Here is a 111,048-nt window from a genome sequence, read left to right on the forward strand (position 1 = left end):
TGGTGATGTGCTCCTCGCTGGTCGAGGATGGCAGCGAGACGCTGATGCAGGCGCTGGAGGCCGGAGCCGTCGACGTCATTCTGAAGCCGCGGATCGACACCCGCCAGAGCCTGCTCGACGCCCAGGTCCGCATCTGCGACACGGTGAAGGCGGCGGCCCGCGCCCGCGCGCGCCCCCCCGCGCGCCCGGCATCCGCCGCCGCCATTCCCCACGGCACTCCCCTCGCCACGCCCCTGGGCCGCACCCGCGCCCCGGAACCGAAGCTGAGCGCCGACGTGATGATGCCGGCCCCCAGCGGCGGGGCGATGGCCCGCACCACCGAGCGCGTCATCTGCATCGGCGCGTCCACCGGCGGCACCGAGGCCCTGCGCGAGGTGCTGGAGGCGCTGCCCGCCGACAGCCCCGGCATCGTCATCGTCCAGCATATGCCGGAAAGCTTCACCGCCGCCTTCGCCCGCCGGCTCGACAGCCTGTGCGAGATGACGGTGCGCGAGGCGCGCGACGGCGATACGGTGCTGCGCGGGCAGGTGCTGATCGCGCCGGGCAACCGCCATATGCTGCTGCAACGCAGCGGCGCCCGGTATCTGGTGGCGGTGAAGGAGGGGCCGCTGGTGTCGCGGCACCGGCCGTCGGTCGATGTGCTGTTCCGGTCGGCCGCCCATTGCGCCGGCGGCAATGCCGTCGGCGTCATCATGACGGGAATGGGGGACGACGGCGCCACCGGGATGCGCGAGATGCAGCAGGCCGGCGCCTTCACCGTCGCCCAGGACGAGGAGAGCTGCGTCGTCTTCGGCATGCCGAAGGAGGCCATCGCGCGCGGCGGGGTGGACAAGGTGGTGGGACTTTCGTCGATCCCGCGCGAGATCCTGCGCCATGACCGCTCGTGACGTCATCCGCTTCCCCTGACGCATCCGTTTGGAAAAGGCTTCCGGCATGTACAGCACCGTTGACGCAGCGGCCATCGGCGGTCCGGGCGGCGCCTTCCCGGCGGCTCCCCAGCCCGGCCCGGATCGGTCCGGCCCGGATCTATCCGGTTCCCCCCAGGGCCCGGACACGGGATTGATCCGCTCGCTGAGCGCCGAACTGCGCGCCGCATCGGCGCCGATCGAGACGACCTTCCTGGCGGTCGGCGAAACGCTGTCGCAGACGCTGGAGCGGATGACGGCCATCGGCGGCCGCTTCAGCGCCTTGTCCATGCTGATCGACAGCGAGGATGGCGCCGAGGCTTGCAGGCGGCTCGGGACCGTCCGCAGCGTGACCGACGGTCTGGCGGGCAACCTCCGGCAAACGCTGACCGATCTGACCGATCTCGATGGGACGGGGGCCGATATGGCCGCCCTGCTCGCCACACTGGCGAAGATCATCGGCGAGATCACCGCCCTGGCGATCAACGCGAAGGTCCAATCGGTGCAGATCCGCACCGGCAGCGACGATTTCAGCGTGTTCAACCGGGAAATCGACCGGCTCCACCGTCTGGCCGAGGCGGCGACAACGCAGGCGATCGGACGTCTCGCCGATCTGCGCACGACCATGTCCGCGGCAAAGGACGGCGCCAGTGCGTTCGAGCGCGACAACCGCACCCGCCTGGACGATGTCGGCAGCCGTCTGCAGGCGAGCCTGGACCGCTTGACGGCATACCGCCACACCGCGCAGGCTGCCTCGCAGCGCTTCGTCGGCCGTGTCGAGGAGATCGGCCGGCGCATCGCCCGCTGCATCAGCGACCTTCAGGTCGGCGACTTCACCTGCCAGCGGCTGGCCCATATCGGCGTGGCCATGGATGTGCTGGCCCTGCTGGCGGACCCGCCCCCGGCGTCCGCCCTGGCACGGGACCTGCGATGGCTCGCCGGGCTGGACCTGGGACACCGTCAGGATCTGTCGGCGGCGATCTGCACCCTCGAAATCCGCCAGTGCGTCGAGGCGTGCGCCGATTTCGCCAGTCAGGTGGCGTCGCTGAAGGACAATCTGGAAGCGCTTGCCCGCGATGCGGACAGCATCGCGCAGGAAGCCCGGGAGCTGTTCGGGTCGGGCGGTGACATCCCGGCCGCCGGCAGGCCGGCAGGGCGGTCCGTTCTGCACGATGTCGCGGGTGACGTCGACCGGGCCCTGGAGCTGCTGCATCACTATCGCCGCTCCGACGACATCATCCGCAGGCAGGTGGGCGAAGTCTCGGGCGGGTTCGTCGCCATGGGACGGGACGTTCTCGCCATCCGTTCCATCGACACCGACATGCGGCTGATGGGGTTGAACACGACGCTGAAATGCGCGCGGCTTGGCGATGCGGGGCGGGCGCTGGGCGTGGTTGCACAGGAGCTGCGCGCGTGCAGCCGCCGGACCGAGGACATGTCGAAGGCGATCACCGAGGCGATCCATGCGGCCACCGACCGGGCGAACGGGCTGGACCGGCGGTCGGGCACCAACCATCGGGTGGCGATGGAGCTGGTGGATGCCATGACCGGCTCCATGGACTGCCTGAAGCGGCTGCACGCCGATCAGATGCGCTCGCTGTCGATCATGACCGGCGATTGCGCGGAGGCCTCCAAGGTGCTGACCGGCACGGTCGGCCGATTGGGCATGGAGCTTCGGCTCGGAGGCTTCACCCAACGCTTCGTCGACCGGATGCAGCCCTATGCCGGACGGGGGGACATCCATGCCCCGGGGATTTCCGACGACCTGAACCGGCTCTTCGCGTCGCTGTACACCGCGGAAAGGGAGAGAAGCATCCACTCCGACCTTTTCGGCGGCCTGCAAGGCGGACGGGAGCAAGTCGGCCAGGAGCAGAGCGGCGAGATCGACGAGTTCTTTCTTTGAGAAACTGCCTTTGAGAGAGTGCCCGCAGCCGACCCGCACCGGCCTGCCGGAACGCTCGGCGGCGTCCGCGTCAGGTGCGGGCGGCGAGCACCGCCTCGTCGTGCATCAGGTGCAGAATCTCCCGCTTGAACTGCATGAATTCCGTGGAGGTCAGGGCATCGAGGTTGCGGGGACGTGGAATATCGATGGACATGGATCGTTTGATGCGCCCCGGCCGCGCGGTCATCACATGCACGGTATCGCCGAGGATGATCGCCTCGTCGATATCGTGGGTGATGAACAGGACCGTCTTGCGCCGCGCCTGCCAGACCTCGAGAAGCAATTCCTGCATCAGCTGCCGGGTCTGGCTGTCGAGTGCCCCGAACGGCTCGTCCATCAGCAGGATGCGCGGATCGTTGGCGAGCGCCCGTGCCAGGGCCACGCGCTGGCGCATGCCGCCCGACAGTTCCTTGGGAAAGGACCGCTCGAACCCGGAAAGTCCGACCGCGCGGATCAGGTCGTCGGCGATGTCTTCGCACTCCGCCTTCGGCAGCCCCTTCAGCTTCGGGCCGAACATCACGTTCTCGCGCACGCTCAGCCAGGGGAAGAGGGTGTAGCTCTGGAACACCATGCCGCGGTCGGCCGACGGGCCGGCAATCGGCTGGCCGTCCAGCGTCATGCTGCCGGAGGTCGGCGTCTCCAGTCCGGCGACGAGACGGAGCAGGGTGGACTTGCCGCATCCGGACGGGCCGACGATCACCGCGAAGGTGTCGTGGGCGACCCGCAGCGAAACATCGTCGAGGGCCGTCACCTCCGGCTTGCCCTTGGGCTGGAAGCGGACGGTGATGTGATCGAGGGCGAGCAGGCTCATTGGGCGCTCCTTACAGATCGGCGGACCAGGACAGCAGGCGCTGGCGCAGCAGTTTGAAAAGGAAATCGGTGATCAGCCCGAGGACGCCGATGGTGAAGACGCCCAGCAGGATCACGTCGGTGAACAGGCCGCGCATGGCGTTGAGGATCATGTAGCCGAGCCCGCTGTCGGCGGCGACCAGCTCCGCCACCACCAGATAGGTCCAGGCCCAGCCCATGGTGACGCGCAGATTATCCAGCACGCCGGGCATGCAAGCCGGGAACAGGATGCGCTGCACCACCTGCCGGCGGCTGGCGCCCAGCGTGTAGGCGCAGTCGATCAGATCCTTCGACACGCGGGCCGACACGTCGGAAATCAGAATCAACTGCTGGAAGAAGGTGCCGAGGAAGATCACCATGATCTTCTGTTCGATGCCGATGCCGATCCACAGGATCAAGAGCGGGATCAGCGCCGACACCGGGATGTAGCGCATGAAGCCGGTGATCGGCTCGACGGCTGCCTGCACCGCCCGGAAGCTGCCCATCAGGATGCCGAGCGGCACCGCCGGGATGGAGGCCAGCAGGAAGCCGGACAGGATGACGGTCAGGCTCGACCCGATGTGGCGGAACAGCGACAGGTCGCCGATCCGCTTGATCCCGGCCGCCAGCACCCTGTCGGGCGCGGCCAGGAAGTCGGGAGGCGTGAAGCCGCCATAGGTGAGCAGGCACCAGAAGCCGATCAGGACGGCGACAGAGCCGGTGCCGAGCGCCAGGCTGGCGCCGCGCGGGATATCGACTTTCGGTGCGAACAGGGAACGGGTCGACATGGTGCCTGCTCCGTGGGTCACTTGACGATGCCGGTGGCGACCATGGCGGCCGGATCGGCGTCGAGCTTGAACAGGCCGGCCGCCTCGCCGAGCGTCCTGGCGTTGGCGATGGTGGCGGCGATGCCGTCGGGCTTGGCCGGATCCATGAAGGCGGCGTTCATGGCGGAATCGTAGAAGGCGATGCCGGCACGGGTTTCGGCAAAGACCGCCGGATCCTCCAGCCAGCCGCCCACGCCCTTCGCCATGATGGCGTCGGCTTCGGCGGCATGGGCCTTCTGCCAGTCGACCGCCTTGCTCCAGGCGCGGTAGAGCGCGACCATCTCCGGCCGGCGCGCCTCCAGCTTGGCCTTGGTCGTCACCATCACGTCGGTGATCAGGCCGGGCTTGGCCGAGCTGTCGACCAGCAGCGCGCCATGCGACGTGGCCTTGCCGCGGCTGAGCCAGGGCTCCCAGGTCACGGCGGCGTCGACCTTGCCGGCGACGAAGGCGGCACCGGCATCGCCGGCCGTCATGTTCAGCGCCTCGACGTCCTTGACGCTCAGCCCGGCGTCCTTCAGCAGCACGCTGAGGAAGAACTGCGAGACCGAGCCTTCGGTGAAGGCGACCTTCCTGCCCTTCAGGCCGGCGATGTCCTTGATCGCCTTGTTGGCGACGATGCCGTCGCCGCCGCGGCTGTCGTCGACGGCGAACAGGTAGGTGAGCGGACGGTCGGCCGAGGTGAAGCCGAGCACCGCGTCGACCGTCGTCACCGCCACGTCGATGCGGCCGGCGGTCAGCGCCGGCATGCGGGTCTTGACGTCCTCCATCAGCACCAGCCTGACGTCGAGCCCCTCGTCCTTGAAGAACCCCTTCTCCTTGGCGATGTAGAGCGGGCCGTAACCGACCCAGGTCGAATGGGCGACGGTCAGCTCGGCCGCCGACGCGCTTGAGGCCAGGCCGCCGATGGCGGCGGGAGCTGCAAGACCGCCGAACGCGGCGAGAAGGGCGAGCGCCGGGCCGCGAAGTCGCGAAAGGAACTGCTTCATGCTTCGGTCTCTCTATTCTTTGAAGGCGTTCGGACGGATCAGGTCCGGCGGCGGAGCGTGAGGGGGGAGGCGGCGAGCACGCAGAGCAGCTCGAACATCATCGAGATGCCGACCCAGGCGGTGCCGCCCGACGGATCGAAGGGCGGCGAGACCTCCACCAGATCGGCGCCGACGAGGTTGAGGCCGGACAGCAGGCGCACCATGCGCTGCGCCTCGCGCGTGGTCAGGCCGCCGATCTCCGGCGTGCCGGTGCCGGGCGCGAAGGCCGGGTCGATGCAGTCGATGTCGAAGCTGGCATAGGTGGGACCGTCGCCGACGATGGCGCGCGCCTCCTCCATCACGGCGGCGATGCCGCGATCCTCGACCTCTTCGATGCGGATGATGCGCACCCCCTGCTCCAGGCCCCAGACGACGTCGGCGCCGTCATACATCGTCCCGCGGATGCCGATCTGCACGACGCGGCGGGGATCGAGATAGCCGTCCTCGATGGCGCGGCGGAACGGCGTGCCGTGGGTGTATTTGAAGCCGCCGAAGTAATTGTCGAACAGGTCGGTGTGCGCGTCGAAATGGATCATCCCGAGCGGGCCGTCCGCCGCCAGCGCCTTCAGGATGGGGTAGGAGACCAGATGGTCGCCGCCGGCGCTGAGCGGTGCGATCCCGCGGCTCTTGAGCGTGCCGTAGAAGCCGGCGATGCGGTCGAGCGCGTCGGCGACATCGGCCGGATTGACCGGTGAATCGCCGAGATCGGCGACGTTGCGCAGGCTGAACGGGTTCATGCCGGTGACGGGATGGACCGGCCGGATCATGGTCGAGAGGTCGCGCAGCTGGCGGGGACCATGGCGGGTGCCGGGACGGTTGGTGGTGCCGCCATCCCAGGGCACGCCGACGATGGCGATGTCCACCTCCGCGGTGGCGGGATCTTCGAGCCCGAGATAGGGCAGCCGCATGAAGCTGGGCAGCCCGGCATAGCGCGGCAGGTCGAACGCCGACACCGGCTGGAAGAATGTCGGCGAGGCGCCCGGCAGGGGCTTTTCACCGTCGGATTTCAAGGGCATCGCGGTCTCCGCAGGGGATCGATGACCGCAACGTTGCCATAGGATGAAACGTCCAATAATATCAGATTTCAAATCTAAACGTCCGACGATGCCAACCTATCATGCAGCCCACTCTGCCGCCGCTCAGCGACGTGGATCTGCGTCAGCTCCGCATTTTCCGAACTGTCGTGGAGAGCAGGGGGTTCACCCAGGCACAGGGTGAACTCGGCATTTCGCGCTCCACCATCAGCGCGCAGATGGCGGCGCTCGAAACGCGGCTCGGGCTTACGCTCTGTCGGCGCGGCCGTTCAGGATTCGCGCTGACCGAACATGGGCAGAAGATCTATACGGAGACCATCAAGTTCTTCGCGGCCATGGACAATTTCCGCACCGAAGTCGGGGCCATGCGCGGCAGCCTGGTCGGGGACCTGCGGATCGGGATTGTCGACGCGGTCGTCGAGAACCCGAATTGCGCGTTCGACCGGGCGATTGCCATATTCAACGAGCGGGTGCCGAACGTCCATCTGACCTTGACGGTCATCTCGCCCAACCAGATCGAAACCGAACTGCTCAGCCGGCAGATGGAGATCGCCATCGTTCCGAACCAGCCGATGAACGGTGCGGTCCAATTGCAGCAGCTGTTCCATGAGGAACAGAACCTGTTCTGCGGCGCGCGCCATCCGCTGTTTGAGACGGACACGGCGCGGCTGTCGCTGGAGCTGATCGCAGAGCAGGCTTATGCGCGCCGCGGCTATGCCGTGGCGACCGCTTACAACACGCTTTTCAAACATGCGCCCAGCGCGACGGCCTACAACATGGAAGGTCAGGCGCATCTGATCCTGAGCGGCCGGTTCGTCAGCTTTCTGCCGCGGCATTTCGCGCAGCGCTATGTCGAACGCGGCGAAATGCGGGCATTGCGGCCGGATTTGCTGAGCTTCAAAATCCCGCTTTGCCTCGCCCATCTTCCACAAAGCGTGCTGTCGCGGGTGGCGAGGGCCTTTCGCGAGTGCCTGCTGGAGGTCCACGCACGCAAGCCGCGGTAGGTCCGGTGCGACGCCCCGGATCGGGCACGAGCCTGTGCCCCGCATCCGGCGGAGCACAGGCAACTCGGGCTTGGGGACGTGCCGTCCTTCAGCCGAAGACGCGCGACAAGGCGCCGTCGATGGCCGCGACGATGCGGTCGATGTCATCGGCAGTGGCGATCAACGCCGGGCTCAGGCACAGCGTGTTGTTCAGGCCGGGAAGCGAGCGGTTGGTGGCGCCGATGATGACGCCGTTCGCCATGCAGTCGGCGACCACCGCCTGCACCAGCCTCTCCTCCGCCGGCTCCTTCGTCGCCCGGTCCTGCACCAGCTCGACGCCGCAGAACAGTCCCTTGCCGCGCACGTCGCCAACGGCGCGGTGGCGCTCCGACAGCTCCCACAGGCCGGACATCAGCCGTTCGCCCATCGCCTGGGTGTTGGCGAGGAGATTTTCGTCCTCGATGATGCGCATGTTCTCCAGCGCCGCCGCCGGCCCGGCGACGCAGCCGCCGAAGGTCGAGATGTCGCGGAAGAAGGACATCGGGTCGGCGGGGTCGTCCTTGAACAGCTCGAAGATCGGCTCGGTCGTCACGGTGCAGGAGATGGCGGCATAGCCCGACGCCACGCCCTTCGCCATGGTGACGAAGTCCGGCTGCACGCCGTAATGCTGGTAGCCGAACCATGTGCCGGTGCGCCCGAGACCGCAGACCACCTCGTCGATGTGCAGAAGCACCTCGTGGCGGCGGCAGATGTCCTGCACCTTCTCCCAATAGCCCTTGGGCGGGGTGATGACGCCGCCGCCGGCGGTGATCGGCTCCAGGCACAGCGCGCCGACCGTGTCGGGCCCCTCGCGCAGGATCACCGCCTCGATGGCGTCGGCGGCCAGCTCGCCGTAATTCTCCACCGCGCCGTACTGGCTGCGGTATTCCAGGCAATGCGGCACCTCGACGAAGCCCTCGGGGAAGGGGCCGAACTGGGCGCGGCGCTGTGCCTGCCCCGCCGCCGCCAGCGTGCCGAGCGTGGTGCCGTGATAGTCGCGCTCGCGGTAGAGGATCTTGGATTTGCGGCCGCCATGGTGCCGGTGCGCGATCTGGCGCACCATCTTGAACACCTTCTCGTTCGCTTCCGAACCGGAGTTCGAATAATAGACCCGGCTCATCCCCGGCATCTTGCCGATCAGCTTCTCGGCGAAGCGGGCGCCGGCAATCGACCCGGCGGAATTGGCGAAGTAGTTCAGCTTGACCAGCTGGTCGCGCACCGCGTCGGCGATGCTGGCCCGGCCATAGCCGACATTGACCGTCCACACGCCGCCCGACACCGCATCGAGATATTCGCGCCCGGCGGCGTCCCACACCCGCATCCCCTTGCCTTCGACGAAGATGCGCGGGTCGGTCGTCTCGAACCCCTTGTGCTGGGTCAGATGGTGCCAGACATGGGCGCGGTCGGCCTCGATCACATGTCGGATGTCGTTGACGCGTGACGCGTCGTTCCGAAGGACGTCATCCATCGGTCATCTCCTAGGGGTGGGATGCGGTGCCGGTTACGGCGGGATCAGGAAAGCGTGTCGCGGTGGATCTTGAACGGTGCCCAGGACTGGCTGACCGGCATGATCTCGACGCTGTTGATGTTGACGTGGGAAGGCAGCGAGACCACCCAGCGCACCGTCTCGGCGATGTCCTCGGGCTGGAGCGGGTTGGCGCCGCCATAGAGCGCGTCATAGGCCGCCTTGTTGCCGCCGGTGCGCACCAAGGTGAATTCGCTCTCCGACAGGCCCGGCTCGATGGAGGTCACCCGCACGCCCTGCGCCGACAGGTCGCTGCGCAGGCCGAGCGAGAACTGCTTCACGAAGGCCTTGGTGCCGCCATAGACGTTGCCGCCGGGATAGGGCCAGTTGGAAGCGATGGAGGCGAGGTTGACGATCAGCCCGCGCTGCGCGATCAGCCGGGCCAGCAGCAGCCGGGTGATCGTCACCAGCCCGGTGACGTTGGTGTCGATCATCGTGCGCCACTGCTCCAGGTCGCAGTCCTGCGCCGCCCCGGTGCCGAGCGCCAGCCCGGCATTGTTGACCAGCACCGAGATGTCGGCGAAGGCGTCGGGCAGGGTGGCGAGGGCTTCGCGCGTCGCTTCCTCATCGCGGATGTCGAAGCACAGCGGATGGACGACATCCGGCACGCCCAGCGCCTCGACCAGGGCGTCCAGCCGGTCCTGGCGCCGGCCGGTGGCGACGATCCGCCAGCCCTCCGCCACCAGCCGCCGGGCGATGGCGTCGCCGAAGCCGGAGGTGGCGCCGGTGACGATTGCTATCTTCGGGCCGGCACTCTTCGCGGCGGTGTTAGACATCGTTCGATCTTTCCTCATGACGGAGTGGTGAAGTTCAGGCCCAGGGTGACGGCGGTCTGGATCAGGCCGGCCACCGCCACGGCGAACAGGCCCCCGGAGGCCAGCCGCCGCCAGCCGTCGAGGCTGAGGCGGGCGGACAGCAACCGGCCGGCGGCGAACCCGGCAAGCGTGGGACCGATGAAGGTCGCCAGCAGACCGACCACGCCGGGGTCGATGGCCCCGACCATGGCGCGCCCGGCAAGGCTGAGCGCATCGACCGCGCCGAAGAACACCGCCAGCGTTCCCTTGACGGTCCGCCGGTCCCGCCCGCCGGCCAGCAGCCACGCCGCGATCAGCGGTCCGCCGACGGCGAAGGCGGCCAGCAGAACACCGACGACGAAGGCGATGCCGGCCCCGACCGTCCGGTGCCGCAGCCAGAGCGGCGGCTCCCGCACCAGGGCGACGCAGGCCGCCGCGAAGACCGTCACCGCGACCAGCAGCCGCGAGGTGCCGTCGTCGAGGCTGGCGGCGATCAGGCTGCCGCACAGCGCCCCGGCGAAGCCCATCGCCAGCATCAGCCGCGCCACCGCCCAATCCACCGCCCCCTGTTCGCGGTCCAGCAGCAGGAAACAGGTCAACAGCAGGTCGCTGACCAGGATGAAGGGGATGCCGGCGGCGGGCGAGGGCAGGAACAGCAGCCCCAGCGCCGCGATCAGGGCGTATCCGAACCCCGTCACTCCGCGAAACGCGGCGGCGAGGAAGGTCACGCCCCCGAAAAGGAGCATGGACATCGGTTTCGCAACCTTCCCTCAGTGATTCAGACCTTGCCCTTCCAGGGCACCAGGCGGCGTTCCAGCCAGCGCATGCCGAACTCGAACAGGGTGGCGAAGGCGCCGATGACGAAGATGCCCATCAGCACGATGTCGGTGCGCAGGAAGTTGGAAGCGTTCAGCACCATCTGCCCGATCCCGGTGGAGGCGGCGACCATCTCCGCGGCGACCAGCGTCGTCCAGCCCACCCCCATGCCGATCCGCAGACCGACCAGGATGTCGGGCAAAGCCGCCGGCAGCACCACATGCACCACCACCTGCCAGCGGCTGGCGCCCAGCGCGCGGGCGGCATTGACCTGATCGGCGGCGGCGGCCGACACGCCGGCCCGGGCGGCCAGCGCCACCGGGGCGAAGCAGGCGAAGAAGATCAGCAGGATCTTCGAGGTCTCGCCGATGCCGAACCAGATGATGACCAGCGGCAGATAGGCCAGCGGCGGCAGCGGCCGGTAGAATTCGATGAAGGGGTCGAGCGCGGCGCGCAAGGTGGTGCTGAGGCCCGTCGCCAGCCCCACCGGGATGCCGATCAATGCCGCCAGCACAAAGGCGCTGACCACGCGCACCAGGCTCATGGCGATGTGTTCGGTCAGCGGCGCGCCGTCGATCCGTCCGTCCACCGCATCCAGGAAGGCCTGGAAGACCGTCCCGATCTTCGGCAGGAACAGCGGCTTGACCACGCCCTGGCCGGTCAGCGCCGCCCACAGCGCCAGCGCCGCCAGGATGGCCGCCATGCTGATCAGCACCGGCTGCGACCGGAATCCCTGCATCCGGCGGCGCAGCCGGTTCAACGGCACCATCCCGGACGGAATGCCGGCCAGCCCGGCGCCTGGGCTTTTGGCGGATCGCACCTGCTCCGTGGCGGTGGGTTTCATGCGGCCTCTCCTGTGGCGGCGTGGCTGCCGTGGTCGCTGCGCTCGTGAATGAAGCCCAGCACCCGCTCGCGCATCGCGATGAAATCGGGGGAGGATTTGACCGACCGGGCATCCTGCCCGGCCAGGAAGCGCCGGCTGAACTCCAGCGGGATCGTTTCGGCGATCCGGCCGGGGCGCGGGGTCATGATGATCAGCTTGGTGGCCAGGAAGATCGCCTCCTCCACCTCGTGGGTGATGAAGAAGGCCATTTTCCGCGTCTCCGCCCACACCCGCAGGATCAGTTCCTGGATCTGTTCGCGGGTGAAGGCGTCGAGCGCGCCCAGCGGCTCGTCCATCAGCAGCATGCGCGGATCGGCGGCCAGCGCACGGGCGATGCCGACGCGCTGCTGCATGCCGCCCGACAGCTCGTAGATCCGCTTGTCGGCGAAGGACGCCAGCCCGACCAGTTCCAGCATGCTGCGGGCGCGCCGGCCGCGTTCCGTCTTGCCCATGCCCTGCATCTTCAGGCCGAAGGCGACATTGTCGGCCACGCTCAGCCAGGGCATCAGGGCGTGGCGCTGGAACACCACGCCGCGGTCGGCCCCCGGCCCGGTGACCGGCTTGCCGTCCAGCAGGATTTCCCCGTCCGTCGGCGGCAGGAAGCCGGCGATGCAGGACAGCAGGGTCGTCTTGCCGCAGCCCGACGCACCGAGCGCCACCACGAATTCCCCCGGTTCGATGGTCAGATCGACCCAGGACAAGGCGACGGTGGCGCTTTCCCCGCCGCCATACTGGACGCTGACATTGCGGACTTCGAGCATGGCTGGTTTCCCGGCTTGAGGGGGGAGGGAACTGCGGACCGGAGGACCGTTACTTGGCCGCCGCCTTGACCACGTCGGCGGTCACGAAGGGGCCGTAGTCGGGGGCCAGTTCGGTGACGCGGCCCTGGCTCTTCAGGAACTCGGCGGTCGATTTCAGCGCCTCGGCGGCGCCACCGCCCAGCCACTCCTTGGATGCCTGCTCCTCCAGGGTCGGGAAGCGGTAGGCGGCGAGCCCGTCCGGCACGTCGGCCGGGGCGGCGCCCGTCCATTTGGCGATGGCGGCGGCCTGCGGCGAGGTCGCGGTCCAGCCGTCCCCGGTCTTCGCGTAATCGGCGTCCGCGGCGGCCAGCAGCTTGACGAAGGTCGTCATGAAGTCGGGGTTGGCGGCCATGAAGGCCTTGGTGGCGACGATGCCGTCAAAGGTCGCCTTGCCCTTCTTCGCGAAATCGCCGGCGCTGGCGATGACGGTGCCGTTCTTCTTCGCGGCGGTCAGGACCGGCGCCCAGATGAAGGTGGCGTCGATGTCGCCGCGCTCCCACGCCGCCGCGATTTCCGGCGGACGCATGTTCAGCAGCTTCACGTCCTTGCCCGACAGCCCGGCCTCCTGCAGCGCGTACATCAGCTGGTAGTGGGAGGTCGACACGAAGGGCACGGCCACCGTCTTGCCCTTCAGGTCGGCGATGGACTTGATGCCGCTGCCATTGCGGGCGACCAGCTGTTCGGCGTTGGCGATGTCGTCCAGGATCCAGAACAGCGCGATGGGAAGACCCTGGGACGCCGCTGCGGCGATGGGGGAGGAACCGGCTTCGCCGATGTCGACATTGCCCGACGCCATGGCGCGGATCACGTCGCCGCCGCCGCCGAACTTCACCCATTTCACGGCATAGCCGGTCTTCTTCTCCAGATCGCCGCTTTCCATCAGGACGCGGATGGGCGTCATCATATCCTGATAGGCGAAGGTGACGGTCTTCTCCGCGGCCACGGCCGGGGCGGAGGCCCCGAACAGCGCACCGATTGCGACGAAGGCGGTGGCGAGCAGGGTCTTGCTGAAGGTCATGGCGGGGTCTCCGTCGAGGCCGGTCAATCCGATGCGACCGTTGGGCCGATGCGACCATTGGGCCGATGCGGCCATTAGGACCCAGCCGCCGTCCCCGCCGAAAGGTCCAGATCCTCCCGCTTTGCGGCAGTGACTGGTCTGGCGTCCGATCCGCTGCCACATCCCGCGCCATGTGGCGCCCGTTTGGGCAGACGCCCGTCCGGTGACCATCCCGGCCGCCGCAATCGACGCCTTTCCGCCCGCCACCGGCCGGCACCCTTCTTGCTTTTCCGCATACCGGGGCAGGCAGTCCGGCGTGATGGCCGACCTGATGGCCGCCGTGATGGCCCTGGGGAAAGAAGGACGGTTGCACCATGCAGATCGACACCGCCTGGCGGCTTCTTTTCGGCGGGATGGAGCGCGACCCGCAGGGGTTGAGCGCGCGCGTCCGCGGCATCGTCGCGGACGCCATCGAGGCTGGCCTGCTGGCACCCGACATGCGGGTTCCCTCCAGCCGCAGCCTTGCCGAGGCGCTGGGCATCTCGCGCAACACCGTCAATGCCGCCTATCAGCATCTGATCGACGACGGTCTGCTGGTCGCGCGGGAGCGCAGCGGCTTTTTCGTTGCCCCGTCGGACGACCGGCGTGCGTCGGAGCGGATGGATGCCGGCGTCGCGGCGGACAAGGCCGGCGGCTGGGCGGCGCGCTTCGCCATCCGGCCATCGCGTCTGCCGCAGATCACCAAGCCGCGCAACTGGACGGACTATCCCTATCCCTTTCTGTTCGGGCAGTTCGATCCCAGCCTGTTCCCGACCAACCCGTGGCGGGAGAGCGTGAAGGCGGCGTCCAGCGTGCAGGAGATCACCCGCTGGGCCCGCGACATGATCGACGACGACGACCCCGACCTGCTGGACCAGCTGCGCCACAAGGTGCTGCCCCGCCGCGGCATCTTCGCCGGTCCGGGCGAGATCATCGTCACCATCGGCTCCCAGCATGCGCTGTCGATGCTGGTCCAGCTGCTGGTCGGCCGCGACACGCCGGTCGGGATCGAGAATCCGGGCTATCCCGACGTGCGCCACATGGTCGGCATGGCGACGGCGGACATAAGGCCGCTGACCTGCGACGGCTTCGGCGTCCTACCCGATGCGGTGTTCGCCAGCCGCCGGGTCGCCTTCGTGACGGTGGGGCACCAGTGTCCGACCACTGCCGTGATGCCGATGGGGCGGCGGCGCGCCCTGCTGGACGCCGCCGCCCGCCACGACGTCGTCCTGATCGAGGACGATTACGAATCCGACCTGTCGGTGGAAGGGGATGCCGATCTGCCCTGCCTGAAGAGCCTCGACCGGGCGGACCGGGTGATCTACACCGGCAGCTTCTCCAAGATCCTGGCGCCGGGCCTGCGCATCGGCTACGTCGTGGCGCCGAAGCCGGTGATCGACGAGCTGCGCGTCCTGCGCCGGCTGATGCTGCGCCACCCGCCGACCAACAACCAGCGCAGCCTCGCCACCTTCATCCAGCTCGGCCATTACCGCCAGCATCTGCGCCGGACCGCCGCCGTGCTGGAGGAGCGGGCCGAGCTGATCGCCGGGCTGCTGCCGAAGCTTCTGCCCGGCTGCCGGTCCCGCCGCGACTTCGGCGCGAAGAGTTTCTGGATCGAAGGGCCGCCCGAGCTGGACAGCCGCGATCTGGTTCGCAGGGCGCGCGATCAGGGCGTCCTGATCGAAGCCGGCGATATCTTCTTTCTGGACCCCGCCGAGGGCCGCCGATATTTCCGGCTGGGCTTCACCTCCATTGCCGCCCACCGGATCGAACCGGGGTTACGCCGCCTCGGGGCTTTGCTGGCGGCGTGAACTCGCGTGAACCCGATGGCGCCGATCGTCATCCCTGTGGCGATAGCATCCTTAGCACACGCGGAGCGTCCTGGAGGATTGGGGGGGGGCGGGCCGAGGACATCTCCCGCCTGGATCGGGTCAATGCGCTTCCAGATCGGCCAGTCCGGACTCCGGGAACAGGACGTCGATGAAGCCGAACTTGGACATGTCCACGATCCGCTGGGGATAGAGGAAGCCGTCGAGGTGGTCGAACTCGTGCTGGAAGACCCGCGCGTGGAAGCCCGTCGCTTCGCGGACGAGCGCCGTGCCGTCCTCCAGGGTGCCGCCATAGCGGATGTGCGTGCAGCGCGGAACCATCCCGCGCAGTCCCGGAACCGACAGGCAGCCCTCCCAGGATTCCTCCACCTCTTCGGTGAGCTTTTCGAACCAGGGATTGATCAGCGTGGTGACGGGGACGGGAGGCACGTCCGGGTAGCGCGGATTGGCGTCGAAGCCGAAGACGATCACCCGCAGGTCGACGCCGATCTGCGGTGCGGCCAGCCCGGCGCCGTTGGTGGCATGCATGGTTTCGAACATCTCGGCGATCAGCGACGTCACCGCCGGGTCGTGGATATCCTCGACCGGCCTCGCCACCCGCTGCAGCCGGGGATCGCCCATCTTCAAGATTTCACGCATGATGTGTCCGTCACTCCGCTCGATAGCCGTTCCATGAGTCATTGGGATCGGCCGCGGTGCAAGTGCGATCTGCGATGTCCGGAGCCGTTCAGCAGCCGTGGCTTCGGTCGTAGCCATTGATGGCCGGTGCGCGCCATCCCTCCGGCAGTCGGGCGGGCTTGTAGATCTCGACGAGGAGCGGATGGCAACTGGCCGCGTCCGAGGAATGCTCCGACGAGCAATCGCCGCCGGGGCAGGCGGACATGCAGCCGAGCAGGTCGACTTCGGCGAAGAACTCGAGGTAGTCGCCCGGCCGCACGGGGCTGGCCTTCATGAAATACTGCCCGGTGTCCCGGCTGAAGCCCGTGCACATGAAAACGTTCAGCACATCGTGGATGTGGGGTTCGGCCTCGGGCAGGGTCATGCCGGTGGCTTTCGCCAGGGCGCGGGTGAGATTCGAATGGCAGCAGTGGTGGTAATGGTCCCCGGCGCTGAGCAGGTTGTGCGTGTAGGGGTCGCAGCGGGTGCCGATGACGTCATGCACCGATCCGCCGAATTCGTCGAAACCGTACCAGTCGAGCGTGTCGTGCGTGATGGTGGCGATGGGGCGGAGATAGGGGAAGTTGGAAAACAGCTGATCGCCAAGCCCCACATGGGTGCCATTCAGCGCGCGGGTCTTGCCGGTGTAGAGCCGCTCCTTCAAATCGTTGGCGTTGAAGAGGTTGAGGTCGCCGACCTGGGCGCCCTCGGTCGAGACGATGCGGCAGAAATGGCCGGCGGGCACGGTCCAGCTGGCCGCATCGCGCGGCGGGACCACCACCGTCCCGACCAGCTCCATCCCGTCCCGCACCGCGCGGTATGCCGCCAGATCGGCACGCGGCAGGCTCTGCGTCGGATAGCAGATGACCGGCCTGACCGCCTTGCGTGCAGCGGCATCTGCGGGGGGCGCGGTGATGGGGGTGGGCTTCATTGGCTTTTCCGTTCGGTTCACCAGAATGGCCGCCGCGGTCACCGCCGGGATCATCATTGAGATCGATGACGGCCATGCGGTAACCTGCTCAACGACTGACTATAGATTGTTGAGTATCACAAAAAATATTGTTCAACAATCTGGATTCGATCCGGCAGCGCCGGGTTCTTGGGAGGTGCCGATGACGATCAGGACGACGACGGAAGCCGACGAGGCATCCCTTGCCGGCGCGGTGGCGATCCGTATCCGCGACATGCTGATCGCCGGTGAGTTCGAGCCCGGCCAGAAGCTTTCGGAACAGCGGGTGGCGGCGGATTTCGCGGTGTCCCGGAACACGTTGCGCGAGGCGTTCCGCTTCCTGACCAGTCAGCGTCTGCTCACCTACATTCCCAACCGCGGCGTCTTCGTCACGGTGCCGGACGAGGCTGCGATCATCGACATCTACCGTGTCCGCGCGGTGATCCAGCGTGGCGCCGTCGAAGCGGCGAGCCGGGGCCATCCTGCTTTCGCCCGCATGCGGGCCCTGGTCGAAGAGGGCAGGGAGCTTGGCGCCAAACAGGACTGGCAAAAGGTCGGCACGAACAACATGGAGTTCCATCGCGCCATGGTCGGCCTGTGCGACAGCCCCCGGCTGAGCGCCAGCTTCGACCTCGTGCTCGCCGAACTCCGGCTTGCCTTCGGGCAGCTCAAGGACACGGCCCATCTTCACGAACCCTACATCGACCTCAACCACACCCTCCTTCTTGCGCTGGAGACGGGCGACCGGCCGGCATCGATGACGACGCTCGACGCGTATCTGCGGCAATCGGAGCGTGGCGTGCTCGGGGCGTTGCAGCATCGAAAAGCGGCCGAATGACCGCCGGCTCTTCCGCGTCGGCAGCAGGATCACAGAAACGATCAATCCTCTTCCGTCGCGACGGTGAAGTTCCGGTCCCTCCGCCTCAGCTCGTCCAGCAGGCCGTCGATGATGCGCAGCGCCTCTGCCGTGGCGGCATTCGCTTCGGTTCCGGCGGGATGGATGAGGAACAGCGTGCGCATCAGCGCCGGGTCGCAGATCGGCCGGATCACCAGGGCGCCGGACTGGATGTCTTCCGCGACGGCGCTGTGCGGCAGGATCGCGCAGGCCAGCCCGCGCCGGACCATGTCCTTGATCGCCTGCATCGATTCGAGCGAGAAGGCGATGTTCGGCACCAGCCCGCGCGCCGTCATCGCGTCGGTGACCAGACGCCTGACCAGATCGCCCTCGTTGGGCATCGCCAGCTCGGCGTCGGCGATGGCCGCCAGTGACAGCGGTCCGGTCCCGTCGAACCGCGAACCCGGATGGGTGATCAGGCACAGCGCCTCGTTCAGCCGCGGTTCCCGGTGCAGCATGCGGCTGCGCGGCACCGTGTAGGCCAGCGCCAGATCCAGCTTGCCCGATGAGACATGGCCGATGAGGGCATGGCTCAGCTCTTCGAACAGCTTCAGTTCCACCCCCGGCAGGGCGCCGTGCAGTCGCTCCATCAGCCTGCCGGCCAGCAGTCCGGACAGGCTGGGGGTCAGTCCCACGGCCAGCGTTCTCGGGACCTGCCCGGCGACCTCGCGCAGCGAGCGTTTCAAATCCTGCAGGCGCCGCACCATCAGCCGTGCCTCTTCCAGAAAGAGGAGGCCGGCCGGGGTGGGGTGGGTTCCGGTGACGGTGCGGACCAGCAGCGGCACGCCGAACTCCCGCTCCAGCGCCTTGATCTGTACCCCCAACGCCGGCTGCGCGATGTTCAGCGCCAGCGCCGCCTTGCTGATGCTGCCCAGTTCGCAGACGAGGATGAAGCTTTCCAACTGGCGGCTGCGCATCGGTCGGGATCCATCGTTGCGGCCCAGTGGGGCAGCCGTGGGGCACGCCACCGGCAGGGACGGAAGCCTCGCATCGGTGGCGGGGGAGGGCAAACAATTTTTGTATGGGGGTGGTCCAAAGCTGTCCTAGACAGGGCCGGCGGGCTGCATTTGTATGCTTACAAAACAAACAGAATTCAGGCGCAACGCCGAACGCCCGACACCGGGAGGGAGATGCAGCCCATGCGTGGCCTATCGTCAGAAAGAGCACCGATCCCGCAGGATCCCTCCCAGGGTCCGGCCGGCGCGTCCCATCCGGCGCAGCCCATTCCCTTCGGCCGCGCCCAGGGTCCAAACGGTGCCCAGAGTTCCAACGGCCTCGCGGCCGGCGCCCACGCGGTGATGGCCGGCGTCACCCGCATCTTCGGATCGGCGGTCCATGCGCTGGGTCCGGTCGATCTTGAACTGCGCCGGGGAGAGTTCTTCTCCATCGTCGGGCCGTCCGGCTGCGGCAAATCCACCCTGCTCGACGTGCTGGCCGGGCTGAGCAGCCCAACCGACGGCACCATCGCCTTCGAAGGCAAGCGCGTGCGCGGCACGGTTCCCGACGGGGTCGGCGTGGTCTTCCAGGAGGATGCGTCGTTCCCCTGGCTGTCCGTGCGCGACAACATCGCCTTCGGCCTGCGCCGCGCCGGCTTCCGCGGTGCGGAGGCGGAAGAGCGCGTTCGCCATGCCATTGATTTCATGGGGCTGAACGATTTCGCCGACGCCTATCCCAACCAGCTGTCCGGCGGCATGCGCCAGCGCGTCTGCATCGCCCGGACGCTGGTGATGCGTCCGCGCCTCGTGCTGCTCGACGAGCCGTTCGGCGCGCTCGACCAGCAGACGCGCCTGCTGATGGGCGACGAGCTGCTGCGGCTGTGGCGGGCCAGCGGGGCGACCGTCCTGCTGATCACCCATGCGCTGGACGAGGCGGCGATGCTGTCCGACCGCATCGGCGTGATGTCGTCGCGCCCCGGGCGCTTCATCGAGATCGTCGAAACCGGCTGGCCGCGCGACCGCACCAGCGCCATCGCCGCTGAGCCCGCCTTCGGCGAGGTCACCACCCGGCTGTGGAACACGCTGCGCGAAGAGTCGCTGAAGGCGATGGCCAGCCAGCGGAGGGTTGCGGGATGACGCGGGCCGGCATCCAGCGCCTGCTGATCACCGCCGCGGCCGTCCTGGCGCTGGAGGCGTCCTGCCGCCTGGGCTATGTCGGGCGCGCCACCATGATCCCGCCGTCGGAGATGCTGGCCGAACTGCTCCGTCTGATGGGAACCGACGGGTTCTGGTCGCAGATCGGCTTCACCCTGCGCAACATCCTGGCCGCCGCCGTCGCCGCGATGGTCGTGGGCTTTGCCGGCGGCGTCGCGCTCCATGCCCTGCCGCGGGTCCGCCGGGCGGTTGAGCCGCTGATCGCCAGCTACTACGCCCTGCCGTTCTTCGTGCTGTATCCGCTGTTCATCGTGCTGCTCGGCATGAACGCGCTGCCGATCATCGCCATGGGCTTCCTCTATGCGGTGATGGCGATGGTGACGGCGACGCTGTCCGGGCTGGACCGCATCCCGCCGGTGCTGCGCAAGGTCGGCCGCACCTACCGCCTCGACCGCGTCCAGGACGCGCTGCTGATCCAGCTTCCGGCGGCCGGGCCGCACATCTTCACCGGGGTGAAGCTGGCGCTGAGCTATTCGGTGACCGGCGTCATCGGGGCGGAGTTCATCCTGGCCGGCAGCGGGCTCGGCTACTCCATCGCCTTCGCGTACAACAATCTCCAGGACCGGACGATGTACGCGCTGCTGCTGTTCGTCGTGGTCTTCGTCTCCAGCCTGACCGTGCTGCTGCACTGGGCGGAACAGCGGGTGCGCCACCGCTCCGGCGCCGGCCGCGTCGGCGCCGCCCGCGACACCGCCGGGGCGGGGGAGAAGCTGGCGGCGGCCGCCGTCATCGCCCTGCTGATCCTGGGCGGCTGGCAGCTGTTCCACGGGCTCGCCGGGGACGAGGCGCTGGCTTCGCCCGCCGTCACCCTGAACCGGCTGGTTGTCCTGTTCGGCAACCCGTCCTTCTGGGAAAATGTGGCGGAGACCGCCAAGGCGCTGGGGCTGTCGCTGCTGATCTCCTGCATCGGCGGCGGGCTGGCGGGCGTGCTGACCGGTGCCAACCGGTCGCTGTCGGACGTGCTGGAACCGCTGTTCGTCACCCTCTACGCCATTCCCAAGGTCACGCTCTATCCGGTGATCCTGCTGCTGTTCGGGCTGGGTATGCCGGCGAAGGTCGCCTTCGGCACGCTGCACGGCTTCATCCCGATGATGCTGGTCACCATGGGCGCCATCCGCGCCATGAACCCGGTGCTGCGGCGCTCGGCCCGCGCCATGCGGCTGACGCGGATGCAGACCCTGACCGCGGTCCTGGTGCCGGCGACGGTGCCGGAGATCGTGACCGGCCTGCGCATCAGCTTTTCCATCACCCTGCTGGGCGTGATGGTCGGTGAGATGTTCGCGTCCAAGCGCGGGCTGGGCTTCATGATCATGAACGGCATCAGCGTCAACGACACCGCGACGATGATGAGCGTCACCGTGCTGATCGGCCTGTTCGCCCTGGCGGTCAACAGCGCGCTGCTCGCGCTCGACAACCGGATGCACCGGGCCGCCTGAGCGGCGCCCGCATTCGAACGCCTTCTTCGCCAGCCCCTTCCTTCCCGGCCGCCGGCCCGCCCGGCGGAAAGGACCTTCCCATGCCCATCGAAACCGCGACGCTGATCGACGTCCATGCCCATGTCCGCCTGGAGGCGACCAACGGCGCCGCCGGCATCCACGGGCCGGAGCATGGCGTCGACGAGAACGGCCAGCCCTGGTATCGCGTCGGCAACTACCGGCTGAGCGGCGTCCGCCACCTGAACAGCCCCTTCACCGACCCGGAGCTGCGGCTGCGCCGCATGGACCGGTCCGGCATCGATTTCCAGGTGCTGTCGGCCAGTCCGCTGAATTACTTCCACCACATCGACGTGCCCTCCGCCGTCTCCTTCTGCCGCCGGCACAACGACGCGCTGGCCGAGCTGGTCGCGCGCTATCCCGACCGGTTGGGCGGGCTGGCCGCCCTGCCGATGCAGGATCCGCGCGCCGCGACGGAGGAGCTGGAGCGCTCCGTCGGCGAGCTGGGACTGTGGGGGGCGGCGACCGGCACCGAATTCGCGGGCGAGCCGCTTCACAGCCCGGAGTTCGACAGGCTCTACGAGGCGTTCGTCCGGCTGGACGTGCCGCTGTTCCTGCATCCGGCCCCAGCCGGCATCGACGGGCCGCCCGGCGACCCGGCGCTGAAGCGTTTCGACCTCGACGTCATCATCGGCTTCGCCGCGCAGGAGACCATCGCCGTCGCCACCCTGATCTTCGGCGGCGTGCTGGAGCGCCACCCCCGGCTGGACGTCTGGATCAGCCATGGCGGCGGGGCCGCCGCCTTCACCGCCGGGCGGCTGGCGCAGGCCGGCATGAAGCGCCCGTGGGCCAGCCAGTCGATGAAGAAGGACGGCGCCTTCGAGGAGATGCTGTCGCGCCTGTGGTTCGACACGCACCTGAACGACGACCGGGCGCTGGCGCTGCTGACGCAGGTGGTGGGGCCGGACCGGCTGGTCTTCGGCACCAATTTCGCCGGCTGGGACCAGCCGGAGGACGGGCATCACGGCGCCGTGTCGCCCGCCCTGGCCGGCAACGCCCGCCGCCTGCTGAGAAAAGACAAAACTTACAACGGAGGGACGCCATGACCATCACCCGTTTCCTGACCCGCGCGCTGGCGGCGGTGCCGCTGATCGGCGGCCTGCTGGCCTCGGCGCCGCAGGCCCATGCGCTGGAGATCATGGCGTCCCACTATGGCGCCCTGCTGAACACCGCCCCCATCGCGGTGGCGCTGGAGCGTGGCGACTACAAGAAGAACGGCGTCGACGTCACCGACGTGATGAGTTCGGTCGGCGGCGGCACCGGCATCCGCAACATGGTGGGCGGCGGGCTCGGCTACGGCATCGTCAGCACCTCCACCGCGCTGGCCGGCATCAGGCAGGGCATGGACATCCGCATCGTCCACACCGCGATCCGCCGGGTGGACGACCTGCTGTGGGTGACGCGGCCGGACAGCGGCGTGTCGTCGGTCAAGGATCTGGTCGGCCGCAAGGTCGGCATCACCGCGCCGAAATCGTCGAGCGAGCTGATGGTCGTCATGGCCTTCGAGGCGGCCGGCTATCCCGGCAAGGCCGACATGGTGGCGCTGGGATCGGTCGGCTCGGGCCTGTCGGCGCTGGAGCAGGGCGGGGTGGATGCGGCGCTGATCCTGGAGCCGCTCTACAGCGCCCGCAAGGACCGCTACAAGGTCGCCTTCTCGCTGGAGAACCTGCCGTCGATGACGCCGACCGTCGGCGTCGCCACCGGCGACTTCATGCGCAAGAGCCCGGACCAGCTGCGCGGGCTGCTCGCCGCCTGGCGCTCCGCGGTGAACTTCATCTACGAGAACCCCGAAGAGGCCGCGAAGATGGTCGCCAGGCGCTATGGCGACACGCTGCCGGTCGATGTCGCCACCGCCTCGATGAAGCGCATGGCGGCGATCAAGTACTGGAGCCAGGGCGATTTCGACATGGACGCCCTGAACATCTGGGTCAAGGGCATGGAGCGCATGGGCGAATGGTCCGGCCCGGTCGACTGGTCGAAGGTGCTGGACAGCTCCTTCCTCGCCGCCGACCTGCGCAAGTGACGGAGGACCCCGCCATGACGCAGCAGACCCCGGCCACGGACGGTGCGCTGGCCGTCGTCATCGGCGGCGGCAACGGCATCGGCGAGGAGACCGCCCGGCTGATGGTGGCGCGCGGCTGGCGGTTGGCGGTCGCCGACCTCGACCCGGATGCCGCGGAACGGGTGGCCGGCGATCTCGGCGGCGCCGCGCTGGCGCTCGAAATCGCCGATGCCGGCGCGGTGGAGCGGGCGGCTGCCGCCATCGAGGCGGCGCATGGTCCGGTCGGCGCGCTGGTGGTCGCCGCCGCCGTCTTCCAGCCGGTGCTGCCGCCGGCCGAGCTGCCGCTGGAGGTGTGGGAGCGCACAATCCACGTCAACCTGACCGGCACCTATTACGCCAACCGCGCCTTCGGCACCCGCATGGCGCGGCAGGGGCGGGGCAGCATCGTCAACATCGCGTCGATTGCCGCCATCGGTTCGGTGCCGGTCCATGCCTATGCGTCGAGCAAGGCGGGGGTGGTCAGCCTGACGCTGAACCTCGCCGGGGAATGGGGACGCGCCGGGGTCCGGGTCAACTGCGTTTCGCCCGGCTCGACGCTGGTGCCGCGGGTGGTCGAGCGGATCCGGTCGGGCCGCTACGCCGCCGATCCGGCCGAATTCACCGCGCTCGGCCGCATCGTGCAGCCGCGCGAGGTGGCGGAGAGCATCGAATTCCTGGCCTCCGACCGGGCGTCGGCGATCACCGGCGTCAATCTGGTGGTGGATGCCGGATGGCACGTCGCCGGAACCTGGGCGCAGTATGGCGGCGTCCGTCCGGCTCCCTCCGCCCTCCAGGCGGCGGGAGGTGCCGCGTGAACCCGCTGTCGCTCTCCTACTACACGGTGCCGGAGCTGTCGCCGCCCGACATGGTGACGGTGGCGGCGGACCAGGGCTGCGCCCATGTCGGCCTGCGCCTGCTGGGCGGCCAGCCCGACGGCGATCCGATGCCGCTGCTGGCCGACCCCGCACTCAGGCGCGAGATGAAGCGGTGCATGGCCGACCGCGGCGTCACGGCGCTCGACGCCAACACCGCCCGCGTCCTGCCCCACACCGACCTCGACGCTTTCCGCCCCTTCCTGGAGGCCGCGGCCGAGCTGGGCGCCCGCCATGTTCTGGCGACCGGCGACGACCCCGACGAGGGGCGGCTGGCGGCAAGGCTGGGGCGGCTGTGCGACGATGCCGCCGGCTTCGGCCTGAGCGTGCAGTTCGAGTTCGTGCCCTGGATGAGCGTGCCGAGCGCCGCCGCCGCCGCCCGGCTGATCGGCCGGGTGGAGCGTCCGAACATCGGCATCGCGCTCGACGCGCTGCATTACGACCGTTCCGGCGGCACGCCGGCCGAGGTGGCGGCGATCCCGCCCGGCCTGTTCGCCTACATGCATCTCTGCGACGCCCCGCGCGATCATGGGACCGACCGCGAGTCCCTGCTGCACACCGCGGTGAAGGAGCGGCTGTTTCCCGGCGACGGCGGCATCGACCTGACCGGGCTGCTGCGCGCGCTTCCGCCCGGCCTGCCGCTCGCCCTCGAAATCCCCACCGCCACCCTGGCGCGGACGATGGACGCGCCGGCCCGCGTGGTGCGCGCCGTCGCCGCCACCCGCCGCCTGCTGGCGGCGCTCTGACCACCGCCCACCCAGGAGGAACCATCATGGCCGCCAGCCCCGAGACCGGCACCGCCATCCGCGCCTGCGCCCAGGCGGTCATCCGGGCGATCGAGACGCACGGACACGACACCGCCCGCCTGACGGAGGCGCTGCGCGAACCGCTGGCAGCACTCGCCGCCCGGCCCGACCTGTGCACGGCCGGCGTGCCGCGCATCGGCAACCACGTCGCCAATTCCCAGTACCTCTACTATGACGGCGACCTGTCGATCCTGCTGTTCGAGCTGCCCGACGGCCAGCCCATCGCCGTCCACGACCATGGCAACTGGGAAAGCATGGCGATCTACCGGGGGCGGGTGAAGCACACCGTCTATGAGCGGCGCGACGACGGCTCGGTTCCCGGCAAGGCCGACCTGACAATGGTCGAGGACCGCGTGCTGGAGCCGGGCGACAGCGTGGTGATCGCCCCGCCCGCCGACATCCACGGCTTCATGGCACTGGCGCCGGGAAGCTGGGGCATCACCGTGGCGAGCGGAACCTACAAGCCAGAGCGCAGCTATTTCCAGCCCGAGGCCGGAACCGTCGTCAGCAGGCGCCCGCGCGGCTGACGGGCCGCCGCATCCGGAACAAGGAAGACCACAGCGATGGATATGGCACTGAAGGGCAAGGTCGCGCCGGTGCTCGGCGGCATCGTGCAGAGCGCCCGTAATGAGTGACCCGTCAACCTTCGAAACCCGTTTTTCCGGGAGGATCGCATGACCAAGACCGCTCTGGTGACCGGAGCCGGCGGCGGGCTGGGCGCGGCCATCGCGCGCCGTCTGGCCGGCGACGGATACCGCGTGGCGCTGCTCGACCTCGATGCCGCCGGGCTGGAGGTCGAGGCCGCGCGCATTCCCGGCGCCCTGGCCTTCACCGCCGACGTGACCGACGAGGCGCAGATCGACGCGGTGGTCGCCGCGATGACCGAGGCGTTCGGCGACGGCCCCGACCTGCTGGTCAACAATGCCGGCATCGTCCGTTTCGGCGACCTGCTGGAGCACAGCGTCGCCGATTTCCGCCGCGTGGTGGACGTGAACCTGACCGGCACCTTCATCGTCACCCGCGCCGTCGCGCGGCGGATGGCGGAACGCGGGTCGGGCGCCATCGTCAACATCACCTCGCTGAACGCCGTCGCCCCCAGCCCCGACGCCGGGGCCTATCCGGCGACCAAGGCGGCGGTCGCGCTGCTGACCGAGCATCTGGCGCTGGCGCTGGCGCCGCGCGGCGTGCGGGTCAACGCCGTCGCCCCCGGCTTCATCGACGCCGGCATGTCGGCGCCGATCTATGCGGATGCGGAGGTGCGCGCGGTGCGCGGCGCCGCCGTCCCCGCCCGGTCGCTCGGCACCGCCGACGATGTCGCCGACGCGGTGCTGTTCCTGGCCTCGGACCGGGCGCGCTACATCCACGGACAGCATCTCATGGTCGATGGCGGCGTGTCCTTCAGCCTGAAGATGCACCTGCCCCGCCGCGCCCCGGCGGTGAAGCCCCTGGTGGGCGACCGATGAGCGGGGCGGTCCGCAACCTGATCCTGACCGGCGGCATTGGCCACCCCTTCGCCGACGCCGCTCCGGCGCTAGAAGGAGTTCTGGCCGGTGCGGGAGTCGTCTCGACCGTTACCGACGACATCGAAGGCGGGCTGGCGGCATTGGAGCAGGGCGGCTTCGACCTGCTCACCGTCTATGCGCTGCGCTGGCGGATGCTGGGCAGCGAGAAATACGCCCCCCACCGCGAGCGCTGGGCCTTTTCGCTGTCGCCGGACGGACGGCGGAGGCTGTCGCACTTCGTCGCCGGAGGGGGTGGGCTGCTGGGCCTGCACACCGCGCTGATCTGCTTCGACGACTGGCCGGACTGGAAGGAACTGCTGGGCGGCGCCTGGGTGTGGGGCCGCTCCGCCCATCCGCCGCGCGGTCCGGTCACCCTGGTCCCCACCGACCTTCCCCATCCCCTGACCGCCGGCCTGTCGCCCTTCACCGTCACCGACGAGGCATACGGCGATTTCGATCTGGCCGGCGATGTCCGGCCGCTGGCGCTGGTGGCGCCGGAAGGGGGACGCGCCTGGCCCGCCCTGTGGGCGCGCGACGCCGGGCTGGGGCGGGTGGTGGCCGACACGCTGGGCCATGACCGCGCGTCCCTGGAACACCCCGTCCACCGCCAGATCCTGACGCGCGCCGCCCTCTGGGCCTGCCGCCGACCGCTTTGAAAACCAACCGACCTGCACGAGGAACCGTCCCGATGACCAGCCTCCATGCGCCAGCCGCCTCTTCCGCCGCCTCTTCCGCGACCATTCCCCTGTTCACGCCGCTCGACGGCATCATCGGGGCGGAAACCGACAGGCTCGACCTGTCCCGGCCGCTCGACGACGCGACGGTCGATGCGGTGCGGACGGCCTTCCGCGACCATCACCTGCTGGTGATCCGCAACCAGTCGCTGGACAAGGAGCGCATGTACCGCTTCGCCGAACTGTTCGGCCCCATCGAGGGCCACATGATCCGGCTGGCCGACGGGTCGAAGTGGGATGCGGTCCACACCATCACCAACCTGGACGCCGCCGGCAACCCGGTGGCCAAGCCCTTCATCAGCTCCAACTATTTCTGGCACACCGACAAGTCCTTCCTGCGCGAGCCGTCGCTGCTGACGATGCTGCAGGCGGTGGAGCTGCCGCCCGACGGCGGCGACACCCAGTTCGCCGACATGACCGCCGCCTACGATGCGCTGCCGGAGGCGACGCGCCGCCGGATCGACGGGCTGAAGTCGGTGCAGAGCCTGGAGTTCATGCGCCGCTACACCGGCAGCGCCCCGCCGACCGAGGACGACATCGCCGCCGCTCCGCCCATCGCCCATCCGCTGGTCCGCACCCATCCCGAGACCGGGCGCAAGAGCCTCTACATCGGCATGTACAGCTCCCACATCGAAGGCATGCCGGAGGAGGAGGGGCGCACCCTGCTGGAGGAACTGCTGGAGCATGCGACGCAGGACCGCTTCGTCCACACCCACCGCTGGCGGCACGGCGACCTCGTCTTCTGGGACAACCGCTGCCTGCTGCACCGCGCCACCGCCAATTACGAGATGGGCAAGCACCGCCGCGTGCTGATGCGCGTCGTGGTGAAAGGCTCCGTGCCGGAGTGACGGGGGCGGCCCCGGCGGCAGGTTGATGCCATCGCTGCCGGCTTGCGGCAGGCGGGTTGTTCAGCTACGCGCGTGATAGGTGAATGCGGACGTTTCGCGGGTGCCCGGCCTTGCCCGTGCGCCGCTGCATGGTGCCGCTCACGTCTGCGATACTCCGTGCTGGCTGCGCCGACAAGCGATCTCCCGGCGCGTGACCGTCCATTCCTCCGTCGGGAAGCACCCCGGCAGGGCAAGGCTGAGCCTCGTCAGCAGCCTGGAGCGCCAGCGCGTCCGGCGACCTCGGATTGCCTGCTCGAGCCTGGAGGGATCGAAGCCGGCCCATTCGCCGGCAGGCTGGAGCAGGTTCGAAAAGCAGACGGGGTGGATCTCGTCCCTAAGGATGGCGTCCATTTCCTCCAAGCTGTAGGGCGAGGCCGAAAGGACCTGCACCCGCCATGCGCGGGACAGCGAAACGTCCGTGTCCAGATACATCGTCGACAACGCTTCCCAGACCGGGCGGCGCTCTTCCAGCTGTGAGTCCGAAAAGCGGATGGCGCTGCTGTTCATCGCGATGACGGCTGTTGACGACCGGGAGGTCCGGCAGCCTAACCCATCCGTCCATCCTGTCGAGGCTGTTCGCCATGCGGCTGGAGATCTGTGGCCAGATCTGTCGGAAGGTCCAGAATGGTCCAAGGTCGTGCCGATGCGACAAGACCATGCCGGCCGCCGTCGCCGATACTGACCCTTCGCCCGAAGAAACCGCAGGAAACGACAGCCATGTCCGCACCGGCCGCATCCGGCACCTCCCCACTGCCCATCCTCCTGCTGCTGCTGTCGGTGACGACGGGGCTCGTCGATGCCGTCAGCGTGCTCGGCCTGGGCAAGGTCTTCACCGCCAACATGACCGGCAACATCGTCTTCCTCGGCTTCGCCGTCGTCGGTACGCCGGGCTTCCGGGTTCTGCCGGCGGTGGCGGCGCTGCTGTCCTTCCTGAGCGGCGCCCTGATCGCCGGCCGGCTCGGCAGGACATTCGCCGGCCGGCCGATGCGGCATTGGCTGCTGACCGCCGCTTTGTTCGAAACGGCCCTGTTCTGGATCGCCGCCGCCGTCGCCGCGGGTTTCGATGTCGGGACGCAGGCTCCGGCGGCCGCCCTCTACGCGATCATCGTCCTGACCGGTTTCGCCATGGGATTCCGCAACGCCACGGTCCGGCAGATGAAGGTTCCCGACCTGACGACGACGGTCCTCACCCTGACCCTGACCGGACTGGCCGCCGATTCCGGCCTTGCCGGCGGGGCGAACACCAATGCGCGACGCCGGATGGCCAGCGTGGCGGCGATCTTCCTCGGTGCCGCGCTCGGCGCCGTCATGGTCATGCAGAGCGGGCTGGTCCTGCCCCTGGTCGTCGTCGGCGCGCTGGTGCTGGCAGGCACCGCGTTCTGCGCACTTCACCCGGCCTCGACCGCACCGGTTGCGGCCTGATTTCGGGAACCGTCCGTCAGAGGTCGGTGAAGCCGTCCTCCTCACGGTCGCCGGCTCCCAACTGCACGAACTGGGCGAGCAGCCAGGAGGCGGCCGGGCCGGGCGGCGTGTCGCGCCGCCAGACGCCGGAGAAGCGATAGGTGCCGCCCGGATGGTCGGGCATGGCGAGCCGCACCAGGGTGCCGGCGACCAGATCGGGCGAGACCATCGGCAGCGGCATGTTGCCCCAGCCGATTCCTTCGCGCAGCAGCGCATGCTTGGCGCCCAGGTCGGCGAGCCGCCATGTGCGCGGACTCATCACCGAGAAATCCTGCCCCTCGGTGGCCCGCGACCGGTCGGTAAGGACCAGCTGCACATGGTCGCGTCCGGCGCCGGGGGCGATCTGCGCCATGCGGCCCAGCGGATGGTCGGGGGCGGCGACCGGCACCATCGGCACCGATCCGGCGGTCGTGCGGTCCAGCCCGTCCATGCCGGCCGCCACCGGGCCGGAAATCCCGAGCACCGCCCGGCGGTCGAGCACCAGGGCGGCGACCGCGCCCAGGGTTTCGACATGCAGGCGCAGCGAAACCGTCGGATGGCTGCGCGCGAAGTCCCGCAACACCCGGCCCAGACGGTCGGCCGGCAGCATCACGTCGACGGCGAGATCGACCTCCGCCTCCAGCCCCTCGTGCAGGCCCCGCACCTTCGCGCGCAAGCCGTCCATCGCTTGCGCAATCGTCCGGGCTTCGGCCAGCAGCGCCCGCCCGGCGGCGGTCAGCGTCGGCTTGCGCGACCCTTCGCGGTCGAACAGGGCCAGGCCGAGCTGGGCTTCGAGGTTGGCGATGCCATAGCTGACGACGGAGATCGCCCGGTTCAGCCGCCGTCCCGCCCCGGCGAAGCTGCCGGCATCCACCACGGCAAGGAAGATGCTGAGTTGGTCGAAGCTGGGGGTGCCGACGCTGCTCATCGTTCAACTTTCTTGAACATCTTGCGGCGATTTATAGGGGTAAACCTGAAAGGAGACCAGGGCTATTGTCCTCTCAAGCGAAACACGGCGGCCGATGCGGCAAGGACCCATCGGTCGCAAAATCAGGAGACGGACCATGATCGAACTGCGTCCCTTCGAGAGCCTGGGCGGCGAGAACCACGGCTGGCTGGATGCCAAGCACCACTTCTCCTTCGCCAACTACTATGACCGCAAGCGGATGAACTGGGGCAACCTGCGCGTCTGGAACGACGACACCATCGCTCCCCACACCGGTTTCCCGACGCACCCGCACCGCGACATGGAGATCGTCACCTATGTCCGCGAGGGTGCCATCACCCACCAGGACAATCTGGGCAACAAGGGCCGTACCGAGGCGGGCGACGTCCAGGTGATGTCCGCCGGCACCGGCATCGCACATTCCGAATACAATCTGGAGGATGTCACCACCCGCATCTTCCAGATCTGGATCATGCCGACGCGCAGCGGCGAGAAGCCGGGCTGGGGCAGCAAGCCCTTCCCCAAGGGCGACCGCAGCGGCCATTTCGTCACCCTGGCGTCGGGCTATTCCGATGACGGCGACGCCCTGCCGATCCGCACCGACGCCCGTGTGCTGGGGGCGACGCTGAAGGCCGGCGAGACGGCGACTTACCCGCTCGGCAAGGACCGCCGCGCCTATCTGGTCCCGGCCAGCGGTGCGGTCGAGATCGACGGGGTGCGGGTGAATGCCCGCGACGGTGCGGCCATCGCCGATCTGGACACCCTGACGGTGACGGCGCTGGAGGACAGCGAAATCGTCATGGTGGATGCCGCCTGACGCCCCCGATTTCGTACCAGGGCGATTTCGTGCCGGGGCTTTGCCGCCCCGGTGCGGAGTCCTCTGCAAAGACAGGAGTTCGGACCATGAAGGCCGGCCGGCTGGAAGCGTTCACCGATGGCGTGGTGGCGATCGCCATCACCATCATGGTGCTGGAGTTGAAGGTGCCGGAGGATGGCAGCCTCGCCGCCCTGGCGGAGCGCGTCCCCATCCTGCTGGCCTATGTGCTGTCCTTCATCAATGTCGGGCTCTACTGGAACAACCATCACCATCTGCTGCAAGCGACCACGCGCATCGACGGGCGGGTGCTGTGGGCCAACCTGTTCCTGCTGTTCTGGCTGTCGCTGGTCCCCTTCGTCATCCGCTGGCTCGATGCCAGCGATTTCTCACCGGTGGCGACGGCATCCTACGGCGTCGTGCTTGGCATGGCGGCCATTGGCTACAGCCTGACCGAACGCGCGATCATCGCCTGCGGCGGACGCGAGTCGGTGGTGGCGCGGGCGGTCGGATCCGACCTGAAGGGCAAGATCAGCCTGGGGCTCTATGCCCTGGCCATCCCGCTGGCCTTCGTCCTGCAATGGCTGTCCATCGCCCTCTATATCCTGGTGATCCTGCTGTGGCTGGTGCCCGACCGGCGGATCGAACGCATCGTGGAGGAGTGACGGAAAATCGACGCTGATACCGGCCGGCAGCGATGGGCTGCGGACCGGTGCTGGCTGGCTCCCCCGGCCCTGTGCTACAGCATGCCGAAACTGATGGGGACGCCGGCATGCCAACACTGACGGACTGGACGATTCGGCACGCGGTGACGCGGGTTCACGGGTGCGACCTCGCCGTGATCTGGCGGGGGCCGGAGATGTGGGCGTGGGTCGTCACCGTCGCCGGCGAGCAGGTCCGCTCCGGAACCGCGCGCACCATGGCCGGCGCCCAGGATGCCGCATTGCGTGCCGCGAAAGCCCATGCGGACGACGGCGGCCGCGTCCAGCTTCCGCTGTTCTGACGGCGTCGATGCTGCGCGCAGACGGTCCGGCCGCCTGCCTTTACGCCTGCCTTTACAAGGCTGCGGCCTTGGGGCGCCGCTTGCGGACCGGCTTTCCGGACTCCGCGTCGCCGTCGGCCAGCGTGGCGTCGGTGTTGCCGTCGCGGCGGTAATGCTCGTAGGACTTGTCGATATGCTGCTTCATCAGCTTTTCGGCGTCGTCGGGCTTGCCGCTCTCGATGGCCGCGATGATCGCATCGTGCTCGTTGGCCGCGGCATGCATGCGGCCGTCCTTGTAGGTGGCGTGCTGGTGCGAGAAGCGGAGCACGTCCGGTCCCATCAGGGCGATCAGTGAGCGGAGCAGGTTGTTGTTGGTCGCTTCGGCAACCTTGAGATGGAACAGGAGATCCTCTTCCAGCGTGTAGGCGTTGGCCTCGGCCTGCTCGCGCATGCGCTGCTGCGCCTTGCGGATTTCGGCGATCTGGGCGCCATGGGCGCGCTCGGTCGCCAGCCGGGCGGACAATGCCTCCAGCGCGCCGCGCACCTCGATCAGCATCTCCGGGCTGGTGTCGCCGGCATTCAGGATGTTGCTGATCAGGCCGATCAGCACATGCTCGCTGAGATTCTCCACCACCGTCCCGCTCTGCGGCGATGTGCGGACGATCCCGAAGAACTCCAGGCGGCGCAAGGCCTCCCGGACCGTGCCGCGGCTGACGTCGAAGCGCTCCGCCAGCACCCGTTCGGCCGGCAGCTTCTGGCCGGCCTTGATGATCCGGCGAGCGATCAGGTCGCTGATCTGCTCGATGATGATGTCGGGCGGACGCCGGATCTTGATCTTCTGAAAGTGGCGGGAGACGTCGAAATCAGGATCATCCATGCCGCTCTCCGATCACCGAACTGGTTCGCTGGTTTACGATCACTCCAGTTGTTTAGGCATCCTTGACGGCCGAGTCAATCGCGGGCCCCCCGCCGGGCGTCTCCACCCGGCGGGAGGGGGAGGGCAGGGGATCAGTAGACGGCCATGATGCCGCCATCGACGAAGATCAGCTGTCCATTGACGAAATCGGACGCCGGCGAGGCAAGGAACACCGCAGTGCCGACCAGATCCGCCGGGTTGCCCCAGCGGCGGGCGGGCGTGCGCTTCTTCACCCAGCCGTCGAACTCCTCGTTCTCGATCAGCGGCTTGTTCATCTCGGTGACGATGTAGCCCGGACCGATGGCGTTGATCTGGACGTTGAACTCCGCCCATTCCGCGGTCATCGATTTGGTCAGCAGGCGGATGCCGCCCTTGGCGGCGGCGTAGGGCGCCACGGTGACGCGGGCCTGCTCGCTGGTCAGGGAGCCGATGTTGATGATCTTGCCCGCCCGCCGCGCGACCATGCGCCGGCCGGCCTCGCGCCCGACGAGGAAGGCGCTGGTCAGGTTGGTGTCGATGACCTTGCGGAAGTCCGCCACCGGGAAATCGACCAGCGGGCTGCGGATCTGGATGCCGGCGTTGTTGACCAGGATATCGACGGAGATGCCCTGCTCGTCGAATTGGGCGAAGGCCTTCGCCACGGCGTCCTCGTCCGTCACGTCGAAGGCGGATTCATGGACGGTATAGCCCTTGTCGCGCGCCTTTGCGGCGGCATCGGCAAGGGAATTGGGGTTGATGTCGCTGAGGATGATCGCGGCACCGGCCTCGGCCAGCCCTTCGGCGATGGCGTTGCCCAGCCCGCGGGCCGAGCCGGTGACGAGGGCGGTCTTCCCGCTCAGATCGAACATGGTCGTCATGATGGTTGAGTCTTCCGGTTAGAGGCTTGTGCGGCGGACGCGCAGGTCGGGACGCTCGAAGACGGCCGGCAGCAGCTCGGTGCCGAGCCCCGGCCCTTCCATCGGCAGGACATGGCCGTCGACGATGCGGGGCACCTCGGTGACGAGTTCCGCGTACCAGCCGGTGTAGAAGGCCCGCACCGACTCCTGGATCAGCGTGTTCGGGTTCGACAGCGAGGAGTGGACCGCGGCGACATAGGCGACCGGGCCGGTGCAGTCGTGCGGAGCGTAGGGACGATGGTAGGTGTCGGCGAGCGCCGCGATCTTGCGGCCCTCGGTCAGCCCGCCGGTCCACACCAGATCGGTCATCACCACGCCGATGGCGCCGGATTCCAGCATGTCCTTGTAGGGGAAGCGCGATCCCAGCGTTTCCGAAGCACAGATCGGCACGCTGGTCGAGGCGGCCAGCTCGGTCAGCGCATTGACCGAGTTCATGCGGATCGGATCCTCGTACCAGGTGGGATCGTAGTCCTCCAGGACGCGGGCGATCTTCTTGACGGTCGGCAGGTTCCACAGGCAGTGGAATTCGACCATGATCTGCATGCGGTCGCCCACCGCCTTGCGGATCTTCTCGAACGGTTCGACGGCGCGCTTCATCTGCTCGGCGGTGATGAAGCGGCCGTCGTTGGCGATGGCGGCGGGATCGAACGGCCAGATCTTCATGCCGGTGATGCCCTGTTCCAGCAGGCTTTCCGCCAGCCGGCCGGCATCGGTCATGAAGCCGTTCAGATCCTCGTACGGCCCCTCGCTGGATCCCAAATTCCAGGTGTCGACCGGCTTGATCTTGTTGGAGCGCACATAGCCGTAGCCGGCGCAGGTGTTGTAGACCGGCACCCGGTCGTGGCAGAGGCCGCCCAGCATCTGGTGCACCGGCTGGCCGCAGACCTTGCCGAAAATGTCCCACAGCGCGAGGTCGATGGCCGATGCGGCGCGGTATTCGGCGCCGGTCGAGGACTGCGCCATCGGCAGGTTCACCAGCTCGCGGGCATGGGCCTCGATGCGCAGCGGGTCCTTGCCGAGCAGGCGGGCGGCCAGCACGTCATGGATGTGCGCCTCGACCGCGCCGGCGCCGTAGAAGGTCTCGCCGAGGCCGACGATGCCGGCATCGGTGTGGACGCGGACCCAGACGACGTTGGAGAACTCGTCCGTCCTCAGTGTTTCCAGCTGCGTGATTTTCATGGAGCGCTCGCAAGGGAGGGGTGGGCTTGCGCCGTGCCGCGGCACGGCGCTGCCGGATCAGAAGACGATCTGAACCTTCATGTTGCTGTTGCGGTCATGCGCCGCGGCGAACGCGTCGGCCGCCGCCTCGAACGGGAACTGCGCCGTGGCCAGCGGCGACAGGTCGACGCCGCCGGTGGTCAGGGCGGACACCGCCCAGGCGAATTCCTCGTGGAAGCGGAACGAGGTCTTGAACGTCACTTCCTTCGCGAGCAGCCGGTTCAGCGGGATCGGGGTGAGGCCGGGCGCCAGCATGCCGACCTGGACGACGGCACCGCCGGGGCGGGTGCTGAGCACGCAGGTCTCCACCGCCCTGGCGCTGCCCGACGCTTCGAAGCAGACGTCGAAGCAGCCGCGGTCGGCCTGCCAGCGGTTGGGGGTTTCACTGTCGGCTAGCACGTTGACGGTTTCATCGGCGCCAATCTGGGCGGCGATCTCCAGCGGCTTGTCGGACAGGTCGGTGATGGTGATGTGTTCCGCCCCCGCCCGGCGCGCGGCGACGGCGATCAGGCAGCCGATCGGCCCGGCGCCGGTGATCAGCACGCGCCGGCCGAGCAGGCTGCCGGCCTGCGCCACCGCATGGAGGGCGACGGCGAACGGTTCGGCGAAGACCAGATTGGTGTGCTTTGTGTCGGCCGGCACCGGGAAGCACTGGAAATCGCGCACCACCAGCGTTTCGCGGAAGGCGCCCTGGACATGGGGGAAGCGCGAGGCGCTGCCGAAGAAGATCATGTTGGCGCAGAGATTTTCCCGGCCGGCCAGGCAGTGCGGGCAGGTCCGGCACGGCTTGCCGGGATTGACGGCGACGCGGTCGCCGATTTTGGTCCGGGTGACGTCGGGGCCGACCTCGACGACATCGCCGCTGATCTCGTGGCCCAGGACCATCGGCTCCCGCACGTTGAAATCGCCGACGCGGCCTTCGAAGAAATAATGGAGGTCCGAGCCGCAGATGCCGCCGGCGGCGATCCTGACCCGGACCTCTCCCGGCTTCAGCGCCGGTTCGTCGAGCGTTTCGAGGCGAAGGTCCTTTTGTCCATGCAGAACACAGCCGCGCATCTGGTCTCTCCTGAAAGGTAACGGCGCGCCGTCGCGCCTCGTGTCCGTGTGGTGTCCCATGTGGGATGCGGTCCGATTGTCCGACCCGCAGGTGTCCCGTGCCTTGCCGGGCCATCCGGCAGCAGCAGTGGCGCGTATCCGGCAAAATGGACCAATATGCGAATTGGTCTTCTGGTTTGATGCTTATGCCGGCGGCACGGACTTGTCAACACGGCGTGTTGGGGTTTGCGGCCGGCGTCGGCTGCATAGGTCGGCGGCGATTGCCGGCGTGCCGGGGGTGTCAGGAAAAATATGACGTGCTATCAACGGGATCGGCGTGAGCATCCAAGCGGCGGGGCTTGTCGGGCCGGGGGCTTGGTCCATGAAGGATCGGGGAGTTCAAGGCGTCGCCCTGCGACCGTCGGTCGCACGGTGACAAAACATTTTGTGCATCCAGCGTTATGCAGTTGACAGGCCCTCGCCCGGTGCACTATCCACTGGAATAGAAGACCAGTGTACCAATTGCCCAATTTTCCGCGACCGGTCCGGCAGGTGCCTTCGGGATTCGGGGCGGCATGGGGTGCCTTGCGCCGCCGCCCGCGATAAGAAGCACGAAGCATCCGGCCGGAGCGTGAGCGGACCGGAACAGGGCATCGGATCCGGTCGGGCAATCAATCCATTCCGCTGGCCGCAGCGCTCCGTCGCTGCGGAGTCCGGCGGGAAAACCATCGAGGGGGAACCATGAGTGCTATGCCCAAGGGGAAATCGCAGGCCGGCGGGGGCGCCGCGCCGCCCGTGTCCCCCCTCCGCGTGGTGATTGCTGACGCCAACTTCCTGCCCCACCGCGCCTTGATGGAGGCGCAGCTTCCCGCCGGCACCGTCGTGTCCTGGCATCCCGCCTTCGACGAGGCGGCGGTCGCGGCCGACCTGCCGGGCGCCGACGTCTTCGTCGGTCCGCGCTTCACCGCCGCGATGGGAGCCGCCGCCGACAGCCTGCGGCTGGTCCATGTCGGCGGTGCCGGCTATGACGGCATCGACGGCAAGGCGCTGCCCGATGGCGTGCTGTGCGCCAACACCTTCTGCCATGAATCCTCGATTGCCGAATATGTGGCGGCAACCAGCGTCGTCATGCGCCGCCAGCTTTTGCAGCAGGACCGCGAACTGCGCCGGGGGCACTGGGATTCCTCCGTCTACGAATCGCAGCGCTCTCAATTGGGGTCGCTGGCCGGTGCCACCGTCGGCATCGTCGGGTACGGCCACATCGGATCGCAGGTCTGGCGGCTGATGCAGGCGTTCGGCGCCTCCGGCGTCGCCGTCACCTCACGGCCCGCCAGGGCCGACGGGGAGGGGTTGAGCTGGGTCGCCGGCACCGACGGTCTCGACCGCCTGCTCGCCGAGAGCGACATCGTCGTGCTGTGCCTGCCGCTGCTGCCGGAGACGCGCCACCTCATCGGCAAGGCGCAGCTTGCGGCGATGAAGCCCGATGCCCTGCTGGTCAATGTCAGCCGCGGCCCGCTGGTCGATCCCGAGGCGCTTTACGACGCGCTGAAGGAGCGCCGCATCGGCGGTGCCGTCATCGACGTGTGGTACCAGTACCCGACCGGCGGCGCCCATGCCCAGCCGGCGGCGCTGCCCTTCGACACGCTCGACAACATTCTGATGACGCCGCACATCTCCGGCGTCACCACCCAGACCTTCCAGGGCCGCGTGCGCGACGTCGCCGCGAACATCGCCCGGCTGGCGGCGGGAGAGCCGCTGCGCAATCCGGTCAGCCCCCGCTGAACGCCGGCTGACACCGTCGCGGGCTTGCCCGGCGGCGCCCAATCGTTGGCGCCGCACCGGCCGGCTTGTCCATCGCCGGCACCCTCACGATCGCGCCCCTCATCGCGCGGCCCCTCATCGCGCGGTTCAGGCCGCGCACGCCCATTGCTCCACCGCTGCGGCGGTTGATGAAGGAAGCAGGACATGTCTCAGATATCCAGCTCCATCGCGGAAACCGAACGGATCGCCCAGGCAGAGGCCGCTGCCGCTGCCCCTGCTGACGCCAAGAATGTGCGCCGCGCCGCGCTGGCGGGGCTCATCGGCACGATGCTCGAAAACTACGATTTCGTGATCTACGGCACCGCGTCGGCCCTCATCTTCAGCAAGCTGTTCTTCCCGACGATCTCCCCGGCGGCCGGCATCATCGCCGCCTTCGGCGCCTATGCCATCGGTTTCCTCGCACGGCCGCTCGGCGGCCTCTTCTTCTCGCATTACGGCGAGAAGTTCGGCCGCAAATGGGTGCTGGTCACCACCCTGTTCCTGATGGGCGGGGCGACCTTCGCCATCGGCTGCCTGCCGACCTACGAGACGGCGGGCGTCTGGGCGCCGCTGCTGCTGGTGCTCTGCCGCTTCTTCCAGGGCTTCGGCGCGGGCGCCGAGCAGTCGGGCGGCGCCACGCTGCTGACCGAAACGGCTCCGCTCGGCCAGCGCGGCCGGCTGTCGTCGCTGATCATGGTGGGCGCCGCCTTCGGCACCGCATTGGGAGCCATCGCCTGGATCGGCGCACAGCAGCTTCCCAATGAAGCGCTGATGAGCTGGGGCTGGCGCGCGATCTTCTGGAGCAGCATCGTCGTCACCGTCGCCGCCTTCGTCATCCGGCTGAAGCTGTCCGAAAGCCCGGTGTTCCTCGAACTGAAGAAGAAGGTGGACGTCAAGAACCAGGCTCCGCTCCGCGTCGTCGCGAAGCATGGCAAGAAGAACGTCATCAAGGTCATCCTGATGAACTGGGGCGTGTCGACCCAGTCCTACACCTATCAGGTCTTCATGATCTCCTACCTGATCAATGTGGTGGGGGTCGACACGCACTTCGTTCCGCCGGTCCAGCTTGCCGCCGCCATCGCCGCCTCCTTCGCCGCCTTCCTGACCGGCAGCCTGTCCGACCGTTTCGGACGCCGCCGGATGACGCTGGTGCTGACCGGGATCCTCGTCGTCACGCCGTTCCTCGTCTTCCCCGGCCTCAACACCGGCTCGCCGGTCCTGATCACCGCCATCATCGTGTTCGGTTACATGGTCGCCGCCCAGGGCGTGACCGGCGTGCACATGAGCTTCTTCCCGGAGATCTTCGGCAGCCGCTACCGCTATGCCGGCGTGACGCTGGGGCGGGAGTTCTCGTCGATCATCGGCGGCGGCATCGCCCCGCTGCTGTGCGCCTCGCTGCTCGCCTGGTACGGCAATTCCTGGGTTCCGGTCGCGATCTACATGGCCGTCACCATGCTGGTGTCGTTCCTGGCCACCTATTCGCTGCCCGAAACCCTCGACCGCGACCTGAACACGCCGACGGATGCCGAATGGGGCGAAGCCCGGCCTTCCGCCGGCCGTGCCTGACCGCCAGCCGCGCCTGAACCCTGCGATGGCCGGTGCGAGAGGCGCGATCCGGGATCGCGCCTCTCGCACCGGTGAAAAACTGCCCGTGAGAAAGAAGGGGCAAGAGCCATGACCACCGAGCATCGTTACAAGCCCCTCCGCGTCGTCGGCGCCTATGCCGCCCAGCCGGATGAGGCTCATGAGCGCAGGGCGTTTCTGGAGGAGGTTCTCTCTCTTCCCGGTGTCGACGGCCTGGAGATTTCCTGGGGCGCGCCCGGCTGGGAGCAGGATGCCCCGCTTCTGGCCGAGCTGCTCGGCAATCGAGGGGGGCGGGGAGGGCATGTGCTGACCCTGATCGGGGCTGCGGCGACGATGGCTGCCAAGGCTCCGTCCGTCGGCTTGGCCTCTCCCGACCCCGATGGACGCGAGCGGGCGGTTCAACTGGTCGCATCGGCCCGCGAGGCCGCCCTGGACTGCCTGGCGCGCGGGCAGCGCATCGTCGCCGTCGAGCTTCAGTCGTTTCCGACGTTGGCGCCGGCCGATGCCGGGCTGGGTGGCGAGGCGCTGGAGCGGTCGCTGTGCGAGATTCTGGCGTGGGACTGGGGCGGCGTCGCCGTCGTCCTCGAACATTGCGACGCCCGCACCGCGACCTTGCCCTGGCAGAAGGGCCTGCTTCCCCTCGGCATCGAGATCCAGGCCGTGGCCGCTGCCGCGGCAAAGTCGCCGACGCCCACAGGAATGGCGGTGAACTGGGGCCGCTCGGCAATCGAGGAGCGGGACGCGACGGCGCCCGAACGGCATGTGCAGCGCCTGCGCTCCGCCGGCTTGCTGCGCGGCGTGATGTTTTCCGGCGCGACCGATCGCGATGGCGCTTACGGCATGGCCTGGAGCGATGTGCATCCGCCGCTCCGCGAACAGATGCCCGATTCCGTCATGGACCGCTTCAAGGTGGCGGCGACGCTCGAAGCCGCCGGCAGCCTGCTCTATGACGGCGTCAAGGTCGCGGTGCGGCCGCCGCAAACCACCGTGGAGGACCGCATCGCCGCAATCCGCGGCACGCTCGCCGCCCTCGATGGCACGTCGCCCTTACCGCTCGACCCTCGGGCTCGTTGATCGCTATAGTCGGCCGATCAACAGAGCCCAAGGATCGTGAATGCAAGCCCGCCAGTTGGAAGTCTTCTGCATGCTGATGCGCTGTGGAACGGTGACCGGGGCGGCGGGGATGCTGAACATTTCCCAGCCGGCCTTGAGCCAGATCCTGCTGCATGCCGAAGATCAGCTGGGGTTCAAGCTGTTCGACCGGGTGCGCGGGCGTCTGGTGCCGACCCAGGAGGCCAACGAGCTTTATCCGGAGGCCGAGCGGATCTTCTCGGAACTGGGGGCGTTGCGTCGGCGCACCGTCGACATGCGTCACGGCCGCACCGGTCTGGTCCGTCTCGCCGCCTCCGCTCCGCCCTCCATGTCCATCGTTCCCAAGGCGTTGACGGCATTCCGCGAGGCGCACCCCGACATCGTCGTGCGGTCCCTGGTCGCGCCGATCGCCAATATCCGCGACATGCTGCGCAGCGGCGACGTTCTGCTGGGGGTGGCGATGAACGACGTGCCCCATTCCGACCTCGATGTCGAAACGGTCGGTCATGCCGAACTGGTCTGCCTGATGCCCGAGGGGCACCGGCTGGCCGGGCAGGCCGAACTGGGCTTCGCCGATCTGGCGGAGGAGACGCTGATCTCCTACCGCGTCGACACGCTGCCTGGCCGGCTGCTGGCCGGAGCGCTGGAGGCAGAGGGCGGCGTCTATGCCCCGGCGGTGGAGATCGACCTGTCGATCACCGCGCTGCCCTTCGTGCGCGAAGGCATCGGCGTGGCGGTGGTGGACGGGCTTCTGCCATGGAGCCAGTTTTCCGGCATCGTGCAGCGGCCCTTCCGCCCGAGCATCCAGGTGCCCATCGCCATCCTGACCAGCAAGGAGCGCCCGCTGTCCGGCAGCCATGCCCTGATGCGCGACTGCATTCGCAAGGCCGCCCGCGCCCTTGAGCCGGGCCGCTCCTGAATTTTCCGGCCTGACGGCTCCTCGGGCTTTTGGCCGGGCGGCCCTGCTGCCGGTCAGAAATCGGCGACCTTGCCGGCGGAAAAGCCGGCGAAGCGGTCGGGGTGATAGGGCTTGGGATCGACAATCGGCGGCTGATCGGTGATGAGGTCGGCGATCAGGTGCCCGGCGCCGGGGCCGATGCCGAAGCCATGGCCGCTGAAGCCGGCGGCGAGGATCAGGCCGGGCAGGCTGCCGACCTCGCCGATGGCCGGAACGCCGTCGGGCGTGCTGTCGATGTAGCCGGCCCAGGCGGCGGTGATCGGGGCGCCCTTCAGGCCGGGCAGCAGCGCCGTTGCCCGCTCATGGGTGAGGCGGATGGTGCCGCGGTCCGGGCTGGGATCCAGCACCCGCACCCGTTCCATCGGCGTCGGGCGGTCGAGCCGCCAGCGCCGCAGCGTCTCGTGGCCGGAGCGCATCCCCTCCGTCCCGCCGGGCATCAGGCTGCGCCAGCGCCGGGCGAACATCGGCATGAATTGCGGTGCGAAGCGGATCTGCTGGAGCGTCGGGTCGACGCGCCCGCGTCCGCTGATGGCCAGCGTGTGCCCGCCGTCGCCGCGCCGGGTGATCGACACGGCGGCGGTGTGCAGGGCGTCCGGCAGGCCGGATGGGCTGGGACCGACCGACAGGATCGACGAGCGGATCGAGGCCAGCGGGAACCGCACGCCCATCTGATGGCAGAAGGAGGACGCCCAGGCTCCGCCCGCCAGAACCGCCAGCGTCGTGCGGATCGTTCCCTTCTCGGTCACGACGCCGCAGACCCGTCCGCCGGCGGTTTCCAGCCCGCGCGCCGCGCAGCCCTGATGCACCGTGCCGCCCAGTTTCATGATCGCCTTTGCCACCGCCGGTGCCGCGCGGGCCGGATCGGCGATGCCGTCCGACGGCGAGAAGACGCCGCCCTTCCAGGGCTTTCCGGTCGCCCGGCCGCGCTCGGCGGCCTCGGCGGCCGACAGCATGTGGGTGGTGACGCCGACCGTCCGGGCGAAATCGCGCCAGCGCGCCCAGCCCGCCAGTTCCCCGTCGTCATTGCTGAGATAGAGCAGGCCGCAGCGGGAAAAGCCGGTGTCCTCGCCGCTTTCCGCGGCGAAACGCTCCCACAGATCCAGGCTTTTGGTCGCCATCGGCAGTTCGCGCGCGTCGCGGTTCTGCTGCCGGCACCAGCCCCAGTTGCGGCTGGACTGTTCCGCTCCGACCTGTCCCTTTTCCACCAGCGCCACCGACAGCCCGCGCCGGGCCAGGAAATAGGCCGCCCAGACACCGACGATGCCGCCGCCGATCACGACGGCATCCGCCCGTTCGGGCAGGCTCGGGGAGGACGGGATGGTTTGCAAGGGGGCGGGCATGGCGCGGGTCTCCGATTTCGGCGTGACACCATCTAGCCATGGCGCGCGGATCGGCGGGCGCTGCTTTGGGCGACTGAACGGCATTATCTTCTGTCGATGAAGGAATGCCCGACGCTTTGTTCTGCCGGAAGAAAGCCACTCGGCCGTCGACAGGCGGGCTGCGCGTGTTAAGCTGCCCCGGCATGCCCGGCAGAATTATCTGCTGCCGTTATTCCGCTCTCCCGCCCTCGAACCGGATGGGTTCCCCATGAAGCTGGACCGCATCGACATCAAGATTCTGCATCAGCTCCAGAAGAACGGCCGGATCACCAACGTCGAGTTGGCCGAACTGGTGAATCTGTCGCCCAGCCCCTGCCTGATGCGGGTCAAGAAACTCCAGGCGGAAGGCTACATCGAAGGCTACACGGCCCAGATCAATGTCAGCAAACTGGGCCAGACCCTGACCGTCTTCACCGAGGTGACGCTAAAGAACCACCGGCAGGTCGATTTCGCCCGCTTCCTGGCCGCCGTCAAGAAGATCGAACAGCTGCTGGAATGCCATCTGGTGTCCGGCGGCTACGACTACATGCTGAAGTTCGTCACCTCCGGCATCGGTGAATATCAGGAGATCATGGAAAAACTGACCGACATGGACATCGGCATCGACAAATACTTCAGCTATGTCGTGCTGAAGTCGCCGATCGTGCGCGCCCACATGCCGCTGACGACGCTGTTCCAGATGTGATACCGCGCGGGGGGCGGTGCGACGGAGGGATCGTCCGCCGCATCGCCCCGGCTTTCAACGCGCGAACGCGGTGACTCAGGCGCCGAGCTTCGGCACCGTGTGCGTGTCGAGCGCCACGCAGATGTTCTTCGTCTCCATGTAGAAATCGAAGCTGTAGTCGCCGCCGTCACGGCCGATGCCGCTGGCCTTCATGCCGCCGAAGGGGGTGGGGAGGTGGCGGTTGTTCTCCGAATTGATCCACACCATGCCGGCATCGAGCTTCAGCGCCACGCGGTTGGCCCGGCTGACGTCGCGGGTCCAGACATAGCCGGCCAGCCCATAGGCGACGTCGTTGGCCACCGCGACCGCCTCCGCCTCGTCCTGGAAGGGAATCGCGGTCAGGACGGGCCCGAAGATTTCCTCCTGGGCGATGCGCATGCGGTTGTGCGCGCCGGTGAACAGCGTCGGACGGACATAGTTGCCGCCGCTGCCGGGCTCTCCGGCGCGGACGCCGCCGACCTTGACCGTCGCGCCGTCCTCCCGCGCGATGGCGCAATAGCCCAGAACCTTGTTCAGATGGCGCTCGTGCACCAGCGGGCCGACCTCGGTGGCGGGATCCAGCGGGTGGCCGACGCGGATGCGGGCGACGCGCTCCGCCAGCCGCTCGACGAAGGCGTCATGGATGCCGCTCTGTACCAGCAGGCGCGAGGACGAGGTGCAGCGCTGGCCGTTCAGGCTGTAGATCATGAACACCACGGCGTCCAGCGCCCGGTCCAGATCGGCGTCGTCGAACACGACGACCGGGTTCTTGCCGCCCAGCTCGAAATGGACGCGCTTCAGCGTCGGGGCGCCCTGGGCCATGATGTGGCTGCCGGTGGTCGATTCACCGACGAAGGCCACCGCCTTGATCGCCGGATGCTCGGTCAGCAGCTTGCCGGCCTCCTCGCCCAGACCGTTGACCAGATTGGCGACGCCGGCCGGCACGCCGGCGTCGGCCATGATCTCGGCCAGCAGCATGGCGGTCAGCGGGCTCCACTCCGCCGGCTTGTGGACCACCGTGCAGCCGGCGGCCAGCGCCGGGGCGATCTTCCAGGTCGACAGCATGAAGGGCGTGTTCCAGGGCGTGATGACCGCCACCGGTCCCAGCGCCTGCCGGACGGTGAAGTTCAGATGGTCCCTGGCCGGCAGCGACAGGCCGTTGGCGGCGTCCGGCGCCCGGTCGGCGAAGAAGCGGAAATTCTCCGCCGCGCGTTCGGCGGCCTTGCTCATGAAACGGATCGGCTGGCCGCTGTCCAGGCTTTCCAGCACGGCGATCTCCTCCGCCCGCGCCAGGATGCCGTCGGCGACGCGGTGCAGGATGCGCTTGCGCTCGGTGCCCGGCAGGGCGGCCCAGGCGGGGAAGGCGCGCTGCGCCGCGGTCGCGGCGGCATCGACGTCGGCGGCGTTGCCGGCATGGACCCGGTTGATGATCCCGCCGTCGATGGGGGACAGATTGTCGAACAGCCGCTCCGACTGGCCGGGCACCTCCCGCCCGTCGATGAAATGGCCGAGCGGACGATCCCGGAACCGGGTCAGGAGCCGTTCCGCGGTTGCGAGATTCGTTTCGAAAGCGGATGCCATGGCGTTTCACTCCAGGTTTTGGTTGGCGCTTGTTGGGCGGAGCTGTGATTGGCAGAGCTGTGGTGGGCCGGGATATGGCGGGCCGGGCTGCCGCGGGCTGTGCGCCCGGCAGGGAACTTGATTTGTTAATATTTAACATGTTATATAAATCGCGCTGCGGTGCTGTCAAGCGCTTTCCCTGCGCAGGGCCGCCGCGCTATGCTGCGGGAAACCTCCAGACATGCGTCGACTCTTTCCAGATGAGGCCGGAGCCTTGGGCAGACCTTCCAGAAAAGCCGCGGCGGCAGAACCGATAGAGGTGGCCGGGCAGTCCGCTGGCGAGATGCGGGCCTTCCGCCGGTCGCTGCCGATGGCGCTGCTGAAGGCGCGCGAAGCGGTGATGGCGCGCTTCCGTCCGCTGCTGCACGAACATGACCTGACCGAACAGCAGTGGCGGGTGCTGCGCGCCCTGACCACGGCGGACGAGTTCCGTGCCGGCGAACTGGCGCGGGTCAGCAGCATCAGCATGCCCAGCCTGTCGCGCATCCTGCGCACGCTGGAAAAGCGCGCGCTGATCCAGCGCGGGATCGAGGACAAGGATTTGCGGGCGGCCCAGATCTCGATCACGCCGTTCGGCCGCGACATGATCGCGCTGATCGCCCCCCACAGCGAACGGCGCTACGCCGAGATCACCGCGGCCTTCGGCGCCGACCGGCTGGCGACGCTGTACGGGCTGCTCGACGAACTCGCCGATTGCCTGGGCGGTGCGGACGGCGACGGCGACGAGGAATAGGGGGCGGGGGCCGTCGGCCCCCTCATGCGCGCTTCCCTAGAGTCCCCCCATGCACAGGTATTTGATCTCCACGTAATCCTCGATGCCGTAGCGGGAGCCTTCGCGGCCGAAGCCGGATTGCTTCACCCCGCCGAACGGCGCCACCGCGGTGGAGATCAGGCCGGTGTTGATGCCGACCATCCCGTATTCCAGCGCTTCGCCGACGCGCCAGACGCGGGCGTGGTCGCGGGTGAACAGATAGGCGGCGAGGCCGTAGTCGCTGTCGTTGGCCAGACGCACGGCCTCGGCTTCGTCGGTGAAGCGGATCAGGGGAGCGACCGGGCCGAAGATCTCCTCCACCGCCACCCGCATCGACGCGGTGACGCCGGTCAGCACCGTCGGTTCGAACCATGTGCCACCCAGTGCATGGCGCCGGCCGCCCACCGCCACGCTGGCGCCGGACCGGGTGGCGTCGGCCACCAGCTCCTCCACCTTCGCCAGGGCGGCGGCGTCGATCAGCGGCCCCTGCTGCACGCCGTTCTCAAGCCCGTTGCCGACCGTCATCGCCGCCACCGCCTCCGACAGCCGGGCGGCGAGGCGGTCGTAGATGCCGTCCTGCACCAGGAAGCGGTTGGAACAGACGCAGGTCTGGCCGGCATTCCGGTATTTGGAGGCCAGGGCGCCGGCAACCGCAGCATCGAGATCGGCGTCGTCGAAGACGATGAAGGGGGCGTTGCCGCCGAGTTCCATCGATAGCCGCTTGACCGTGCCGGCGCATTGCCCGATCAGCAGCCGGCCCACCTCGGTGGAGCCGGTGAAGGTCAGCTTGCGCACCGCCGGGCTGGCGGTCAGCACCGCGCCGATCTGCCGGGCCGACCCGGTCACCACCGAAAAGACGCCGGGCGGGATGCCGGCGCGCTCGGCCAGTGCCGCCAGCGCCAGCGCCGACAGCGGCGTCTGTTCGGCCGGCTTGACGATCATCGTGCAGCCGGCCGCCAGCGCCGGTGCCGCCTTGCGGGTGATCATCGCCGCCGGGAAATTCCACGGCGTGATGGCGGCGCAGACGCCCACCGGCTCCTTCACCACGACGATGCGGCGGTCGGGCAGGGGCGACGGGATGACGTCGCCATAGAGGCGCTTCGCCTCCTCCGCGAACCATTCGACGTAGGAGGCGGCGTAATCGATCTCGCCGCGCGCCTCGGCCAGCGGCTTGCCCTGCTCCAGCGTCATCAGCAGGGCCAGATCCTCGCGGTTCTCCAGGATCAGCTCGAACCAGCGGCGCAGCAGGGCGGCGCGTCGTCCGGCGGTTTCCGCCCGCCAGCCGGGGAAGGCGGCTTCGGCGGCGGCGATGGCGCGTGCGGTCTCTTCGGCGCCGCAGCGGGGGACATGGGCGATGGTGGCGCCGGTCGCCGGGTCGGTGACGGGGCTGCGTCCGCCGTCGTCGGCGTCGATCCAGGCGCCGGCCACGAAGCAGCGCTCGCGCAGCAGGGTGCTGTCGGTCAAGTCGATCATCGAGGGTATCCTGCGGGGCTGGGAGCGGTCAGTAGCCGCCGGGCGCCGGAGCGGCTGTCGTCGGCGAGGTCGTCGGAGAGGCAGACGGCTGGCGGAAGCGGGCGGCCAGGTCGGCGGCGGCGCGGGCGAACAGGGTGGTGTCCACCCCGACCCCGACGAACAGGGCGCCGGCCGCCAGATAGGCGCGGGCCAGCGTCTCGTCGGTCGCCAGCACGCCGGCGGCCTTGCCCGCCTTGCGGGTCCGGGCGATGCCGTCCTCGATGGCCGCGCGCACGGTCGGATGTGCGGGCTGGCCGCGCAGGCCGAGCGACGCCGACAGGTCGGCCGGGCCGAAGAAGACGCCGTCCACCCCGTCCACCGTGGCGATGGCGTCGAGATTGTCCAGGCCGCGGGCGGATTCCACCTGCACCAGCAGGCAGATCTCGCCGTCGGCCTCGTCCAGATAGCCGCCGATACGGTTCCAGCGCGAGGCGCGGGCGAGCGCGCTGCCCACCCCGCGGATGCCGCCGGGCGGGTAGCGGGTGGCGGCGACCAGCGCCGCCGCCTGTTCCGCCGTCTCCACCATCGGCACCAGCAAGGTCTGGGCGCCGAGGTCGAGCATCTGCTTGATGATTGCCGCGTCGCCGACCACCGGGCGGACGATGGGATGGCTGGGATAGGCAGCGATGGCCTGGAGCTGGGCCAGGATGCCGCGCAGGTCGTTCGGGGCATGCTCGCCGTCGATCAGCAGCCAGTCGAAACCGGCCCCGGCCGCGATCTCCGCGCAGTAGGCGTCGGCCAGCCCGAGCCACAGGCCGAACTGCGGTTGCCCCGCCGCCAGCGCCCGCTTGAAGGTGTTTTCCGGGTTCTTCATCGATGCACTCCTTGGGATCTTTACACGAAGCGCAGCGCGATGGAGCCGAAGGGGCCGTAATCGGCATGGACCGTGTCGCCGGACTTGACCGGCACCGGGCGGGTGAAGGACCCGGCGAGCACGACCTGCCCCGGTTCCAGCGCCACGCCATGCGGCGCGAAGCGGCGGGCCAGCCAGCAGATGCCGTTGGCCGGATGGTTCAGCACGCCGGCCGCCACGCCGGTTTCCTCGATCGCGCCGTTGCGGTAGAGCAGGGCGGCGGCCCAGCGCAGGTCGGTGTCCAGCGGCCGCATCGGCCGGCCGCCCATGACGATGCCGGCATTCGCCGCATTGTCGGAGATGGTGTCCATCACCTTGCGCGGGCGCTTGCTGTCGGGATCGATGCGGTGGCAGCGGGCATCGATGATCTCCAGCGCCGGAATGACATAGTCGGTGGCCGACAGCACGTCAAAGACGGTGACGTTCGGCCCCTCCAGCCGCGATTTCAGGATGAAGGCCAGCTCGACCTCCACCATCGGGGCGATGAAGCGGTCGATGGCGATGTCGCCGCCGTCGGGGAACAGCATGTCGTCGAGCAGGGTGCCGTAATCCGGCTCGTCGATCTGCGAGGATTGCTGCATCGCCCGGCTGGTCAGGCCGATCTTGTGGCCGATGACCTTGCGCCCCCCGGCGATCTTCGCCTCCACCCAGCAGCGCTGGATGGCATAGGCGTCCTCGATGGTGATGTCGGGGTGGTCGAGGGAGATCTGGCGGGTCTGGACGCGGGTGTTCTCCGCCTCGTGCAGGCGCGCGGCGGCGGCCCGGACGGCGTCACGACTGAGCATGGGAAAGCCTCGTCTCAAGCGGCCTTGTAGCGGCCGTGGATGTTGTTGTGCTTCCAGGTGCCGGCTTCGCTGAATTCCTGGATTTCCAGCGACAGGGCGAGGAAGCGGCTGGCGAAGAGCGCGGCGAAATGGTCCCTGACCATGGCGAACAGCGCGTCGCCGGTCTTCGTTTTCTGCTCGGCGCTGCGGCCGGCGCCGATCTTCAGCGTCAGGTGGACGAAGGCGTCGTCGGCGGTGCCGTCCGCCACGCAGAAATCCTCCAGCCGGATGGCGCGGGAGCGGATGCCGCCGGTGGGAAAGACGCCGCCCTGGGCGATCAGCACGGCGTTGGCCTTGCGCAGCAGCGCCGGGATGTCGGCCTCGGCGCCGAGGTTGCCGGTGTATTCGACGGTCAGATGCGGCATAGCCGGTCCCTCCCGCCTCAGACCGAGAAGACGGCGTTGATCTGGCCGGTGCCGGAGGAGGCGAAATAGGGCGTGACGATGTCGACGCTGCCCTCGTAGCGGTCCCAGCCCAGCGCGCCGAACAGCATGGCGGTGTCGTGCATGTAGCCCTCGCCCCAGCATTTCTCGGCATACATCGGCAGCATGGCGGTGAAGGTCGCCCACTCGCCGCGCTGCCACAGCTCGACCACGCGCAGGTCGACCTGCTCCAGGAAGGGGTCCCACATCTTGTGCAGGTACTGCTCCGACACGCCGTTCTGGGCGAAGCGGTGGGACAGCGAGCCGCTGGCGAGGATGGCGACGGTGCCGTCATACTCCTCCTCGATGGCGCGGCGGACGGCGCGGCCCAGCGTGGCGCTGTCCTTCAGGTCGTGGACGGTGCAGAGCGAGGAGACCGACACCACATTGAAGCGACGGTCCTCGTTCATGTAGCGCATCGGCACCAGCGTGCCGTATTCCAGCGTCAGCGAGGTTTCCGAATGCGCCCGGGTGTTCACCCCGGCCGCCGTCGCCTTGCCGGCGAGCAGGTGGCCGAGCGCCGGGTTGCCGTCATAGGCGTAGGGCAGGTTCTTGATGAAGTGCGGCAGCTCGTTGCTGGTGTAGACGCCCTCGAAATGGGCGGCGCAGTTGACGTGGTAGCCGGAATTGACCAGCCAGTGGGTGTCGAACACCACGATGGTGTCGACGCCGAGGTCGCGGCAACGCCGGCCGATCTCCCGGTGGCCGGCGATGGCGGCGTCGCGGCACCCCTTGTGCGGGCCGTCCAGCTCCGACAGGTACATGGACGGGACGTGGGTGATCTTGGCGGCGAGTGCGAGTTTGCCCATGCTTTCCTCCGGAATGCGGCCGGTTCGGCCCGGCTTGGTGATGGAAGTCTGAAAGACCGTCAACCGGCGACGATGTGGTTGACGAGGCTGCCGATGCCGTCGATCTCGGTGGTGACGATGTCGCCCGGCACCACGTCCGCCAGCCCTTCCGGGGTTCCGGTCAGGATGACATCGCCCGGCGACAGGGTCATGATCGACGACAGGTACGCGATCAGGTGCGGCACGTCGAAGATCATGTCGCGCGTGCTGCCCTCCTGCGTCACTTGGCCGTTGACCAGCGTGCGCAGCGAAATGTTCATCGGATCGGGCACGTCCGCCGCGTCCACCAGCCAGGGGCCGAGCGGCGTGCAGCCGTCGCGGTTCTTCACCCGCAGGTTCGGGCGGTAGTAGTTTTCCAGATAGTCGCGGATGGCATAGTCGTTGGCGACGCTGTAGCCGGCCACCACCTCGTAGGCGCGGTCGCGCGGCACGTCGCGGGCGGTGCGGCCGATCACCACCGCCAGTTCGCATTCGTAATGCATGAAGGTGGCGTCGGCCGGGCGCCGGGTGCTGGCGCGATGGCCGGCGATGGTGTTCGGCCCCTTCAGGAAGACCAGCGGCGTTTCCGGCGCCTTGAAGGCCAGCTCCTTCGCGTGGTCGGCATAGTTGAGGCCGAGCGCGAAGACGGTGCGCGGCTCCACCGGCGGCAGCCAATCGACCGCCTCGGGGGCAACCAGGCGCCCGTCGGACAGCCGCAGCCGTCCCTCTTCCTCGACGGCCGCATGGACCGTGCCGTCCAGCAGGATGCGGGCGCGCTTCATGGCGTTTCTCCTTCCGCCGCGGCGTCTTCGATGACGATGTCCAGGGGTGCGAAGCCGTCGATCTCCAGCCGGACGCGGTCGCCGGCCCCGGCCTGCGGCCCGCCTAGCGCGATGCCGAGATGCAGGATGTCGCCGGCCCGCAAGCTCATGAAGCCGGTCACCTCGGCCAGCAGCCGGGCCGGCGGGCGGACCAGATCGGACAGGCTGCGCTCCGCCACCACGGCGCCGTTGACCAGCGTGCGCAGGGTCAGCGTCTCCAGCCCCGTCACCGCCGCGTAGGGCAGCGTTTCGCCCATCGGGCAGGAGCCGTCGAAGCAGCGTTCGCGCACCGGCGGCCGGTAGACCGACGGGTTGGGCAGGCTGACGTCCAGGATCGGGCGCAGCCCGGCGACCGCGTCCATCGCCGTGGCCTCGTCCAGGGCGGTGGCGTCGCGGCCGATGACGAGGCCCAGCGTCGCCGCCACCTCCACCCGCTCCGCCCCGCGCGGCAGCCGCACCGCGGCGCCGTTGCCGGCATGGGTGTTGTAGGGTTTGATGTAGAGGATCGGCGTCTTCGGCGGTGCACCGTAGGGCGGCTGCGACAGGGCCGGGCCGAGGCGGTCCAGGGTGGGACGGTCGTTGAGGATCACGCCGTAGACCATCCCCTGAGGGGAGGTGGTTTGCATGGTGTCAGCCTCCGAAGGCATGGACGAGCCACAGGCAGATGCCCGGCACGAAGACGATCAGCAGGATGCGCAGCAGGTCGGATGCCAGGAAGGGCATGACGCCCCAGGCGGTTTCGCGCATCGGCACGCCGCGCGCCAGCCGGTTGATGACGTAGAGGTTCATGCCGACCGGCGGATGGACGAGGCCGATCTCCACCACCATCAGGGCCAGGATGCCGAACCAGACCGACTTGTCGGTGGCGTCCATGCCGAAGAAGTCGAGGCCCATCACCACCGGGTAGAAGATCGGGATGGTCAGCAGGATCATCGCCAGCGAATCCATCACGCATCCCAGCAGGATGTAGATGCCGATGATGCTGAACAGGACCAGCAGCGGCGGCATGCCGCTGTCGCGCACCCAGGCGGCCAGCTCCACCGGCATCTGCGACACCGCCAGCGCGGAGTTCAGCAGGTCGGCGCCGATCAGCACGACGAAGATCATGGCGGTCGCCTGGGCGGTTCCGTGGATGCTGGCGACCAGCTGCGGCCAGCGCATGCCGCCGGAGGCGAAGGCGATCAGGCCGCAGGCGGCTGCGCCGATGGAGGCGGCCTCCGTCGGGTTGGCCCAGCCGTCATAGATGCCGACGATCACCACCAGGAAGACCAGCAGCACCGGCAGCACGCCGAGCTGGGCGCGCAGCCGCTCCGACCAGGGAAGCGGGGCGCTGGCCGGGCCGGCGGCCGGGTTGCGCCGCACGATCAGCGCGATCACCGCGAGATAGCCCAGCGCGGCGATGACACCGGGAACCACCGCGGCGACGAACAGCTTGCCGATGGATTCCTGCGTCAGCACCGCATAGACGACCAGCGGCACCGAGGGCGGGATCAGGATGCCCAGCGTCCCGCTGGCCGCCAGCGTTCCGGTCGCCAGCCGCCCGGAATAGCCGCGCGCCTGCAATTCGGGCAGCGCCACCTGACCCATGGTGGCCGCGGTCGCCAGCGACGATCCGCAGATGGCGCCGAAGGCGGCGCAGGCGGCGGTGGAGGCCATCGCCAGACCGCCGCGCCAATGGCCGATCAGGGCACCGGCGGCGCGGAACAGCGCCTTCGACAGCCCGCCATGGGTGGCGAACTGGCCCATCAGCAGGAACAGCGGGATGACCGACAGGTCGTAGTTCGACAGCCGGGCGAAGGCGAGGTTGTTGAGGGTGAACAGCAGGGCGGCGGTCTGGCCGTCGTTGATGGTCAGGTAGATGGCCCCACCGGCGATGAACATCGCCACGCCGATGTGGACGCGCAGCGCCAGCATGCCCATCAGCCCGGCGAAGCCGGCAAGTCCGATTGCGGTCCCGCTCATCGTGCCACCTCCGCCGTGCCGGCCGTCTGTCGTTCGTTGGATGTCAGGTCGCGCCAGCCGCGGGTCAGCGCGCACAGCGCCGTCAGGACGAGGCTGGGAAGCATGGCGAGCATCGGCATCCAGACCGGCAGGCCCAGGAGCGGCGTCACCTCGCCCGCCTCGCGGATGTCGATCACCTGGAGGCCGGTGCGCCAGACCAGCAGCAGGGCCAGCGCGCCGAGCAGCAGGTCGGCCACCGCGTCGAGCAGCCGGCGCATCCAGGCCGGGGCGGTTTCGGTGAAGAAATCGACGCGCAGATTCTCGCCCAGGATGGTGCAGAGCGGCAGGAAGGCGCAGGCGGCCACGGCGGTGCCGACCTGCATCAGCTCCACGTCGCCGGTGATCGGCAGGTTGGCCAGTTTGCGCCCGAAGATGGACAGCAGCGACATGCCGATCAACGCCATGAAGATGCCGCCGCCGGCCAGGGCGAAGCCTTTCGCCGCGAGCAGCAGGGCGCGCTCGCCCGCGCTCCTTGGCCGGAAGTCCGGGCTTCCGATGGGTTCATGCATGATGGAGGGTCTCCGCGAGGGGGATCAGCGGGCGGCGAGTGCGCGGGCGTCGGTCGCCAGGGCGGCGCCGTCGATGCCGCGCTTGGCGATGTCCTGGCGCCATTCGGCTTCGACCGGCGCCGCGGCGGCGCGCATCGCCTCGTAATCCGCGGGATCCTGGTTCTGGATGGTGCCGCCGTCCCTGGCGACCAGGGTGCGGGTGTCGGCGGTTACACGGTCCCAGACCTGCCCGAAGCTCTCGACCAGCGCCGGGCCGCTGTTGCGGTCGATCACCGCCTTCAGGTCGGCCGGCAGCGACTGGTAGCGCTCCTTGTTCATCAGCAGCGTCAGGACCGTGGTGGAGTAGTAGGGCTGGCCGGCCGGCGGCTGGGTGTGGAACTTCGTCACTTCCTGCAGCTTGGTCGGCGTCACCACCTCCCAGGCACCCATGGCGCCGTCGACGATCCCCTTGGAGATCGCTTCGGTCACCTGTGCCGGCGGCATGTTGACGGGGGTGGCGCCCAGCGCGGTCAGCAGCTTGGAGACCATGCGGGTGGAGGCGCGCAGTTTCTGCCCCTTCAGGCTGTCCACCGCGGCGATGGGCTTGCCGGCGGTGTGGAAGGCGACGCCGCCATCGACATGGACCGCCAGCACCTTGTAGGCGGCGAACTCCTCCACCGCGTGGCGCTGGTAGAAGTCCCAGGCCGCCCGGCTGCCCGACAGGCCGTCGCGCACGACGAAGGGCAGCTCCATCGTCTCGATGACCGGGAAGCGGCCGGCCGAATAGCCGGGGGCGGTCCAGACGATGTCGGCGACGCCGTTCTTCGCCAGATCGACCAGCTGTGCCGGCGTGCCGCCGAGCTGCATCGCCGGATAGAACTGGCAGGTGATGCGTCCGCCCGACTGCTCGCCCAGGGCCTTGCACCAGGGCTCCATCACCTGCTTCTGCGCCGGCGCGCCCGGCGGCAGGAAATGCGTGATCTTCAGCGAGACGCCGTCCGCGGCGGCGGCAGGGTTGGAGACGGCAAGCGGCAGCAGCGTGGCCAGGGCGAGTGCCGCCGGCCGGATCGTTTTCAGCATGGGGTTTCCTCCACCGATGCGCGGGGGGACTGGGCGGACCGAAGGGTCCGCCCGTCCTCTTGTCGGCGCGTTGTTCATTGATGGTGTGTGATGCTGTTAACGAGTTAAACATTAACATGTTAAACAGTCAAGCGCGTTGTGCGTGGCTTGGCGTGGCCGCCGTCTTGGAAAGTCAGTCCATTGCGGGATGAAGCCCGCGGGTGCCCGCCATCAGCCGCGTCAGGCCGAGAAGGGCGTCGAGGTTGGGGGTCGCCTGTCCCAGCCGCCCGGCGATCTCCTTCACCGCCCCCAGCAGCGCATCGATCTCCAGCGGCTTGCCGGCTTCGGCATCCTGGAGCATCGACGTCTTGAAGGCGCCGAGCCGGCGGGTCACCGCGTTGCGGTCCTCGCCGCTCTGCTCGATGGGGCAACCGATGAGGCGGCCCAGTTCGGCGGCCTCCGCCATCACCGACAGGCAGAAGCCGCTGACCAGCGGATCGTCGAGAATCCGGTCGCAGGTGGCGCCGGTCAGTGCCGACACCGGATTCATCGTCATGTTGCCCCACAGCTTGTACCAGATGTCGGTCTGGATCCGCGGGGAGGACAGGATCTCGAACCCCGCCGCGGTCAGGCAATCCGCCAGCCTGCCGAGGCGGGGCGACAGGCTGCCGTCCGGTTCGCCGACGATCAGCCGGTTGCCGAAGCCATGGCGCACCAGACCCGGCTCGGCAACCGAGCAGGTGGCATGGACGACGCAGCCGACGACCGCCTCATCCGGGATGGCGGCGGCGATCCGCCGGCCGGGATCGACGCTGTCGAGCGGCATCCCGGCGAGCGGCCCGCCGAAGCGGTGGAAGAACCACCAGGGCACGCCGTTCATCGCCGGCAGAACCATGGTCTCCGTCCCGATCAAGGGCGTCAGCGACGGGGCGAGACCGGGCAGCGACTGCCCCTTCACGGCGATGACGACGAGTTCCTGCGGCCCCAGCGCCGTCAGATCGTCGGCCACCCGCACGGACGCCGCGACCTGTCCGTCCGCGGCGGCGAGCCTCCAGGGACCGGCGCGGAGCGCATCGGCGGTGGCGCCGCGCGCCAGGACCGACACGTCGCAGCCGGCCTGGGCCAGACGGATGCCGATGAGGCCGCCGATGGCGCCGGCCCCAATGATGCAGGTCTTCATCGACGTCTTGTCTCCGCGGTTTGGAGGGGATGATCAGCGCCGCCGCAGCGTTTCCGATGGCGTCTCGCCATAGCGGCGGCGGTAGTCGCCGGCGAAGCGTCCGAAATTGCCGAAGCCCCAGCGCAGGGCGATATCCGCCACGCTTCCGGTTCCCCGGCCTCCGGTCCCGGTTCCTTGCAGCAGATCGTCCCGCGCGGCGGCCATGCGGATGTCCCGCAACTGCTGCATGGGGGACTGGTCGCGGAAATTGCGGAAGCCGGCGGTCAGGGTCCGGATGCTGACGCCGGCCGCCTCCGCGATCTCCGCCAGGGTCAGCGGCTCCCCGGCGTTGGCGCGCATGAACTCCTCGGCCGCCCGGACATGGCGCGGGGCGGGGGCGGCGGGGGTGCCCGCCATCTGCTCCGTCCCGCTATGCTCATGCCCGGTCAGCAGCATCAGCATCGCGGTCTCCTCCAACTGTCTCCGGAGAAGGTCTGGCACGACCGGAGCCGGGCCCGGGGACGAGTCATGTCCGGCGGAGGGGGCGGTGCAGGACAGCACCATCCGCACCACCGACTGCCAGCGGGCATGCATGGCGGTTTCCGGCCGGATACAGGGTGCGAACTCCAGCGGCCGGGCCGGGGCCTTGCCGGTCAGCCGCTCATACAGCCCGTCCAGCGCCGCGATCCCGAGGCGGAGATGCAGCCGCTCGCTGTCGGCGCTGAAGCGCTTCCTCACCGGCGACCTCGCGGAATCGACGACCATCAATCCCGGCCCGCCGCTGAAGCTCTGCCCCTGCGTGTCGATCTCGGACCAGCCGCTGACCTGCGTCGTCACCAGGATGAAGCGGCCGGTCGGCACCTGCGACAGTTCCACCCCGGTGTTGAAGCGCAGCAGGGCCATGCTCCCCGACCAGCCGACCCGCAGCCGCATGCGGAAATCGCGCGGCGGCCCGATCACCCGCATCCGGTGCGGGGTGTAGTTGCGGAACAGACGCTCCGACGCGCAGTCGGGGTCGCTGGTGACCCAGTCCCCCGTCCGGTCGCCGGCCTGGGAGGCCAGGGCCCGTTCCGCCTCCAGCCCCAGCAGCCGGGCTTCCGTGGCCGACCGGCTCGTTTCGTCCAGATCGCATCCGTTCATTGTTCGCGAGCCCCTTTGTGGAGTACGCGAACAATAAAGCGGTTAACATGTTAATTAGTCAAGGACCTTGAACTTTGCTCCGTCAAGACCGATAGGTCGGGTCGATGCGGTCGATGATGCGGGTGAGCGCTGCGAAGGCGTCTTCGCCGGCCCCGTATTTCGGATTGAAATTCAGGCTGTCGGCAACGCATTTCTCCAGCACCGCCACCGGGATCTGCCGTGCCCGGCCCATCGAATGGGTGGCCAGCTGGATCTCGCAGGCGCGGTTGACCAGCCACATCAGCGAGAAGGCCTGGGCCAGCGTGGATCCCACCACCACCGGGCCATGGTTGCGCAGGAGCAGGACCGGCTTGTCGCCGGCGCTGGCCAGGATGCGCCGTCCTTCGTCGAGATGGACGGTGATCCCCTCGAAATCATGGTAGGCGATCTTGCCGTAGAGCTGGGCGGCATAGAAGTTGGTGAAGGCCAGCCCGTCCTCCAGGCAGCAGACCGCCTGCGTCTGGGTGGTGTGGACATGCATCACGCAATGGGCGTCCGGCAGGGTCGCATGGATGGCGCCGTGGAAGGTGAAGCCGGCCGGATTGATCGGCCAGTCCGAATGGCCGACGATGTTGCCCTCCACATCGACCTTCACGAGGTTGGAGGCGCGGACCTCCGAATAATGCAGGCCGAACGGGTTGATGAGGAAGTGGCCGGGCTCATCCGGAACCCGAAGCGAGATGTGGTTGTAGATCAGCTCCGACCAGCCGAGATGGTCGAAGATGCGGTAGGCCGCGGCCAGCTTCACGCGGGCCTGCCATTCGGCCGGGCTGAAACGGGCGGGCTGTTCGAAATAGCGGGGGGCTGTGCTCATGTCCGGTCTCGCTGTTCCTGATTGTTAGGCTGAAATCGGCAGGGCCGTCAGTGGGATATCAGTTTGGCCGCGGGGCCAGCTGACGGGCCGCGGCGGCGAGGGGGGCGGCATCGATGCCCTTGGCCGACGCCTGGGCGATCCATTCGGCGGTGACCGGCTCCAGCTTCTTCAACACCTCGTCATAGGCGCTGCCCGACAGCACGGTGACCGCCTGCCCCTGTGCCTTCACCCTGTCGCGCGTCGCGGTGATGGTGGCGTCCCAGGCCCGCCCGAAACGCTCGACAAGGACCATACCGCTGTTCTTCTCAAGGATCGCCTTGAGGTCCGCGGGCATGGCGTCGAAGCTCTTCCTGTTCATCAGCAGGGCCAGGACGGTGGCGCCCAGGACGGGTTCGTCGGGCGAGGTTTCCAGATGGAAGCGGGTGACCTCGTCCAGCTTGGTCGGGCCGATGACCTCCCAGACCGCTGACGCACCGTCCACCACGCCCTTGGAGATCGCCTCGGTCATCTGGGCGGGCGGCATGGCGACGGGGGTGGCGCCAAGTTCCGTCAGGGTGCGGGCGATGGTGCGGTTCGGCGCGCGCAGCTTCAACCCGGCGAAATCGGCCGCCTTGGCGACCTGCTTGTTCGCGGTGTGGATGGTCATGCCGCCGTCGCCATGCAGGGCGAGCAGCTTGTAGGCGGCGTATTCGTCCTGGAGATGCGCCTGGTAGAAGGTCCAGATCGCCCGCCCGCCGGCGAGGCCGCCGACCGGCAGCATGCCCGGAAGCTCCAGCACCTCGGTCTTGGGGAAGCGGCCGGTGGAATAGCCGGGGGCCGTCCACACGATGTCGGCCACGCCGTTGCGCGCCAGATCGACCAGCTGGGCCGCCGTGCCGCCCAGTTGCAGCGCGGGATAGAACTGGCAGCGGATGCGGCCGCCGGATTCCCGGCCGAGATCGTCGCACCACGGCTCCAGAACCTGCCTTTGCACCTGCGCCACGCCGGGCAGGAAATGCGCGATCTTCAGCGTCACGGTTTCGGCCGCATGGGTGCCGGCCGACGCCATCAGTCCTGTTGCAAGTACGATTGCCGACGTGAGCGTGCGCAGACTGCTCATCCCTAGACCTCCCGTTGACTTGGCTTTTCTGTCCGCCGGCGGTGTTCGCGACGGTGTTCGCCAAGGGTAGGCGGGGCTGGCGTCCTGCTCTATCCGCGCCGGGCAGGCGCTGTCCGGAACGGGCGGAAATTCTGCGATGGAACCTTGCGCGGCTGGCCCATGCTGCGGCGCCATTTTCGCTTTGGATTTCCGCTTTGGACGGCGCAAGGCGCTCTATTGCGGTTCCAGGCGGCTCCCGCCGCGGGCGGTGCCCGGTTCGATCCCGGGGATCTGCGTGATCCGCTCGGCAAGAAAATCGACCAGCAGCCGGACGCGCGCGATGCCCGCACGTTCCGGCACGATCAGCATGCTGAGCGGCACCGGGGGCGGCGCATAATCCGGCAGCACCCGCGCAAGCCGTCCGGCCGCGAGAAGGTCCTCGACAAGCCAGAGATGGGTGGGAGCGATGCCACGTCCGGCCGCGAGCGCCTCGCGCACGGCGAGCCCGTGATCCGTCTGAAACCGTCCGCCGAAGGGCAGTGCGTGGCGCTCCCCCCGCCCTTCGAGAACGAGAAGGGCGCTCCCGGCGATGTTCGACATCCGGATGCCTTCGTGCGTGCCCAGATCCCGCGGATGCATCGGGACCCCGCTCCCCGCGAGATACTGTGGCGCCGCCACCAGCAGGCGCCTCGATTGGCCCAACGGCTTCAGCTTCAATGAGCTGTCGGTGAGCGGTCCGAGACGAAGCGCAATGTCGACGCCGTCGCGGACGAGATCGATGCGCTCGTCGCTGAGGCTGAGATCGACTGCGATGTCCGGGTACAGATCCTGGAACGCGAAGACCAGACGGCTGACATGCAGGACACCGAGCGCGGCCGTACAGGAGATGCGGATCGTGCCGGCCGGCGCGCCGCGGGTGCTGCGCGCCTCCTCGCTCGCCAGATCCACCAGCCGCAGGATCTGCACGCACTGTGCGTGGAACCGGCTGCCCTCGTCCGTCACCGTCACCCGCCGCGTCGTCCGGCTCAGCAGCGGCACGCCCACGGCCGTCTCGAGTTCCCGCAGATGGCGCGTCACCGTCGACTGGCCGATGCCCAGTTCGCGGGCGACCGCCGACAGGCTTCCCCGTTCGGCCACGCGGACGAAGGTGCGCATACGTTCGAGCGTGACGTCCAATTTATCCGTTTTCCGGCATAATCATATCCAGTCCCACCATATACCGGATCGCCACTCCCCATGATACCTGCTCACCGGTTGCATCACACAGCCGGAGCCGGTCATGAAAATCCTCCTTGTCTTCGCCCACCCCGAACCGCGCTCGCTCAGCGCGTCGCTGCGCGACGTCGCCATCCAGGACCTGGAAGCACAGGGCCATGAGGTGCAGCTGTCCAACCTGTACGATATGGGTTGGAAATCGGAGATTGATCGGGACGACTTCCCGACGCTTCCGGCCGGGGACCGGTTGAAGGTGCCCGGCTCGTCGCGCGGCGCCTTCGATGCCGCGGCGCTGACCGCGGATGTCAGGACCGAGATCGGGAAGCTGCGCTGGGCGGACACGCTGATCCTTCAGTTTCCGCTCTGGTGGTTCTCGATGCCGGCGATCCTCAAGGGCTGGGTCGACCGGGTCTATGCCAACGGCTTCGCCTATGGCGTCGGCGAGCACAGCGACCGCCGCTGGGGCGACCGTTACGGCGAAGGGGCCCTGGCCGGCAAGCGCGCCATGCTGATCGTAACCGCGGGCGGTTGGGAGGACCATTATTCGCCGCGTGGGATCAACGGGCCGATGGACGACCTGCTGTTCCCGATCAACCACGGCATCCTCCACTATCCGGGCTACGAGGTGCTTCCGCCGTTCGTGGTCTACCGTGCCGACCGGCTGGACGAGGCCGGCTTCGAGCAGGTCGCGGAGCGGCTGCGCGGGCGGATGCGGACGCTCGCGACGACGACGCCACTCCCCTTCCGGCGTCAGAACGGCGGCGATTATCTGATCCCGGCCATGCAGCTCCGGCCGGGCCTCGAGGCTCCGGGCGTTGCCGGATTCACTCTCCATCTTACGCACGGCGATCCGGGCAAGATCGATTGAGGCAAGGGCGCAAGGCTGCCACGGGCGGCGCGGGTTTCGCGATACCCCGAATTTCTCGGGCCTACCTCCACGAGGGTGTGGTTTGTCCGGCACGCCCGCAACTACGCTGGAGAAGCACCGATGCCGGCGCCCGCCTGCGGCCGGATTGCCCCGGATCCGAACCCGTTCCTCGTCCATCCGGCCGATGGCGCCTTGTTCCAGTCGACGCCCCAAGAACACGGGCCCAGAACCCGTGCGACGACCAAAAGAACGATGCAATGGGAGGAATCATGAAGACCGGTCTGAACACCGCGCTTTTTCTGGCGGTTGCATGCCTGACGATGCCCGCCGGAGCCCAGGACTATCCGCAGCCGCCCGGCAACCTCGAGAAGTTGCAACAATTCAAGACCACCGGCGACGTGGCCGAAATCCCGGTCGTTCCGCAATCCGGTCCGAAGGCGGCGGCGATCACCAAGACCCTGTCGCGGATCAAGCTGCCGCAGGGCTTCAAGATCGCGCTCTATGCCATCGTGCCCGACGCCCGTCACATGGCCGTCGGGCCGCAGGGCGTGGCTGTCTTCGTCGGGACACGCAAGACCAAGGTCTACGCGGTCACCGATCGGGACAAGGACCGCGTCGCCGACGAAGTGAAGGTCTTCGCGCCGACGATCAATTTCTCGGTGCCGAACGGGGTTTGCTTCTCGAAAGACGGATTCCTGTTCGTCGTGGAGCAGAACCGGGTGCTCACCTTTCCCGCCGCCGAGTTCTTCTATGAGGGCGCCGACGTCGCCGCCTTCCAGGTGGCCAAGGGCGGCGAACTCATTCCGAAGGAGGAGGAAAGCTACAACCACACCGCCCGCGTGTGCCGGGTGGGTCCGGACGACAAGCTCTACATCGCGCTCGGGCAGCCCTTCAACGTGCCGGCATCCGACAAGCTCGACCTCTACAGGAAATGGGGGATCGGCGGCATCGTCCGCATGGACCGCGACGGGAAGAACCGCGAAGTCTATGCCTGGGGGGTGCGCAATTCCGTCGGCATGGACTTCAACCCCAAGGACAAGGCGCTCTGGTTCACGGACAACCAGGTGGACGGCATGGGCGACGATGTCCCGCCGGGCGAGTTGAACCGGGCGGAAAAGCCGGGCCTGAACTTCGGCTTCCCTTATTATGGGGGCGGCAAGATCCGCACCGTCGAATACAAGGATCAGCAGGCGCCGGCAGACGCGGTGTCGCCGCAGGTCGAATACGACGCGCATGCGGCCGATCTCGGCATGACTTTCTACAGCGGCAGCCAGTTCCCGGCGAAGTACCGCGGCGGCATCTTCGCCGCCGAACACGGGTCGTGGAACCGCACCAAGCCCATCGGGGCGCGGATCATGTTCACCTCGCTGAAGCCGGACGGCACCGCGGACAAGACCGAGGTCTTCGCCGAAGGCTGGCTCACCTCGGACGGCGAATATCTCGGGCGGCCGGTCGACGTGGCGGTGCTGGCCGACGGCTCGCTGCTGGTGTCGGACGATTTCGCAGGAGCCGTCTACCGGATCTCCTATGGGCAATGAGGGGTGATGCGGTCGGCTGGGAGGATGAGGATGCGATACCGGTGGAGCGTGCCGATCCTGCTGGGACTGGCCGTCTATGCGGCCGGCGCCCATGCCGGAGATCCGGGGGCGGGAAGAAAGAAGGCCATCCAGTGCCAGACCTGCCACGGGCTGGACGGGCTCTCCAGGATTCCGGAAGCGCCCAATCTGGCCGGGCAACCGGAAATCTACCTCCGCAAAGCGCTCACCGATTACAAGACGGGTGCCCGCAGGAACGAGATGATGTCGGTGGTCGCCCCGTCGCTGAGCGAGGCGGACATCGACGATCTCGCATCCTATTTCAGCTCCATCCGGATCGAGGTGACGCCGCCGTAGCGCCGCAGGACCGGTGCGGGACCTGACAAAACCTTTGCGGGATCAGGGCGACCGGTCGATGACCCCGCTCAGGTGAATGGCGAGTTCGACCGAGAAGCGGCGATCCGGGCTTTCGACATCGATGCCGAACAGCTCTTCGATGCGCGTCAGCCGATAGCGCAGGGTGGTGACGTGTACGCCGAGCTGGTCGGAGCAGGCCTTGGTGCGGCACCCCGTCTTCAGATAGGCCGACAGCGTCTCCAGATAGGGCGTCCCGTGCTGGCGGTCGTACTCGATGAGGGCGCCGATGCTGTCGGCGACATAGCCGCGCACCTCGTGGGTGTTGGCGGCGGCCAGCAGCATGGGCAGCGGACCGAACTGCCGGGCATCGAGGACGCCGGGGCGGCCGAACTCTTCGGCGATCCGGATCATTCGCCAGGACCGGTCCCACGCCTCCGCATAGTCCGGCGGGGCCATGCATCGGCTCGTCAGCACGACGAACGGCTCGGCGTGCAGGATGTCGGCGACGGACCGCGCGATCTGCGCCATCAGCCGTTTGACCGGTCCATGGCTGCGCTCGTCGACGGCGGGAATGAGGCAGACCAGTCCGGCCGGAACGGTGACGAGCGTGCCGGCGATCCCGTGCAGCGACAGCAGCCGCTGGACCGGAAGCTGGAGGTCGGCCGCCGCGCTCACCGCCCGCGGACTGCGGCCGGGCAGCCCGACCAGGATCATCTGGGCCGGCAGATCGAGGTTGAGGCCGAGCCGCAGCGCGCGCTGTCCGATGTCCAGCGGATCCCGCCATCGCCGCTCCACCAGCTCCAGGAACAGCTCGGTCACTGTCCGGTTCTCGTAGCGGAAGCGGATGACGTTGCGCAGCATCTGGATGCCGAGGGCGTGCTTGATGCCGTCGAGCAGGAGCTGATCGGCCTGGCCGTAGGGCTGCGGTCCCGGAAAGATCATCAGCACGCCGACCACCTCGCCGTCGGCGGTCAGCGGGTCGATGCGCGGCGCCGTGCGGATGCGCTTGCCGTTGACCTCCCAGAACAGGGTCGCCCCGGTGGCGGCGGGCCCGGTGGCAACGGGATGGTCGATGGCATCGCGCGCCGCCTTCATGATCGAGGGGCCGAGGTCGGCCGCGACCGCCGCCTGCCAGTCGGCGTCGCCGATGTCGCTGCCGCAGGGCGCCCGGTCGGCGGTGACGAGGTTGGCGGTGAAGTCGACGATGACGATGGAGTAGGGCAGCAGGTCGCGGATGCGGGGCAGCAGGGTCGCCATCGCCCCGTCCTCCAGCGCCTGCCGCAGCAGCGAGGTGTTCACTTCCAGCGCCCGTTGCAGGCGTTCGGCGGCCAGGGTCTCGGCACGCAGCCGATGCTGGCGCTCCACCGCGATCTCGCCGAGCTGGACGATCATGCCGATGAAGGCCAGATCCTCCTCGCTCACCTCGATAATGCCGCGGGACACGACGCTCAGCACCAGCGGCCGGCCGCTGTCGTCGGTGCAGTTCATCGGCACGACCAGCACGCTGTGATAGTCGCGCTCGAAAGCTTCCCGGCGATAGCCGGGGAACTCCTCCGATACGCGGGCGTCGGGGATGAAGATCGGCTCGTTCCGCCGCAGGGCGACCAGGGACGGGCTGGTCGCCAGCTCCCAGCGGTCGGGCAGCGGGCGCTGGATCAGCGTCGGGTCGTGGCGGACGACGACCAGGGCGTAGCCATGCTCGACATCGACCGCCATGATCGACCCCATCGACCAGTTGGCATGGCGGCAGGCGGCCAGGACCAGGCGCTGGAGCACCGTCGCCAGATCCCCGCCCGAATTGATCAGGCTCGCCACCACGCGCAGCGACTGGATGCGCGACGTCTCGACCATGTTCCTCCGGCGAACGGATGGGCCAAGGCCCGGTTTCGACCGACTCTAACCCGATGACGGCACTCGGAAAAAGCGGAACGTCAGCGCCCGTCCGGCGGCGGGGCACCCGGCGGCCCGATATCGGCAGGCGGGGTGCCGGAGGGCTCAACGGTCGTCCGGGGGCCGGAGATCGCCGCTCCGGTCAGGCTGTCGGGCGGCAGCGGGCGGAAGGCCGGCGGGCCGGGCGCCCGATCCCGCTCCCGCACGGCGCGGCGGATCAGGACGAAGGCGGCCAGCGCGGTGCAGCCGGCGGCGGCGTAGACGAACAGTCCCGACGGGCCGAGCCTGTCCATCAGCAGGGCGCCCGGCACCGGACCGACCATCGCCCCGGCGGCCCAGACCACCAGCAGGCCGCTGACCGTGGGGACGATGCGGCCCGGCGGCACCACGTCGCAGGCGTGGGCGACGCACAGGGCGTAGATGCACAGGACCTGGCTGCCCCACAGCGCGAACCCCGTCCACACCAGCCAAGCCGGGCTGCCGGCCGGCAGCAGCGCCAGCCCGGCGGACAGGACGGCGCCGGTCGCGGCCACGGCGGCGATCACGACGCGGCGGTCCCGCCGGTCCGACAGCGCGCCGAGCGGCCATTGGGCGAGAAGGCTGCCGCCCTGGAGGGCGACGAGCAGGGCGGCGGCGGCCGGTTCCGACAGGCCGATGCGCAAGCCATACAGCGGGGCGAACGCGATCATCGTGCCGGTCACCACGCCGACCGCGAAGCAGCCGACCAGGGCCGACGGCGCCAGTCTGAACAGTCCGCCGAGGTCGAGCGAGACGGCGGTCGGCAGCGCCGGGCGGACCGGCCGGGTGACGGCGACCGGCAGGACCGACAGCAGGATCAGCAGGATGAGCAGCCGGAAGGGCTGGTCGCCGCCGGGGTCGAGCAGGAGCGGGCCGGTCATCAGCGCCAGCTTGGTGGTGACCATGTAGACCGCCAGGATCCGCCCGCGGTTGCCGTCCTGCGCTCCGGCGCCGATCCACCCCTCGATCACCGTGAACAGCCCGGCGAAACCGACGCCGGTCAGCGCGCGCAGCAGGACCCAGCCGACGCTGCCGCCGGCCAGCGGCAGGGCGAGCGCGAGGATCGCCATCAGCGCCGCCAGCCCGGCATAGGCGCGGACGAAGCCGAGCTTGCGGACGACTCTCGGCGCCGCCAGACAGCCGGCGGCGAAGCCGACGCCGTAGGCGGACGCCACCATGCCGATGTCGGCCGCCGACAGCCCCTGCGCCTGCATGCGCAGCGGCAGCAGGGCCTGGAGCAGCCCGTTGCCGGCCTGCATCAGGACGGCGGCGGCCATCACCGGCAGAAGCGGCGGCATCATCAATAGCCGCGCCCCCGCTCGACCCGGTTGGCCAGCGGCCGCCCGTCGCGGAAGGCCGCCAGGGTCGCCGCCACCTGTTCCACCGCCTGCGCCGGGTGGGTGGCGGCGGCGCTGTGGGGGGAGACGCGGATGCGCGGATGCCGCCAGAAGGGATGGTCGGCCGGCAGCGGCTCCTCGCTGAACACGTCCAGGCTGGCGCCGCCCAGCCGGCCGCAATCGAGGGCGTCGAGCAGGTCCGCCTCGACCAGATGGTCGCCGCGCCCGGCATTGACCAGCACGGCCCCGGCCGGCAGTCGGGCGAACAGGCGCCGGTCCAGGATGCCGCGGGTGTCGGCGGTCAGCGGCAACAGGCAGACCAGCTGGTCGCACCGCGGCAGCATCGCCTCCAGCCCGTCGGGGCCGGCGAAGCACTCGACGCCGTCCAAATGCTTCGGCGACCGGCTCCAGCCGAGGACGCGGTATCCCAGCGCCCCCAGGACGGCGGCGGCGGCCCGTCCCAGCTCCCCCAGCCCGAGCAGCCCGATCGTGACCTCGCGGGCGGGCCGGTAGGGCAGCCACCGCCAGACCCCCGCCGCCTGCGCGGCGTCGAACTCGTCGGAATGGCGATGCCAGCGCAGCACCTGGAGGGCGACGAAGCCGGCCATGTCGTCGCTCAGGCTGTCCGCCACCATGCGGACGAGCGGCACGTCGGGAAGCGACGGGTCGGCCAGCAGCGTCTCGACCCCGGCGCCGAGCGACATCACCAGCCGCAGCTTGGCCAGTCCGGCGAAGATGCCGGGCGGCGGCTGCCACACCAGCGCCATGTCGATGTCGTCCGGGTCGCCGACCTCCGGCCAGACCCGCAGCGTCACGTCGGGAAGGCGGCGGTGCAGGGCCTCCCGCCACAGGCCGGCATTGTCGATGCCCGAACAGAACAGCAGCGTCATCGGGCGGCGTTGCAGCGGCATGTCGGTATAGCCTCGATCCATTCGAAAAGCCGGGCGTGGGCGGGAGCGGGCGCGCTGGAGCCTCAACGGGCGCCGGCCTTTTCCGCGTCCATCTCCTCCATGTCGAGGAAGCGGTCGCCGATGCGGGGATGGGCGCGGCTGCCGTCCGATGCGCCGATGGCGACCAGCAGCTCGTCGGGACCGGGGGAGTCGGGAACCTGGAAATTGGCGGTCAGGAAATGCGCCCGCTTGCCGGTCTCCGTCTTGTGGATCATCGGCAGGGCGAGCAGGGCACCGGGGGCGTTGCGGGTGTTGGTGAAGCTGAGGAAGGTGGTGCCCTGCGCCGCTTCGCGGAACATGTTGCCGAAGCGCAGCGTGTGGATCAGGGCGGAGGCGTGCTCGATCTCGCCGTTGACGCCGACCGACGCGGCCTTGCCATAGGCCTCGATGCGCGCGGCCGGCATCAGGGCGACCAGGCGCCGCGTCATCTCGGCCCCCAGCACCGGGGCCACCCGCAGGATCTCCGGCCGCAAGTTCTCGACGAAGCCCTGGCCGGCCCAGGGGTTGCGCAGCACGGCGGCGACGACGACCGACGTGATCGGCCGTTCGGCCGGCTTGCCGCCCTCGACGATGGTCTCCTCGATGAAGGTGGAGATCTTGCGCAGTCCGATGTCCATCATGTCCTGTCCGATTCTCTGATGTCCGGTCCCGGAGCCGGCCGGACCAGGTGCGGCCGGCGGCTCCGGAAAGTGGAAACTGGGGAGTGTTTGCGGTGGGGTCAGCTCGCCGCCCTGGCGCTGGCGACCCACTGCTCGAAGGTCGGCTTGTTGGCGGCGAGCCACTCCTGGGCGAGCGCCCGGATATGGCTTTCGCTGGCGCCCTTCTCGCTGATGCTGCGTTCCCACCCGGCCCAAATCTGCAGCGGGAAGCCGATGGTCTCGACCAGCGCCTTCACCGCCGGGTTGGCGGCGATGAAGTCCCGGTTGGCGACGGTGTTCCAGTTCCAGGAGGCCATGGCCATCCGGCAGGGGTCGGCGCCGCCGGCACAGCCCGACACGCCGCTGACCAGTGCCGTGCCCTTGTTGGGCACCGATGGGGGCAGGGCGTCGAACGGGGTGGGCAGCCAGACCACGTCCTTGCCGGGGACCAGCGTGTTGGTGACCCAGGACGGGCTCCAGGCGTAGAAGAAGGCGGGCTCGCCGCGGCGGACGCGGGCGACCGCCTCCACCATCAGCGGCTCGTACTTGCCGCGCACCGAGGTCACCGTGTCCTTCAGGCCGAACTTGTCGAGCTGGAAGTCGACCACGTCGCCGCAGCTCCAGCCGGGATCGCAGTTGACCAGATCCGCCTTGCCGCCCTTGCCGAACAGCGCGGCGATCTTCGGGTCCTTCATCTGCTCCAGCGAGGTGATGTGGTGGGCGTCGGCCGTCTTCTTGTCGATCAGGTAGCCGTTGACCCCGCCCTCCTTGATCAGGCCGCCGCCGACGATGGTCGCCTGCTGCTCCACCTTGCGGAAGGCGGGCTCGCGCTGCGGGAAGTTGATGTCGGTGGCGATGTCGAGGTCGCCCTGCGCCGCCGCCTGGAAGAACAGGGTCGTGCTCAGCGTGCTGAGCTTGACCGAATAGCCGAGTTCCTTGAAGGCGGCGGTGACGATCTGGGCGGTGACGTAGTTGGCGCCGAGGCTGTCCGACTGGGCATAGCGGATGGTCTTGCCCTTGCCGGGCTGGTCGGCGGCCAGGGACGGCTGGACGCAGGCCGCGGCGAGGAAGGCGGCGACGGAGAGGGACTTGGCGACCGACTTTGTGAAGAAGGGCATGGCGGTTTCCTCGAACGGGGTCGGGACGGGATTCGGGTGGAGCGGGGCTTGCGGTCTGGGATCTGGATCACTGGTCCGGACTGGAGATCGCCGGTTTGGAGGTGGCCGGGCCGGCGGCGGTCTTGCCGTCGGCCGGACGGCCGGAGCGGACGAGGGCGCGCAGGCTGCGGAGCAGCGGGCGACCGCCGGGGCCGCCGGGCTGGGCCATCTTCTGGGTGATGCGGTCGAGCATCATCGCCAGCAGGACGATGGCGATGCCGCCCACCGCGGCGCGGCCGACGTCGAGCCGCCCGAGGCCCTGGAGCACCACCAGCCCGAGACCTTCCGCCCCGATCATGGCGACGACGACCGACATCACCATCGCGGTCAGCACCGTCTGGTTCAGGCCGCCGAGGATGGTCGGCACGGCGAGCGGAAGCTGGACCTCCCACAGCAGCTGCCGCTTGGTGGCGCCGAAGGCGAGGCCGGCCTCGACCATCTCGGTCTCGACCATGCGGATGCCGAGGTTGGTGAAGCGGATCAGCGGCGGGGCCGCCGCCGTCACCACCGCCACCTCGCCCGGCACCGTGCCGACGCCGAACAGCATCACCACCGGCACCAGATACACGAAGGTCGGGGTGGTCTGCATGATGTCGAGGATCGGGCGGACCACGCCCCACATCCGGTCGCTGCGGGCGCAGCCGATGCCGATGGGGATGCCGATGGCCGCGCAGATGACGATGGCGGTGGTGATCAGCGACAGGGTGGTCATCGCCTCCGACCAGACGCCCAGTGCGGCGATGGCGACCAGGGCGACGGCGCTGAAGCAGGCGACCCCCAGGCTGGCCAGCCGCCAGGCCAGCAGCACCGCCACCGCCACGATGGCGAGGAAGGGGATCTCCTGAAGCAGGAAGATGTTGAGGTTCAGCACATACTCGACCGGCCATTTGATGGCGAGGAAGAGCGGGCGAAGATTCAGCGCGATCCACGCGACGCCGTCCTGGATCCAGGCGTCGACCGGGAAGACGTTGAGGTCGTTTGCGTCAAGCATGCAGGCCTCCCGCTGGGTGAGGAGGGGCGGAGGCGATGCCCGCCAGGATGCGGTCGGCGGCGAGCGTGCCGGTCAGCCGGCCCCCCTCGTCGACCACCGCCATCGGCCGTCCGGCCCGGTGGGCGCGGGCGGCGTCGAGAAGGCTGTCGCACTCGCGCACCGTGACGAAGTCCTTGCGCAGGGCGCCGATGCCGCCATTCCCGAGCCCAGCTGTTTCGCGCAGGCCCCGCAGCGTGTCGGCGTCGAGCGCGCCGACGACATGGCCGCCGTCGTCGAGCACCAGCCCGCCGCCGTCGCCCGTCTCGGCGAGGCACAGGCCGGCGGCCAGCGGGACGGGCTGCACCGGGGTCATCGCCCAGCGGGCGTCGAACAGGCGCGAGCGGTCGACCTCGCGGGTGAAGGCGGCGACATAGTCGCTGCCCGGCTCAAGCACGATCGACTGGGGGGTGCCTTCGCGGACCAGCTCGCCGTCGGCCATGATGGCGATCCGCGTGCCGAGCTTCAGCGCCTCCTGGAAATCGTGGGTGATGAACAGGATGGTCTTCTTCAGCGTGCGCTGGAGGCGCAGCAGCTCGTCCTGCATCTCGGTGCGGATCAGCGGGTCGAGCGCGCTGAACGCCTCGTCCATGATCAGCACGTCGGCATCGGTGGCGAGCGCGCGGGCGAGCCCGACCCGCTGGCGCATGCCGCCGCTCAGCTCGTGGGGATAGTGGTTGCCCCAGCGCGCCAGCCCGACAATCGACAGAACCTCTTCCGCCCGGCGCCGCCGGGCCTGGGGGGAGACCCCCTGGAGCTTCAGGCCGAACTCGGTGTTCTCGGCGACGGTGCGGTTGGGCAGCAGGGCGAAATGCTGGAACACCATGGAGATGCGCTTGCGACGGATGTCGCGCAGCTCCGCCTCGCCGGCGGCGACGATGTCGCGGCCGTCCAGCAGGATGCGGCCGGCGCTCGGTTCGTTCAACCGGTTGATGCAGCGCGCCAGGGTGGATTTGCCCGATCCCGACAGCCCCATCACCATATAGATGGCACCGCTCGGAACCGACAGTGAAACGTCGCTCAACCCTACAACCATTCCGGTTTTTGCCAGAACTTCAGATTTTTTTGCACCTGCGGCCAACATCCGCAGGGCCGGATCGGGAGATTTGGAGAAAACTTTATACAGATTCTCTACCCTCAGTCGTTCTGTCACAACCGTCTCCCATCGTTGTGTTCGGTGGGCTTTCCCTGTCTTTAAGATTTTTACTTGTGCCCATTAGGAAGACTTGCGCGTCTTCCTGTCTTCCTGCGAAACAGAGGAAAAGCAGCCCTATCGTTCCTGCGAAACGGAGCATGACGCTGCCGGTTCGTCATTTCAGGGGCGAGAAGGCGGTCGGCAGCAGGATGCGGTTTTCCGCCGTCTCGATCAGCGCCGCCAGCTTCGGGATGAAGGCCTGCCAGCGCGGATCCTCGGAAAGCTGCTGGCGGCGGGCGGTACGGTCCTCGAAATCGGCATAGCCCCACATGTGGACGACATGGTTGAGCGGGCCGATCTCGCTGACGAAGTAGCCGATCAGGTTGCCGAGGATCGGTTGCTGGATCGCCAGCCCCTCGCCCTGCACCAGCGCAAGATACTCGCGCAGCTTGCCCGAACGGATGCGGTAGATGCGTTCCTCGACGATCATGGTGTGCCTCCCGTGCCGTCCCCGGCGATCTCCTGGCGGATTTTGCGGGCGATGCGGAAGCATTCGACGCCGGCGGGAATGCCGCAATAGACCGCGATCTGGATCAGCGCCGCCTGCAGCTCGGCATCGGACAGGCCGTTGCGGATTGCACCGCGCAGGTGCAGCTCGAACTCGTGCATGCGGCCCAGCGCCGCGATCATGCCGAGGTTGAGCAGGCTGCGCTGGCGGCGGTCGAGCGCGTCGTCGGCCCAGCACTGCCCCCAGCAATATTCGTTGACCATCTGCTGGAAGGGCCGGGAGAAGTCGTCGGCCGCCGCCATCGCGCGGTCGACATAGGCGTCGCCGAGCACGTCGCGCCGGACGCGTTCGCCCGCCCGTTGCAGGGGTTCATCCATGGCTTGCGCCCTCCTTCGGCTGCTCGGCGGACGTCAGGAAGCGCCCCATCAGCCCCGCCACCGCGTCCGGCGCCTCGATCAGGATCGAGTGGCGCAGGCCCGGCAGGATGTGCAGAGCCGAACCGGGGATGCTGTCGTGCATGGTGCGCGCCATGCGCGGGTTGGAGCCGATGTCCTCCTCCCCGGTGGCGATCAGGGTCGGGCAGCGGATCTGGTCGAGGAAACCGCCGAAATCGGTCTCCGCCAGGACGCGGTAGGCGGCGGCGTAGCAGTCGGGGTCGTTCCCGGCGTTGCGTTCGCGTAAGGTCCGGATCAGCTCCGGGTTCCGCTCCTGGAAACCCTCGGTCAGCCAGCGCGACAGCGAGGCGTCGTAGTGCGAGCCCGGCTCTCCGGCCTGCAAGGCCGCCAGACGGTCGAGCACCCGCCGGCGCTCCTCCGGATTGCGGCCGGCGACGGTGGACAGCAGCACCAGCCGCTTGACGCGCTCCGGATGGGTCAGGGTCAGGCGCTGGGCGATCAGTCCGCCCAGCGAGAATCCCGCCAGGTTGAAGCGGCCGAAGCCGGCATGGTCGGCCAGCGCCAGCGTCTCGCCGACGAAATCGTCGATCTCGTAGCGGCCTTTGATCCTGGTGGACCGGCCATGGCCGCGCAGGTCGAAGGTCAGGATGGTGAAGCGGTCGGCGAGCCGCTCCACCACGCCGCTCCAGGCCTCCAGGTAGGAGCCGACGCCGTGGATGCAGACCAGCGGCTCCGGCCCCCGGCCGTCGAGCCGGTAGTTCAGCGTCACCGGCCCGACTGTGAAGTGACGGGAGTCGGCCATGGTCAGCGCCCCGCCGTGGCCAGGCGCGGCTCTGCCGCGGCAAGGCGGCGCTCTTCCTCGAACCGGCGGTCGCGCTCTCGCGCGGCGAAGACCGGCAGCACCTCGCGGGTGAACAGGTCGAGCGTCTTGCGCTGGAGCTCGACCGGCAGGTTGAAGGACAGGCCGAGCGAGAACTGGTCGACGCCGGCCGCCTCGTAGTCCAGCAGCTTTTCGATCACCTCGTCCGGCGTGCCGAACATCAGGTTCTTCAGGACGTTCTCCGGCTTGTAGTTGTCGCGGCCGGCGACGCTTTCGTAGGACACCGCGGTCGGGAAGCCGTTGGTCACCGTGCCGATGTTCTGGAACAGGTTCTCGAAGCTGCGGCCATAGTCGATGCTGTGCCGCACCGCCAGTTCGGCCTCCTCCGGCCGCTCGTAGCAGCAGGTGCGGCGCTGCATCATGAAGCGCGGGCGCGGCACCTCCGGATGGTCGGCCACCGCCTTGCGGAACTTCTCGCCCAGCACGGCGATCTCGGCCGCCGGGGCGGCCAGCGGCGTCGACAGGATGCTGGCGCCGATGCCGACGGCCCAGTCGAAGGTGCCGGGGTCGCGGGCCGCCACCCAGATGCGCGGGTGCGGCGCCTGCAACGGCTTGGGCACTGAGGTCGCCAGCGGGAACTTCCAGTAATGGCCGTCATGGGCGTAGTCGCCGGCCCACAGCTTCTGCACCGCCGGCACCAGCTCCTTCATGTAGGCGACGCCCTCCTGCTGGGGCATGCCGCCGGCCATGCGGTCGAACTCGTACTGGTAGGCGCCGCGGGCGATGCCGAACTCCAGCCGGCCGCCGGTCAGGTGGTCGCACAGCGCGGCTTCGCCGGCCAGCCGGATCGGGCTCCAGTAGGGGGCGACGATGGTGGCGGTGCCGAGCCGGATGCGCTCGGTGTGCTGGCCGAGCCAGGTCAGGATGGTGAAGGGGTTGGGGGAAATCGTGCACTCGATGGTGTGGTGCTCGGCGGTCCACAGGGTTTCGAAACCGCCCTGGTCGGCCATCTTCACCAGCTCCAGCATGGTGCCGGTCACGTCGCTCATCGGCGTGTCGGGTGAGAAGCGCTCCATGGAAAGCGCGACGGCGAACTTCATGTCCTTGTCCTTTTCTCGGGGGAGGAGAAGCCCGGTCGGGGCGGATCAGCGCAGCCGGATGACGAAGGGGTCCTGCATGGCGCCGGAATAATCGATGACGACGTTCTTCGACCGCGAGAACTCGCGCATCACGTCGAAGCCGCCGCGCCGGCCGTAGCCGCTCTGCTTGAAGCCGCCGTTCGACGACATGTAGGCGGCGGCGCGGTAGGTGTTGATCCAGACGGTGCCGGCGTCGATCCGGGTGGCGAAGCGCATGGCGCGGTCGATGTCGCTGGTCCAGATGCCCGACGCCAGGCCATAGCGGGTGTCGTTCGCCATGGCGATCATCTCGTCCTCCGAGGCGAAGGGCACCACGCCGACCACCGGGCCGAAGATCTCGTCCTGCATGAAGCCCATGTCGTTGCGCGCGTCGGCCAGCACCGTCGGCTCGAAGTACCAGCCCTTCTCCAGCCCCGCCGCCTGGGGCCGCCGTCCGCCGGCGGCCAGCCGGGCGCCGTCGCGCTGGCCCGAGGCGACATAGTCCTCCACCTTGGCGAGCTGCGCCGACAGGGCGAGCGGGCCGATGTCGGTGGTCTCCTCCATCGGGTGGTTGACGGTGATGCGCCCGGTGCGGGCGACCAGCGCCTCGACGAAGCGGTCGTAGATGGCGGCCTCGACGAAGCAGCGCGACCCGGCGACGCAGGTCTGCCCGGCTGCGGCGAAGACCCCGGCGACCACGCCGTTCACCGCCCGCTCGATGTCGACGTCGCCGAACACCACATGGGGCGACTTGCCGCCCAGCTCCATCTGGCAGGGCACGAGGTTGGCGGCGGCGGTGGCGGCAATGCGGCTGCCGGTCTGGGTGCTGCCGGTGAAGACGATCTTCGCGATGCCGGGGTGGCGGGTCAGCGCCTCTCCGGCGGTGGCGCCGCCGCCGGTCACCACATTGACGACGCCGTCCGGGAAACCGGCCTCGGTGACCAGCTCGGCGAGCGCCAGGGTCGAGGCGGTGGCGTGTTCCGACGGCTTGATCACCACCGTGTTGCCGATGGCGAGGCAGGGCGCCAGCGTGCCGGTCAGCAGCATCAGCGGCGAGTTCCACGGCGTGATCATGCCGACGACGCCCAGCGGTTCGCGCAGGTTGAAGTTCAGCATGTCCAGCTTGTTCACCGGGATGGTGTCGCCCTGGAGCTTGTCGGCCATCCCGGCGAAATAGACGTAGCTGTCGGGGATGGCGCGCATCTGGGCGCGCATCTCCTTGATCAGCTTGCCGTTGTCGCGGGTCTCCATCAGCGCCAGTTCCTCGGCGTTGGCGAGGATCAGCTCGGCCAGGCGGCGCACCAGCTTGCCGCGGTCGCTCTGGGTCATCCGCCGCCACGCCGGATCGGTGAAGGCGGCCCGCGCTGCGGCGACGGCGGCATCGACGTCCTCGGCACCGGCGTCGGCCAGTTCGTACCAGGGCTCGGCGGTGGTGGGGTCGTAGCTCGGGATGTAGCGGCCGCTTTTCGGTTCGACGAACCGTCCGCCGATATAGAGGGCGCGGCGGGTGCCTTCGAGCGACCTGCAGGTGGTGTGCATCGCGGTCTCGTATTTTTGTGAAGGGGCGGCGGGGGATCAGCCGTTTTCGGCGAGGGCGCCGGGCCAGGGAGAGGGGCGGCCGTCGACCATCGCCAGCCGTCCGCCGTCGCTTGAGTCGATGTAGATGCCGAAGCGGTCCGCTTGCCGTTCCCGGACATAGCGGCGCAGCATCGCCCGGGTCTCGCGCGTCGCCATCGCCTCGAAGGGCAGGGCGTCGAGCGCGAAGAAGCGGAGGCCCGGCGGCAGGGTCATGGTCGCCGCATCGGCGGCGAGGCGGGTGCGATAGACCAGACAGCCGGCGTCCTGCCCGGCGACGTCGAAGACCGAATAGAGGAAGCTGTCGTCCGGCCGCAGCGGCAGCGTGCTCCCGTCCGCCAGGGGCAGCGCCCGTTCGGCCTTGCGGCTGCGGCCGCCCGGCAGGCGCCAGCCGCCCGCTCCGTCGGATTGCAGCAGGATGCCGTCGTCCGCTTCGACGAGGTAACCGACCTGCATGCCGTGTGGCATCTCCCCACCGGCGTTCGGGGCTTCGTGCACCGTCGCGTACCGGCCCCGGCAGAAGCCGAGCGGGGCTGCCCGGCCTGCCGTCCCGTCGGCGGTCCCGCTTGGGCTCCCGCTGGGGCCGAAGGCCTGCACGCGGCCGATGAGAACCAGATGGTCGCCGGCCATCACGCGGTCGTGCACCGTGCAATCGAACCAGGTGAGGCAATCGGTCAGGACCGGCGCGCCGGTGTGTTTCGGGCCGAAGGCGGTCGACTGGAATTTCTCGGGCGAACGGGAGGCGAAAAGGCTGGAGACATCGGCCTGTCCCGCATGCAGCAGATTCACGGCGAAGGACGACGTATTGCAAAAGATCGGAAAGCTGAACGACCGGTTTCCGATGCAGACAAGGACCAGAGGCGGATCGAGCGAAACGGATGTGAAGGAATTGGCCGTTATCCCACGGGGATTTCCGTCTTCGTCGAGCACGGTGACGACCGTAACTCCGGTCGGGAACATGCCGAAGGCGTTTCGAAGGTCTCTTTGATTGATGGGCGGTGGTTCATTCGAAGAGAATGTCACGTCTGCCTCCCTTCCATTACGAAGACGAGGCTACCTTGGGCGGAGACCGCCATCTTCCTCCTCTACAGAGGAATGTGCGACATTTTGTCCCATCGATTCCAAGGAATGGGCCCTGCCGCAGCAGCGCCGTCGCTGGCGGACAAGGGCTGCGGGCAGAGGGAAATGCAGTTGGGGCGAGGCAGATTTCCTGCCCCGCCCCAGCTCAGGCCAACGTCGGACTTTTAATCCATGTGCCGCCGCTTGCCCGGCCGACCGGCTCAGTTGGACGCGGCGCAGAGCTTCTCGCGGGAGGTCTGCTTGGCGGCTTCGGCGGAGAAGCCGTAGGGCTCGATGATCCTGGCGAACTCGCCGGACGCCTTCATCTCGGCCAGCACCTTGTCGAAGGCGTCGCGCAGTGCCGTGTCCTGCTTGCGGAAGGCGGCGCCGTCGCAATAGACCGGGGCGCCCTTGACCGGGGCGACCACCTCGATGTTCGGGTCGTTGGCCTTGCCGACCAGATCGTGGATCGACAGGACCGGCAGCGAATAGACGTCGATGCGGCCGTCCTGCAACATCTTCATGCCGCTCTGCGGGTCCGGCACCACGATCACGCGGTCGCGCGGCACGCCGGCCTGCAACGCCAGCTTCTCCTCGGTGCCGCCGCCGGGAGCGCCGATTTTGGCGTTCGGGTTCTTGGCGATGTCCTCGTAGGAGGTCAGCTTCAGCGGGTTGCCCTTCTTCAAAGCGAAGGATTCGGCGTCGCAGAGGATCGGCTCGGAATAGGCTACGGCCTTGCAGCGCTCCGGCTTCATGAACAGGCCGGCGGTGACGGCGTCGAAGCGGCGGGCCTGGAGGCCTGGAATCATCGCGCCATATTCGGAGATCGAGGCGACGACGTCGTTGACCCCCAGCTTCTTCATCACCGCGCGGGCGACGTCGGGGGCGGCGCCCGACACGGTGCCGTCCGGCTTGACGGCGGTGTAGGGCGGTTCGTTGGCGATGCCGATGCGGGCGAATCCCTGTTCGCGCAGCGTCTCCAGCGTGTCGGCGGCGAAGGCCGGCGCGGCGAGCGTCAGGAGTGTCGCGGCGGCGATGCCGAAGCCTTTGGCGATCTTGAGGTGTTTCATGTCGGCCGTCCCTTTTTCCGTGATTCGGTGATTGCCCGGCCGGCGCTCCCGTCGGCGCGCCGGCCCCTGTCCGGTCGGTGTCGATACCGTTCTTCACATGCCCGCCTTCTGCCGAGGCGGGTTTCAACAGGCGGCGGTCAGCTCTCGACCGTTCCGACCACCGCGATGCAGTCGCCGGCCTTGACCAGACCGGGGAAATGCCGGGCCGCCAGGATGCCGTCCAGCGCCGCCCGGTATTCGGCCGGCGCCAGCCCCGTGCGGCCGATGGGGTGGATGCGGGCGAGCAGGTCGCCCGCCCGCACCGGCTGGCCCAGATCGACGCAGGCCTCGATCAGGCCGCTGTCCTCGGCGAAGCGGAAACAGTCGCCCGACGGCATGTCGAGCCAGCGGCTGGCTTCCGCCCGCCCATCCGCTGCCCGACCATCCACCGCCTGCCCATCCGTCAGGATCCCGGCGTGGCGCAGGACGTTGCGGACGCCGCGCTTGGCGATGGCGATGGTCTCCGCCCGGCCGGTGCCGCCGCCGCCGAGTTCGGTGGTGACGAAGGTCTTGCCCAGCTCCTCCGCCGTCGTGTCGTACATGCCGACCGCGTCGATCTCCAGCATGCGCATGGAGTAAGGCGCGGCGAAGGCGGCCACGGCAGCGAAGCAGCGCGCCTCCTGGTCCTTGTCGGGCAGGATGTGGGCGGCGGCGAAGGGCACGAAGTCCAGCGTCCGGCCGCCGGAATGGATGTCCATCACCAGATCGGCCAGCGGCAGGAGTTCGCGGGTGAAGTAATCGGCGATCTTCTGCGTCACCGTGCCGTCGGGGCGGCCGGGAAAGCTGCGGTTCAGGTTGCCCTTGTCGATGGGCGAGGTGCGGGTTCCCGCCTGGAAGGCCGGATAATTCATCGCCGGAACGATGATGACGCGGCCGGCGACCCGGTCGGCGGTGAGGGTCTGGGCGAGGTCGAACAGGGCGACGGCGCCCTCATACTCGTCGCCATGGTTGGCGCCGGTCAGCAGGGCGGTCGGCCCGCTGCCGTTGCGCACCACGGTGAGCGGGATCATCACGGACCCCCAGGCCGAATCGTCGCGGCTGTAGGGCAGGCGCAGAAATCCGTGCTGCACGCCGTCGCGGTCGAAATCGACCGTCGGGGTTATGGGGGAGGAGGCAAGTGCAACGGGCGCCATGGTCAGGACTTCACGAACAGCTTGCGCGGCACATTGGCCAGGCATTCGACGCCGGTGTCGGTGATGGCGATGCTCTCGGTGATCTCCAGCCCCATATCCTCCAGCCAAAGGCCGGTCATGAAGTGGAAGGTCATTCCGGGCTGGAGTTCGGTGCGGTCGCCGGGGCGCAGGCTCATGGTGCGCTCGCCCCAGTCCGGCGGATAGCTGAGGCCGATGGGGTAGCCGGTGCGGTTGTCCTTGGTGATGCCATAGCGCTTCAGCACGGCGAAGAAGGCGTTGGCGATGTCCTCGCAGCTGTTGCCCGGCCTGGCGGCGGCGAGCCCGGCCTCCATTCCCTCCAACGTCGCCTTCTCGGCATCGAGGAAGCCTTGCGTCGGCGTGCCGAGGAAGACAGTGCGCGACAGCGGGCAGTGATAGCGTTTGTAGCAGCCGGCGATCTCGAAGAAGGTGCCCTCGCCGAGCTTCATCGGCTTGTCGTCCCAGGTCAGGTGCGGGGCCGAGGCGTCGGCCCCCGACGGCAGCAGCGGGACGATGGCCGGATAGTCGCCGCCGAAGCCGTCCGCCCCGCCGATGCCCCCAATGCCCCGAATGCCGGCGTCGTAAATCTCGGCCACGAGGTCGCATTTGCGCATCCCCGGTTCGACCCGCTCGACGATGCGGGCATGCATCGCCTCGACGATGCGGGCGGCCTTGCGCATGTAGTCGAGTTCCTGCGGGCTCTTCACCGCGCGCTGCCAGTTGACCAGCGCCGTCGCGTTCTTGAAGCGGGCATTGGGCAGGTGGGTGGTCAGCGACTGGTAGGCGGCGGCGGTGAACCAGTAATTGTCCATCTCGACGCCGATGTTGAGCCCGCCCCAGCCGCGATCCGCCAGGATCGTCGACAGCAGGTCCATCGGATGGCGCTCGGTCGACTGCACGTAATGGTCGGGATAGCCGACGATGCTGTCATGGGCCAGATAGGCGGTGCGCTTGGCGCCGTTGGCGTCCTGGCCGCGTCCGTACCAGATCGGCTCGCCGTGCGGCGGCACGATCACGCATTGGTGGACGTAGAAGGACCAGCCGTCATAGCCGGTCAGCCAGGCCATGTTCGACGGATCGGTGACGATCAGCAGCTCGATGCCGGCCTTGTCCATGGCGGCACGGGTCTTGTCGAGCCGGGCGGCATATTCGGCCCGGCTGAAGTTCAGCGTCGGTTCCAGCATGTCGGGGTCTCTCTCGTAAGAGGAGGGATGTTCAGGCGTCGAAGACGGTGCCGGCGCCGGCCGCCAGGGCCCGGCCGCGCGCCAGCGTGGCGATGGCGGTGTCCTGCACCCCGGTTCCGGTGAGGTCGCAGACGGTAATGGCATCGGTGGACGCGCGGCCGGCGGCCTGCCCGGCGATGACGGCGCCCAGTTCCGGGAAGTCGCGGTCGGCGGCGACCGTGCCGGCGGCAATCGCGTGGTGCAGTTCGCCCAGCCGGCGCGTCTGCGTCAGGCGGTCGGCGACATAGAGGTCGGCACGGGACAGGATGGCGGGATCGAGTTCGTTCTTGTGCTCAGCGTCCGACCCCATGGCGGTGACGTGCTGGCCGGGTTCGAGCCAGTCCGCCATCAGGATCGGCCGGTCGGCCGGGGTGGTGGTGACGACGATGTCGGCGCCGGCGACGGCTGACCGGCCGTCCGTCGCGGCGTGCACGGGGAAGCCCAGCCGCTCCGACAGGCGGGCGGCGGCGGCGGCGGCGCGCTCGGGCTGGCGCGCCCAGAGGCGGGCCTCGCGGATCGGGCGGACCAGGGTCAGCGCCTCCAGTTGCAACGCCGCCTGCACCCCGGCGCCGAAGATGGCGGCGACGGCGCTGTCGGGACGCGACAGATGGCTGGCGGCGACCGCCCCTGCCGCGGCGGTCCGCACGTCGGTCAGATAGCCGTTGTCGAGAAGCAGGGCTTCGACCAGACCGGTCCGGCTGCTCAGCAGCACCATCAGCCCGTTGACGCTGGGCAGGCCGAGCGCCGGGTTGCCGAAGAAGCCGGGGCTGATCTTGATGGCGAAACCGTCGAGGCCGGGGACATAGGCGGTCTTGACGTCGACCTCGCCCCCGCTACTGCCGGCAAATTCGGGGATGTCGAGCCGCAGGATCGGCGGCATCGCCACCGGGCGGGTGGCCAGCGCCAGGAAGGCGTCCTCGACGCAGGCGACGGCATCGCGGTCGAGCGGAACGATCCGCCGCAGCTCCGCCTCGGTCAGGATGGTCATGCGGGGCATGGCAGGCCTCCGGTGATGATGCGGCGGTGCAGGTCCATGGCGATGTTGCGGCCAGACAGCAGCGCGATTGTGGGCCCGCGCGGCGTCACCTTGCCGGCGAGCAGTGCGGCGATGCCGACGGCGCCGGCACCCTCGACGATTTCCTGCTCGGCGGAATAGGCGTGTTCGATGCCGGCGGCGATCTCCGCCTCGGTCAGCAGAACCACGTCGTCGAGCAGGCTGGCGGCAAGCCGGTGGGTGTGGCGGTTGTCGAGCCCGATGCCGCCGCCGAGCGAATCCGCCAGCGTCTCCAACTCCTCGACCTGGACCGGGCGTCCGGCCTTCAGGCTGGCATGCATCGCCGCGCCGCGTTCCATCGACACGCCGATCACCCGCAGGCCTGGCCGCAGGGCCTTGGCCGCCAGCGCCACGCCGCCGATCAGGCCGCCGCCCGACAGCGGCACCAGCAGCAGCTCGGCGTCGGGCACCGCCTCGACGATCTCCAGCCCCAGCGTGCCCTGTCCGGCGATGACGTCGGCATGGTCGAAGGGCGGGACGGTGGCGAAGCCCTCCTCGCGGACCAGCCGGTCGACCTCGACCTGCGCGTCGTCCTGGGAGCGGCCGACGATGCGGATCTCCGCCCCCAGCGCGCGGATGCCCTCGATTTTGTTGGATGGGACCAGCGCCGACATGCAGACGACGCAGCGGACACCGGCCTGTGCGGCGGCATGGGCGAGCGCCCGGCCATGATTGCCGGTGGAGGCCGCCGCGACCCCCGTCGCCAGTGCCTCGCGCGGCAGGGCCGACAGCGCGTTGGTGGCGCCGCGCAGCTTGAAGCTGCCGGTGGTCTGGCGGGTTTCCAGCTTCAGGAAGACCGGGGCGCCGCAGCGGGCGGTCAGGCTGGGCGAGGCGACGGTCGGCGTCGCGAGGATCCGCCCGGCCAGCCGCGCGCGGGCGCGGAAGACGTCCTCCAGGCCGATGCCGTGCCCGCTCATGACCATGCATCCTGCGGCAGCGGCAGGGTCATCAGCCGCCCACCTTCGGGACGGGGCCGGTCGTCGCCGCACAGGCGTAGTGTGGCCCAGGCGGTGGCCTGATTGCTGGTGACGACGGGGCGGCCGATGGCGTCCTCGATCTCGGCGGCGACGCCGGCCGAGCGCAGGGCGGTGCAGGAGATGAACAGCGCGTCGGCGTCGGGCGGCATCGCCTCGACGGCGGCACGGACCAGACTGGCCGGCGCGATGCGCGCCATCTCGCGGTCGTCGTCCAGCCCGAAGCAGGTGAAGCGCGCGATGTCGAAGCCATGCACGCCGAAATAGGCGGCCATCGGCCGGCTGGTCTGTTCGGTGTAGGGGGTCAGCACGGCGATGCGCTGGGCGCCGAACGCGGTCAGGCCGTGGCGGGCGGCGGCGGGCGGGGTGATGACGGGAACACCCGGCTTGGCCGAGGCGATGGCCTGCTCGATGGCGTCGTCGCCCATCACGACGCTGGCCGAGGTGCAGGAATAGCAGATGGCGGCGAGCGGCTCGTCGGGCAGGATCAGCGCCGCCCCTTCGGCGAGGCGCGGCTGCATGCGGCGCAGATTCTCCGGCGTCGTCGGGTTGGCGTAGGCGATGCGCGCGGTGTAGATGCCGATGCGGTCGCTGGCGACCATGCGGCGGAAGTCCGGCTCGGTCGTGTGGTCGGTCGCCAGCACGACGAGGCCGACGCGCTTTTCGACCGGGCGGTCGTCGAAGTCCAGCGCGGTGGGCGAGCGCAGGATGGGAAGGGAGGGCATGGCTCGGAAACTCCGGGATCGGCGTGTCAGCGCGTCGGCAATCAGCGGGGTGGCCGGAACCGGCGTTCCAGCAGGTGCAGGGCGGGCACGGCGATCAGGCTGATGCACAGGAACAGGACGCCGACCATCGTCATCGGCTCCAGATAGCGGTAATTGCTGTTGGCGACGCCGCGGGCCTCGCTCATCAGTTCGATCACCGTGATGGCGGAGAGCAGCGGGGTTTCCTTGAACATCGCGACGAAGTAGTTCGCCAGCGCCGGGATCATCGGCGGTATCGCCTGCGGCAGGATGATGTGGCGCCAGGTCTGGTAGGGCGTGAGGTTGCAGGCCTTCGCCGCCTCCCATTGGCCGCGCGGCGTGTTGTCGATGCCGGCGCGGAAGACCTCCGACGTGTAGGTGGCGTAATGGAGGCCCAGGCCCACCACCCCGGCGGTCAGCGGCGACAGCAGCAGGCCCAGTTCCGGCAGCACGTAGAACAGGAAATACAGCTGCACCAGCAGCGGGGTGCCGCGGATGAACTCCACCACGAAGCCGGTGATGCGCGCCACCGGCCGGCTTTTCGAGCGGCGCAGCAGGGCGAAGCCCAGCCCGGCGGCGGCGGCCAGGATGGAGCCGAGCAGCGTGGCCAGCAGCGTGATGCGCAGGCCGTCCAGCAGCATCGGCATGATCTCGCGGACGAACTCCCAGTCCCATTCCATGGCCGGTTTCCTTAAGTGCGATCGGTTCAAACGGAATCGCTTGAAGCGTGAATCGCACGGAAAATCAGAAGCCTAGAGTCTGTCCGATGCTTCAATAAGCATCGGACAGACTCTAGGTGCGCAGCCCGTCGAGGCCGCGGGTCATGCGGCGCTCCAGGGCCTTCATGCCGGCCGAGATCAGGCTGGCATAGGCGAAGTAGATGACCAGCACGGTCAGGAAGGGTAGCGCGGTGCTGCCGGTCTGCGAGCGGACGACCTGCGCCTGGAAGGTGAGGTCGCTGAGCGAGATCAGCGAGACGACCGAGGTCGCCTTCAGCAGTTCGATGGCGTTGTTGCAGAAGGTCGGCACCATCACCACCGCCGCCTGGGGCAGCAGCACGTGGCGCAGGCTCTGCCAGCGCGTCAGGTTCAGGGCGACGCAGGCCTCGTGCTGTTCGCGGCCGATGGACTGCACCGCCGCCCGCACCACCTCCGCGCCATAGGCGCCGACATTCAGCCCGAGCGCCAGCACGCCGGCCTGCAACGGCGTCAGCGTCACCCCGATCAGCGGCAGGACGAAATAGGCCCAGAACAGCTGGACGAAGATCGACGTGCCGCGAAAGAACTCGATATAGGCGACCGACACGGCGCGCACCGTGGAATAGCGCGACAGCCGGCCCAGCCCGGCGAGGAAGGCGGCCGGCAGGGCCAGCGCGCAGCCCAGCACGGTCAGCTTCGCCGTCACCAGTGCGCCTTCCAGCATCAAGCCCAGATAGCCGGCCCAATCAGCCATGAAGCCGAGATCTCCTGCGTTCGGGGAAAAAGCGGAAACGGGCGCAGTCGGATGCGCCGAGCCTTCGGATGCGCTCAGATGCGCTGTCCGGCAGCGATGATCTTTTTCAGGAAGGCCTGGGTCCGCTCGTGCGTCGGGTTGGTGAAGAGCACGTCGGGCGGCCCCTCCTCCACGATGCGGCCGCGGTCGAAGAACAGCACGCGGTCGGCGAAATCGTGGGCGAAGCTCATTTCGTGGGTGACCAGCAACATGGTCATGTCGGTGGTCGACCCCAGCATCCGCATGACGCTCAGCACCTCTTCCACCAGTTCGGGGTCGAGGGCGGAGGTCACCTCGTCGAACAGCATGATCCTGGGTTGCAGCGCCAGGGCACGGGCGATGGCCACCCGCTGCTTCTGGCCGCCGGACAGTTGGGCCGGCATGGCGCGGGCCTTGTCGGCGAGGCCGACGAGGTCCAGCAGCTCCATCGCCCGGCGTTCGGCATCCGCCTTCCTCACGCCCTTGGTCAGCATCGGCGCCAGCGTGACGTTGTCCAGCACGCATTTGTGCGGGAACAGGTTGAACAGCTGGAACACCATGCCGATCTTGGTCCGCATCCGGTGCAGGTGCGCCTCGTCGGCGGGGACCAGACTGCCATTGCGCTCCATCTGGAACAGATGCTCGCCATCGATGCGGATGGTCCCGCTTTCGATGGTTTCCAGCGTCATCAGCGTCCGCAGGATCGTCGTCTTGCCGGAGCCGGACGGCCCGATCAGCGCCAGCTTCTCACCCGGCCGGACTGAAAAACACAGGTCCTGCAGCACGGTGTGCGAGCCGTAGCGCTTCGTGACCCGGTCGATGTCGATGATTGCGTCGGTCACACCGGTCTTCCCTTGCAATGGTTGGCGACCGTGGATGTGCGCAAACGATGCGGGACCGCTTAAATCATGTCAATCCGGAAAATCAAATCATGACAATTCCGGAGGGGGTAGGCTCGGGACGGTCACATGGCGAGCAGAACCGGCTCCGGGTCGCTGTTCAGCAGATTGACGATCACGCGCAGGCCGGTGTGCAGCTCCGCTTCGGTGGTGGAGCCGATGGAGACGCGCAGCGCGTCGGGGCGCGTGCCGGGACCGATGGCGAAGGCCGAGCCCGGCGCCAGCGCCACCCCCTGATGGCGGGCATGCGACACGAAGGTCGCCTCCGGCCGTCCTTCGCCCAGCGGCAGCCACAGATGCAGCCCTTCGGGATGGCTGCGGTGGGGAATGCCCTTCAGAAGCTCGGCGGCCAGAGCGTGGCGGCGGTGCAGGGCCTTGCGCTGCCATTCCACCATCTCCATCGCGAATCCGCTCTCGACCCAGCGGGTGGCGATCTCGGCGACGATGGGCGTCGCGATCCAGTTGGTCACCAGATGGCGGTTGGTGACGGCGGCGAGCAGCCGGTCCGGAACCACCAGATAGCCGGTGCGCAGGCCCGGCATCACCGTCTTGGTGAAGCTGGTGACGTAGAGGGTCCGTTCCGGCGCCAGGGCCGCCAGCGGCGGACGCCGTTCGCTCAGCAGCGGCCCGAGCGGGTCGTTCTCCACGATCGACAGATTGTGCCGTTGGGCCAGCCGCGCGATCTCCCGCCGCCGCTCCTCGCCCATGTGGGTCGCGGTGGCGTTGATCGGATTCGGCATGACGAACAGGGCCTTGGCCGTGCCGTCGCGGCAGGCGGCATCCAGGGCGTCGGGCCGGATCCCGTCCTCGTCGATGGCGACGCCGCGCAGCTTGATGCCGAGATAGGAGGCGAGCGGAAGCAGGGTATGGTGCCCGACCTCTTCCGTCACCACGGTCGATCCGGGAGGGGCGGCGGCCATCAGGGCGATGGTCATGCCGGCGGTGGCGCCGTTGGTCAGGGTGACGTTGGCCGCCGTCGTCTCCACCCCGCAGTGGCGCAGCCAGGACACCGCCGTCGCCCGGTGGCGGGCGAACAGGGTGTTGGGGCGGAAGGACAGCACCACGGCCGGCGGCAGGCTGGCGGCAAGCTCCACCAGCGCCCCCCGCATCGCCTCCACATGCAGGGGCTCGCACACCGGCTTCAGGATCGACAGGTCGATCACCTCGTCGGTGCGTTGCGGGATGTAGGGCGGGTCGACTTCGGTCTGGGCGGCGCGGATGAAGGTGCCGCGCCCGGTCTCCCCGCTGATCAGACCGCGCCGGATCAGCTCCTCGTAGGCGCGGCTGACGGTCTGGACGGAAATGCCCAATTCGTCGGCGAGCTGCCGGTGGGTGGGCAGCTGGTCGCCGACCGCCAGTTGGCCTTGCGTGATCGCCCGCTGCACCTGATCGGCCAGCGAGAGATAGACGGGCCTGCTCAAAGCCGATGCATCGGGGTGCCACTTTGTCATGCAACATTTCTGCTGGAAATCACCACATTTGACAATGGCGGAAAGCGCGGACATCGTCGGGTCGTCATTTTCCAGAGGCACGCCGCCCCATGCCCGACCTGAAGCTCGATTCCATCGACCTGCGCATCCTTTCGGAAATCCAGCGGGACGGCCGCATCACCAAGCTGGCTCTGGCCGACAGGGTGGGGCTGTCGCCGACGCCGTGCTGGGTGCGGCTGCGCCGGCTGGAGGAGGGCGGCATCGTCACTGGCTATCACGCGCGGCTGGCGCTGCGGCAGGTGACGCCCTTCGCGATGGCGCTGGTCGAGGTGACGCTGGGCAGCCACCGGCAGGTCGATTTCGACCGCTTCGAACGGGCGGTCAGGGCCGAGCCCGGCATCGTCTCCTGCTGGTCGGTCGGCGGCGGGGTCGATTATGTCCTGCGGGTGGTGGCGCGCGACGTGGATGCCTATCAGCGGATCATCGACCGGCTGCTGGACGGCGACGCCGGGATCGACCGCTATTTCACCTACATCGTCACGCGGACGGTGAAGGACGATGCGGCGATGCCGCTGGAGGCGCTGATGGAGGAGCCGGGCGGGTCCGCCCCACCCTGATAGAGACTTTCTCTTCCTGCCCAGCTTGGGAAAGAGACACTCTCCGCCACGCAGGCCCAGTTCGGACACAGTCTCCGCCGTACCCCCGCTAGACTCCGGAACACCGGCGCTTCGGCGCCCCCCTTATTCCGGAGGTGTCCATGACCGCGCAGCTGTCCCGCCTGGACCGTCACGACGCCGTCGGCCGCCTGAGCGACCGCCGGTTGCTGCGTGAACTCGCCTATGTCGGCGGACGCTGGACCGCGGCGCCCAACGGCGCCACCTTCGCGGTGACCGACCCGGCCAGCGGGCGGACCCTCGCCCAGGTCGCGGCGCTGGACGCCGCCCAGGCGACCGCCGCCGTCACTGCCGCTTCCGCCGCCTTTCCGGCCTGGAGCGCCCGGCTGCCGCAGGACCGCGCCGCCCGGCTGCGCGACTGGTTCGACCGCATCGCCGCGGCCAGGGAAGACCTCGCTCTGCTGATGACGCTGGAGCAGGGCAAGCCGCTCGCCGAATCGCGGGGAGAAATCGACTACGCCGCCTCCTTCGTCGAATGGTATGCGGAGGAAGCCAAGCGGGTGGGCGTCGAGAGCATCGCCAGCCATTTGCCCGGTGCCGAAATGCTGCTGCGGCGGGAGGCGCTGGGCGTGGTCGGCATGGCGACGCCCTGGAACTTCCCGTCGGCGATGCTGACGCGCAAGGCGGCGGCGGCGCTGGCCGCCGGCTGCACCGTGGTGGCGCATGCGTCGTCCGAGACGCCGCTGTCGGCGCTGGCGCTGGCCGAACTGGCGGAGCGGGCGGGCATCCCCGCCGGCGTGTTCAACGTCCTGACCGGCGATCCGGAGCCGCTGGTCGGCGCGCTGTGCGACGACGCCCGCGTCCGCGCCATGAGCTTCACCGGTTCCACCGAAATCGGCAGCCGCATCGCCGCGCGCTGCGCCCCGACCATGAAGCGGCTGGTGATGGAGCTGGGCGGCCATGCGCCGCTGCTGGTCTTCGCCGACGCCGATCTGCAGCGGGCGGTGGACATCGCCATCGACGCGAAGTTCGCCACCTCCGGCCAGGACTGCCTCGCCGCCAACCGCATCTATGTGCAGCGTCCGCTTTACGACAGCTTCTGCGCCGCCTTCACCGCCCGCAGCGCCGCGCTGCGCGTCGGGCCGGGGCTGGAGCCGGAGGTGCAGATCGGCCCGCTGATGAACGGACGGGCGGTCGACAAATGCGCCCGCCATGTCCGCGACGCGCTCGACCGCGGCGCCCGCTGCCTGACCGGCGGCGAAATCCATCCCGCCGGCCCGCTGTTCTACCGTCCGACCGTGCTGGCCGACGTGGCGCCGGACTCGCTGATCCTGCGCGAGGAGACCTTCGGCCCGGTCGCCGCGATCCTGCCCTTCGATGACGAGGCGGAAGCGGTGGCCCGTGCCAACGACACCGACTACGGCCTCGTCGCCTATCTGGTGACCCGTGACGCCGGCCGGATCCTCCGCCTGTCGCGGGCGCTGCACTACGGCATGGTGGCGGTCAACCGGGTGAAGATCACCGGCGCGCCGGTCCCCTTCGGCGGGGTCAAGCAATCCGGCCTCGGCCGCGAAGGCTCGCGCCATGGGCTGGAGGCCTTCACCGAGCTGAAATACGTCTGCCTCGACGCCGCCTGATCCCGCTGCCTGAAGCGAAATTCTTATCGGGAAAAAACGTCATGACCGACCTGACCAACGAGCTGACCGCCTGGGACCGCGACCATTTCTTCCACCCGTCGACCCACATGGCGGCGCATGCCCGCGGCGACACGCCGACCCGCGTCGTCACCGGCGGCGACGGCGTCTACATCACCGACCGTGACGGCAAGCGCAGCCTGGACGCCTTCGCCGGCCTCTATTGCGTCAATGTCGGCTATGGCCGCCGCGAGATCGCCGACGCCATCGCCGAGCAGGCCGGCAAGCTCGCCTATTATCACGCCTATGTCGGGCATGGCAGCGAGCCGTCGATCACGCTGGCCAGGATGATCGTCGACCGGGCGCCCGCCGGGATGTCGCGCGTCTATTTCGGCCTGTCGGGATCGGACGCGAACGAGACCAACATCAAGCTGGTCTGGTATTACAACAACATCCTCGGCCGGCCCGAGAAGAAGAAGATCATCTCGCGCTGGCGCGGCTATCATGGGTCGGGGGTGATGACCGGCAGCCTGACCGGGCTGGAGCTGTTCCACAAGGCCTTCGACCTGCCGCGCCCGCCGGTGCTGCACACCGAAGCCCCCTATTACTTTCGCCGCGCCGACCGCAGCATGAGCGAGGAGCAGTTCTCACAGCACTGCGCCGACCGGCTGGAGGCGCTGATCCAGGCGGAGGGGCCGGAGACCATCGCCGCCTTCATCGGCGAACCGGTGCTGGGCACCGGCGGCATCGTTCCGCCGCCCGCCGGCTATTGGGAGAAGATCCAGGCCGTCCTGGACAAGCACGACATCCTGCTGATCGCCGACGAGGTGGTGACCGGGTTCGGCCGGCTCGGCAGCATGTTCGGGTCCGACCATTACGGCATCAGGCCCGACCTCATCACCATCGCCAAGGGCCTGACCTCCGCCTATGCGCCGCTGTCGGGGGTGATCGTCGGCGACCGGGTGTGGAAGGTGCTGGAGCAGGGCTCCGACCAGCTCGGCCCCATCGGCCATGGCTGGACCTATTCGGCGCATCCGCTCTGCGCCGCCGCCGGGGTGGCTAATCTGGAGTTGATCGACACGCTCGATCTGGTGACCAACGCGCGCGAGACCGGGGGCTATTTCCGCGCGGCGCTGACCGACGCGCTGGGCGGGCATCCGATGGTCGGCGAGGTCCGCGGCGAAGGCATGCTGGCGGCGGTGGAGTTCGTCGCCGACCGGGACGGGCACCGCTTCTTCCCCGCCGAGGCGAAGGTCGGGCCGCGCCTGTCCGCCGCACTTCTGGAGCGGGGGGTCATCGCCCGCGCCATGCCCCAGGGCGACATCCTCGGCTTCGCACCGCCGCTCTGCCTGACGCGGGAGGAGGCCGACATCGTGGTGGCGGCGACGGCCAAGGCGGTGAAGGCGGTCGCGGCCGAACTCTGAACGTCGAACTCTGAATGGGGCTCCGTCAGTGCGCCGGTACCGGCCAGCCTAGCAGGGCTGATCGGCGTGGTGACGCGAGGCTGACTGCCCGGTGAACCGCTCGACGCAGGCCGAGAGGCTCGCCAGGGTGGTCTCCTGGTAGACCCAGGGACCGAGCCCCGCACGCGCGACGGTGATTTCCCGGCGATCCCCAAGGTCGGTGATGGTCGCCGTGAAGCCGCCGACCGCGACACTCTGCTGGGAACAGGTCATTTGGACGTCCTCCTCGACATCATGCCGCAGGGTGGACCGCCGTACTTAACGAGACATGAACATATGGTGGTATGTGACCGCCTACCCACAAATAGCCCGGTTCGTTGGCTCGCCGAATGATCGCTTAACCGGCGGGTCAGGCGGCGGATCAGGCCACCCGCATCCGGTCGGCATCGATGTTCAGCGTGTCGAGCCAGGTCGGATCCAGCTTCGGAACCGACGAGAACAGCAGTTTCGAATAGGGGTGCTGCGGCTGCTGCCGGTCGGCGGGGATGATGGTCTCCACCGTCTGCCCGCGATACATCACGACGATCTCGTCGCAGATCGCCTCGATCACCGACAGGTCGTGGCTGATGAAGACATAGGACAGGCCAAGTTCGCGTTGCAGCTCCTTCAGCAGGTCGATGACCGCTGCCGCAACCACGGTGTCGAGGGCCGAGGTGATCTCGTCGCACAGGATCAGCTTGGGCTCGGCGGCGAGCGCACGGGCGAAGTTCACCCGCTGCTTCTGGCCGCCCGACAATTCGGCCGGGCGGCGGTGGCGCAGGGCGCGGGGCAGGCGGACCATGTCCAGGAGCGCATCGACCCGCGCGTCGCGGGCCTTGCCGCGCAGGCCGTGATAGAAGGTCAGCGGACGGCCGAGGATGTCCTCGATGGACTTGGCCGGGTTGAGCGCGGTATCGGCGTGCTGGAAGACGATCTGCATGTCGCGCAGCTGGTCGTGGCTGCGCTGGCGGGCGCTGTGCCACAGCTCCTTGCCGTTGAACTGGATGTCGCCCTTGCAGGCCGGCAGGATCCCGGCGATGGCGCGCGCCAAGGTCGATTTCCCGCATCCGGACTCCCCGATGATGCCGAGGTTGGTGCCCCGCTTCACCTGCAGGCTCACCCCCTTGACGGCGAGGACCAGCGGCTGCCCGTTCGACTGCGGCGGGCCGTAGCCGGCGCTTAGCGTGTTGATCTCCAGCAGGGGAGCGCCGCTGTCGGTGGCGGGCAGTGCCTCGCGCCCGCCGGTGTCGGGGTGGAAGGCGTGCAGCAATTCCTGGGTGTAGGGGTGGGTCGGGCGCGTCAGGATGTCGTGGACGCTGCCGGTTTCCTGCACCTCGCCGTTGCGCAGCACCATGATGCGGTCGGCGATCTGGGCGACCACGGCCAGATCGTGGGAGACATAGACGCAGGCGATCCGGTGCTGGGCGGTCACCGCCTTGAAGGCGCGCAGCACCTCGACCTGGGTGGTGACGTCCAGCGCCGTCGTCGGCTCGTCGAAGATCACCACCTTGGGATCGCCGATCAGCGCCATCGCCGCCGCCAGCCGTTGCAACTGGCCGCCCGACACCTGATGCGGGTACCGGTCGCCGATGCTGTCGGGATTGGGCAGGGACAGGGCACGGAACAGGGCGACCGCCCGGCGGCGGGCCTCGTCCGGCGGCATCAGGCGATGGATCCGCGTCACCTCGATGACCTGCTCCATGATGGTCGAGGCCGGGTTGAAGGCGGCGGCGGCACTCTGCGGCACATAGGCCACGGTGGTGCCGCGCAGGGCGGCCCGGTCCTTTTCCGACAGCGTCACCATGTCATGGCCGTCGACCCGCACCGTTCCGCCGGAAATCCGGCAGCCCGGACGGGCGTAGCCGAGCAACGTCATGGCGGCGGTGGTCTTGCCGGAGCCGCTTTCGCCGATGAAGGCGACGGTCTCGCCGGCGGCGATGTCCAGGTCGATGCCCTTCAGGATCTGGATCCAGCGGCCGGAATCGGTGGTGGCCTCGACCGTCAGGCCGCGGATTTCGACAAGGTTCGTCATCAGGAAGCACTCCGGTCCCGGATCTTCTGCGGAAGATTGTCGATCAGCAGATTGACGCTGATGGTCAGGGTGGCGATGGCCAGCGACGGCACGATCACCGCCGGTGCCGCGAAGGGCAGGCCGCCGATGTTCTCGCGCACCAGCGCACCCCAGTCGGCATAGGGCGGCTGGACGCCCAACCCCAGGAAGGACAGGCCCGACAGCAGCAGGACGATGAAGACGAAGCGCAGGCCGAGGTCGGCCAGCACCGGGCCGATGATGTTGGGCAGAATCTCCGATGCGATCAGATAGGGCAGCCTTTCGCCCCGGATGCGGGCGACCATGATGAAATCCATCGTGTCGATGTTGATCGCCAGCGCCCGGCTGAAGCGGTAGGCGCCGGGAACATAGATCACCGACAGGGTCAGGATCAGCACGGGGATGGACGAGCCCACCGCCGCGACCACCATCAGGCCGAACAGCTTGCTGGGGATGGAGTTCATGGCGTCGAGGATGCGGCTGACCACCATGTCCACCGGCCCACGCAGCACCGCCGAGGTCATGCCCAGCACCACGCCGGTGAAGCAGGCGATGGACACCGCGGCCAGCGAGATGCCGACGGTGTAGCGGGCGCCGTAGATGATGCGGGACAGCATGTCGCGGCCGAGATAATCCGACCCCAGCCACAGGCCGGACCGCATCGGGCCGAAATAGTCGAGGTCGATCATCTCGCCCACCGAATGGGGCGTGATGTAGGGGGCGAACAGGGCGACCAGCGCCCAGAACAGGACGACGGAGAAGGCGGCGAGGCCGACCAGATTGATCCGGTAGCCCGACCATGCCGCCAGCGAGCCGGTGGAAGCCCTGGAGCCGGTTGAGGCCCTCGGTTCAGTGGAAGAATGTGTCTTCATCGGAGCCTCGGGTTCGACAGGATGGCGACGATGTCGGCGGTGGTGATCAGGATCAGATACCCGAAGCAGAAGATCATCGCGCAGGACTGGATCAGCGGCAGGTCGCGGGTGGACACCGCATCGACCATCAGCTTGGCGATCCCCGGATAGTTGAAGATCGTCTCGACGATGATCACGCCGCCCAGCAGGTAGGAGAGCGACAGCGCCACCGCGTTGGAGATGGGTCCCAGCGCGTTGGGCAGGGCGTGGCGCAGGACCATGCGGGGGCGCGACGCCCCTTTCAGCAGCGCCATCTCGACATAGGGCGTGTTCAGCGTTTCGATCACGGCGGCTCTGGTCATGCGGATCATCTGCGCCGACACCCCGAAGGTCAGGGTGATGACCGGCATGGCGTAGGCCCGCAGCAGACCGGAGACGCTGTCGACATTGTAGGTGAAGGACAGGGCCGGCAGCCATTTCAGGTAAACGGCGAACACCAGGACGGCCAGGGTCGCCAGCACGAATTCCGGCACCGAGATGACGCCGATGGTGGCGATGGTGACGATGCGGTCATAGAGCGTGCGCCGCCACATGGCGGCGGTGATGCCCAGCGTCAGCGCCAGCGGAACCGACACCAGGGTGGTCAGCCCGGCCAGCTTCAGGGTGTTGGCGAGCCGGCCGGAGATCAGCGTGGCCACCGGCATATGGTTGGCGTAGGAGGTGCCGAGATCGCCCTGGAACAGGCCGCCGATCCAGTAGACGAAGCGCAGCAGGGCCGGGTCGTCCAGATGCATGGCCGTGCGCAGGCCGGCGATCGCTTCCGGCGTCGCCGCCTGCCCCAGCAGGATGGTCGCCGTGTCGCCGGGCAGCAGGGTGGTGGCGAAGAACACGGCGAAGGATACGATCGTCAGCGTGACCAGTGCGATGAGCAGCCGACCAAGGATGAGGGACGGAACGCGTGATGTCATGCTTGGCCTCCGCAAGGCGAGGCGCCCCCGGAGGGGTTGCCCGAATGGGCCGCGACGGGCCGGAACGGCCGGCCCTGCGGCCGTCCCGTTCCGCCCGCCCACTGTATCAGGCGGCCAGCCAGACATACTCGGCGAAAGCGTAGCCCATCATGCCGCCCAGCGGGCTGGGGGCGAGGCCCTTCAGCTTGTCGTTGATGGCGTCGATGTTGGAGATGTAGGCGGGGATGATGGTGCCGGCCTCTTCGGCGATCATCACCTGCATGTCGTTGTAGATCTCCTTGCGCTTGGCCTGGTCGAGCATGCCGCGCGCTTCGATCATCATCTTGTCGAACTTCTCGGACTTGTACTTGCTCTCGTTCCACGGCGCTTCGGAGGCGTAGAGCAGGGAGAACAGGATGTCCGGCGTCGGGCGCGGGTTGATGTTGCCGAAATGGATCGGCGACTTCAGCCAGTAGTTGCTCCAATAGCCGTCGGACGGCACGCGCTGCACGTCGAGCTTCATGCCGATCTCGGCGGCGGAGGCCTGGATCACCATCGCCATGTCGATGGCCGACGATGCGGCATCCGACGTGATCACCGGGATCGACTGGCCCAGGACGCCGGCCTTCTTGAACAGCGCCTTCGCCTTTTCCGGGTCGAACGCCTTCGGCTTCAGGGCAGCGTTGTGGTAGGCGTTGACGGGCGAGACCGGCTGGTCGTTGCCCACCTCGCCGAAGCCGCGCAGGGCCGATTTGACGATCTGCTCGCGGTTGACGATGTACTTCATCCCATCGACGAAGTCCTTGCGGCTGCCGGGCTCCATATCCAGGCGGATGTTCAGGTCGGTGTAGTTGCCGGACGTCGTCTTCGACAGGGCGAAGCCCTTCTGCCCGTCCACCAGACGGGTGGAGCGCGGGTTGATCGACGCGGCGAGATGGATGTCGCCGGACAGCAGCGCGTTGACGCGGGCATTGTCGTCGCTGATCGCGAAGAACTCGAAGGAGTCGACGTTCGGCCCGCCCTTCCAGTAATTCTGGTTGCGCAGGCCGATGGAGCGCACGCCGGGCTCGAAGCTCTTGCAGGTGAAGGCGCCGGTGCCGTTGCCCTTGGAGAAGTCGGTGGTGCCGTCGGCCACGATCATGAAATGGTGGGTGGCCAGGATGGTCGGCAGATCGGCGTTGGGGCTGGCCAGCGTGATCTCGACGGTGGTCTTGTCGACCGCCTTGAACTCCGTCATCTGCGCGGCGATCTTCGCGACCTTGGAACCGACGGCGGGATCGAGGTGGCGCTTCAGCGAATACACCACGTCGTCGGCGGTCAGCGACTTGCCGTCGTGGAAGGTGACGCCCTTGCGCAGCTTGACCGTCCAGGTCTTGGCATCGCCCGATTCCACGCTCTCCGCCAGCTCCATCTGCGGGATGCCGTTCTGGTCCAGCGTGGTCAGGCGGTTGTAGAAGGCGCAGCAGCGGACATAGTCGGTGGACAGCGACGCCTTGGCCGGGTCCAGCGTGTCGGCGGTCGAGGACGACCAGCCGGCAGCCTTCAGCGCGCCGCCCTTCACCGGCGTGGCGGCCAGCGCCATGCCGGCGCGGCCCAGAACGAGGTCGGCGGCGGCCAGCGACACCCCGCCGGCCAGCAGCATCTTCATCAGGTCGCGGCGCGTGGCCCCGCGCCGGATGGCGCTTTCGACCATGCTGTCGTCAGTCCGGGTCCAGCTTTCAGGCGTCTTGGTCATGTCTGCCTCACTCTGTTCAGGATTGTTCGTTCGTTTCTTTATTCAGCGCGCTCCGGTTTGGCCCGGTTACGCGGAAGCCGTCTTCGGCTCTGCGGCCGCTGCTTCGACGGCATCGGCCAGTTCCGCCATCGAGCGGAAATGGAAATCCGGTTCGGTGAACTCGGCGGGCTCGATGGTGCCGCCATAGCCCTTCTGGGCGTGCCGCCGCTGGATCCAGCAGTTGGTCATGCCGAGGCGGCGGGACACGCCGATGTCGTGGTACTGGCTCTGGGCGACGTGCAGGATGGCGTCCTTGCTGCCGCCGTCGCGCTCGACGAACTCGAACACCTGTTGGAAGAAGGCGGGGTTGGGCTTTTCGACGCCGGTGTCGTCGGCGGTGAAGCCGGCAAAGAACGGATCGCCCAGCTCGCGGGAGAAATGGGTGAAGGCCCAGCGCCGCGCGTTGGTCATCGCGATCAGCTTGTAGCGCTTGGCCAGACGCGCCATGGCCTCCCGGCTGTCGGGGAAGCCGGCCCAGACCGCCGCGGAATCCCGCAGGCGTTCGCCGTACTGCGTGCCGGCGGGCAGCCCCAGCTTGGGCGCGATCACCGAATAGACGCGCGCCAGATCGTCGGGGAACAGGTCGGCATCGTCGGCATAGCGCGCCTCGCGGTAGAGGGTCAGCGCCGCCTCGCCGTCCACCGTGGTGCCGGCCTCCGCTGCGATTGCGGCGAGGCAGTCTTTGATGCCGGATTCGAAGTCGATCAGGGTGCCGACGACGTCGAAGGTCAGATACTTGAAGCTCAGCAGACTCTTGGTCAACGCACCATCTCCTCATCAAGGACCGCAGGGGAGCCGTTCCGGTCCGCCGGGGCGTTTCAGGTCCGGCGGCAACCTCCGCCGGGATGTCTTTGGAGCTGGTCCCTCTTGAACTGGCCTGGAGATTCGGTCTTCTTCCCCTCCAGTGTGGTCCAAGGGGTGGGTGAGGGTCTCCGAATCTTCGGTACTGGACAGCAGAAAATGCTGGATACGGAGGTATCCGCGGTTTTTTCCACGGACACCCCCTTTTTCGTCTAGCGCATCGCCCGGCGGACGTCGGGATCGTCCAGGGTCTGGTCGAGCGTTTGGGCCGTCCGCTCCAGGATCGCATCGATGTCGTCGTCGGTGCAGCAGAGCGGCGGGGCATAGCCAAGCACGCCGTTGGCGAAGGCGCGGATCACCAGACCGTTGGACCAGGCCCGGTCGAAAATCCGGCGCGACGGTTCGGCGGCGGCGGGCAGGGGGGTCTTGCGCTCCTTGTCCACCACCAGTTCGATGGCGGCCAGCATGCCGCGCCCGCGCACGTCGCCGACCAGCGGGTGGTCGCGCAGAGCGTGCAGCCCGGCCATCAGCCGCGCCCCGGCCCTGGCGCCGTTGGCGAGCAGGCTGTCCTCGTACAGGCGCAAGGCCGCCAGCCCCACCGCGGCGCTGACGGGGTGGGCGGAGTAGGTGTAGCCATGGCCGACCGCGCTGCTGCCGGCGGCGTCCGCGATGGTATCGTACACCGCGTCCGACAGGAAGACCGCGCCCATCGGCACATAGCCGGAGGTCAGGCCCTTCGCCGTGGTCATCATGTCGGGGACCACGCCGTCGTCGGTGCAGGCGAACAGCGGGCCGGTGCGGCCAAAGCCGGTGATGACCTCGTCGGCGACGAACAGGATGCCCAGGCTGCGGCAGCGGTCGCACATCGCCTTCATCCAGCCGTCGGGCGGCACCAGCACGCCGCCCGATCCCTGGATCGGCTCGGCATAGAAGGCGGCGACCCGTTCCGGTCCGCCGATTTCGGCGATCTTCGCGTCGAGGGCGGCGAGCGAGGCGGCGATGATCGCATCGGCATCGTCGCCCACCGGGTTGCGGTAGGCGTAGTGCGACGGAATCTTGTGCTGCCAGTCGAAAGGCACGCCGAAGCCGGCATGGAAGGCGGGCAGCGCGGTCAGCCCCGACCCGACGGTGGAGGAGCCGTGATAGCCCTGCTCGATGGAGATGAACTGGTCGCGCTGCGGCTGGCCCTTGGCCAGCCAGTAGTAACGGATGAAGCGGATGGTGCTGTCCACCGCATCCGACCCGCCCAGCGTGAAATAGACATGGTTCAGGTCGCCCGGTGCCCGTTCGGCGAGTGCCGCCGCCAGCCGGATCGCCGGTTCGCTGCCAAGCCCGAAATAGCCGGTGGCGTAGGGCAGTTCCTGCATCTGGCGGGTGGCGGCGTCGATGAGGCTCTGCTGGCCATAGCCGGCGTTGACGCACCACAGGCCGGCGAAACCGTCGACCAGCTGGCGGCCGGCGGCGTCGGTGACCGTCGCCCCGGCGCCGGAGGCGATCACCCGCACCCCGGCCTTCTCATGGCCGCGATATGACGCGACGGGATGGACCAGATGGGCACGGTCGAGTTCGATCAGGGAATTGCTGAGCATGGTCCTCTCCGGATCAGCCGAGTGCCTGGCTGGCGAGCGCGAAAGTCGAAACGGGGGCGGGCGACGCGGGAGCTGCCGCTGGCGCCGGGCGGCGCATGGCGATGCCGCCGCCGACAGGACGCAGACCGCAATCGGCCAGCCATGGAGCGAGGCCGGTGTCGGCGGTGGTGTCCACCCGCAGGAATTTTCCCGGATGCGCGGCGACGAGCGGGCCGATCAGGGCCTTGGCGCCGTCCGCGTCGGGGGCGACCACCGGGCCGACGACCTGCCCGCGGCCGAAGTCGCGCAGGGCGGCGAAGCCGGCGGGGACGCCGTTCCGGCGCAGCAGCGTGAAGGACCCGACCCCGGCGATGCGCTCCAGCAGCAGGCGGCGGTCGGCGCCGAAGGCTTGGCGGTCCAGCGCGGCGATGGCCGCAAGATCCTCCGCGCCGGCCGGGGCGACGTCTTCCGCCGCCACCGGCGCAACCGGACCGGCTTCGCCCTGGTGCTGGAGGACGGTGCCGACCTCGCGGAAGCCCAGCTTTTCGTAGAGCGGCAACCCCTCGCTGGTGGCGACGAGGCGCAGGGGGCGGCCGTCCGCCAGCGCCATCGCCTCGTCCATCAGACGGCGGCCGAGGCCCTGCCCGCGCCAGTCCTCGTCGACGATGACCATGTTGATGGTGGCGGCATCCTCGCCATAGCGCGTCGTCAGCACGGTGCCGACCAGCCGGCCCGATCCGGCATCCACGGCGACCAGCCCCCGGCTCAGCGACAGGAGCAGCGACCAGTCTTCCAGCCGGTGCGGCCATTGCGCCTGCCGCGACAGGGCGAGCGCATCGCCCAGATGCTTCGGCTCGAAAGCCGCACAGTCGATCGCTCTCTTGGGAACCGTATTCTTGTTCATGGGCAGTCCTTTCACCCTCTGCCTCCAAGAGTGTGCGCAGCGGCCCCGGACGTTTGTCTGAAGGCGACACCCGCCGCGACATCTTTCACCTTTGCTCCGGCAGCCCGCCGCATCTTATGCCGCGACGATGGCGGGCGAACCCGCGGGCGGGGCGTCTATCCCCCGTTCCGGGCGCCCTGGCGCCGTTTCCCTCCCAACCAAATGCCGAGGACCGAGACGGAAACGGAACTTTGTGCTTTCGCGCCCGGCAATTCGGTCAGGCCCGGCTTCGCGGCGACGTTAGGATCGTGGGGCAGGGCCGGCAGCGCCCCATTCCCAATTTGCCCTAACCCAATTCGCCCCTCCCACGTCGTTCCATCTCAAGGAAGCAGCCATGAGCCAGTTCCGGCCGAAATACGTCACCTTCGATTGCCACGGCACGCTGATCAACTTTCAGATGGCCGAAGCGGCGCGCGACCTCTACGGATCGATCCTCGACGAAGCGCGGATGACGGAGTTCATCAGGAACTTCGCCGCCTACCGTCTCGACGAGATCATGGGCGACTGGAAGCCCTATGCCGAGGTCGTGCACAACTCGCTGGAGCGCAGCTGCAAGCGTAACAACGTCGTCTTCCGCGACGAGGATGCGCGCATGGTGTACGAGCGGGTTCCCACCTGGGGGCCGCACCCGGACGTGCCGGCCGGACTGGCCAAGGTCGCAAAGGAAATCCCGCTGGTCATCCTGTCGAACGCGATGAACGACCAGATCCCGTCGAACGTGGCGAAGCTGGGCGCGCCCTTCCACGCCGTCTACACCGCCGAACAGGCGCAGGCCTACAAGCCGCGCTTCCAGGCGTTCGAATACATGTTCGACATGCTCGGCTGCGGGCCGGAGGACATCCTGCACTGCTCCTCCTCCTTCCGCTACGACCTGATGTCGGCGCACGATCTGGGGATCCGCAACAAGGTGTGGGTCAACCGCGGCCACGAACCGGCCAACCCCTATTACGGCTATGTCGAGATTTCCGACATTTCCGGCCTGCCCGGCGTGGTCGGTCTGTAAGGGGCGGAGCTTTCGAGGTTCGGGCTGCAACGACAAGGACCCAGGTCATGAAATTCGTCTCCTACTGGCACGACACCGCCCCGGCCTTCACGGGCGGAGCCGAAGGAACCGTCGAGGGCCATTACGACGTCGCCGTCGTCGGAGGAGGGTTCACCGGCCTGGGTGCCGCCCGCCAGCTCGCCAAGGCCGGGGCTCGGGTGATCGTGCTGGAGGCGGACCGCGTCGGCGGCGGGGCTTCGGGGCGCAACGGCGGGCACCTCAACAACGGTCTGGCCCACAGCTTCATCGCCGCCAAGACCGCGCTGGGGACGGAGCGTGCCGTCGCGCTCTACCGGGCCTTCGACCAGTCCATCGACACGCTGGAGACGCTGATCGCCGAAGAGGGGATCGATTGCAGCTTCCGCCGCGCCGGCAAGCTGAAGCTGGCCTCCAAGCCGGCGCATTTCGACGCCATCGCCCGCAACTTCGAGGTGGTGCACCGCGAGGTCGATCCCGACACCGCCCTGCTGACCGCCGAAGAACTGAAGGACGAGGTCGGCTCGCCGTTCTTCGGTGCGATGCTGTCGCGCAAGAGCGCCATGATGCATATGGGCCGCTTCGTGGTCGGGCTGGCCGACGCCGCCAGGCGCCATGGCGCGGTTCTGGTCGAAAACGCGCCGGTCGGCGCCATCGCCCGCACGGGCGACCGCCACACGCTGACCACGCCGCGCGGCACGGTCACCGCCAAAGAGGTGCTGGTCGCCACCGGGGCCTACACCACGCCGAATTTCAGCCATTTCCGCCGCCGCATCATCTCGGTCGGCAGCTTCATCATCGCCACCCGCCCGCTCGGCGATGGCGAGATCGCATCGGTGGTACCGGGCAACCGCACCTACGTCACGTCGATGAACATCGGCAACTACTTCCGCCTGTCGCCCGACCGGCGGCTGATCTTCGGCGGCCGCGCCCGCTTCTCGGCAACGTCCGACCAGCAGTCCGACGCCAAGAGCGGGGCGATCCTGCGCGCGAGCCTCGCAAAGATTTTCCCGCAGATCGCCAGCATCGACATCGACTATTGCTGGGGTGGGCTGGTGGACATGACCAGCGACCGCTACCCGCGCGCCGGTTACCAGGACGGGCTGTGGTACGCCATGGGCTATTCCGGCCACGGGGCGCAGCTGTCGACCCATCTCGGCATGACCATGGCCGACGCGATCCTGGGGCGCGAGGACCGGAACCCGCTGAAGGATATGTCCTGGCCCGCCGTCCCCGGCCATTTCGGCAAGCCCTGGTTCCTGCCGCTGGTCGGGCTGTATTACAAGGCGCTCGACCGCATCCAGTGATCGGCGGGAAGCGGAAGCTCGTTCTAAAAAGACCAGAACATGGAAAGCGGCAATGCGATCTTGCGTGGGCCGAAGGGCAGAAGCCGGTCGCCGAGATAGACGACGAACGAGCACCCTTTGTACGCTTCGGCCGGGCCGCCGGGTCCGAAGAACCAGTCCGCGTGGCGGAAGTCGCCGTTCGTGACGGTGGCTGACGCCTTCATCTCGAACAGGGCAAGGACGCGGTTGGGAGCTTGGGCGATGAGGTCCACCTCGCGCTGCTTGTCGTCCCGGTAGTGATGGAGCGTCCAGCGCTTCGATTGCAGCGGCAGGCTTTTTTCGACCTCGGTGTAGACGAAGGTCTCCAGCACCTGGCCAAGCGCCGTGGGATTTGCCAGCAGGCCGAAACTGTCCTCGTCCTCGCCGCGAAGGGCGGTGGCGATCCCGGTGTCCATGAAGTGGATTTTGGGCCGCTTCACCTCCCGCTTCGTCGCTGCGGAGGTCCAGGCGCCGAGCAGATGGACGATGCCCAAGCGGCGCAGGATGTCGATGTAATCGTTGACGGTTTCCTTGCGGACATCGCCCAGCGCGCTGCACAGGGACGCGATGTTCAACTCGTTGGCCGTGCGGTTCGCCAATTGGTCGATGAGCCTGCGCAGGATATCCGGTTTGCGGATCGGCGCCACGACGGCGACGTCCTTTTCGACGACGCTGTCCAGGTAACTCTGATACCGGTCCATGCGATCAGGGGTGTCGAGGCGGCGGATCTCCGGAAATCCGCCGCGCAGCATAAGATCGATGGCCGCCTCTCGGCTGTAGGCGGCGGGTGCCGGCAGGTGTTGCAGACAGTCGTCGGGGGCCTTGGCAACGGCATCGAGGATCGCTGCGGGAGTCCTCATCTGGATCTCCGCTCCGCTCAGTGGGCGGAGCGTCAGCGTCATTACCCGGCCGGCGAGGGAATCCAGGGCCCGGCCGATCGTGAAGATGTCGGCGGAACCGGTCAGCAGGAACTGTCCGGGGCGGCTTTCGGTGTCGACGATGCGCTTCAGCGCCAGTGTGACATCCGGCAGCCGTTGCACCTCGTCGATGACTATGGGCAGTTGCCTGGCCGCGCCTTCCCTGGATAGCAGTTGCAATTGCCCATAAGGGTCGCTGTCAAGTGAAGAGCGCAGATCGTCTGCGTCGAGCGTAACGTAGACGGCGGAGTCGATGAGGTCGCGGACCAAGGTGGTCTTCCCGGCTTGGCGTGGACCGATGACGTTGACGACCCGGGACGAGGTGAGCGCCCGCTCGACCTTCGGTATGAGATGCCTTGGGATGGGTGCCATGATCCTGCTCGCGTTCCACTCTGCCCAACGCCAGGATGGCGGAAAATGGCGATTGGAAACAGCGGGAAAAGGCTATTAGGCGTCGTGGAAAAAGCCGGTTGACTGATTGGAGAAAAGGCGCCCAGCATGCCGGGCGCCCTTGTGGGATCGTCAACGGCCTATGACGCGGCTCACCCCAACCCGCCGATGTGGAAGGTCTTCAGCTCCAGATACTCCTCGATGCCGACCTGCGCGCCTTCGCGGCCCAGGCCGGACTGCTTGACGCCGCCGAAGGGGGCGACTTCGGTGGAAATCGCGCCGGTGTTCAGCCCGATCATGCCGGCCTCCAGCGCTTCACCCACCCGCCAGGACCGCGCGAGGTTCTGCGTGTAGAAATAGGCGGCCAGCCCGAACGGCGTCGCGTTGGCCAGCGCGATGGCCTCCTCCTCCGTCTCGAAGCGGAACAGCGGGGCCACCGGGCCGAAGGTCTCCTCATGCGCCAGCAGCATGTCGGTGGTGGCGCCGGTCAGCACCACCGGGGCGACATACTGCGCACCCGTGGCCGCGACGGCGGAAGAGGCAATGGTGGCTCCCTTGGACACCGCGTCGGCGACGTGGCGCTCGATCTTGGCGACGGCGGCGGCGTTGATCATCGGGCCGATGGCGACCCCCGGTTCCAGCCCCGATCCCACCCGCATGGCATTGACGCGGGCGACCAGCCGGTCGCGGAACGCCTCGTAGACGCCCGACTGCACCAGGATGCGGTTGGCGCAGACGCAGGTCTGCCCGCCGTTGCGGAACTTGGAGAGGATGACCCCCTCCACCGCCTGATCCAGATCGGCGTCGTCGAACACGATGAAGGGCGCGTTGCCGCCCAGCTCCAGGCTCAGCCGCTTGATGCCGTCGGCGGCCCCGCGCATCAGCAGCGAGCCGACGCGGGTGGAGCCGGTGAAGGAGATCTTGCGGACGGTCTCGTTCGCCAGGAGTTCCTCGCCGATGGCCTCCGGCCGGCCGGTCAGGATGTTGACCACGCCGGCCGGGATGCCGGCGCGTTCGGCCAGCACGCCCAGCGCCAGCGCCGAATAGGGGGTGAAGTCCGACGGCTTGATGACCACGGTGCAGCCGGCGGCCAGCGCCGGGGCGACCTTGCGGGTGATCATCGCGTTGGGGAAGTTCCACGGCGTGATGATGCCGCAGACCCCGACCGGCTCCTTCAGCACGACGATGCGGCGGTCGGGGGTGGGGGAGGGGATGGTGGTCCCGCCAATCCGCCGCGCCTCTTCGGCGAACCATTTGACGAAGGAGGCGCCATAGCGGATCTCGCCCCGCGCCTCGTCCAGCGGCTTGCCCTGCTCCAGCGTCAGGATGCGGGCCAGATCCTCCAGGTTCTCGATCATCAGCGCGTGCCAGCGCTCCAGCAGCGCGGCACGGTCGGCGTGAGTGCGCCGCTTCCAGGCCGGGTAGGCTTCGGCCGCGGCGGCGATGGCGTCGCGGGCATCCGTTCCGTCCATGTCGGGAACGTTGCCGAGGGTGCCGCCGGTCGCCGGGTTCTGGATGCCGATGGTCCGGCCGGCAACTCCGTCGCACCAGCGGCCGCCGATCAGCCCCCGTTCGCGGAACAGGGAGGAGTCCGTCAGGTGATGGATCATGGTCTTGTGTTTTCCGCTGCTTGGGTTTTCAGGCAACCGGCGTTACGACAGGGCCGACAGCACGGCGGCGGTGATCGCGTCCGTCCTGTCCTTGCCGGGAACGGTGCCGATGCCGCGGCCCGTTGTGTCGCCCAGTGCGGCCATCACGCGGTCGGCGGCGGCCTTTTCCCCCAGATGCTCCAGCATCATGGCACCCGACCAGATGGCGGCGATGGGGTTGGCGATGCCGAGATGGGCGATGTCGGGGGCCGATCCGTGCACCGGCTCGAACATCGACGGCGCCTTGCGGTCGGGGTTCAGGTTGGCCGAGGCGGCGAAGCCCAGCCCGCCCTGGATCGCCGCCCCCAGATCGGTGAGGATGTCGCCGAACAGGTTGGAGGCGACGACGACGTCCAGGCTTTCCGGCGCCGTCACCATGCGCGCCGCCATGGCGTCGACGTGATAGCTGGTGACCTCGACGTCCGGGTGTTCGGCGGCCAGCTGGCGGGTGATCTCGTCCCAGAACACCATCGAATATTTCTGCGCGTTCGACTTGGTGACGGAGGCCAGCTTGCCGCGCCGGGCGCGGGCCTGGGCGAAGGCGAAGCGCAGGATCCGCTCCACCCCCATGCGGGTGAAGACACCGGTCTCCACCGCAACCTCCTGCGGCGTTCCCTGATGGATGCGCCCGCCGGCGCCGGCATATTCGCCCTCGGTGTTCTCGCGGATGCACAGGATGTCGAAGCCGCCGCGGCGCAGCGGACCCTCGACCCCCGGCAGCAGCCGGTGCGGGCGGACATTGGCATACTGGTCGAACGCCTTGCGGATCGGCAGCAGCAGCCCGTGCAGCGACACCGCGTCCGGCACCTCCGCCGGCCAGCCGACGGCACCCAGCAGGATGGCGTCGTACTTGCGCAGGCTGTCGATGCCGTCGGCCGGCATCATCACGCCGGTTTCCTTGTAATGAGCGCAGGACCAGGGCAGTTCGGTGCCGGTCAGCGCGAAGCCCGACTGTGCCGCCACGGCCTGCAACACCTCCCAGGCCGCGTCGACCACGGGATGCCCGATGCCGTCGCCCTTGATGATCGCAATGTTGTGGGTCTTCATCGAACGTCCCCTGTCTTTTTCATTGGATTACAGGCCGATCAGCACGCTTTTGCTGCGGCGGTTGGCGAGATAGGCCTCGCGTCCCAGATCCTTGCCGATGCCAGAGCGCTTGTAGCCGCCGGTCGGCAGGATGTGGTCGCGGGAGCGGCCATAGCGGTTGACCCACACCGTTCCGGCCTGGAGCCGCCGGGTCAGGCGGAGGGCGCGCGACAGGTCGCGGGTGTAGAGGCCGGCGGCGAGGCCATAGGTGGGATGGTCGGCCAGAGCCATCGCCTCCTCCTCGCTGTCGAAGCTCTGCACGGTCAGCACCGGGCCGAAAATCTCCTCCACCACGGCGGGGGAGGTCTGATCGACCCCGGCCAGCAGGGTCGGCGCGTAGAAATACCCCTCGGCGTCCATCGGGCCGCCGCCGGTCAGGCATTCCACCGGCCCGGTCAGCGACGCCGACACGATGGAATGGATGCGGGCGCGCTGCCGTTCGGAGATGATGGGGGAATAGCGCGTCTCCGCGTCCCAGGTCGGGCCGGGGCGGACGGCGCGCATGTGGCCCAGGATCCGCTCGACCAGCGGCCCGGCCGCGCTGGCTTCGACCAGCAGGCGCGACCCGGCGACGCAGGCCTGTCCGGCGTTGGACAGGACGCTGGTGGCGATGGCCGCCGCCGCCTTGTCGAGGTCGGCGTCGGCGAAGACGATCTGCGGGCTCTTGCCGCCCAGCTCCAGCGTCATCGGCTTGACGCCGCTGCGGGCGATGTCGGCCATGATCGCCGAGCCCGCTGCCGTCGATCCGGTGAAGCTGACCTTGGCGATGCCGGGATGGCGGGTGATGGCGGCGCCCGTGGTCGGGCCGTCGCCCTGGACGATGTTGATCAGCCCGGCGGGAACCCCCGCCTTCACCGCCAGCTGCGCCAGCAGGACGGTGGAGAAGGGCGTCATCTCCGACGGCTTCAGCACCACCGCGTTGCCGGCGGCCAGCGCCGGGGCGAGCTTCCACCCCGCCATCGACAGCGGGAAGTTCCAGGGCGTGATGGCGCCGACGACGCCGTAGGGCTCGGTCATCACCATGCCGAGGCTGCCGTCGTCGGTGGGGACGAGGTCGCCGCCCTCCTTGTCGGCGAATTCGGCAAAGAAGCGGATCTGCTCGGCGGTGATGGCCACGTCGCCGGCCACCAGCTGGCCGACCGGACGGGTGGAGGACAGCGCCTCCACCTTTGCCAGCGTTTCCGCCTCCTCCTCGATCAGGGCGGCCCAGCGCTGGAGCACGGCGGTGCGGTCCCGTGGGCGCAGGCCGCCCCAGTTGCTGGATTTCAGCGCCGCCTGCGCGGTCGCGACCGCCTGGTCGACGAGGTCCGCGGAGGCCACCGGGCAGTCGGCATAAGCCCGGCCGTCCGATGGGCGGTGCATCGGCAGCCGGGGCAGCCCGTCCTCCGCCGGGATCAGGCGGTCACCGATGAAATGACCGTTCGGCAGGGGCAGGCGGTCCGGATCGAAGGACAGGCTCATGAACGGACCCTCAGTCGATGATGACGTAGATCTTGCGGACCGTCTCGATGGTCTTCCACACACCGGTGAAGCCCGGCTTCATGACGAAGCTGTCGCCGGCCCGGTAGACCACCGGCTCGCCCCCTGACCCGTCGGCGTCCGGGGTGATTTCGACGATTCCGGACAGGATGTGGCAGAACTCGAAGGTCTCGCCCTTGATCGACCGGGTTTCGCCCGGCGTGGCTTCCCAGACGCCGGTCCGGACGGTGTCGCCCTTGGCGGCGTCGGCGTCCTGTGCCCAGGTCTTGAAGGCGGGCGCCCCGGCGATCAGCCGGTCCGGCATCGCGGTCGATTCACGCGGGGCGAAGGTTGGGGCGGTGTCGATGGTCTTCAGCAGCGACATGGAAGCGTCCTTGGTCGATGAGCGGCCGTGCCGCGGGAAGGGTATCGGGCAGCCGTGTCAGTAGCCGCGCCGCCGGTCGACCAGACCGACCGGATCCTGCCCGGCGAAATGCCGGTTCAGGTTGGCGATGACCGCCTGGGCGGCGCTTTCCGGCTGGGTGATACTGGCGATGTGCGGGGTGAGCACGATGTTCGGATGGGTCCAGAAGGGATGGTCGGCCGGCAGCGGCTCGGGCTCGGTCACATCGACCATCGCGGCGGACAGGTGGCCGGTGTCGAGCGCGTCCAGCAGGGCGGCGTGGTCCAGCTGCGGCCCGCGCCCGGTGTGGATCAGCGCGGCACCGCGGGGCAGCTTCGCCAGCAGGCGGGCGTCGAGGAAGCCGCGGGTGTCGGGCGTCAGCGGCAGCAGAACGATCAGGATGTCGGTTTCGCCCAGCATCGCATCGAGCCCGTCCGCGCCATGGTGGCAGGTCACGCCGTCGAGTTCGCGTGGCGAGCGGCTCCATCCCGACAGCGGGAAGCCGAAGGGCTTCAGCCGCTCCAGCACCGCCTGCGCCAGCACCCCCAGCCCGAGCACGCCGATCCGGCGCTGTGCCGCCTGCGGCTGGGGCAGGGGGCGCCAGAGGCACTCCCTCTGCTGCGCGCGGTAGGCCGGCATCTGGCGATGCAGGGTCAGCACGGCCAGCGTGGCGTATTCCTGCATCATGCGGACGATGCCGTCATCCACCATGCGGACGACCTTCACATGGTCGGGCAGGGCGGTCATGGTGAACTGGTCGACCCCGGCGCCGATGGAGAAGACGATCTCCAGATTGCGGTAGCGGGCGAGGTTTGCCGGAATGGTCCATGTGATCAGGTAGCGCACCGCATCGGGATCGACGCTGGCCGGGTCCATCGAAAAGGGCAGTTCCGGCAGCGCGCGGGCGAAGGCGTCCGCGAAGATCGCGCCGCGCACGGCATCGGAATTGAACAGGAAGGTCATTGGAACCCTTTTGGCAATGCGCGGCTTGTGCGGCTTGTGCGGGCGACGGTCAGAGGCGGCAGCGCTGGCCCAGCGCCTCGATCATCGACTGGCAGGCGTGCAGCTCCTCGACGAGGATGTGCTCGTCGGGGCGGTGGGCCCGCGCGATGTCGCCGGGGCCGCAGATGATCGCGTCGATGCCGGCGGTCTGGTACAGGCCGGCCTCCGTGCCATAGCTGATGGCGGCCTGCGGTTCGCGGCCGGTCAGCTCCTCCAGCAGGCGGGCCAGCGGCGAACGGGCGGCCAGGAACAGGGCGGGATAGGCGCTGGTCTGTGTCCAGTCGACGGCGAAGCCGCGCTGCTCCAGCCGCAGCGCCGCCTCGCGTACCGGCTCCAGCAGGGAGACGGGATCGACCCCGGCGATGGCGCGGGCTTCGAATTCGGCGGTGCAGGTGTCGGGGATGACGTTCACCGCCAGCCCGCCCTGGATGGTGCCGGCCTGAAGCGAGGAATAGGGCGGCTCGAAGACCGAATCCAGCGGGCCGTCGCTCAGGCGGCCGGCCTGGGCGACGGCGGCGGTCAGCGCGTCGGTCATGGCATGGATGGCGTTCAGCCCCTGGTCGGGGCGGGAGGAATGGCCGGACCGCCCGCGGACGGTCAGCCGCGCCGACGCCTTGCCCTTGTGGGCACGGACGGCGCGCAGGCCGCTCGGTTCGCCGACGATGACGCCCAGCGGCGGTGCGCACAGGTCGGGCAGATGCGGCAGAAGATGCGGCGCGCCCTGGCAGCCGGCCTCCTCGTCGTAGGTGAAGGCCAGATGGATGGGCCGGGCGAGCGGGGCGGCGGTCAGGGCCGGCAGGGCCGCCAGCGCCGCCGCGATGAAGCCCTTCATGTCCGAAGTGCCGCGCCCGTAAAGCCGGTTGCCGTCGGTGCGCAGCCGGAACGGGTCGCCGGTCCATTCGGGTTCGGTGGCCGGCACCACATCCATGTGACCGGACAGGACATAGCCCGGAACCATCGCCGGGCCGATGGTGGCGAACAGGTTGAAGCGGTCGCCCTCCGGTCCCGGCAGAACCCGGACGCGGACCCCCGCAGCCTCCAGAATGCCGCGGATGCCGTCGACGATGGCGCCGTTGGGGGTTCCGACGACGGAGGGAAAGGCGATCAGATCCTTCAGGATGTCGGTCACGGTCATGACGGCCTCACCTTGTCCTCATGCTGCGCGCTTCGAGGCGCGGGGGAGTCGTTGCGGGTTCGCTGCCGTGTGGGGAGAGGGGGCGGGCCCTGGCGGCTGTGGCAGGTACGATCTTATCCGGCCGCCGCTCCATTCCGTGCCGAATGCATGGGCGATTTGGTTGATTGTTGTGCCGACCCGGTGCTTTGCGGTGAATTGTGCGGCGGCTGCTCCGGTAATCTCGGGGAGCGCTGGATGGTTCAGGCGTGCCGGTTGACCCAAGGGAGCACTGCCTCACGTTATGGAAAATCCGGGGAGGAGAAAGCGTTGAGCGAGAGCGGCATGGAAGACGGCGTTGGGGATGGGGTGGGGGACGGTGCGTTACCGGGCTCCCTGACCGTCGACGCCTTCGACGTGCGGGTGGCCGACATCGCCGACATCGACCTTGAGCGCCTGCAGGCTCTGTCGATCTCGGTCGGCTGGCCGCATCGCGCGGAGGACTGGCAGTTCGTGCGCGAGGTCGGCCATGGCTTCGTCGCGCTGGACGAGATCGACCGCGTTCTGGCATCGGCGATGTGGTTCCCCCACGGCGACGATTTCGCCACCATCGGCATGGTCATGACCTCGCCCCGGCTGCAAGCGCTGGGGGTCGGCGACTGGCTGATGAAACGGGTGCTGTCGGCGTCGGCCGGGCGGACCTACCGGCTCAACGCCACCCGTGCGGCGCTGGCGCTCTACCGTTCGCTCGGTTTCATCGGCCACCGGACCGTGTTCCAGTGCCAGGGCGAGGCGCGCCGGAGCGACCGTGCCGCGCCGATCCCAGCACCCATGCCAGCGCCCGTACCGGCGGTGCGGCGGCTGGAGGCGGCGGATCTCGCAGCGGTGACGGCGCTGGACGAACGTGCCTTCGGAATTTCGCGGGCCGGGCTGATGGCGCGGCTGTTCGGGCAGTCGGTCGGCTATGGCCTGGAACGTGACGGGGCT

108 protein-coding genes (2 of these 108 cut by a window edge) are annotated in these 111,048 nt (G+C 68.6%); 34 read left to right on the forward strand and 74 right to left on the reverse strand.

Going from position 1 to position 111,048, the window contains the following annotated elements; all coding sequences use genetic code 11:
• Both VH569_RS17485 and VH569_RS17490 read left to right on the forward strand, forming a co-directional pair.
• Positions 1–887: the 3' portion of a protein-glutamate methylesterase/protein-glutamine glutaminase gene (locus tag VH569_RS17485; protein ID WP_423316525.1), read on the forward strand. 238 nt of this gene lie to the left of the window's left edge; 887 of the gene's 1,125 nt are visible here — the last part of the coding sequence; its start codon lies off the left edge, out of view; it ends in the stop codon at positions 885–887.
• A gap of 46 nt (positions 888–933) precedes the next feature.
• Positions 934–2,808 (forward strand): hypothetical protein, encoded by a 1,875-nt coding sequence (locus VH569_RS17490; protein WP_423316526.1) that lies wholly within the window; start codon positions 934–936, stop codon positions 2,806–2,808.
• A 70-nt stretch (positions 2,809–2,878) separates the two neighbouring features.
• Here the strand turns inward: VH569_RS17490 and VH569_RS17495 are convergent, their stop codons facing one another.
• Genes VH569_RS17495 through speB form a run of 4 tightly spaced genes read right to left on the reverse strand, consistent with a single transcriptional unit; the run spans position 2,879 to position 6,543 of the window.
• The gene (locus VH569_RS17495; RefSeq protein WP_423316528.1) at positions 2,879–3,658 is read right to left on the reverse strand and encodes an ABC transporter ATP-binding protein; all 780 of its coding nucleotides are present in this window, start codon (positions 3,656–3,658) and stop codon (positions 2,879–2,881) included.
• 10 nt (positions 3,659–3,668) lie between these two features.
• Complete coding sequence (locus VH569_RS17500; RefSeq protein ID WP_423316530.1) at positions 3,669–4,463, reverse strand: ABC transporter permease; 795 nt, start codon at positions 4,461–4,463, stop codon at positions 3,669–3,671.
• A 17-nt stretch (positions 4,464–4,480) separates the two neighbouring features.
• Positions 4,481–5,488 carry an ABC transporter substrate-binding protein gene (locus VH569_RS17505; RefSeq protein WP_423316532.1) on the reverse strand — a complete coding sequence of 336 codons (1,008 nt, stop codon included), beginning with the start codon at positions 5,486–5,488 and terminating at the stop codon, positions 4,481–4,483.
• Positions 5,489–5,526: 38 nt separating this feature from the next.
• The gene (gene speB / locus VH569_RS17510; RefSeq protein ID WP_423316534.1) at positions 5,527–6,543 is read right to left on the reverse strand and encodes an agmatinase; all 1,017 of its coding nucleotides are present in this window, start codon (positions 6,541–6,543) and stop codon (positions 5,527–5,529) included.
• A gap of 101 nt (positions 6,544–6,644) precedes the next feature.
• Between speB and VH569_RS17515 the strand changes: the two genes are divergently transcribed.
• A complete protein-coding gene (locus tag VH569_RS17515; protein ID WP_423316535.1) occupies positions 6,645–7,565 on the forward strand; it encodes a LysR family transcriptional regulator in 921 nt (306 codons plus the stop codon).
• An 88-nt stretch (positions 7,566–7,653) separates the two neighbouring features.
• Here the strand turns inward: VH569_RS17515 and VH569_RS17520 are convergent, their stop codons facing one another.
• Genes VH569_RS17520 through tauA form a run of 6 tightly spaced genes read right to left on the reverse strand, consistent with a single transcriptional unit; the run spans position 7,654 to position 13,419 of the window.
• Positions 7,654–9,051, reverse strand: coding sequence for an aspartate aminotransferase family protein (locus VH569_RS17520; protein ID WP_423316536.1), 1,398 nt, complete (start codon positions 9,049–9,051; stop codon positions 7,654–7,656).
• Between the two features lie 44 nt (positions 9,052–9,095).
• Positions 9,096–9,884 (reverse strand): SDR family NAD(P)-dependent oxidoreductase, encoded by a 789-nt coding sequence (locus VH569_RS17525; RefSeq protein WP_423316538.1) that lies wholly within the window; start codon positions 9,882–9,884, stop codon positions 9,096–9,098.
• A gap of 14 nt (positions 9,885–9,898) precedes the next feature.
• The gene (locus VH569_RS17530; RefSeq protein WP_423316540.1) at positions 9,899–10,654 is read right to left on the reverse strand and encodes a TSUP family transporter; all 756 of its coding nucleotides are present in this window, start codon (positions 10,652–10,654) and stop codon (positions 9,899–9,901) included.
• A 26-nt stretch (positions 10,655–10,680) separates the two neighbouring features.
• Positions 10,681–11,562: an ABC transporter permease subunit gene (locus VH569_RS17535; RefSeq protein ID WP_098734824.1), complete on the reverse strand. Its 882-nt coding sequence runs from the start codon at positions 11,560–11,562 to the stop codon at positions 10,681–10,683.
• Entirely contained in the window at positions 11,559–12,362 is an 804-nt protein-coding gene (gene tauB / locus VH569_RS17540) for a taurine ABC transporter ATP-binding subunit (RefSeq protein ID WP_423316542.1), read from the reverse strand. The genes VH569_RS17535 and tauB overlap by 4 nt, the downstream gene beginning before the upstream one ends.
• Positions 12,363–12,411: 49 nt before the next feature.
• Complete coding sequence (gene tauA, locus VH569_RS17545; RefSeq protein WP_423316544.1) at positions 12,412–13,419, reverse strand: taurine ABC transporter substrate-binding protein; 1,008 nt, start codon at positions 13,417–13,419, stop codon at positions 12,412–12,414.
• A gap of 353 nt (positions 13,420–13,772) precedes the next feature.
• Between tauA and VH569_RS17550 the strand changes: the two genes are divergently transcribed.
• On the forward strand, positions 13,773–15,248 hold the full coding sequence (locus tag VH569_RS17550) for a PLP-dependent aminotransferase family protein (RefSeq protein ID WP_423316545.1): 1,476 nt from the start codon (positions 13,773–13,775) through the stop codon (positions 15,246–15,248).
• 120 nt (positions 15,249–15,368) lie between these two features.
• Here VH569_RS17550 and def read toward each other — a convergent pair whose 3' ends face one another.
• Both def and VH569_RS17560 read right to left on the reverse strand, forming a co-directional pair.
• Positions 15,369–15,905 (reverse strand): peptide deformylase, encoded by a 537-nt coding sequence (gene def / locus VH569_RS17555; protein ID WP_423316547.1) that lies wholly within the window; start codon positions 15,903–15,905, stop codon positions 15,369–15,371.
• Between the two features lie 88 nt (positions 15,906–15,993).
• Entirely contained in the window at positions 15,994–16,854 is an 861-nt protein-coding gene (locus tag VH569_RS17560) for an urea carboxylase-associated family protein (RefSeq protein ID WP_423316549.1), read from the reverse strand.
• Between VH569_RS17560 and VH569_RS17565 the strand changes: the two genes are divergently transcribed.
• Positions 16,787–17,710 (forward strand): GntR family transcriptional regulator, encoded by a 924-nt coding sequence (locus VH569_RS17565; protein WP_423316551.1) that lies wholly within the window; start codon positions 16,787–16,789, stop codon positions 17,708–17,710. The genes VH569_RS17560 and VH569_RS17565 overlap by 68 nt on opposite strands.
• A gap of 41 nt (positions 17,711–17,751) precedes the next feature.
• Here the strand turns inward: VH569_RS17565 and VH569_RS17570 are convergent, their stop codons facing one another.
• A complete protein-coding gene (locus tag VH569_RS17570; protein WP_423316553.1) occupies positions 17,752–18,684 on the reverse strand; it encodes a LysR family transcriptional regulator in 933 nt (310 codons plus the stop codon).
• A gap of 222 nt (positions 18,685–18,906) precedes the next feature.
• On the opposite strand from VH569_RS17570, the gene VH569_RS17575 reads away from it, so the two are divergent.
• The 10 genes from VH569_RS17575 to VH569_RS17620 all read left to right on the forward strand — a co-directional run bounded on the left by VH569_RS17575 (position 18,907) and on the right by VH569_RS17620 (position 28,213).
• Entirely contained in the window at positions 18,907–19,839 is a 933-nt protein-coding gene (locus VH569_RS17575; protein ID WP_423316555.1) for an ABC transporter ATP-binding protein, read from the forward strand.
• Entirely contained in the window at positions 19,836–21,353 is a 1,518-nt protein-coding gene (locus tag VH569_RS17580) for an ABC transporter permease (RefSeq protein WP_423316556.1), read from the forward strand. The genes VH569_RS17575 and VH569_RS17580 overlap by 4 nt, the downstream gene beginning before the upstream one ends.
• Before the next feature lie 80 nt (positions 21,354–21,433).
• On the forward strand, positions 21,434–22,456 hold the full coding sequence (locus VH569_RS17585; RefSeq protein ID WP_423316558.1) for an amidohydrolase family protein: 1,023 nt from the start codon (positions 21,434–21,436) through the stop codon (positions 22,454–22,456).
• A complete protein-coding gene (locus VH569_RS17590; RefSeq protein WP_423316560.1) occupies positions 22,453–23,433 on the forward strand; it encodes an ABC transporter substrate-binding protein in 981 nt (326 codons plus the stop codon). Before VH569_RS17585 ends, VH569_RS17590 begins: the two co-directional genes overlap by 4 nt.
• Before the next feature lie 14 nt (positions 23,434–23,447).
• A complete protein-coding gene (locus VH569_RS17595) occupies positions 23,448–24,266 on the forward strand; it encodes an SDR family NAD(P)-dependent oxidoreductase (RefSeq protein ID WP_423316562.1) in 819 nt (272 codons plus the stop codon).
• On the forward strand, positions 24,263–25,069 hold the full coding sequence (locus VH569_RS17600) for a sugar phosphate isomerase/epimerase family protein (protein WP_423316564.1): 807 nt from the start codon (positions 24,263–24,265) through the stop codon (positions 25,067–25,069). Before VH569_RS17595 ends, VH569_RS17600 begins: the two co-directional genes overlap by 4 nt.
• Before the next feature lie 26 nt (positions 25,070–25,095).
• Positions 25,096–25,656 (forward strand): hypothetical protein, encoded by a 561-nt coding sequence (locus VH569_RS17605; protein ID WP_376966711.1) that lies wholly within the window; start codon positions 25,096–25,098, stop codon positions 25,654–25,656.
• A gap of 147 nt (positions 25,657–25,803) precedes the next feature.
• Positions 25,804–26,592, forward strand: a complete 789-nt coding sequence (locus VH569_RS17610) for an SDR family NAD(P)-dependent oxidoreductase (RefSeq protein WP_423316566.1) — start codon at positions 25,804–25,806, stop codon at positions 26,590–26,592.
• Positions 26,589–27,287 carry a ThuA domain-containing protein gene (locus VH569_RS17615; protein WP_423316568.1) on the forward strand — a complete coding sequence of 233 codons (699 nt, stop codon included), beginning with the start codon at positions 26,589–26,591 and terminating at the stop codon, positions 27,285–27,287. The genes VH569_RS17610 and VH569_RS17615 overlap by 4 nt, the downstream gene beginning before the upstream one ends.
• A gap of 32 nt (positions 27,288–27,319) precedes the next feature.
• Positions 27,320–28,213, forward strand: coding sequence for a TauD/TfdA dioxygenase family protein (locus VH569_RS17620; RefSeq protein ID WP_423316570.1), 894 nt, complete (start codon positions 27,320–27,322; stop codon positions 28,211–28,213).
• A 138-nt stretch (positions 28,214–28,351) separates the two neighbouring features.
• On the opposite strand, the gene VH569_RS17625 is transcribed toward VH569_RS17620, so the two are convergent.
• Positions 28,352–28,759 carry a DUF7079 family protein gene (locus VH569_RS17625; protein WP_423316572.1) on the reverse strand — a complete coding sequence of 136 codons (408 nt, stop codon included), beginning with the start codon at positions 28,757–28,759 and terminating at the stop codon, positions 28,352–28,354.
• A 210-nt stretch (positions 28,760–28,969) separates the two neighbouring features.
• On the opposite strand from VH569_RS17625, the gene VH569_RS17630 reads away from it, so the two are divergent.
• Positions 28,970–29,674 carry a YoaK family protein gene (locus VH569_RS17630; RefSeq protein ID WP_423316573.1) on the forward strand — a complete coding sequence of 235 codons (705 nt, stop codon included), beginning with the start codon at positions 28,970–28,972 and terminating at the stop codon, positions 29,672–29,674.
• A gap of 16 nt (positions 29,675–29,690) precedes the next feature.
• Here the strand turns inward: VH569_RS17630 and VH569_RS17635 are convergent, their stop codons facing one another.
• Entirely contained in the window at positions 29,691–30,620 is a 930-nt protein-coding gene (locus VH569_RS17635) for a LysR family transcriptional regulator (RefSeq protein WP_423316575.1), read from the reverse strand.
• 136 nt (positions 30,621–30,756) lie between these two features.
• On the opposite strand from VH569_RS17635, the gene VH569_RS17640 reads away from it, so the two are divergent.
• From VH569_RS17640 to VH569_RS17650, 3 genes are all read left to right on the forward strand, one after another.
• A complete protein-coding gene (locus VH569_RS17640; RefSeq protein WP_423316577.1) occupies positions 30,757–31,455 on the forward strand; it encodes a pirin family protein in 699 nt (232 codons plus the stop codon).
• Positions 31,456–31,541: 86 nt separating this feature from the next.
• Positions 31,542–32,117, forward strand: coding sequence for a TMEM175 family protein (locus tag VH569_RS17645; protein WP_377811321.1), 576 nt, complete (start codon positions 31,542–31,544; stop codon positions 32,115–32,117).
• A 107-nt stretch (positions 32,118–32,224) separates the two neighbouring features.
• On the forward strand, positions 32,225–32,455 hold the full coding sequence (locus tag VH569_RS17650) for a hypothetical protein (protein WP_098735113.1): 231 nt from the start codon (positions 32,225–32,227) through the stop codon (positions 32,453–32,455).
• Positions 32,456–32,507: 52 nt separating this feature from the next.
• Here VH569_RS17650 and VH569_RS17655 read toward each other — a convergent pair whose 3' ends face one another.
• The 4 genes from VH569_RS17655 to VH569_RS17670 all read right to left on the reverse strand — a co-directional run bounded on the left by VH569_RS17655 (position 32,508) and on the right by VH569_RS17670 (position 36,520).
• Positions 32,508–33,311, reverse strand: coding sequence for a FadR/GntR family transcriptional regulator (locus VH569_RS17655; RefSeq protein WP_423316579.1), 804 nt, complete (start codon positions 33,309–33,311; stop codon positions 32,508–32,510).
• A gap of 131 nt (positions 33,312–33,442) precedes the next feature.
• Positions 33,443–34,207 (reverse strand): SDR family oxidoreductase, encoded by a 765-nt coding sequence (locus VH569_RS17660; RefSeq protein WP_423316581.1) that lies wholly within the window; start codon positions 34,205–34,207, stop codon positions 33,443–33,445.
• Positions 34,208–34,225: 18 nt separating this feature from the next.
• Positions 34,226–35,425, reverse strand: coding sequence for a mandelate racemase/muconate lactonizing enzyme family protein (locus VH569_RS17665; protein WP_098734838.1), 1,200 nt, complete (start codon positions 35,423–35,425; stop codon positions 34,226–34,228).
• Between the two features lie 57 nt (positions 35,426–35,482).
• Positions 35,483–36,520: an L-idonate 5-dehydrogenase gene (locus VH569_RS17670; protein WP_423316583.1), complete on the reverse strand. Its 1,038-nt coding sequence runs from the start codon at positions 36,518–36,520 to the stop codon at positions 35,483–35,485.
• Positions 36,521–37,240: 720 nt separating this feature from the next.
• Between VH569_RS17670 and VH569_RS17675 the strand changes: the two genes are divergently transcribed.
• The 4 genes from VH569_RS17675 (at position 37,241) to VH569_RS17690 (ending at position 41,894) form a co-directional block, all read left to right on the forward strand.
• Entirely contained in the window at positions 37,241–38,281 is a 1,041-nt protein-coding gene (locus VH569_RS17675) for a 2-hydroxyacid dehydrogenase (protein WP_423316585.1), read from the forward strand.
• A gap of 183 nt (positions 38,282–38,464) precedes the next feature.
• Positions 38,465–39,865 carry an MFS transporter gene (locus VH569_RS17680; protein ID WP_423316587.1) on the forward strand — a complete coding sequence of 467 codons (1,401 nt, stop codon included), beginning with the start codon at positions 38,465–38,467 and terminating at the stop codon, positions 39,863–39,865.
• 108 nt (positions 39,866–39,973) lie between these two features.
• Positions 39,974–40,957 (forward strand): DUF4862 family protein, encoded by a 984-nt coding sequence (locus VH569_RS17685; protein WP_423316589.1) that lies wholly within the window; start codon positions 39,974–39,976, stop codon positions 40,955–40,957.
• Between the two features lie 40 nt (positions 40,958–40,997).
• Positions 40,998–41,894 (forward strand): LysR substrate-binding domain-containing protein, encoded by an 897-nt coding sequence (locus tag VH569_RS17690; RefSeq protein ID WP_423316591.1) that lies wholly within the window; start codon positions 40,998–41,000, stop codon positions 41,892–41,894.
• Positions 41,895–41,947: 53 nt separating this feature from the next.
• On the opposite strand, the gene VH569_RS17695 is transcribed toward VH569_RS17690, so the two are convergent.
• Complete coding sequence (locus VH569_RS17695) at positions 41,948–43,273, reverse strand: NAD(P)/FAD-dependent oxidoreductase (RefSeq protein WP_423316593.1); 1,326 nt, start codon at positions 43,271–43,273, stop codon at positions 41,948–41,950.
• A 247-nt stretch (positions 43,274–43,520) separates the two neighbouring features.
• Here VH569_RS17695 and VH569_RS17700 point away from each other — a divergent pair, with 247 nt between their 5' ends.
• On the forward strand, positions 43,521–43,997 hold the full coding sequence (locus VH569_RS17700) for an Lrp/AsnC family transcriptional regulator (protein WP_098734844.1): 477 nt from the start codon (positions 43,521–43,523) through the stop codon (positions 43,995–43,997).
• Positions 43,998–44,072: 75 nt separating this feature from the next.
• Here the strand turns inward: VH569_RS17700 and hpaE are convergent, their stop codons facing one another.
• Complete coding sequence (hpaE, locus tag VH569_RS17705) at positions 44,073–45,596, reverse strand: 5-carboxymethyl-2-hydroxymuconate semialdehyde dehydrogenase (RefSeq protein ID WP_423316596.1); 1,524 nt, start codon at positions 45,594–45,596, stop codon at positions 44,073–44,075.
• A gap of 298 nt (positions 45,597–45,894) precedes the next feature.
• Between hpaE and hpaR the strand changes: the two genes are divergently transcribed.
• Positions 45,895–46,368, forward strand: a complete 474-nt coding sequence (gene hpaR / locus VH569_RS17710; RefSeq protein ID WP_423316598.1) for a homoprotocatechuate degradation operon regulator HpaR — start codon at positions 45,895–45,897, stop codon at positions 46,366–46,368.
• A 36-nt stretch (positions 46,369–46,404) separates the two neighbouring features.
• Here hpaR and VH569_RS17715 read toward each other — a convergent pair whose 3' ends face one another.
• From VH569_RS17715 to VH569_RS17785, 15 genes are all read right to left on the reverse strand, one after another.
• Complete coding sequence (locus tag VH569_RS17715) at positions 46,405–47,859, reverse strand: NAD-dependent succinate-semialdehyde dehydrogenase (protein WP_423316600.1); 1,455 nt, start codon at positions 47,857–47,859, stop codon at positions 46,405–46,407.
• Positions 47,860–47,887: 28 nt separating this feature from the next.
• The gene (gene hpaI, locus VH569_RS17720) at positions 47,888–48,712 is read right to left on the reverse strand and encodes a 4-hydroxy-2-oxoheptanedioate aldolase (RefSeq protein WP_423316602.1); all 825 of its coding nucleotides are present in this window, start codon (positions 48,710–48,712) and stop codon (positions 47,888–47,890) included.
• A gap of 20 nt (positions 48,713–48,732) precedes the next feature.
• Positions 48,733–49,536: a 2-oxo-hept-4-ene-1,7-dioate hydratase gene (gene hpaH / locus VH569_RS17725; protein WP_423316604.1), complete on the reverse strand. Its 804-nt coding sequence runs from the start codon at positions 49,534–49,536 to the stop codon at positions 48,733–48,735.
• A gap of 14 nt (positions 49,537–49,550) precedes the next feature.
• On the reverse strand, positions 49,551–49,940 hold the full coding sequence (locus VH569_RS17730; RefSeq protein ID WP_423316606.1) for a 5-carboxymethyl-2-hydroxymuconate Delta-isomerase: 390 nt from the start codon (positions 49,938–49,940) through the stop codon (positions 49,551–49,553).
• Between the two features lie 17 nt (positions 49,941–49,957).
• Positions 49,958–50,806, reverse strand: a complete 849-nt coding sequence (hpaD, locus tag VH569_RS17735; protein ID WP_423316608.1) for a 3,4-dihydroxyphenylacetate 2,3-dioxygenase — start codon at positions 50,804–50,806, stop codon at positions 49,958–49,960.
• 59 nt (positions 50,807–50,865) lie between these two features.
• Positions 50,866–51,606 carry a fumarylacetoacetate hydrolase family protein gene (locus VH569_RS17740; protein ID WP_423316610.1) on the reverse strand — a complete coding sequence of 247 codons (741 nt, stop codon included), beginning with the start codon at positions 51,604–51,606 and terminating at the stop codon, positions 50,866–50,868.
• Positions 51,603–52,271, reverse strand: coding sequence for a fumarylacetoacetate hydrolase family protein (locus VH569_RS17745; protein WP_423316612.1), 669 nt, complete (start codon positions 52,269–52,271; stop codon positions 51,603–51,605). The genes VH569_RS17740 and VH569_RS17745 overlap by 4 nt, the downstream gene beginning before the upstream one ends.
• 4 nt (positions 52,272–52,275) lie before the next feature.
• Positions 52,276–53,607, reverse strand: coding sequence for a TRAP transporter large permease (locus tag VH569_RS17750; protein WP_423316614.1), 1,332 nt, complete (start codon positions 53,605–53,607; stop codon positions 52,276–52,278).
• Positions 53,604–54,155, reverse strand: coding sequence for a TRAP transporter small permease (locus VH569_RS17755; protein ID WP_423316616.1), 552 nt, complete (start codon positions 54,153–54,155; stop codon positions 53,604–53,606). The genes VH569_RS17750 and VH569_RS17755 overlap by 4 nt, the downstream gene beginning before the upstream one ends.
• A gap of 24 nt (positions 54,156–54,179) precedes the next feature.
• Entirely contained in the window at positions 54,180–55,214 is a 1,035-nt protein-coding gene (locus VH569_RS17760) for a TRAP transporter substrate-binding protein (RefSeq protein ID WP_423316617.1), read from the reverse strand.
• A gap of 172 nt (positions 55,215–55,386) precedes the next feature.
• Positions 55,387–56,373 (reverse strand): 2-dehydropantoate 2-reductase, encoded by a 987-nt coding sequence (locus VH569_RS17765; RefSeq protein ID WP_423316618.1) that lies wholly within the window; start codon positions 56,371–56,373, stop codon positions 55,387–55,389.
• Positions 56,374–56,406: 33 nt separating this feature from the next.
• The gene (locus tag VH569_RS17770) at positions 56,407–57,492 is read right to left on the reverse strand and encodes an AraC family transcriptional regulator (RefSeq protein ID WP_423316620.1); all 1,086 of its coding nucleotides are present in this window, start codon (positions 57,490–57,492) and stop codon (positions 56,407–56,409) included.
• Positions 57,493–57,574: 82 nt separating this feature from the next.
• Positions 57,575–58,345, reverse strand: coding sequence for a class II aldolase/adducin family protein (locus VH569_RS17775; protein ID WP_423316622.1), 771 nt, complete (start codon positions 58,343–58,345; stop codon positions 57,575–57,577).
• Positions 58,346–58,403: 58 nt separating this feature from the next.
• Positions 58,404–59,444 (reverse strand): TRAP transporter substrate-binding protein, encoded by a 1,041-nt coding sequence (locus tag VH569_RS17780; protein WP_423316624.1) that lies wholly within the window; start codon positions 59,442–59,444, stop codon positions 58,404–58,406.
• 213 nt (positions 59,445–59,657) lie between these two features.
• Complete coding sequence (locus VH569_RS17785) at positions 59,658–60,599, reverse strand: LysR family transcriptional regulator (RefSeq protein ID WP_423316626.1); 942 nt, start codon at positions 60,597–60,599, stop codon at positions 59,658–59,660.
• A 103-nt stretch (positions 60,600–60,702) separates the two neighbouring features.
• Between VH569_RS17785 and VH569_RS17790 the strand changes: the two genes are divergently transcribed.
• The 3 genes from VH569_RS17790 (at position 60,703) to VH569_RS17800 (ending at position 63,398) form a co-directional block, all read left to right on the forward strand.
• Positions 60,703–61,506, forward strand: a complete 804-nt coding sequence (locus VH569_RS17790; RefSeq protein WP_423316628.1) for an NAD(P)H-dependent oxidoreductase — start codon at positions 60,703–60,705, stop codon at positions 61,504–61,506.
• 269 nt (positions 61,507–61,775) lie between these two features.
• Positions 61,776–63,044 carry a PQQ-dependent sugar dehydrogenase gene (locus VH569_RS17795; protein WP_423316630.1) on the forward strand — a complete coding sequence of 423 codons (1,269 nt, stop codon included), beginning with the start codon at positions 61,776–61,778 and terminating at the stop codon, positions 63,042–63,044.
• A 30-nt stretch (positions 63,045–63,074) separates the two neighbouring features.
• The gene (locus VH569_RS17800; protein WP_109050206.1) at positions 63,075–63,398 is read left to right on the forward strand and encodes a c-type cytochrome; all 324 of its coding nucleotides are present in this window, start codon (positions 63,075–63,077) and stop codon (positions 63,396–63,398) included.
• A gap of 42 nt (positions 63,399–63,440) precedes the next feature.
• Here VH569_RS17800 and VH569_RS17805 read toward each other — a convergent pair whose 3' ends face one another.
• From VH569_RS17805 to VH569_RS17915, 23 genes are all read right to left on the reverse strand, one after another.
• A complete protein-coding gene (locus tag VH569_RS17805; RefSeq protein WP_423316632.1) occupies positions 63,441–65,249 on the reverse strand; it encodes a helix-turn-helix domain-containing protein in 1,809 nt (602 codons plus the stop codon).
• Positions 65,250–65,329: 80 nt separating this feature from the next.
• The gene (locus VH569_RS17810; protein WP_423316634.1) at positions 65,330–66,607 is read right to left on the reverse strand and encodes an MFS transporter; all 1,278 of its coding nucleotides are present in this window, start codon (positions 66,605–66,607) and stop codon (positions 65,330–65,332) included.
• Positions 66,607–67,575, reverse strand: a complete 969-nt coding sequence (locus VH569_RS17815) for a 2-hydroxyacid dehydrogenase (RefSeq protein WP_423316636.1) — start codon at positions 67,573–67,575, stop codon at positions 66,607–66,609. The genes VH569_RS17810 and VH569_RS17815 overlap by 1 nt, the downstream gene beginning before the upstream one ends.
• A 41-nt stretch (positions 67,576–67,616) precedes the next feature.
• Positions 67,617–68,213: an amino acid synthesis family protein gene (locus VH569_RS17820; RefSeq protein ID WP_423316637.1), complete on the reverse strand. Its 597-nt coding sequence runs from the start codon at positions 68,211–68,213 to the stop codon at positions 67,617–67,619.
• Between the two features lie 98 nt (positions 68,214–68,311).
• Positions 68,312–69,349: a glycine betaine/L-proline ABC transporter substrate-binding protein ProX gene (gene proX / locus VH569_RS17825; RefSeq protein WP_423316639.1), complete on the reverse strand. Its 1,038-nt coding sequence runs from the start codon at positions 69,347–69,349 to the stop codon at positions 68,312–68,314.
• A gap of 67 nt (positions 69,350–69,416) precedes the next feature.
• Positions 69,417–70,379, reverse strand: a complete 963-nt coding sequence (locus VH569_RS17830; RefSeq protein WP_423316641.1) for an ABC transporter permease — start codon at positions 70,377–70,379, stop codon at positions 69,417–69,419.
• On the reverse strand, positions 70,372–71,568 hold the full coding sequence (locus tag VH569_RS17835) for a quaternary amine ABC transporter ATP-binding protein (RefSeq protein ID WP_423316643.1): 1,197 nt from the start codon (positions 71,566–71,568) through the stop codon (positions 70,372–70,374). The genes VH569_RS17830 and VH569_RS17835 overlap by 8 nt, the downstream gene beginning before the upstream one ends.
• Before the next feature lie 157 nt (positions 71,569–71,725).
• Positions 71,726–72,040 (reverse strand): NIPSNAP family protein, encoded by a 315-nt coding sequence (locus VH569_RS17840; protein WP_098734870.1) that lies wholly within the window; start codon positions 72,038–72,040, stop codon positions 71,726–71,728.
• A complete protein-coding gene (locus VH569_RS17845) occupies positions 72,037–72,435 on the reverse strand; it encodes a carboxymuconolactone decarboxylase family protein (RefSeq protein WP_174471331.1) in 399 nt (132 codons plus the stop codon). The genes VH569_RS17840 and VH569_RS17845 overlap by 4 nt, the downstream gene beginning before the upstream one ends.
• Positions 72,428–73,255, reverse strand: a complete 828-nt coding sequence (locus VH569_RS17850; RefSeq protein ID WP_423316646.1) for an alpha/beta fold hydrolase — start codon at positions 73,253–73,255, stop codon at positions 72,428–72,430. Before VH569_RS17850 ends, VH569_RS17845 begins: the two co-directional genes overlap by 8 nt.
• A 2-nt stretch (positions 73,256–73,257) precedes the next feature.
• Positions 73,258–74,373 (reverse strand): LLM class flavin-dependent oxidoreductase, encoded by a 1,116-nt coding sequence (locus tag VH569_RS17855; RefSeq protein WP_423316647.1) that lies wholly within the window; start codon positions 74,371–74,373, stop codon positions 73,258–73,260.
• A gap of 45 nt (positions 74,374–74,418) precedes the next feature.
• Positions 74,419–75,930, reverse strand: a complete 1,512-nt coding sequence (locus tag VH569_RS17860) for an aldehyde dehydrogenase (protein ID WP_423316649.1) — start codon at positions 75,928–75,930, stop codon at positions 74,419–74,421.
• Positions 75,931–75,966: 36 nt separating this feature from the next.
• The gene (locus VH569_RS17865) at positions 75,967–76,926 is read right to left on the reverse strand and encodes a flavin reductase family protein (protein ID WP_423316651.1); all 960 of its coding nucleotides are present in this window, start codon (positions 76,924–76,926) and stop codon (positions 75,967–75,969) included.
• A gap of 320 nt (positions 76,927–77,246) precedes the next feature.
• Positions 77,247–78,095: an ectoine/hydroxyectoine ABC transporter substrate-binding protein EhuB gene (gene ehuB, locus VH569_RS17870; RefSeq protein ID WP_423316652.1), complete on the reverse strand. Its 849-nt coding sequence runs from the start codon at positions 78,093–78,095 to the stop codon at positions 77,247–77,249.
• A 137-nt stretch (positions 78,096–78,232) separates the two neighbouring features.
• Complete coding sequence (gene doeB / locus VH569_RS17875; protein ID WP_423316654.1) at positions 78,233–79,267, reverse strand: N(2)-acetyl-L-2,4-diaminobutanoate deacetylase DoeB; 1,035 nt, start codon at positions 79,265–79,267, stop codon at positions 78,233–78,235.
• Between the two features lie 2 nt (positions 79,268–79,269).
• On the reverse strand, positions 79,270–80,469 hold the full coding sequence (gene doeA / locus VH569_RS17880) for an ectoine hydrolase DoeA (RefSeq protein WP_423316655.1): 1,200 nt from the start codon (positions 80,467–80,469) through the stop codon (positions 79,270–79,272).
• 31 nt (positions 80,470–80,500) lie between these two features.
• A complete protein-coding gene (eutC, locus tag VH569_RS17885; protein ID WP_423316657.1) occupies positions 80,501–81,505 on the reverse strand; it encodes an ectoine utilization protein EutC in 1,005 nt (334 codons plus the stop codon).
• Positions 81,493–82,479 carry a hydroxyectoine utilization dehydratase EutB gene (gene eutB, locus VH569_RS17890; RefSeq protein ID WP_423316659.1) on the reverse strand — a complete coding sequence of 329 codons (987 nt, stop codon included), beginning with the start codon at positions 82,477–82,479 and terminating at the stop codon, positions 81,493–81,495. The genes eutC and eutB overlap by 13 nt, the downstream gene beginning before the upstream one ends.
• Positions 82,476–83,261, reverse strand: coding sequence for an ectoine utilization protein EutA (gene eutA / locus VH569_RS17895; protein WP_423316660.1), 786 nt, complete (start codon positions 83,259–83,261; stop codon positions 82,476–82,478). Before eutA ends, eutB begins: the two co-directional genes overlap by 4 nt.
• Before the next feature lie 41 nt (positions 83,262–83,302).
• Positions 83,303–83,959 carry an ectoine/hydroxyectoine ABC transporter permease subunit EhuD gene (ehuD, locus tag VH569_RS17900; RefSeq protein ID WP_098734882.1) on the reverse strand — a complete coding sequence of 219 codons (657 nt, stop codon included), beginning with the start codon at positions 83,957–83,959 and terminating at the stop codon, positions 83,303–83,305.
• Positions 83,960–84,071: 112 nt separating this feature from the next.
• Entirely contained in the window at positions 84,072–84,731 is a 660-nt protein-coding gene (ehuC, locus tag VH569_RS17905; protein ID WP_423316663.1) for an ectoine/hydroxyectoine ABC transporter permease subunit EhuC, read from the reverse strand.
• Between the two features lie 74 nt (positions 84,732–84,805).
• A complete protein-coding gene (gene ehuA / locus VH569_RS17910; RefSeq protein ID WP_395453474.1) occupies positions 84,806–85,591 on the reverse strand; it encodes an ectoine/hydroxyectoine ABC transporter ATP-binding protein EhuA in 786 nt (261 codons plus the stop codon).
• A gap of 122 nt (positions 85,592–85,713) precedes the next feature.
• The gene (locus tag VH569_RS17915; RefSeq protein WP_423316665.1) at positions 85,714–87,099 is read right to left on the reverse strand and encodes a PLP-dependent aminotransferase family protein; all 1,386 of its coding nucleotides are present in this window, start codon (positions 87,097–87,099) and stop codon (positions 85,714–85,716) included.
• A gap of 89 nt (positions 87,100–87,188) precedes the next feature.
• On the opposite strand from VH569_RS17915, the gene VH569_RS17920 reads away from it, so the two are divergent.
• The 3 genes from VH569_RS17920 to VH569_RS17930 all read left to right on the forward strand — a co-directional run bounded on the left by VH569_RS17920 (position 87,189) and on the right by VH569_RS17930 (position 90,750).
• Positions 87,189–87,695, forward strand: a complete 507-nt coding sequence (locus VH569_RS17920; RefSeq protein ID WP_423316667.1) for an Lrp/AsnC family transcriptional regulator — start codon at positions 87,189–87,191, stop codon at positions 87,693–87,695.
• Positions 87,696–87,835: 140 nt separating this feature from the next.
• Entirely contained in the window at positions 87,836–89,329 is a 1,494-nt protein-coding gene (locus VH569_RS17925; protein ID WP_423316668.1) for an NAD-dependent succinate-semialdehyde dehydrogenase, read from the forward strand.
• Between the two features lie 41 nt (positions 89,330–89,370).
• Positions 89,371–90,750: an aspartate aminotransferase family protein gene (locus VH569_RS17930; protein WP_423316670.1), complete on the forward strand. Its 1,380-nt coding sequence runs from the start codon at positions 89,371–89,373 to the stop codon at positions 90,748–90,750.
• Positions 90,751–90,798: 48 nt separating this feature from the next.
• Here VH569_RS17930 and VH569_RS17935 read toward each other — a convergent pair whose 3' ends face one another.
• The 8 genes from VH569_RS17935 to VH569_RS17970 all read right to left on the reverse strand — a co-directional run bounded on the left by VH569_RS17935 (position 90,799) and on the right by VH569_RS17970 (position 99,663).
• The gene (locus VH569_RS17935; RefSeq protein WP_423316672.1) at positions 90,799–91,002 is read right to left on the reverse strand and encodes a hypothetical protein; all 204 of its coding nucleotides are present in this window, start codon (positions 91,000–91,002) and stop codon (positions 90,799–90,801) included.
• 148 nt (positions 91,003–91,150) lie between these two features.
• Entirely contained in the window at positions 91,151–92,800 is a 1,650-nt protein-coding gene (locus VH569_RS17940) for an ABC transporter ATP-binding protein (RefSeq protein ID WP_423316673.1), read from the reverse strand.
• On the reverse strand, positions 92,800–93,690 hold the full coding sequence (locus VH569_RS17945) for an ABC transporter permease (protein ID WP_423316675.1): 891 nt from the start codon (positions 93,688–93,690) through the stop codon (positions 92,800–92,802). The genes VH569_RS17940 and VH569_RS17945 overlap by 1 nt, the downstream gene beginning before the upstream one ends.
• Entirely contained in the window at positions 93,687–94,637 is a 951-nt protein-coding gene (locus VH569_RS17950; RefSeq protein ID WP_423316677.1) for an ABC transporter permease, read from the reverse strand. The genes VH569_RS17945 and VH569_RS17950 overlap by 4 nt, the downstream gene beginning before the upstream one ends.
• A 106-nt stretch (positions 94,638–94,743) precedes the next feature.
• The gene (locus VH569_RS17955; RefSeq protein WP_423316679.1) at positions 94,744–96,351 is read right to left on the reverse strand and encodes an ABC transporter substrate-binding protein; all 1,608 of its coding nucleotides are present in this window, start codon (positions 96,349–96,351) and stop codon (positions 94,744–94,746) included.
• Between the two features lie 66 nt (positions 96,352–96,417).
• Positions 96,418–97,152 carry an HAD-IA family hydrolase gene (locus VH569_RS17960; protein WP_423316681.1) on the reverse strand — a complete coding sequence of 245 codons (735 nt, stop codon included), beginning with the start codon at positions 97,150–97,152 and terminating at the stop codon, positions 96,418–96,420.
• 251 nt (positions 97,153–97,403) lie between these two features.
• On the reverse strand, positions 97,404–98,780 hold the full coding sequence (locus VH569_RS17965) for an aspartate aminotransferase family protein (protein ID WP_109050234.1): 1,377 nt from the start codon (positions 98,778–98,780) through the stop codon (positions 97,404–97,406).
• 13 nt (positions 98,781–98,793) lie between these two features.
• Complete coding sequence (locus VH569_RS17970; RefSeq protein ID WP_423316683.1) at positions 98,794–99,663, reverse strand: GNAT family N-acetyltransferase; 870 nt, start codon at positions 99,661–99,663, stop codon at positions 98,794–98,796.
• A 373-nt stretch (positions 99,664–100,036) separates the two neighbouring features.
• Between VH569_RS17970 and VH569_RS17975 the strand changes: the two genes are divergently transcribed.
• Positions 100,037–100,705, forward strand: coding sequence for a haloacid dehalogenase type II (locus VH569_RS17975; RefSeq protein WP_423316685.1), 669 nt, complete (start codon positions 100,037–100,039; stop codon positions 100,703–100,705).
• Positions 100,706–100,752: 47 nt separating this feature from the next.
• A complete protein-coding gene (locus VH569_RS17980; protein ID WP_423316687.1) occupies positions 100,753–102,027 on the forward strand; it encodes an NAD(P)/FAD-dependent oxidoreductase in 1,275 nt (424 codons plus the stop codon).
• A gap of 23 nt (positions 102,028–102,050) precedes the next feature.
• Here the strand turns inward: VH569_RS17980 and VH569_RS17985 are convergent, their stop codons facing one another.
• The 7 genes from VH569_RS17985 to argE all read right to left on the reverse strand — a co-directional run bounded on the left by VH569_RS17985 (position 102,051) and on the right by argE (position 110,085).
• Positions 102,051–103,334 carry an ATP-binding protein gene (locus tag VH569_RS17985; RefSeq protein ID WP_423316689.1) on the reverse strand — a complete coding sequence of 428 codons (1,284 nt, stop codon included), beginning with the start codon at positions 103,332–103,334 and terminating at the stop codon, positions 102,051–102,053.
• Positions 103,335–103,504: 170 nt separating this feature from the next.
• A complete protein-coding gene (locus tag VH569_RS17990; protein ID WP_423316691.1) occupies positions 103,505–104,962 on the reverse strand; it encodes an NAD-dependent succinate-semialdehyde dehydrogenase in 1,458 nt (485 codons plus the stop codon).
• A gap of 42 nt (positions 104,963–105,004) precedes the next feature.
• Positions 105,005–106,048, reverse strand: a complete 1,044-nt coding sequence (locus VH569_RS17995) for a tartrate dehydrogenase (protein WP_423316693.1) — start codon at positions 106,046–106,048, stop codon at positions 105,005–105,007.
• A gap of 27 nt (positions 106,049–106,075) precedes the next feature.
• Positions 106,076–107,548, reverse strand: a complete 1,473-nt coding sequence (locus tag VH569_RS18000) for an aldehyde dehydrogenase family protein (RefSeq protein ID WP_423316695.1) — start codon at positions 107,546–107,548, stop codon at positions 106,076–106,078.
• 10 nt (positions 107,549–107,558) lie between these two features.
• Positions 107,559–107,930, reverse strand: coding sequence for a cupin domain-containing protein (locus VH569_RS18005; RefSeq protein WP_423316697.1), 372 nt, complete (start codon positions 107,928–107,930; stop codon positions 107,559–107,561).
• 57 nt (positions 107,931–107,987) lie between these two features.
• A complete protein-coding gene (locus VH569_RS18010; protein WP_423316699.1) occupies positions 107,988–108,911 on the reverse strand; it encodes a 2-hydroxyacid dehydrogenase in 924 nt (307 codons plus the stop codon).
• A gap of 49 nt (positions 108,912–108,960) precedes the next feature.
• Positions 108,961–110,085, reverse strand: a complete 1,125-nt coding sequence (argE, locus tag VH569_RS18015) for an acetylornithine deacetylase (RefSeq protein ID WP_423316701.1) — start codon at positions 110,083–110,085, stop codon at positions 108,961–108,963.
• A 306-nt stretch (positions 110,086–110,391) separates the two neighbouring features.
• Between argE and VH569_RS18020 the strand changes: the two genes are divergently transcribed.
• Positions 110,392–111,048, forward strand: the 5' portion of a protein-coding gene (locus VH569_RS18020; RefSeq protein WP_423316703.1) for a GNAT family N-acetyltransferase. The gene runs 303 nt beyond the window's last position; the window shows 657 of its 960 coding nt (coding positions 1–657); the start codon lies at positions 110,392–110,394; its stop codon lies beyond the right edge, outside the window.

Source organism: Azospirillum sp. 11R-A (genome assembly GCF_049472615.1).
Lineage (GTDB): Bacteria > Pseudomonadota > Alphaproteobacteria > Azospirillales > Azospirillaceae > Azospirillum > Azospirillum palustre.

Bases quoted from the DNA above. Each gene is read 5' to 3' on its own strand.
- VH569_RS17595 (WP_423316562.1), top strand. From the start codon at position 23,448: ATGACGCAGCAGACCCCGGCCACGGACGGTGCGCTGGCCGTCGTCATC.
- VH569_RS17730 (WP_423316606.1), bottom strand. From the start codon at position 49,940: ATGCCGCATCTGACCGTCGAATACACCGGCAACCTCGGCGCCGAGGCC.
- VH569_RS17580 (WP_423316556.1), top strand. From the start codon at position 19,836: ATGACGCGGGCCGGCATCCAGCGCCTGCTGATCACCGCCGCGGCCGTC.
- VH569_RS17620 (WP_423316570.1), top strand. From the start codon at position 27,320: ATGACCAGCCTCCATGCGCCAGCCGCCTCTTCCGCCGCCTCTTCCGCG.
- VH569_RS17840 (WP_098734870.1), bottom strand. From the start codon at position 72,040: ATGATCGTCGAGGAACGCATCTACCGCATCCGTTCGGGCAAGCTGCGC.
- tauB (WP_423316542.1), bottom strand. From the start codon at position 12,362: ATGCTCGAAGTCCGCAATGTCAGCGTCCAGTATGGCGGCGGGGAAAGC.
- VH569_RS17850 (WP_423316646.1), bottom strand. From the start codon at position 73,255: ATGGCCGACTCCCGTCACTTCACAGTCGGGCCGGTGACGCTGAACTAC.
- VH569_RS17915 (WP_423316665.1), bottom strand. From the start codon at position 87,099: ATGACAAAGTGGCACCCCGATGCATCGGCTTTGAGCAGGCCCGTCTAT.
- VH569_RS17970 (WP_423316683.1), bottom strand. From the start codon at position 99,663: ATGAACAAGAATACGGTTCCCAAGAGAGCGATCGACTGTGCGGCTTTC.
- ehuC (WP_423316663.1), bottom strand. From the start codon at position 84,731: ATGGCTGATTGGGCCGGCTATCTGGGCTTGATGCTGGAAGGCGCACTG.
- VH569_RS17770 (WP_423316620.1), bottom strand. From the start codon at position 57,492: ATGAACGGATGCGATCTGGACGAAACGAGCCGGTCGGCCACGGAAGCC.
- eutC (WP_423316657.1), bottom strand. From the start codon at position 81,505: ATGCCCCGCATGACCATCCTGACCGAGGCGGAGCTGCGGCGGATCGTT.
- VH569_RS17865 (WP_423316651.1), bottom strand. From the start codon at position 76,926: ATGTTCCCGACCGGAGTTACGGTCGTCACCGTGCTCGACGAAGACGGA.
- VH569_RS17745 (WP_423316612.1), bottom strand. From the start codon at position 52,271: ATGCAAACCACCTCCCCTCAGGGGATGGTCTACGGCGTGATCCTCAAC.
- VH569_RS17650 (WP_098735113.1), top strand. From the start codon at position 32,225: ATGCCAACACTGACGGACTGGACGATTCGGCACGCGGTGACGCGGGTT.
- VH569_RS17795 (WP_423316630.1), top strand. From the start codon at position 61,776: ATGAAGACCGGTCTGAACACCGCGCTTTTTCTGGCGGTTGCATGCCTG.
- VH569_RS17505 (WP_423316532.1), bottom strand. From the start codon at position 5,488: ATGAAGCAGTTCCTTTCGCGACTTCGCGGCCCGGCGCTCGCCCTTCTC.
- VH569_RS17615 (WP_423316568.1), top strand. From the start codon at position 26,589: ATGAGCGGGGCGGTCCGCAACCTGATCCTGACCGGCGGCATTGGCCAC.
- VH569_RS17945 (WP_423316675.1), bottom strand. From the start codon at position 93,690: ATGAAGACACATTCTTCCACTGAACCGAGGGCCTCAACCGGCTCCAGG.
- eutA (WP_423316660.1), bottom strand. From the start codon at position 83,261: ATGCCCTCCCTTCCCATCCTGCGCTCGCCCACCGCGCTGGACTTCGAC.
- VH569_RS17680 (WP_423316587.1), top strand. From the start codon at position 38,465: ATGTCTCAGATATCCAGCTCCATCGCGGAAACCGAACGGATCGCCCAG.
- hpaI (WP_423316602.1), bottom strand. From the start codon at position 48,712: ATGAAGAACCCGGAAAACACCTTCAAGCGGGCGCTGGCGGCGGGGCAA.
- VH569_RS17585 (WP_423316558.1), top strand. From the start codon at position 21,434: ATGCCCATCGAAACCGCGACGCTGATCGACGTCCATGCCCATGTCCGC.
- VH569_RS17590 (WP_423316560.1), top strand. From the start codon at position 22,453: ATGACCATCACCCGTTTCCTGACCCGCGCGCTGGCGGCGGTGCCGCTG.
- VH569_RS17715 (WP_423316600.1), bottom strand. From the start codon at position 47,859: ATGATCGACTTGACCGACAGCACCCTGCTGCGCGAGCGCTGCTTCGTG.
- VH569_RS17955 (WP_423316679.1), bottom strand. From the start codon at position 96,351: ATGACCAAGACGCCTGAAAGCTGGACCCGGACTGACGACAGCATGGTC.
- VH569_RS17790 (WP_423316628.1), top strand. From the start codon at position 60,703: ATGAAAATCCTCCTTGTCTTCGCCCACCCCGAACCGCGCTCGCTCAGC.
- VH569_RS17690 (WP_423316591.1), top strand. From the start codon at position 40,998: ATGCAAGCCCGCCAGTTGGAAGTCTTCTGCATGCTGATGCGCTGTGGA.
- argE (WP_423316701.1), bottom strand. From the start codon at position 110,085: ATGACCGTGACCGACATCCTGAAGGATCTGATCGCCTTTCCCTCCGTC.
- VH569_RS17845 (WP_174471331.1), bottom strand. From the start codon at position 72,435: ATGGATGAACCCCTGCAACGGGCGGGCGAACGCGTCCGGCGCGACGTG.
- VH569_RS17765 (WP_423316618.1), bottom strand. From the start codon at position 56,373: ATGAAGACCTGCATCATTGGGGCCGGCGCCATCGGCGGCCTCATCGGC.
- VH569_RS17775 (WP_423316622.1), bottom strand. From the start codon at position 58,345: ATGAGCACAGCCCCCCGCTATTTCGAACAGCCCGCCCGTTTCAGCCCG.
- VH569_RS17635 (WP_423316575.1), bottom strand. From the start codon at position 30,620: ATGAGCAGCGTCGGCACCCCCAGCTTCGACCAACTCAGCATCTTCCTT.
- tauA (WP_423316544.1), bottom strand. From the start codon at position 13,419: ATGACCTTCAGCAAGACCCTGCTCGCCACCGCCTTCGTCGCAATCGGT.
- def (WP_423316547.1), bottom strand. From the start codon at position 15,905: ATGCGTGAAATCTTGAAGATGGGCGATCCCCGGCTGCAGCGGGTGGCG.
- VH569_RS17535 (WP_098734824.1), bottom strand. From the start codon at position 11,562: ATGAAACCCACCGCCACGGAGCAGGTGCGATCCGCCAAAAGCCCAGGC.
- ehuD (WP_098734882.1), bottom strand. From the start codon at position 83,959: ATGGAATGGGACTGGGAGTTCGTCCGCGAGATCATGCCGATGCTGCTG.
- VH569_RS17530 (WP_423316540.1), bottom strand. From the start codon at position 10,654: ATGTCCATGCTCCTTTTCGGGGGCGTGACCTTCCTCGCCGCCGCGTTT.
- VH569_RS17525 (WP_423316538.1), bottom strand. From the start codon at position 9,884: ATGTCTAACACCGCCGCGAAGAGTGCCGGCCCGAAGATAGCAATCGTC.
- ehuB (WP_423316652.1), bottom strand. From the start codon at position 78,095: ATGAAACACCTCAAGATCGCCAAAGGCTTCGGCATCGCCGCCGCGACA.
- VH569_RS17515 (WP_423316535.1), top strand. From the start codon at position 6,645: ATGCAGCCCACTCTGCCGCCGCTCAGCGACGTGGATCTGCGTCAGCTC.
- VH569_RS17575 (WP_423316555.1), top strand. From the start codon at position 18,907: ATGCGTGGCCTATCGTCAGAAAGAGCACCGATCCCGCAGGATCCCTCC.
- VH569_RS17965 (WP_109050234.1), bottom strand. From the start codon at position 98,780: ATGCTCAGCAATTCCCTGATCGAACTCGACCGTGCCCATCTGGTCCAT.
- VH569_RS17940 (WP_423316673.1), bottom strand. From the start codon at position 92,800: ATGACGAACCTTGTCGAAATCCGCGGCCTGACGGTCGAGGCCACCACC.
- VH569_RS17985 (WP_423316689.1), bottom strand. From the start codon at position 103,334: ATGGCACCCATCCCAAGGCATCTCATACCGAAGGTCGAGCGGGCGCTC.
- speB (WP_423316534.1), bottom strand. From the start codon at position 6,543: ATGCCCTTGAAATCCGACGGTGAAAAGCCCCTGCCGGGCGCCTCGCCG.
- VH569_RS17920 (WP_423316667.1), top strand. From the start codon at position 87,189: ATGCCCGACCTGAAGCTCGATTCCATCGACCTGCGCATCCTTTCGGAA.
- VH569_RS17830 (WP_423316641.1), bottom strand. From the start codon at position 70,379: ATGCTTGACGCAAACGACCTCAACGTCTTCCCGGTCGACGCCTGGATC.
- VH569_RS17995 (WP_423316693.1), bottom strand. From the start codon at position 106,048: ATGAAGACCCACAACATTGCGATCATCAAGGGCGACGGCATCGGGCAT.
- doeA (WP_423316655.1), bottom strand. From the start codon at position 80,469: ATGCTGGAACCGACGCTGAACTTCAGCCGGGCCGAATATGCCGCCCGG.
- VH569_RS17815 (WP_423316636.1), bottom strand. From the start codon at position 67,575: ATGGATCGAGGCTATACCGACATGCCGCTGCAACGCCGCCCGATGACG.
- VH569_RS17660 (WP_423316581.1), bottom strand. From the start codon at position 34,207: ATGACGACCATGTTCGATCTGAGCGGGAAGACCGCCCTCGTCACCGGC.
- VH569_RS17925 (WP_423316668.1), top strand. From the start codon at position 87,836: ATGACCGCGCAGCTGTCCCGCCTGGACCGTCACGACGCCGTCGGCCGC.
- VH569_RS18005 (WP_423316697.1), bottom strand. From the start codon at position 107,930: ATGTCGCTGCTGAAGACCATCGACACCGCCCCAACCTTCGCCCCGCGT.
- VH569_RS17990 (WP_423316691.1), bottom strand. From the start codon at position 104,962: ATGATCCATCACCTGACGGACTCCTCCCTGTTCCGCGAACGGGGGCTG.
- VH569_RS17935 (WP_423316672.1), bottom strand. From the start codon at position 91,002: ATGACCTGTTCCCAGCAGAGTGTCGCGGTCGGCGGCTTCACGGCGACC.
- VH569_RS17700 (WP_098734844.1), top strand. From the start codon at position 43,521: ATGAAGCTGGACCGCATCGACATCAAGATTCTGCATCAGCTCCAGAAG.
- VH569_RS17570 (WP_423316553.1), bottom strand. From the start codon at position 18,684: ATGCGCAGCCGCCAGTTGGAAAGCTTCATCCTCGTCTGCGAACTGGGC.
- VH569_RS17560 (WP_423316549.1), bottom strand. From the start codon at position 16,854: ATGAAGCCCACCCCCATCACCGCGCCCCCCGCAGATGCCGCTGCACGC.
- VH569_RS17780 (WP_423316624.1), bottom strand. From the start codon at position 59,444: ATGAGCAGTCTGCGCACGCTCACGTCGGCAATCGTACTTGCAACAGGA.
- VH569_RS18010 (WP_423316699.1), bottom strand. From the start codon at position 108,911: ATGACCTTCCTGTTCAATTCCGATGCCGTGCGCGGCGCGATCTTCGCG.
- VH569_RS17490 (WP_423316526.1), top strand. From the start codon at position 934: ATGTACAGCACCGTTGACGCAGCGGCCATCGGCGGTCCGGGCGGCGCC.
- VH569_RS17930 (WP_423316670.1), top strand. From the start codon at position 89,371: ATGACCGACCTGACCAACGAGCTGACCGCCTGGGACCGCGACCATTTC.
- VH569_RS17565 (WP_423316551.1), top strand. From the start codon at position 16,787: ATGACCGGCCTGACCGCCTTGCGTGCAGCGGCATCTGCGGGGGGCGCG.
- VH569_RS17675 (WP_423316585.1), top strand. From the start codon at position 37,241: ATGAGTGCTATGCCCAAGGGGAAATCGCAGGCCGGCGGGGGCGCCGCG.
- VH569_RS18000 (WP_423316695.1), bottom strand. From the start codon at position 107,548: ATGAGCCTGTCCTTCGATCCGGACCGCCTGCCCCTGCCGAACGGTCAT.
- VH569_RS17495 (WP_423316528.1), bottom strand. From the start codon at position 3,658: ATGAGCCTGCTCGCCCTCGATCACATCACCGTCCGCTTCCAGCCCAAG.
- VH569_RS17665 (WP_098734838.1), bottom strand. From the start codon at position 35,425: ATGAAAATCACGCAGCTGGAAACACTGAGGACGGACGAGTTCTCCAAC.
- VH569_RS17760 (WP_423316617.1), bottom strand. From the start codon at position 55,214: ATGCTGAAAACGATCCGGCCGGCGGCACTCGCCCTGGCCACGCTGCTG.
- VH569_RS17500 (WP_423316530.1), bottom strand. From the start codon at position 4,463: ATGTCGACCCGTTCCCTGTTCGCACCGAAAGTCGATATCCCGCGCGGC.
- VH569_RS17820 (WP_423316637.1), bottom strand. From the start codon at position 68,213: ATGATGGACATCGGACTGCGCAAGATCTCCACCTTCATCGAGGAGACC.
- VH569_RS17630 (WP_423316573.1), top strand. From the start codon at position 28,970: ATGTCCGCACCGGCCGCATCCGGCACCTCCCCACTGCCCATCCTCCTG.
- doeB (WP_423316654.1), bottom strand. From the start codon at position 79,267: ATGGCGCCCGTTGCACTTGCCTCCTCCCCCATAACCCCGACGGTCGAT.
- VH569_RS17520 (WP_423316536.1), bottom strand. From the start codon at position 9,051: ATGGATGACGTCCTTCGGAACGACGCGTCACGCGTCAACGACATCCGA.
- VH569_RS17610 (WP_423316566.1), top strand. From the start codon at position 25,804: ATGACCAAGACCGCTCTGGTGACCGGAGCCGGCGGCGGGCTGGGCGCG.
- VH569_RS17740 (WP_423316610.1), bottom strand. From the start codon at position 51,606: ATGAAGCGCGCCCGCATCCTGCTGGACGGCACGGTCCATGCGGCCGTC.
- VH569_RS17800 (WP_109050206.1), top strand. From the start codon at position 63,075: ATGCGATACCGGTGGAGCGTGCCGATCCTGCTGGGACTGGCCGTCTAT.
- VH569_RS17625 (WP_423316572.1), bottom strand. From the start codon at position 28,759: ATGAACAGCAGCGCCATCCGCTTTTCGGACTCACAGCTGGAAGAGCGC.
- VH569_RS17750 (WP_423316614.1), bottom strand. From the start codon at position 53,607: ATGAGCGGGACCGCAATCGGACTTGCCGGCTTCGCCGGGCTGATGGGC.
- hpaD (WP_423316608.1), bottom strand. From the start codon at position 50,806: ATGGGCAAACTCGCACTCGCCGCCAAGATCACCCACGTCCCGTCCATG.
- VH569_RS17805 (WP_423316632.1), bottom strand. From the start codon at position 65,249: ATGGTCGAGACGTCGCGCATCCAGTCGCTGCGCGTGGTGGCGAGCCTG.
- VH569_RS17670 (WP_423316583.1), bottom strand. From the start codon at position 36,520: ATGCGCGGCTGTGTTCTGCATGGACAAAAGGACCTTCGCCTCGAAACG.
- VH569_RS17980 (WP_423316687.1), top strand. From the start codon at position 100,753: ATGAAATTCGTCTCCTACTGGCACGACACCGCCCCGGCCTTCACGGGC.
- VH569_RS17975 (WP_423316685.1), top strand. From the start codon at position 100,037: ATGAGCCAGTTCCGGCCGAAATACGTCACCTTCGATTGCCACGGCACG.
- VH569_RS17810 (WP_423316634.1), bottom strand. From the start codon at position 66,607: ATGATGCCGCCGCTTCTGCCGGTGATGGCCGCCGCCGTCCTGATGCAG.
- VH569_RS17950 (WP_423316677.1), bottom strand. From the start codon at position 94,637: ATGACATCACGCGTTCCGTCCCTCATCCTTGGTCGGCTGCTCATCGCA.
- eutB (WP_423316659.1), bottom strand. From the start codon at position 82,479: ATGAGCGGGCACGGCATCGGCCTGGAGGACGTCTTCCGCGCCCGCGCG.
- VH569_RS17645 (WP_377811321.1), top strand. From the start codon at position 31,542: ATGAAGGCCGGCCGGCTGGAAGCGTTCACCGATGGCGTGGTGGCGATC.
- VH569_RS17605 (WP_376966711.1), top strand. From the start codon at position 25,096: ATGGCCGCCAGCCCCGAGACCGGCACCGCCATCCGCGCCTGCGCCCAG.
- hpaH (WP_423316604.1), bottom strand. From the start codon at position 49,536: ATGCTCAGTCGTGACGCCGTCCGGGCCGCCGCCGCGCGCCTGCACGAG.
- VH569_RS17655 (WP_423316579.1), bottom strand. From the start codon at position 33,311: ATGGATGATCCTGATTTCGACGTCTCCCGCCACTTTCAGAAGATCAAG.
- VH569_RS17855 (WP_423316647.1), bottom strand. From the start codon at position 74,373: ATGAAGTTCGCCGTCGCGCTTTCCATGGAGCGCTTCTCACCCGACACG.
- hpaE (WP_423316596.1), bottom strand. From the start codon at position 45,596: ATGGCATCCGCTTTCGAAACGAATCTCGCAACCGCGGAACGGCTCCTG.
- VH569_RS17640 (WP_423316577.1), top strand. From the start codon at position 30,757: ATGATCGAACTGCGTCCCTTCGAGAGCCTGGGCGGCGAGAACCACGGC.
- VH569_RS17755 (WP_423316616.1), bottom strand. From the start codon at position 54,155: ATGCATGAACCCATCGGAAGCCCGGACTTCCGGCCAAGGAGCGCGGGC.
- VH569_RS17860 (WP_423316649.1), bottom strand. From the start codon at position 75,930: ATGCACACCACCTGCAGGTCGCTCGAAGGCACCCGCCGCGCCCTCTAT.
- VH569_RS17550 (WP_423316545.1), top strand. From the start codon at position 13,773: ATGCAGATCGACACCGCCTGGCGGCTTCTTTTCGGCGGGATGGAGCGC.
- proX (WP_423316639.1), bottom strand. From the start codon at position 69,349: ATGCCCTTCTTCACAAAGTCGGTCGCCAAGTCCCTCTCCGTCGCCGCC.
- VH569_RS17685 (WP_423316589.1), top strand. From the start codon at position 39,974: ATGACCACCGAGCATCGTTACAAGCCCCTCCGCGTCGTCGGCGCCTAT.
- VH569_RS17695 (WP_423316593.1), bottom strand. From the start codon at position 43,273: ATGCCCGCCCCCTTGCAAACCATCCCGTCCTCCCCGAGCCTGCCCGAA.